99 protein-coding genes, 2 tRNA genes, 1 pseudogene and 1 other annotated feature (2 of these 103 cut by a window edge) are annotated in these 115,343 nt (G+C 29.2%); of the genes and pseudogenes, 30 read left to right on the top strand and 72 right to left on the bottom strand.

Features of this window, described 5'->3' with window-relative positions; all coding sequences use genetic code 11:
- The 16 genes from aroA to FVE73_RS08785 form a co-directional block, all read right to left on the bottom strand.
- Nucleotides 1-1,201, bottom strand: the 5' portion of a protein-coding gene (aroA, locus tag FVE73_RS08710; protein WP_018499702.1) for a 3-phosphoshikimate 1-carboxyvinyltransferase. 95 nt of this gene lie to the left of the window's left edge; the window shows 1,201 of its 1,296 coding nt (coding positions 1-1,201); its start codon is at nucleotides 1,199-1,201; its stop codon lies beyond the left edge, outside the window.
- Between the two features lie 85 nt (nucleotides 1,202-1,286).
- A complete protein-coding gene (locus FVE73_RS08715) occupies nucleotides 1,287-3,275 on the bottom strand; it encodes a UvrD-helicase domain-containing protein (RefSeq protein ID WP_018499703.1) in 1,989 nt (662 codons plus the stop codon).
- Nucleotides 3,257-5,278: an AAA family ATPase gene (locus tag FVE73_RS08720; protein ID WP_018499704.1), complete on the bottom strand. Its 2,022-nt coding sequence runs from the start codon at nucleotides 5,276-5,278 to the stop codon at nucleotides 3,257-3,259. The genes FVE73_RS08715 and FVE73_RS08720 overlap by 19 nt, the downstream gene beginning before the upstream one ends.
- Nucleotides 5,279-5,390: 112 nt before the next feature.
- A complete protein-coding gene (gene aroB, locus FVE73_RS08725; protein WP_018499705.1) occupies nucleotides 5,391-6,482 on the bottom strand; it encodes a 3-dehydroquinate synthase in 1,092 nt (363 codons plus the stop codon).
- A 465-nt stretch (nucleotides 6,483-6,947) separates the two neighbouring features.
- On the bottom strand, nucleotides 6,948-7,499 hold the full coding sequence (locus tag FVE73_RS08730) for a DUF2262 domain-containing protein (protein WP_018499706.1): 552 nt from the start codon (nucleotides 7,497-7,499) through the stop codon (nucleotides 6,948-6,950).
- A gap of 38 nt (nucleotides 7,500-7,537) precedes the next feature.
- Entirely contained in the window at nucleotides 7,538-8,137 is a 600-nt protein-coding gene (locus FVE73_RS08735) for a GNAT family N-acetyltransferase (protein ID WP_018499707.1), read from the bottom strand.
- Nucleotides 8,138-8,162: 25 nt separating this feature from the next.
- The gene (locus tag FVE73_RS08740; protein WP_018499708.1) at nucleotides 8,163-9,053 is read right to left on the bottom strand and encodes a prephenate dehydrogenase; all 891 of its coding nucleotides are present in this window, start codon (nucleotides 9,051-9,053) and stop codon (nucleotides 8,163-8,165) included.
- Nucleotides 9,054-9,109: 56 nt separating this feature from the next.
- Complete coding sequence (aroF, locus tag FVE73_RS08745; RefSeq protein WP_018499709.1) at nucleotides 9,110-10,135, bottom strand: 3-deoxy-7-phosphoheptulonate synthase; 1,026 nt, start codon at nucleotides 10,133-10,135, stop codon at nucleotides 9,110-9,112.
- Nucleotides 10,136-10,286: 151 nt separating this feature from the next.
- The gene (locus tag FVE73_RS08750; RefSeq protein WP_018499710.1) at nucleotides 10,287-10,607 is read right to left on the bottom strand and encodes a putative heavy metal-binding protein; all 321 of its coding nucleotides are present in this window, start codon (nucleotides 10,605-10,607) and stop codon (nucleotides 10,287-10,289) included.
- Between the two features lie 595 nt (nucleotides 10,608-11,202).
- Nucleotides 11,203-11,409, bottom strand: a complete 207-nt coding sequence (locus FVE73_RS08755) for a hypothetical protein (protein ID WP_018499711.1) — start codon at nucleotides 11,407-11,409, stop codon at nucleotides 11,203-11,205.
- A gap of 100 nt (nucleotides 11,410-11,509) precedes the next feature.
- Complete coding sequence (locus FVE73_RS08760) at nucleotides 11,510-11,749, bottom strand: type B 50S ribosomal protein L31 (protein WP_018499712.1); 240 nt, start codon at nucleotides 11,747-11,749, stop codon at nucleotides 11,510-11,512.
- A 210-nt stretch (nucleotides 11,750-11,959) separates the two neighbouring features.
- On the bottom strand, nucleotides 11,960-12,526 hold the full coding sequence (locus FVE73_RS08765; RefSeq protein ID WP_018499713.1) for a hypothetical protein: 567 nt from the start codon (nucleotides 12,524-12,526) through the stop codon (nucleotides 11,960-11,962).
- Nucleotides 12,527-12,738: 212 nt separating this feature from the next.
- Entirely contained in the window at nucleotides 12,739-13,437 is a 699-nt protein-coding gene (rlmB, locus tag FVE73_RS08770) for a 23S rRNA (guanosine(2251)-2'-O)-methyltransferase RlmB (protein ID WP_018499714.1), read from the bottom strand.
- Between the two features lie 26 nt (nucleotides 13,438-13,463).
- On the bottom strand, nucleotides 13,464-14,444 hold the full coding sequence (locus tag FVE73_RS08775; RefSeq protein ID WP_018499715.1) for a KpsF/GutQ family sugar-phosphate isomerase: 981 nt from the start codon (nucleotides 14,442-14,444) through the stop codon (nucleotides 13,464-13,466).
- Between the two features lie 41 nt (nucleotides 14,445-14,485).
- The gene (locus tag FVE73_RS08780) at nucleotides 14,486-15,610 is read right to left on the bottom strand and encodes a mannose-1-phosphate guanylyltransferase (RefSeq protein ID WP_018499716.1); all 1,125 of its coding nucleotides are present in this window, start codon (nucleotides 15,608-15,610) and stop codon (nucleotides 14,486-14,488) included.
- A gap of 197 nt (nucleotides 15,611-15,807) precedes the next feature.
- Nucleotides 15,808-16,905, bottom strand: coding sequence for an RNA-guided endonuclease TnpB family protein (locus FVE73_RS08785; protein ID WP_146997861.1), 1,098 nt, complete (start codon nucleotides 16,903-16,905; stop codon nucleotides 15,808-15,810).
- A gap of 337 nt (nucleotides 16,906-17,242) precedes the next feature.
- Here FVE73_RS08785 and kdsA point away from each other — a divergent pair, with 337 nt between their 5' ends.
- From kdsA to lgt, 3 genes are all read left to right on the top strand, one after another.
- A complete protein-coding gene (gene kdsA, locus FVE73_RS08790) occupies nucleotides 17,243-18,079 on the top strand; it encodes a 3-deoxy-8-phosphooctulonate synthase (protein WP_018498745.1) in 837 nt (278 codons plus the stop codon).
- Between the two features lie 36 nt (nucleotides 18,080-18,115).
- Nucleotides 18,116-19,204: a pyridoxal-phosphate-dependent aminotransferase family protein gene (locus FVE73_RS08795; protein ID WP_018498746.1), complete on the top strand. Its 1,089-nt coding sequence runs from the start codon at nucleotides 18,116-18,118 to the stop codon at nucleotides 19,202-19,204.
- 72 nt (nucleotides 19,205-19,276) lie between these two features.
- Nucleotides 19,277-20,176 (top strand): prolipoprotein diacylglyceryl transferase, encoded by a 900-nt coding sequence (gene lgt, locus FVE73_RS08800; protein WP_018498747.1) that lies wholly within the window; start codon nucleotides 19,277-19,279, stop codon nucleotides 20,174-20,176.
- Nucleotides 20,177-20,375: 199 nt separating this feature from the next.
- On the opposite strand, the gene FVE73_RS08805 is transcribed toward lgt, so the two are convergent.
- The 21 genes from FVE73_RS08805 to FVE73_RS08905 all read right to left on the bottom strand — a co-directional run bounded on the left by FVE73_RS08805 (nucleotide 20,376) and on the right by FVE73_RS08905 (nucleotide 44,640).
- The gene (locus FVE73_RS08805; protein ID WP_018498748.1) at nucleotides 20,376-20,933 is read right to left on the bottom strand and encodes a helix-turn-helix domain-containing protein; all 558 of its coding nucleotides are present in this window, start codon (nucleotides 20,931-20,933) and stop codon (nucleotides 20,376-20,378) included.
- 51 nt (nucleotides 20,934-20,984) lie between these two features.
- Nucleotides 20,985-21,662: a PAQR family membrane homeostasis protein TrhA gene (gene trhA, locus FVE73_RS08810; protein WP_018498749.1), complete on the bottom strand. Its 678-nt coding sequence runs from the start codon at nucleotides 21,660-21,662 to the stop codon at nucleotides 20,985-20,987.
- Nucleotides 21,663-22,299: 637 nt separating this feature from the next.
- Nucleotides 22,300-23,574, bottom strand: a complete 1,275-nt coding sequence (locus FVE73_RS08815; RefSeq protein ID WP_018498750.1) for an NRAMP family divalent metal transporter — start codon at nucleotides 23,572-23,574, stop codon at nucleotides 22,300-22,302.
- Nucleotides 23,575-23,869: 295 nt separating this feature from the next.
- Nucleotides 23,870-24,682, bottom strand: a complete 813-nt coding sequence (locus tag FVE73_RS08820) for a Nif3-like dinuclear metal center hexameric protein (protein ID WP_018498751.1) — start codon at nucleotides 24,680-24,682, stop codon at nucleotides 23,870-23,872.
- Nucleotides 24,683-24,822: 140 nt separating this feature from the next.
- The gene (locus FVE73_RS08825; RefSeq protein ID WP_018498752.1) at nucleotides 24,823-25,773 is read right to left on the bottom strand and encodes a sigma-70 family RNA polymerase sigma factor; all 951 of its coding nucleotides are present in this window, start codon (nucleotides 25,771-25,773) and stop codon (nucleotides 24,823-24,825) included.
- A gap of 91 nt (nucleotides 25,774-25,864) precedes the next feature.
- The gene (gene rpoD, locus FVE73_RS08830) at nucleotides 25,865-27,043 is read right to left on the bottom strand and encodes an RNA polymerase sigma factor RpoD (RefSeq protein WP_018498753.1); all 1,179 of its coding nucleotides are present in this window, start codon (nucleotides 27,041-27,043) and stop codon (nucleotides 25,865-25,867) included.
- Nucleotides 27,036-28,874, bottom strand: a complete 1,839-nt coding sequence (gene dnaG / locus FVE73_RS08835; protein WP_018498754.1) for a DNA primase — start codon at nucleotides 28,872-28,874, stop codon at nucleotides 27,036-27,038. The genes rpoD and dnaG overlap by 8 nt, the downstream gene beginning before the upstream one ends.
- Before the next feature lie 93 nt (nucleotides 28,875-28,967).
- Entirely contained in the window at nucleotides 28,968-29,174 is a 207-nt protein-coding gene (locus tag FVE73_RS08840) for a DNA-directed RNA polymerase subunit omega (protein ID WP_018498755.1), read from the bottom strand.
- Nucleotides 29,175-29,215: 41 nt separating this feature from the next.
- Nucleotides 29,216-29,761 (bottom strand): guanylate kinase, encoded by a 546-nt coding sequence (gene gmk, locus FVE73_RS08845; protein WP_018498756.1) that lies wholly within the window; start codon nucleotides 29,759-29,761, stop codon nucleotides 29,216-29,218.
- A gap of 282 nt (nucleotides 29,762-30,043) precedes the next feature.
- Entirely contained in the window at nucleotides 30,044-34,075 is a 4,032-nt protein-coding gene (rpoC, locus tag FVE73_RS08850) for a DNA-directed RNA polymerase subunit beta' (protein ID WP_018498757.1), read from the bottom strand.
- Nucleotides 34,076-34,207: 132 nt separating this feature from the next.
- Complete coding sequence (gene rpoB / locus FVE73_RS08855) at nucleotides 34,208-37,654, bottom strand: DNA-directed RNA polymerase subunit beta (RefSeq protein ID WP_018498758.1); 3,447 nt, start codon at nucleotides 37,652-37,654, stop codon at nucleotides 34,208-34,210.
- Between the two features lie 477 nt (nucleotides 37,655-38,131).
- On the bottom strand, nucleotides 38,132-38,500 hold the full coding sequence (rplL, locus tag FVE73_RS08860; RefSeq protein WP_018498759.1) for a 50S ribosomal protein L7/L12: 369 nt from the start codon (nucleotides 38,498-38,500) through the stop codon (nucleotides 38,132-38,134).
- Nucleotides 38,501-38,575: 75 nt separating this feature from the next.
- Complete coding sequence (gene rplJ / locus FVE73_RS08865) at nucleotides 38,576-39,082, bottom strand: 50S ribosomal protein L10 (protein ID WP_018498760.1); 507 nt, start codon at nucleotides 39,080-39,082, stop codon at nucleotides 38,576-38,578.
- An 11-nt stretch (nucleotides 39,083-39,093) separates the two neighbouring features.
- Nucleotides 39,094-39,260 (bottom strand) — a sequence feature (ribosomal protein L10 leader region).
- A gap of 149 nt (nucleotides 39,261-39,409) precedes the next feature.
- Nucleotides 39,410-40,117, bottom strand: a complete 708-nt coding sequence (gene rplA, locus FVE73_RS08870; RefSeq protein ID WP_018498761.1) for a 50S ribosomal protein L1 — start codon at nucleotides 40,115-40,117, stop codon at nucleotides 39,410-39,412.
- Between the two features lie 94 nt (nucleotides 40,118-40,211).
- Nucleotides 40,212-40,637 carry a 50S ribosomal protein L11 gene (gene rplK / locus FVE73_RS08875; protein WP_018498762.1) on the bottom strand — a complete coding sequence of 142 codons (426 nt, stop codon included), beginning with the start codon at nucleotides 40,635-40,637 and terminating at the stop codon, nucleotides 40,212-40,214.
- Between the two features lie 116 nt (nucleotides 40,638-40,753).
- Nucleotides 40,754-41,380, bottom strand: coding sequence for a transcription termination/antitermination protein NusG (gene nusG, locus FVE73_RS08880; protein ID WP_018498763.1), 627 nt, complete (start codon nucleotides 41,378-41,380; stop codon nucleotides 40,754-40,756).
- Between the two features lies 1 nt (nucleotide 41,381).
- Nucleotides 41,382-41,597 carry a preprotein translocase subunit SecE gene (gene secE, locus FVE73_RS08885; protein ID WP_018498764.1) on the bottom strand — a complete coding sequence of 72 codons (216 nt, stop codon included), beginning with the start codon at nucleotides 41,595-41,597 and terminating at the stop codon, nucleotides 41,382-41,384.
- Between the two features lie 162 nt (nucleotides 41,598-41,759).
- Nucleotides 41,760-41,835 (bottom strand) — tRNA-Trp (locus tag FVE73_RS08890).
- Nucleotides 41,836-41,851: 16 nt separating this feature from the next.
- Nucleotides 41,852-42,001, bottom strand: a complete 150-nt coding sequence (rpmG, locus tag FVE73_RS08895; RefSeq protein ID WP_006807173.1) for a 50S ribosomal protein L33 — start codon at nucleotides 41,999-42,001, stop codon at nucleotides 41,852-41,854.
- A gap of 422 nt (nucleotides 42,002-42,423) precedes the next feature.
- A complete protein-coding gene (locus FVE73_RS08900; RefSeq protein WP_018498765.1) occupies nucleotides 42,424-42,918 on the bottom strand; it encodes a DUF441 domain-containing protein in 495 nt (164 codons plus the stop codon).
- Nucleotides 42,919-42,930: 12 nt separating this feature from the next.
- Nucleotides 42,931-44,640: a DUF262 domain-containing protein gene (locus tag FVE73_RS08905; protein WP_018498766.1), complete on the bottom strand. Its 1,710-nt coding sequence runs from the start codon at nucleotides 44,638-44,640 to the stop codon at nucleotides 42,931-42,933.
- A gap of 511 nt (nucleotides 44,641-45,151) precedes the next feature.
- On the opposite strand from FVE73_RS08905, the gene FVE73_RS08910 reads away from it, so the two are divergent.
- From FVE73_RS08910 to FVE73_RS08925, 4 genes are all read left to right on the top strand, one after another.
- Nucleotides 45,152-45,631, top strand: coding sequence for a hypothetical protein (locus FVE73_RS08910; RefSeq protein ID WP_018498767.1), 480 nt, complete (start codon nucleotides 45,152-45,154; stop codon nucleotides 45,629-45,631).
- 168 nt (nucleotides 45,632-45,799) lie between these two features.
- Nucleotides 45,800-46,822: a nitronate monooxygenase gene (locus tag FVE73_RS08915; RefSeq protein ID WP_051070816.1), complete on the top strand. Its 1,023-nt coding sequence runs from the start codon at nucleotides 45,800-45,802 to the stop codon at nucleotides 46,820-46,822.
- Between the two features lie 187 nt (nucleotides 46,823-47,009).
- The gene (gene rsxC / locus FVE73_RS08920) at nucleotides 47,010-48,395 is read left to right on the top strand and encodes an electron transport complex subunit RsxC (RefSeq protein ID WP_018498769.1); all 1,386 of its coding nucleotides are present in this window, start codon (nucleotides 47,010-47,012) and stop codon (nucleotides 48,393-48,395) included.
- Nucleotides 48,385-49,848, top strand: coding sequence for an RnfABCDGE type electron transport complex subunit D (locus FVE73_RS08925; protein WP_018498770.1), 1,464 nt, complete (start codon nucleotides 48,385-48,387; stop codon nucleotides 49,846-49,848). The genes rsxC and FVE73_RS08925 overlap by 11 nt, the downstream gene beginning before the upstream one ends.
- Before the next feature lie 178 nt (nucleotides 49,849-50,026).
- On the opposite strand, the gene FVE73_RS08930 is transcribed toward FVE73_RS08925, so the two are convergent.
- The 3 genes from FVE73_RS08930 to miaB all read right to left on the bottom strand — a co-directional run bounded on the left by FVE73_RS08930 (nucleotide 50,027) and on the right by miaB (nucleotide 53,112).
- Nucleotides 50,027-50,227 (bottom strand): cupin domain-containing protein, encoded by a 201-nt coding sequence (locus tag FVE73_RS08930; RefSeq protein WP_018498771.1) that lies wholly within the window; start codon nucleotides 50,225-50,227, stop codon nucleotides 50,027-50,029.
- 101 nt (nucleotides 50,228-50,328) lie between these two features.
- Nucleotides 50,329-51,783: a transcription termination factor Rho gene (rho, locus tag FVE73_RS08935; RefSeq protein WP_018498772.1), complete on the bottom strand. Its 1,455-nt coding sequence runs from the start codon at nucleotides 51,781-51,783 to the stop codon at nucleotides 50,329-50,331.
- On the bottom strand, nucleotides 51,784-53,112 hold the full coding sequence (gene miaB, locus FVE73_RS08940) for a tRNA (N6-isopentenyl adenosine(37)-C2)-methylthiotransferase MiaB (RefSeq protein ID WP_018498773.1): 1,329 nt from the start codon (nucleotides 53,110-53,112) through the stop codon (nucleotides 51,784-51,786). It lies immediately after the preceding gene.
- A gap of 359 nt (nucleotides 53,113-53,471) precedes the next feature.
- Here miaB and FVE73_RS11125 point away from each other — a divergent pair, with 359 nt between their 5' ends.
- A complete protein-coding gene (locus tag FVE73_RS11125) occupies nucleotides 53,472-53,633 on the top strand; it encodes a transposase zinc-binding domain-containing protein (protein ID WP_390624485.1) in 162 nt (53 codons plus the stop codon).
- A gap of 363 nt (nucleotides 53,634-53,996) precedes the next feature.
- Nucleotides 53,997-54,332 (top strand): annotated as a pseudogene (locus tag FVE73_RS11130) (transposase); the annotation flags it as partial.
- A 209-nt stretch (nucleotides 54,333-54,541) separates the two neighbouring features.
- Here the strand turns inward: FVE73_RS11130 and FVE73_RS08955 are convergent.
- The 8 genes from FVE73_RS08955 to FVE73_RS08990 all read right to left on the bottom strand — a co-directional run bounded on the left by FVE73_RS08955 (nucleotide 54,542) and on the right by FVE73_RS08990 (nucleotide 63,728).
- Nucleotides 54,542-54,627: transfer RNA gene (locus FVE73_RS08955), tRNA-Leu, on the bottom strand.
- 308 nt (nucleotides 54,628-54,935) lie between these two features.
- On the bottom strand, nucleotides 54,936-56,039 hold the full coding sequence (locus tag FVE73_RS08960) for a hypothetical protein (protein ID WP_018499566.1): 1,104 nt from the start codon (nucleotides 56,037-56,039) through the stop codon (nucleotides 54,936-54,938).
- Nucleotides 56,040-56,411: 372 nt separating this feature from the next.
- On the bottom strand, nucleotides 56,412-57,596 hold the full coding sequence (gene tuf, locus FVE73_RS08965; RefSeq protein ID WP_060917639.1) for an elongation factor Tu: 1,185 nt from the start codon (nucleotides 57,594-57,596) through the stop codon (nucleotides 56,412-56,414).
- A 124-nt stretch (nucleotides 57,597-57,720) separates the two neighbouring features.
- A complete protein-coding gene (locus FVE73_RS08970) occupies nucleotides 57,721-58,647 on the bottom strand; it encodes a transketolase family protein (protein WP_018498964.1) in 927 nt (308 codons plus the stop codon).
- Nucleotides 58,648-58,882: 235 nt separating this feature from the next.
- Nucleotides 58,883-59,701, bottom strand: a complete 819-nt coding sequence (locus FVE73_RS08975; protein ID WP_018498965.1) for a transketolase — start codon at nucleotides 59,699-59,701, stop codon at nucleotides 58,883-58,885.
- Nucleotides 59,702-59,820: 119 nt separating this feature from the next.
- Complete coding sequence (locus FVE73_RS08980) at nucleotides 59,821-61,149, bottom strand: MFS transporter (protein ID WP_026239078.1); 1,329 nt, start codon at nucleotides 61,147-61,149, stop codon at nucleotides 59,821-59,823.
- A gap of 98 nt (nucleotides 61,150-61,247) precedes the next feature.
- Entirely contained in the window at nucleotides 61,248-62,207 is a 960-nt protein-coding gene (locus FVE73_RS08985; RefSeq protein WP_018498967.1) for an alpha/beta hydrolase, read from the bottom strand.
- Between the two features lie 159 nt (nucleotides 62,208-62,366).
- The gene (locus FVE73_RS08990) at nucleotides 62,367-63,728 is read right to left on the bottom strand and encodes a tRNA(Met) cytidine acetate ligase (protein WP_018498968.1); all 1,362 of its coding nucleotides are present in this window, start codon (nucleotides 63,726-63,728) and stop codon (nucleotides 62,367-62,369) included.
- Nucleotides 63,729-63,955: 227 nt separating this feature from the next.
- Here FVE73_RS08990 and FVE73_RS08995 point away from each other — a divergent pair, with 227 nt between their 5' ends.
- The 4 genes from FVE73_RS08995 (at nucleotide 63,956) to FVE73_RS09010 (ending at nucleotide 66,666) form a co-directional block, all read left to right on the top strand.
- Nucleotides 63,956-64,663: a type 1 glutamine amidotransferase gene (locus tag FVE73_RS08995; protein WP_018498969.1), complete on the top strand. Its 708-nt coding sequence runs from the start codon at nucleotides 63,956-63,958 to the stop codon at nucleotides 64,661-64,663.
- Nucleotides 64,664-64,785: 122 nt separating this feature from the next.
- Nucleotides 64,786-65,439, top strand: coding sequence for a 2'-5' RNA ligase family protein (locus FVE73_RS09000; RefSeq protein WP_018498970.1), 654 nt, complete (start codon nucleotides 64,786-64,788; stop codon nucleotides 65,437-65,439).
- 15 nt (nucleotides 65,440-65,454) lie between these two features.
- Nucleotides 65,455-65,769: a thioredoxin family protein gene (locus tag FVE73_RS09005; RefSeq protein ID WP_018498971.1), complete on the top strand. Its 315-nt coding sequence runs from the start codon at nucleotides 65,455-65,457 to the stop codon at nucleotides 65,767-65,769.
- A gap of 105 nt (nucleotides 65,770-65,874) precedes the next feature.
- Complete coding sequence (locus FVE73_RS09010) at nucleotides 65,875-66,666, top strand: DUF1045 domain-containing protein (protein WP_018498972.1); 792 nt, start codon at nucleotides 65,875-65,877, stop codon at nucleotides 66,664-66,666.
- Nucleotides 66,667-66,809: 143 nt separating this feature from the next.
- Here the strand turns inward: FVE73_RS09010 and pflA are convergent, their stop codons facing one another.
- From pflA to FVE73_RS09025, 3 genes are all read right to left on the bottom strand, one after another.
- Nucleotides 66,810-67,544 carry a pyruvate formate-lyase-activating protein gene (gene pflA, locus FVE73_RS09015; RefSeq protein ID WP_018498973.1) on the bottom strand — a complete coding sequence of 245 codons (735 nt, stop codon included), beginning with the start codon at nucleotides 67,542-67,544 and terminating at the stop codon, nucleotides 66,810-66,812.
- Nucleotides 67,545-67,771: 227 nt separating this feature from the next.
- The gene (pflB, locus tag FVE73_RS09020; RefSeq protein WP_018498974.1) at nucleotides 67,772-70,003 is read right to left on the bottom strand and encodes a formate C-acetyltransferase; all 2,232 of its coding nucleotides are present in this window, start codon (nucleotides 70,001-70,003) and stop codon (nucleotides 67,772-67,774) included.
- Nucleotides 70,004-70,241: 238 nt separating this feature from the next.
- A complete protein-coding gene (locus tag FVE73_RS09025; RefSeq protein WP_018498975.1) occupies nucleotides 70,242-71,660 on the bottom strand; it encodes a ligand-binding sensor domain-containing protein in 1,419 nt (472 codons plus the stop codon).
- Nucleotides 71,661-72,391: 731 nt separating this feature from the next.
- On the opposite strand from FVE73_RS09025, the gene FVE73_RS09030 reads away from it, so the two are divergent.
- The 3 genes from FVE73_RS09030 (at nucleotide 72,392) to FVE73_RS09040 (ending at nucleotide 75,508) form a co-directional block, all read left to right on the top strand.
- On the top strand, nucleotides 72,392-73,282 hold the full coding sequence (locus FVE73_RS09030) for an alpha/beta fold hydrolase (protein ID WP_018498976.1): 891 nt from the start codon (nucleotides 72,392-72,394) through the stop codon (nucleotides 73,280-73,282).
- Between the two features lie 195 nt (nucleotides 73,283-73,477).
- Nucleotides 73,478-74,509, top strand: coding sequence for a rod shape-determining protein (mreB, locus tag FVE73_RS09035; RefSeq protein WP_018498977.1), 1,032 nt, complete (start codon nucleotides 73,478-73,480; stop codon nucleotides 74,507-74,509).
- Between the two features lie 45 nt (nucleotides 74,510-74,554).
- Nucleotides 74,555-75,508 (top strand): ATPase, encoded by a 954-nt coding sequence (locus FVE73_RS09040; protein WP_018498978.1) that lies wholly within the window; start codon nucleotides 74,555-74,557, stop codon nucleotides 75,506-75,508.
- A gap of 831 nt (nucleotides 75,509-76,339) precedes the next feature.
- Here FVE73_RS09040 and FVE73_RS09045 read toward each other — a convergent pair.
- The 11 genes from FVE73_RS09045 to FVE73_RS09095 form a co-directional block, all read right to left on the bottom strand.
- Nucleotides 76,340-77,206 carry an AraC family transcriptional regulator gene (locus FVE73_RS09045; protein WP_018498979.1) on the bottom strand — a complete coding sequence of 289 codons (867 nt, stop codon included), beginning with the start codon at nucleotides 77,204-77,206 and terminating at the stop codon, nucleotides 76,340-76,342.
- 155 nt (nucleotides 77,207-77,361) lie between these two features.
- On the bottom strand, nucleotides 77,362-78,210 hold the full coding sequence (locus FVE73_RS09050) for a cysteine ABC transporter substrate-binding protein (protein WP_018498980.1): 849 nt from the start codon (nucleotides 78,208-78,210) through the stop codon (nucleotides 77,362-77,364).
- Between the two features lie 46 nt (nucleotides 78,211-78,256).
- The gene (locus FVE73_RS09055; RefSeq protein ID WP_018498981.1) at nucleotides 78,257-79,087 is read right to left on the bottom strand and encodes a MetQ/NlpA family ABC transporter substrate-binding protein; all 831 of its coding nucleotides are present in this window, start codon (nucleotides 79,085-79,087) and stop codon (nucleotides 78,257-78,259) included.
- Between the two features lie 20 nt (nucleotides 79,088-79,107).
- Nucleotides 79,108-79,776 carry a methionine ABC transporter permease gene (locus FVE73_RS09060; RefSeq protein WP_018498982.1) on the bottom strand — a complete coding sequence of 223 codons (669 nt, stop codon included), beginning with the start codon at nucleotides 79,774-79,776 and terminating at the stop codon, nucleotides 79,108-79,110.
- Nucleotides 79,773-80,789 (bottom strand): methionine ABC transporter ATP-binding protein, encoded by a 1,017-nt coding sequence (locus tag FVE73_RS09065; RefSeq protein ID WP_018498983.1) that lies wholly within the window; start codon nucleotides 80,787-80,789, stop codon nucleotides 79,773-79,775. Before FVE73_RS09065 ends, FVE73_RS09060 begins: the two co-directional genes overlap by 4 nt.
- The gene (locus FVE73_RS09070) at nucleotides 80,786-81,949 is read right to left on the bottom strand and encodes an amidohydrolase (RefSeq protein WP_018498984.1); all 1,164 of its coding nucleotides are present in this window, start codon (nucleotides 81,947-81,949) and stop codon (nucleotides 80,786-80,788) included. Before FVE73_RS09070 ends, FVE73_RS09065 begins: the two co-directional genes overlap by 4 nt.
- A gap of 41 nt (nucleotides 81,950-81,990) precedes the next feature.
- Nucleotides 81,991-82,773 carry an amino acid ABC transporter ATP-binding protein gene (locus tag FVE73_RS09075; protein ID WP_146997862.1) on the bottom strand — a complete coding sequence of 261 codons (783 nt, stop codon included), beginning with the start codon at nucleotides 82,771-82,773 and terminating at the stop codon, nucleotides 81,991-81,993.
- Between the two features lie 27 nt (nucleotides 82,774-82,800).
- A complete protein-coding gene (locus tag FVE73_RS09080; RefSeq protein ID WP_146997863.1) occupies nucleotides 82,801-83,478 on the bottom strand; it encodes an amino acid ABC transporter permease in 678 nt (225 codons plus the stop codon).
- Nucleotides 83,459-84,118, bottom strand: a complete 660-nt coding sequence (locus tag FVE73_RS09085; RefSeq protein ID WP_018498286.1) for an amino acid ABC transporter permease — start codon at nucleotides 84,116-84,118, stop codon at nucleotides 83,459-83,461. Before FVE73_RS09085 ends, FVE73_RS09080 begins: the two co-directional genes overlap by 20 nt.
- Nucleotides 84,119-84,483: 365 nt before the next feature.
- Entirely contained in the window at nucleotides 84,484-85,005 is a 522-nt protein-coding gene (locus tag FVE73_RS09090) for an NAD(P)H-dependent oxidoreductase (protein WP_018498287.1), read from the bottom strand.
- A gap of 36 nt (nucleotides 85,006-85,041) precedes the next feature.
- Nucleotides 85,042-86,871, bottom strand: a complete 1,830-nt coding sequence (locus tag FVE73_RS09095) for a DUF4153 domain-containing protein (protein WP_018498288.1) — start codon at nucleotides 86,869-86,871, stop codon at nucleotides 85,042-85,044.
- Between the two features lie 293 nt (nucleotides 86,872-87,164).
- Between FVE73_RS09095 and FVE73_RS09100 the strand changes: the two genes are divergently transcribed.
- The 14 genes from FVE73_RS09100 (at nucleotide 87,165) to FVE73_RS09165 (ending at nucleotide 105,333) form a co-directional block, all read left to right on the top strand.
- Complete coding sequence (locus FVE73_RS09100; protein WP_018498289.1) at nucleotides 87,165-87,746, top strand: helix-hairpin-helix domain-containing protein; 582 nt, start codon at nucleotides 87,165-87,167, stop codon at nucleotides 87,744-87,746.
- Between the two features lie 560 nt (nucleotides 87,747-88,306).
- Entirely contained in the window at nucleotides 88,307-89,182 is an 876-nt protein-coding gene (locus FVE73_RS09105) for an alpha/beta hydrolase fold domain-containing protein (RefSeq protein WP_018498290.1), read from the top strand.
- Nucleotides 89,183-89,443: 261 nt separating this feature from the next.
- Nucleotides 89,444-90,142 (top strand): N-glycosylase/DNA lyase, encoded by a 699-nt coding sequence (locus tag FVE73_RS09110; RefSeq protein ID WP_081617774.1) that lies wholly within the window; start codon nucleotides 89,444-89,446, stop codon nucleotides 90,140-90,142.
- Nucleotides 90,143-90,290: 148 nt separating this feature from the next.
- Nucleotides 90,291-93,227 carry an autotransporter outer membrane beta-barrel domain-containing protein gene (locus FVE73_RS09115; RefSeq protein WP_018498292.1) on the top strand — a complete coding sequence of 979 codons (2,937 nt, stop codon included), beginning with the start codon at nucleotides 90,291-90,293 and terminating at the stop codon, nucleotides 93,225-93,227.
- 78 nt (nucleotides 93,228-93,305) lie between these two features.
- Nucleotides 93,306-93,884: a biotin transporter BioY gene (locus FVE73_RS09120; protein ID WP_018498293.1), complete on the top strand. Its 579-nt coding sequence runs from the start codon at nucleotides 93,306-93,308 to the stop codon at nucleotides 93,882-93,884.
- A 966-nt stretch (nucleotides 93,885-94,850) separates the two neighbouring features.
- On the top strand, nucleotides 94,851-95,525 hold the full coding sequence (locus tag FVE73_RS09125) for a metal-dependent transcriptional regulator (RefSeq protein ID WP_018498294.1): 675 nt from the start codon (nucleotides 94,851-94,853) through the stop codon (nucleotides 95,523-95,525).
- Entirely contained in the window at nucleotides 95,518-96,453 is a 936-nt protein-coding gene (locus tag FVE73_RS09130; RefSeq protein WP_018450443.1) for a metal ABC transporter solute-binding protein, Zn/Mn family, read from the top strand. Before FVE73_RS09125 ends, FVE73_RS09130 begins: the two co-directional genes overlap by 8 nt.
- 260 nt (nucleotides 96,454-96,713) lie before the next feature.
- Nucleotides 96,714-97,490: a metal ABC transporter ATP-binding protein gene (locus FVE73_RS09135; RefSeq protein ID WP_018498295.1), complete on the top strand. Its 777-nt coding sequence runs from the start codon at nucleotides 96,714-96,716 to the stop codon at nucleotides 97,488-97,490.
- A gap of 1 nt (nucleotide 97,491) precedes the next feature.
- Nucleotides 97,492-98,448 (top strand): metal ABC transporter permease, encoded by a 957-nt coding sequence (locus FVE73_RS09140; protein WP_018498296.1) that lies wholly within the window; start codon nucleotides 97,492-97,494, stop codon nucleotides 98,446-98,448.
- 3 nt (nucleotides 98,449-98,451) lie between these two features.
- Nucleotides 98,452-99,546, top strand: coding sequence for a metal ABC transporter permease (locus FVE73_RS09145; protein WP_018498297.1), 1,095 nt, complete (start codon nucleotides 98,452-98,454; stop codon nucleotides 99,544-99,546).
- A 613-nt stretch (nucleotides 99,547-100,159) separates the two neighbouring features.
- A complete protein-coding gene (locus FVE73_RS09150; protein WP_018498298.1) occupies nucleotides 100,160-102,406 on the top strand; it encodes an anaerobic ribonucleoside triphosphate reductase in 2,247 nt (748 codons plus the stop codon).
- A gap of 30 nt (nucleotides 102,407-102,436) precedes the next feature.
- The gene (nrdG, locus tag FVE73_RS09155; protein ID WP_018498299.1) at nucleotides 102,437-102,985 is read left to right on the top strand and encodes an anaerobic ribonucleoside-triphosphate reductase activating protein; all 549 of its coding nucleotides are present in this window, start codon (nucleotides 102,437-102,439) and stop codon (nucleotides 102,983-102,985) included.
- A 208-nt stretch (nucleotides 102,986-103,193) separates the two neighbouring features.
- Nucleotides 103,194-104,738, top strand: coding sequence for a glutamine-hydrolyzing GMP synthase (gene guaA / locus FVE73_RS09160; protein WP_018498301.1), 1,545 nt, complete (start codon nucleotides 103,194-103,196; stop codon nucleotides 104,736-104,738).
- Nucleotides 104,739-104,868: 130 nt separating this feature from the next.
- Nucleotides 104,869-105,333 carry a putative hemolysin gene (locus FVE73_RS09165; RefSeq protein WP_018498302.1) on the top strand — a complete coding sequence of 155 codons (465 nt, stop codon included), beginning with the start codon at nucleotides 104,869-104,871 and terminating at the stop codon, nucleotides 105,331-105,333.
- A gap of 97 nt (nucleotides 105,334-105,430) precedes the next feature.
- Here the strand turns inward: FVE73_RS09165 and FVE73_RS09170 are convergent, their stop codons facing one another.
- The 10 genes from FVE73_RS09170 to FVE73_RS09210 all read right to left on the bottom strand — a co-directional run.
- Complete coding sequence (locus FVE73_RS09170; RefSeq protein ID WP_018498303.1) at nucleotides 105,431-107,041, bottom strand: CTP synthase; 1,611 nt, start codon at nucleotides 107,039-107,041, stop codon at nucleotides 105,431-105,433.
- A gap of 407 nt (nucleotides 107,042-107,448) precedes the next feature.
- Nucleotides 107,449-108,432 (bottom strand): class II fructose-bisphosphate aldolase, encoded by a 984-nt coding sequence (locus FVE73_RS09175; RefSeq protein ID WP_018498304.1) that lies wholly within the window; start codon nucleotides 108,430-108,432, stop codon nucleotides 107,449-107,451.
- Between the two features lie 104 nt (nucleotides 108,433-108,536).
- On the bottom strand, nucleotides 108,537-109,256 hold the full coding sequence (locus FVE73_RS09180; protein WP_018498305.1) for a GH25 family lysozyme: 720 nt from the start codon (nucleotides 109,254-109,256) through the stop codon (nucleotides 108,537-108,539).
- A 254-nt stretch (nucleotides 109,257-109,510) separates the two neighbouring features.
- Nucleotides 109,511-110,782 (bottom strand): serine--tRNA ligase, encoded by a 1,272-nt coding sequence (gene serS / locus FVE73_RS09185; RefSeq protein WP_018498306.1) that lies wholly within the window; start codon nucleotides 110,780-110,782, stop codon nucleotides 109,511-109,513.
- A gap of 120 nt (nucleotides 110,783-110,902) precedes the next feature.
- Nucleotides 110,903-111,226, bottom strand: a complete 324-nt coding sequence (locus FVE73_RS10975; RefSeq protein ID WP_232058508.1) for a hypothetical protein — start codon at nucleotides 111,224-111,226, stop codon at nucleotides 110,903-110,905.
- Between the two features lie 116 nt (nucleotides 111,227-111,342).
- Nucleotides 111,343-111,690 (bottom strand): hypothetical protein, encoded by a 348-nt coding sequence (locus FVE73_RS10980; protein ID WP_232058509.1) that lies wholly within the window; start codon nucleotides 111,688-111,690, stop codon nucleotides 111,343-111,345.
- A gap of 138 nt (nucleotides 111,691-111,828) precedes the next feature.
- Nucleotides 111,829-112,842, bottom strand: a complete 1,014-nt coding sequence (lpxK, locus tag FVE73_RS09195) for a tetraacyldisaccharide 4'-kinase (RefSeq protein ID WP_018498308.1) — start codon at nucleotides 112,840-112,842, stop codon at nucleotides 111,829-111,831.
- Between the two features lie 28 nt (nucleotides 112,843-112,870).
- The gene (gene whiA / locus FVE73_RS09200; protein WP_018498309.1) at nucleotides 112,871-113,773 is read right to left on the bottom strand and encodes a DNA-binding protein WhiA; all 903 of its coding nucleotides are present in this window, start codon (nucleotides 113,771-113,773) and stop codon (nucleotides 112,871-112,873) included.
- Between the two features lie 201 nt (nucleotides 113,774-113,974).
- Nucleotides 113,975-114,790: a toxin-antitoxin system YwqK family antitoxin gene (locus FVE73_RS09205; RefSeq protein ID WP_018498310.1), complete on the bottom strand. Its 816-nt coding sequence runs from the start codon at nucleotides 114,788-114,790 to the stop codon at nucleotides 113,975-113,977.
- A 117-nt stretch (nucleotides 114,791-114,907) separates the two neighbouring features.
- On the bottom strand, nucleotides 114,908-115,343 hold the final stretch of the coding sequence (locus tag FVE73_RS09210; protein WP_018498311.1) for a glutaredoxin. The gene runs 860 nt beyond the window's last position; the window shows 436 of its 1,296 coding nt (coding positions 861-1,296); the start codon falls outside the window, past its right edge; it ends in the stop codon at nucleotides 114,908-114,910.

The raw sequence follows: 115,343 nt of genomic DNA on the forward strand, positions 1-115,343 counted from the left end.
TGATCTCTTTTTCACATCGAGACGATGCAACTGCCAAAGACATTGCAATTCTATGATCATTCCAAGCACTCACCGTAACTCCGCCTGCAAATCCCTCTACACCTTGAATAATTAAACTGTCCCCTTCCTCAGCCACATTCGCTCCAAGTTTATTCAGTTCAGTCTTTATTGAAGTAATTCTATCCGACTCCTTAATTCTAAGTCTTTCTCCATTAATAATCCGAGTCTCTCCTTCACTCAATGCAGCAAGTACAGTCAAAATCGGTGCAATATCAGGACATTGCGAAATATCAATCACAGTACCTTTTGTCTTAGATGGCTTCACAATTACATAATCTTCAAAAATCTCAAGATTTGCCCCCATTCGAGTAACAATCTCAATGATTTCCCTATCTCCTTGCAACGAGTTCTTATTCACATGCAAGCATTTCATTTCATTATCACGATTTGCCGAAATTATTCCAGCTACAATCCAGAACGCCACTTGCGAATAATCCCCCTCAACAGTATAATCAAACGGCCTATAAATCTGATTTCCCCTTATATCAAAACTCTTATAGTCATTGTTCACAATCTCAATTCCAGCCAGTTCCAATATTTCCAATGTCAAATCAATATATCCCTTAGACTCCAAATTCTTATTAATAGTCAGCTTTGAATCCCCATCCAATAGTGGTAAGGCATACAAAAGTCCCGTAATAAACTGTGAACTTATATTCCCGTCAATTTCATAATTCCCTGCCTTCAATTTTCCATTTACTGTAAGTGGCAATTTCCCATTCTCATTTTTATAAAAAATTCCCTGCTTATCAAAAATCTTATAATATGAATCAAGCGGTCTATCCACCAGTTTCCCTTTTCCGTCGAAAATCAGTTCATTTTCATCTGTAATCCCAATCGGTATCAAAAACCTGATTGTAGATCCCGACTCATTACATTGTACATATTTATCTTTTGGAACAACTTTTCCGCCATTTCCGATAATTTCAAGAGAACTTTCCTCTCGATTGATTTTAGCTCCCCAGTTTTCCATAATATCCGTTGTTGTTGTAATATCCACCGAGAACTTCAAATTATCAATCTTTGACTTCTTCCCGCCTTCAGCTAATGCAGCCGCAATTACCGCCCTGTGTGAATAACTTTTAGATGGCGGAATTTCTATTGTACCGTTTAATATACTTGGTTTTATCGCTATTTTCATAAATTATTTTTCTCCTTTTTTTATTTTAATTAATTATATAGACTCTATAATCCGCTTTTTTTACGAATTAAATATTTTAAATTTATCATATGTTATTTATTAACTCATCTCCATTAATAACATTTTCTTCTCCAAATAACTCTTTTGCATTACTTATTATTTTTTCTTTATTAATTTTTTGATTATTTATTTGAATAAATACAATTAAATTTTCTTTTGCTCTTGTACAACATACATAAAATAACTTTTTTGTTCTATTAAAAATATCTTTCTTCGTTTTATCTAAAATATTATTCTCATCAAATATATTTTCTAACAGTAAATTGAAATTATATTTACTCCATTTCCCATTGTCTAGAATAACAAGAACATTATCAAATTCACTTCCTTTTACGCTATGCTGCGTTGAATAAGGAAAATACTCTTTCTGATACTCAATAGATTTTACATACTCAGAAAAAGAAATATCCTTTATTCTATTCCATAAATACCATCCTTTATTTTCAATAAATTCAATATATCTTTCATCATTTTTTATATTTAAAATATTATTAGCTTTATCTATTATCTGATAAATTTTATCATTTTGAGACTTCATTAATTCAATTAATTCATTCATTTCTTTTCTTATCTTTATTTTGTCTTCATAACTGGATATTTTTATTTTTAATTTTTTAAACAATTCAACATATTTATTTTCATTATACAAATTTATTGATTCATATATCAAATCTAACTTTTGTAAAATTTTATCTCTATTTGAAGTCGATTCATATTTTTCAGTAAGTCCATTAAATTTATAACCTAATAATGAGTCTTTATTTATAAAACTATTTTTTATCTTCCCCCATTCTATATCTTTTATTTTCTCAATTTCTTTTTTTGACTTCATATCTACTTGTTCCAAAATATTCTTTTTTATTTTTCCTTTTCCTGAAAATATTGGAAATTTCTCTATAATATAACCAAAATTATTAATATCTTCATCTTCAGAAATTTTTTTCTCTTTTAATTTAGATATTAATTTACTATAAATGAAATCATTAGTATATAGATTGTATAGTTCTTTAAATCCAGAATTTTCAGCATTCAATTTATGCGTTAATCTTAATTCTTTAGTGTTTAAGGTATTTTTAAAATCCCAATCATTAAAAATATATGTTTTTTTTAATTCTTCAAGAATATTATTATTGCTGTATATAAATTTAACATTTCCTTCTTTTATTTTACCAGTTTTTTCATCTATATTAGTTTCTTTCGTATTCTTTGAAGGGATTTGTTTAATTCCATCATCTCTTAATTTATTTGTTAATTCTATTACTTTTAGTGAACTTCTTCTATTCTGTATTTTATTAATTCGTTTTAGACTATCATCTTTTATATTTCCTATACCTGAATCATATATAGATTGCATAGAATCACCAAAAAAACCTATAATATTTTCTTTTTTACTATTATTTATATGATTTAAAAATATATTTGCTACTTCTTCACTTGTGTCTTGATATTCATCTATAAAAATAAAATTAGCATTATCTTTTAAAATATCACATAATTTAGAATATTTTTCAAACATCTTTTCCGCTATTAATAAAACCTCATCATGTCCTATTTTGCTATCCTCTTCTGATTTCAAACTATAATATTCATCATATACAATTTCTGAATTTAAGAAATATTCTAAATTTATTTTCATCTTATTTTTTTCCAGGTTATCTTTTGGTAAAGTAAATTTTTTATATTTTTCTTCTTCACTATAAATTAGTTCTATTATTGTTTCTTTCAATTCCTTTTGATATTTTTTTATTATTTTCCATAAGAACTCATGAATTGTAGAAACAAATAGTTTATCATTAGAAATTCTTGATTTTATTTCAGCAACAGCATTATTTGTATATGTTATACAAACTATTGATTTATTAGGATACATTCTCCCAATTTCTTGAATTAGTGAAATAAGTGAATATGTTTTTCCACTACCTGCTCCTCCTGTTAATATAAAATTCTGTTTATTTTCTATATATTGCAACATTTCTTTTACTTCATCTTCTATTTCTAATCTTCTTTCAACCATTCTAATCCCTCTTTTATATATTTCGGTATTTTCCAATTACTGTAATTTTCATCGCTACATAACAGAATTTCTATTGCAAAACTAGATTTTTTATCTATGCATTCTTGAGCCAAGTTATAAAAATCTATTTTTTCTTCATTTAATTTTTTTTTGTTTTTTAAACCTTCTGAAAATTCACCTTTATTTTCTTTTATAAAATCATAATTTATACTTATAAATGCATCTTCAAAACTCCTAGCTTGATAATTTTTTTCCTTGACTTGATATACAATCATTATTTCACTATCACCACATTTTACTATTTTTTCTTTTTTAGTTAGAGTTAATATTTTTTTAAATTCATTCTGTCCTTTTTTAAATTTCAATTTTTCTTCTAAATATACTTTTATAGAAGAATTTGTACTTTCTGTTGCCTCTACTGGATTACATTTTTTATTCTCTTTAGCAGCATCTATATCTGTTATAATTAATACTTTTATATTTAAAAATTCTATAAAATTCTTAAATTTTTGAGTATAATTTCCAACTTCTATAACTGAAATATTTTGAGATAACAATGGTAAAAATTTCTTTGTTTTATCTTCTAAATCAATTTTTTTCATCATATATGGAAGCAATATTCTTTCTGTAGTTCCTTCAATAAAAATAACTTTTTCAGAAAAAAATAACTCTGCACTATTTAATGTTAGATATTGTTTTAAAAATTTATACGCTTTTTCATCATTTTTATAATTTTCCTTCAAAATTTCTATATTTTTACTTTCTACTCCTTCGTTATTTTTTACAAAATATCTTATATCATTAAAATTACATTCTGAAACTATATGTGATGAATGAGTTGTTATCAATGTTTGTAATTTAATACTGCTCTCTCTATAACTGTCTATTAATTTTTTTATGTTACGAATAAAAATATATTGTAATTGAGGATGAGTGTGTGCTTCAGGTTCTTCAATGTACAAAATATTTATATCTGAAACATTATTAGTAAAATCATTTACAATGTTTTCTATTTCAAATATCATTCCTATTAAATTTAAATATCCTAATCCATTATGATTTTCAGGAAGTTTCATTTTATTGTAATTAAAATACAACCTACTACTACTTTTAAACAATTCTTTTTCTTGTATTTGTGAATTTATATTAATATTTATTTCATTACGATTTCCACTAAATTCTCTTATTTTTCTTGTTATTCCAGAAAATACTCCTACTTGACTTTGGCTTCTCCCATTATATAAAATATTTAATTTTTTATCAGTATCTTCAATTGCTTGTCTTAAATCATCAAATTCTTTGTCATTTTTAGTTTTAGAAATATCAAAATATTTTTCGGATAATTTAGATAACGAATTTTCATTTTCTTTATTTGATACTTCTCTATTTGCTTTTATTCCATTAAAACTAATAACCCTCTTTATTTGATTTAAATTTGATATTTCTAATATTTCATTTTCCAAATAACTATTTGTACTTTTATTATATTTTAAAGCATACATTTCAAGATTGAAATATTTTTCAGAATTTTTTCTCATAAATTTTGTAAAATTATTTTTATCTCTTTTATTTTTTTTATTGAATTCTATCAATAATTCTCTCAAATTATCTTCTTTACAGTTATAATTGAATTCTATAATAATATAGTTATTATCTTCATCTAAATCCATCATAAAATCTTGAATATTCCCATAAAAATCTTCTTTTGTATATTCTATAAATAATGTTAATCTTATTCCGTATTCATTAATTTTTCTATTTTCTTCTAGTACTTGAAAATCTCTAGTAGTAATCTTTTCATAAATTTTATTTTGAAACTCTATGTTAAAATCGTCCCATTTGAAATTTTTCTTTCCTTGATTTAATAATTTATCCATTATTGTTAACACTGATGTCTTACCAGTATTATTTTTACCTATAATCAATGTGGTATTATCCTTTAAATCTAATTTGAAATCTTTCAAAATTCTATAATTTTTAACTTCTATTTTTTTTAATTTCATAATCTTTTCCCCTTAATTATTAAGATAATTATACCGTATTTTCAAATAAACAATAATAATTTTAAATATATTTTTTCTCTTATCATTCAAATATATTATTAAAAATCAAAATTTACTCAAAAATCTCCTTTTCTCCAATCTTCATAATCTTAACTTCCCCAATCTCTTTCAAAATCACAAAATTAATTCCATCACTTGTACTTTTCTTATCTCTTTTCATAATTTCAGAAATCTTGTCTTTCGGATATTCAATCTCAGTCGGTAAATTCAATGCCTTCAACAATTTCTCAATTTTTAAAAATTCATCTTTTTTAGTAAAACCTTTTTTCTCCCCAATTTTTGTAATATCTACCATTCCAGCAGAAATTGCTTCTCCATGTGAGTATTTCTCATAATTTGTAAACTGCTCTATTGCATGTCCGATAGTATGTCCAAAATTCAATATCATTCTCAAATTACTTTCCTTCTCGTCTTTTTCCACAACTTCCTTCTTTATCTCACAAGAACGGTAAACAAGCTCATTCACATACTTCATCAGATGTTCACGCAATTTCTGTTTATAATTTTCATCATCATAAGAACCATCTACTGTTCCCACAATTTCCACAAGTCTGTCGAAAAACTTCTTATCATAAATACATCCATATTTCACAATTTCCGCAAATCCGTCATAAAAATATCTGTCCGTCAATGTATTCAGAAAATAATTGTCAATTAAAACAAGTTTCGGCTGATGAAATGCCCCAACAAGATTTTTTCCCTCAGGCAAGTCAACACCGACTTTTCCTCCAACACTGCTGTCAACCTGTGAAACAATTGTCGTTGGTATCTGTATAAATCCAATTCCACGCATATAACTAGCTGCCGCAAATCCAGCAATATCTCCAACAACCCCGCCACCAAATGCAACAACCATATCCTTTCTCGTAAGTCCAGCCTTCACCATCCCCGAATAAATCGCAGGCATTATACCAATATGCTTATTTTTCTCCCCCGCTTCCAGCACATAAATCGTATAGTCAAACCCTTTAAACATTTTCTCATATTCATTTTTATAAATCTTATCCACATTAGAATCTGTAATCACAAATAATTTTTTTCCGCCATAAACATTCCCAATATATTCAGGAAATTTCTCAAAAAAATTCTCTCCAATCAAAATATCATAAGAATTTTTCCCCAATCCGACATTCAATATTTCCATAATTTTCTCCATCCTCTCTTACAATAAATAATTTATATTTAACACCCATTTGAATAACGAATTTATTACAAACTTTTCCAAAAAAGTATAAAAAACTAGTATTTTCAAATAATTAAGATATAATTTTCACTTTTTAAACAGAATCTAGTATCAACTAATCTATTTTTCTATGCTGACAAAACTGTTTGAGCATAGTGAGTTTTTTTGTTAGGGCAGAAAAATTTCATAGACTAGCCATAGGTATTGCGTAGCAATCTTGCCACAATTTAATTATCAAGACAAGAATTTGTGGCAATGAGCAATCCGCAAAATAAAAAAGAAAAAACATAGTAATATAAAAAAATTATTATTAATTAAAATAAACAAATAAATTTTTAAACTAAGTTATATGTATATTAAAATATAGCAAAACCACTAAATTCAAAATTTAAAATGATTTTACTATAAATAAAATTTTATTTAAAACTATCCCATTATATCCCCTTCAGAAAATTCCCCATTAATATTTGCAAGAACATTTATTATATGTCCTGAAAATATCATATCGTTATCTGAAAGATAAATACTGAAATTCCCATCTCCATAAATAGTCAGTCTTTCCACAGACATTATTTTTTCCATTGTTTCTTGTGTTATTTCACTATCTCTCAATTTTTCAGCACTTTCTTCTGATAACACTTGTTTCATATCTTCAACAAATTCATCAATTTCATCGTCTTCATAATAATCTTCCACATCAAACCAGTCGTTTGCTAATTCCAGCATTACTTCTGCCGAATTTTTTATAATTTTTTCATTCCAGCCATTCACATCTGACAGAATTTCCTTTAAAGTTTTAATTCTGTCTTCCATTTTTTCCTTATCAGTCTTTTCCTCATCCTTCTCATTTAACAGCTGATAATCAGATATATCAAAATACACGTCTATTTTTTTATTATTTACCCAGTTAACCTCTGTTTCAAATCCATCGACACATTCAATTTCACCTAATAATTCATCTTTTATAACTTCTGCCATTTTACCCTCCATTAAGTTTTTTGTTTGTCAAAAACGTTTTACAAATTATATCTTTTTTCAAGTTCTCTTTTTATATAAACCGACTGAAACTCTTCCTTTAACATATCCATTATAATAACATCATAAGTTTTTCCCATAATTTCAACTGCTTTCCGTAACCTTCCTACTTCCTTAAATCCAATATTTTTATACAAATTATAGGCTGGTTCATTATATTCAAATACATTTAGCGATATATTTCTCAAATTTAAAAATGAGAACCCATAATCAAGTATTAATTTCAGAGCTTCTGTTCCATAACCTTTTCGCTGATGTTTAGGATTTCCTATTAAAACTCCCAATACACCATTTCTATTTACCATATCTAATGAATTAAATCCAATATTTCCCAAAAGTTCATCATTTTCAAGTAGTCTAACAGCAAACATTTTTTCTTTTTTTATTGACGTTAAAAATTCCTTTTCACTTTCAAAATCTGTAATATTTGTATAAGAAACAGAGCCTAGACCAACTGAAACTTTTATATCATTAACCATCTCAGTATACTCTTCAATATCATCAAGAGAAATTGGTGAAAAATAAATATTATCTCCAACTAGTGTTTTTAAATACTTTTTCTTTTCAGAATTATTTTCCATTTCATCCCTCCCAAATTAATTTCTCTTAATCTATTTTCTCCCTACGTTTCGTAGAAATTATAAATTTCTCTTTTAATGTCCCCAAATCATTATTATTCAAGGCATCTTTAATTACATCCAATTCCTTTTCAAACTGCTGTATCATTTTCAAAAGATTTTTTTTATTTCCCATAAACAGCTCTGCCCACAAATCTTCATTTATTTTCGCAATTCTCGTCAAATCCCGATAAGAATCCCCAATAAAACGATTCGTATCATACTTTTCACTATCGCTATTTACAAGTGAAACGGCAATTGCATGGGTAAGCTGGCTCGTAAAAGCAATAATTTCATCGTGTTCCTGTGCTGTAAGAAAACTGACTTTCTTAAAGCCCATGAGCTTAACAATTTCTGACAGCAATTCTAGATTTTCTTTTTTATTTTTTTCATCCTTAATAATTATATAATTTGCATCTTTAAACACTCTATTGTCTGCAAAATCAATCCCACGTTTCTCACGTCCCGCCATAGGATGTCCAAAAATAAAGTCAATATTTTTCCCATTCTTTTTATTACTTTCCTCAATAATCGGATCAATATCTCCAATAATTTTCTCCTTAATACCCACAACATCAGTAATTATGGCATTTTCCTTAAAATAATTAATATTATTCACAAAAAACGATTTCATTAAGTTTGGATAAAGAGTAATTACCACAAAATCCGACGTTTCCAAAGGCTCCCTAGTTTCTAGAAATCCTTTATTTATCATATTTTTCTCTTCTGCCTTCTTTATCGTTTCCTCATCAATATCAATCCCATAAACAGTCTTAATACCAATTTCCTTAAAACTCTGTGCAAAAGCCGCTCCAATCACTCCAAGCCCAACAATTGTTACTGTCAAATCTTCTATTCTTTTCAAATTATTTTTCATCATAATCTTATCTCATTTCACAATTTTACTTTTAAATTATAATATTATTTGAAATAAAACTATTTTACTTTAAAAGTTTTTCCCAACACATTTGCAATTTTTTCCACATCTTGCATCAAATCTTCGAATACATTAAATTTCAATGATTGAGGTCCATCTGACAATGCCTTGTCTGGTTCAGGATGCACTTCTACCATAAGCCCATCTGCTCCTGCCGCCACTCCTGCCATTGCAAGCGGTTTTACCATCCAGTATTTTCCAGTCGCATGAGCTGAATCTACAATTATTGGTAAATGTGTCAATTTTTTAATCATTGGCACTGCATTTAAATCAAGTACATTTCTATAAGCTGTTTCGTAAGTTCTGATTCCTCTTTCACAAAGAACTACATTTTCATTTCCGCCAGCTAAAATATATTCTGCCGACATAAGCCATTCTTCTATTGTCGCACTAAGTCCTCTTTTTAAAAGCACTGGAATATTTGTCTTTCCAACTTCTTTTAACAAGTCAAAGTTTTGCATATTTCTTGCTCCAAGCTGAATCATATCAACGTGTGGACCAAATTCGTGAAGTTGAGAAATTGACATAATTTCACATATTATTGGAAGCCCTGTTTCTTCTTTTGCCTTTTCCATAAGTTTAATACCTTCCATCCCAAGTCCTTGGAATGCATAAGGAGATGTTCTAGGTTTCACTACTCCTCCTCTTAAAATAGTTGCTCCTGCGGCTTTAACAGCTTTTGCAGTATCAATAATTTGTTTTTCATTTTCCACTGAGCAAGGCCCCGCCATCATCACAAGATTACTTCCTCCAATTTCCACATCCCCTACTTTTACAATCGTATCTTCTGGTTTGAATTTTCTGCTTGCTCTTTTATAAGGTTCTTGAACTCTTTGAACATCTAATACATAGTCAAGCGATTGAATATGTTTAATATCAATTGTACTAATATCTCCAACTAATCCTAAAATAGAGTAATCTTTTCCAGCAATTAATTTTACACTTACGTTATTTTCTGTTTCCAATCTATTTATCATTTTCTCCAAAATTTTTTCATCAATTCCACCGTCTACTTTAATAATCATCATTTTTTCTCCTATTCTTTCTCTTTATATTTAAAATTCAATTAATTCAGCATTTTTTTTGCAATGAATTTGTACCGTTATTACTACAAACATTATTATTAGGTTTTTAAAATCCTTACTTTTAAAATTTCATATTTTTATATTTTACAAATTAATCTACAATTACAGCTGTACCGCTGCAAGTTACCATAAGCATTCCATTATCCGCTCCCAAAACTTCATAATCCATTTTTACTCCAATAACAGCATTTGCACCCATAGCCGCCGCTCTGCTCTCCATTTCCTCCAAAGCATTCGTTCTAGCAGCCAAAAGCTCATTTTCATAACCTTTAGATCTTCCTCCAAATATGTTTCTCAAATTTGCTCCCAAATCCTTAAACATATTAACTCCCGAAATAACTTCTCCAAAGACAATTCCCTTGTATTCCACAACTTTTTTATCCTGGACTTCATTCGTAGTTGTAATAACCATCCTTACCTACCTCATTTCTTTAATTTTTTTATAAAAAAAACTCTCTTAAAATAACTTTAGGAGAGGATAAAATTAAATATCTATATATCAATACTTATTTACACATTTTACAATGCTCTAATAGTTCATTTGCTACAGCTAAAATTTACGCCAACTAAATTAATTTATAAAATACTCTAAACAATTATCCTATTTTAAACTCCACATCCATCAATTATAATTGAATTAATCTAAAAAATTATTCAATTTTATAATTTTAAATATACAACATTAAATATTTTTCAAAATTAATTACCCGTAAATTCCCGCTTTTTTTACATTTTTCTTCTAAGCTTCAACACTACATTTTTTCTAAACTACTAAATTATCTTCTATTCTTCTATAAATTTAAATTTCTTCTACCCTACTATCCTACTAAATTATTTTCCCAAATCCTTTAAAATCAAACTATAAATGTTAATTAAAAAAAATTATCCATTACTCTTCGATTCAATTTCAAAATGATTTATTATATAATAACAAATATTAAATGTATTGTCAACTATTAAAATTTAATAAAATAAAAAATACTAATAAGTAAATTATATTAGTATTCTCAATTTCCCATATAATGATGTCTGCCACAAGGCATATTATCATTTGAATAATAATGATAACGATGATGATAACTTCTATTTTCACAATATCCGCCTTCACAATTATAATATCGTCCATTATCATGATTATGATAATACTTTTTTGAAGCAGAACAACCTATTATGCCTATAACTGCCAAAAGTAAAAAAATTAGTTTTTTTACCATTTTATCTCATCTCCTCTAAAATTACCAAAATTATGAACATTTTTTATCTATAAAAATAAAAACAGAGAATGAATTATCCCTGTTTCCAATATCTTCAAAATTATAAGTTGTATTTTTTCTTAAATTTGTCAACTCTTCCAGTTTCATCAACAAATTTAGATTTTCCAGTATAGAATGGGTGAGAAGTTGAACTTGTTGCAACTTTTATTACTGGATATTCCTTTCCTTCAAAAGTTGTTGTTTCTTTAGAAGTTTTAGTTGATTTTCCTAAGAATTTTTCTCCGTTACTTGTATCTTCAAATACTACAAATCCGTATGATGGATGTAAATCTTTTTTCATAATTGCCTATGCTCCTTTCTATTTATAACTATGTTTATTTTCAATATTTCATATAATAATACCATATTTTTCTTTAATTTTCAAGTCTCGATATTGTAAAAATTTAGAGGAAATATTAAAATTCTATTTTTCTATATTTTAAAAACATTCAATCACATCTTCAAGCATTTATATTACATTTTTTCAATTTTACAATTAATCGGCTCTTTTTTATTCATCCCAAAATAATTCATCTATTTTATTTTTTATCTCCATTATTTTACTAATTTCCACTAAAATTTCCTTATTTTCTGGCAATATATCCTCATAAGGCAAACTTATCATTATATCATCCATTACTTTTTTATTCCCAAATTTTTCAAAAAATATATGAATATTTCCATCGTCAAATAAATATTCTCCAAAAAACCTATCTTCTTCATAATCAAATTTTATATTTTTATTATTTCTTTTAAGATATTTCCTTATTTTAGGAAGAACTGTCTTTATTTCATCTCCCACTTTTATACTTTCCCAATTATTCAAGTACAATTTTTCCATACAAAAAGTCAAAGACTGATTATCTGGTTTTTTGAGATTTTCAACAAAAAAATATAATGAATAGTATATTTTCAATCCTTTATATATCAAATCTATTGATATTGTTATTTTATCATCGCTCAATTTCATTTCTACTTCTTCAGGTACAGAAAAAATTTTCATTACCTCCTTTAAAGATATTTTTTCTATCCCATTGATTCCATAAGTATTATTTAAAATATACTTTTGCTTTTCCATTTAATTTCCCTCCCATAAAATATTTTTTTAGCCATTTGTAAAAGTCTAAAAATCCGTTAAATACTTTATTTTTTATGTTTGAGTTTTTGTTTCACTCCACTCACTAACAAGCAGCCTTGACCCTTATGACTATAAATACTACTGTTACTCAATCTTCATTACTTTTACAATCGCCTAAATATTTTTTATGAATAAGAAAATTCCAAATCTCACTATTTTGACATCTCCGATAATATTATTCCTCCAGCCACAGACACATTCAGCGAGTTTATTTGCCCCTTCAAATGTATTTTTACAATTTTGTCGCAATGCTCCTTCACTTTTTTTCTCATACCATTTCCTTCGCTTCCAAGCACAAGGCACGTTTTTTCTGGATAATTTTCTTCATAATAATAATTTTGCCCATCAGCTTCTGCACCGTAAACTGTATATCCGTATTTTTTTAATTTATCAATTGTATCAGAAATATTTGTAACTTTTACAATATCTACATGCTCAATCGCTCCTGTCGATGATTTTACAACGGTTTCTGTAACTTTTACGCTATTTCTGTCCTGAATAATAATTCCATCCACTCCAAAACATTCTGCACTTCTTATAATTGCCCCAAAATTTCTCGGATCTTGAATTTGATCCAGTACAACAACTATCGATTTTTCTTTTCTTAAAAGTTTTTCCAGAAACTCAGCAAAGTCAACATAATAGTCAAATTCTGAAACAAGTGCCACAACTCCTTGAGAATTTTCAGTCCGTCTATCAGTATAAAAAATCTTTATGTTTCTTTTGCTCGCCAAATTCAATATTTCTTTTATTGTTTCTTTCTTTATTTTTTTATAAACTTCCAGTTTCTCAATATTTTTATCTGATTTTAATACTTCTATTACTGGATTTATTCCTATTATTTTTTCCATTTTCTCTCTCTTTCTATTTTTTATTCTTATCTCAATCCTATTAAATCGTGAATTCTTATAAGCCCCACAATATTCCCATTTTCCACAACTGGCAGCACATTAATCTGGCTTTTTCTATTTTCCATCAGATGAAGTGCATCAAGAGCCATCGCATTCTTTTCAATCGTTACTGGAGCAGAAATCATAATATCAGAAGCCACATAATCAAAAAATTTGTCCTTATGCTTCAAGGCTCGCCGAATATCTCCTTCTGTTATAATTCCAAGCAACTTCCCATTTTCAAGACCTGTATCAGAAATACACACAGCTCCTAGTTTTTTCTTTGTAAGCACCATTAATACATTTTCAATTTTTTCATCTTTTTTCACAACTGGCAGTTCATCTCCAATATGCATTAAATCTGAAACATGTAGCAGCAAGCGCTTCCCAAGACTTCCACCCGGATGATATTTTGCAAAGTCATTTTCAGTAAAGTCTTTTAATTTCATAAGACAAGCAGCAAGAGCGTCTCCTGTTACAAGTGTCGCCGTAGTTGAACTCATCGGAGCTTGCCCTAGTGGACATGCCTCCTTTTCAACTCCAACATTAACCGTAAGTTCTGCATATTTTCCCAATGTAGAATTAGGATTTCCAGTAAATGCAACAATCTTTCCGCCAATTTTTCTTATCGGCGCTAAAATGCTCAATACTTCATCAGAATTTCCGCTATTTGAAATGGCAATTACTACATCTCCATTACTGACCATTCCCAAATCGCCGTGAAGCGCTTCTGCCGCATTTATAAATACTGCAGTTGTCCCAGTCGAAGCGAGTGTCGCCGCAATTTTTTTCCCAATTATTCCAGATTTTCCAATTCCTGTAATAATAACTTTGTTATTATTTTTTAATTCTAAAATCATCTGAACTAATTTTTGAAAAGTATCTCCCAATTTACTTTTCAATTTTTCAAGTTCTGCAATTTCAATATCAAATACATTTCTAGCTTCTTTTATAATATCTATTTCCATTTTTTATTTTTCTCCTTTTTTGAATATCTCTGCTTAATAGCTTAATTTTTTTTATTTAATTCAATTTTATTTAAGATTTTCTTTACTTCCTGACTTTTATCCTTATGACAAACAAGCAAGGCATCCTTTGTATTTACAATAACAATATTTTCCAGCCCAATTGTAGCGATAATCTTATCATTTTCCTTATTAATCACAATATTTCCTTCAGATTCAATCTGTTCAAAATGACTGGCCTGCACAACATTCCTATATTTGTCCCTTGGAAAAATATCTTCAAGCGACTTAAAATTCCCAACATCATTCCAGTCAATATCAACAGGAATTACACTCACAGATTTAGTATGCTCCATCACTCCAAAATCTATCGAGATTTTTTCAAATTTTTCAAACTCATCTTTTACAAAATTACTCAATGTCTCTCCAAAAACTTGATCTAAATCCACATTTTCAAGTATTTTTTCAATATTTTCCAAAATCACTTTATGCGTTTCCATGTGTTTTTTTATTTCGCTTAAAATAAATTCCGTTTTCCATACGAACATTCCGCTGTTCCAAAGATAATTCCCCTGCTCAATATATTTTTCAGCCAATTCCTTATTTGGCTTTTCTCTAAATTTTTTCACTTTATACGATTCAAATTTTTCTTTAATTCCATTCTTTTCACAATCATTTTTTTTATTTTTTCTATCAATATACTCAATATATCCATATCCAGTTTCAGCATAAGTCGGCTTAACCCCAAGCGTAACAATCTTATTCTTTTGAGCCTCACAAAATGCAAATTTCAGGCTTTCCAAAAATTCCTTTTCTTTTTTTATTAAATGATCTGATGGTAAAACTGCCATAATGCTATTTTTATAAATTTTCCTAATAATGCAGGCTGCATATCCTATACAAGCCGCCGTATCTCGTGCCATTGGTTCAAAAATTATATTTCTGTCAGCAATTTCAGGCAATTCTTTTTTTATTATATCAAAATATTTAATATTTGTGGAAATGAATATTTTTTCTACTGGAATGATTTCTTTTATTCTGTCGATAGTTTCCTTAATCATCGTCTTTTCCGACACCAGATCCAAAAATTGCTTCGGCTTGTCATTTGTAGATAATGGCCAAAATCTTGTTCCACTTCCTCCAGCCATAATTAAAGCTACTTTATCCATATTTTTTCTCCTGTTCTTCTAATTAATTTCATTTATCTCATGATAAGGGTTTGTAACCTCTTGCTAAATAGCATTTATCCTATGTGAACTACTCCCGCTTTTAGAAGCAGGAGCTTCTTGGGAAGTATCTGCTTTTGCTAGCCAAATATATTTACCAAGCTCTTCGGGTAGTTCCTACCCTGTCTTTTTTTATTTTCTTAATATTCCAACATCAATTTTCCAATGTTTTTTATATTCAGTGCCGCATTGTAATCTCTATCAATCTCAATTCCACAGCACTCACATTTATAACTTCTTTCTGATAATTTCAGTTCCTCTTTAACATTTCCACATCTACTACAAGTTTTCGATGACGGAAACCATTTATTTATCTTCAAAAATTGTTTCCCTAAAAACATCAGTTTATACTCAAGCATCCTCAAAAACATTCCCCATCCATTATCTCCTACACTTTTCCCAAAATTTAATGCCTGACTCATCCCTTTCATATTCAAATCCTCAACAACCACAGCATTATACGCTTCAGATAATTTTTTTGATAATTTATGTAAAAAATCTCTTCGACAATTTTTGATATACTCATACAATTTTGATATTTTTTCTTTTTGTTTATACCAATTTTTAGAAAATTTTACTTTTCTTGACAATGACTTTTGTAATTCTTTCAATTTTTTCTCCAACATCCTAAAATATCTTGGATAATCAGCCCTTTGGTTTTCAGAACTGACAAATAATTCAAACATTGAAAAATCAAGTCCTATTACTTTATCATTACTAGCTACCTTTTGTATTTCTTTTTCAAATTCTGTCAAAATAGAAACATAGTAATTTCCATTACTGTTTGTTAGTGTTACCGACTTTATCTTGTAATCTTCTGGTATTTCTCTATGATATTTCAATTTTATTCTTTTCAATTTTGGCAAAACCAAATATTTGTTTTCCTCAATTCGGATTGAATTATTCACACAATTTGTCGTGTAACTTTTAACATTATTCTTTTTAGATTTGAACTTTGGAAACTTCGCTCTCTTTTGAAAAAAATTCTTAAACGATCGTTTTACATTCAATTGAGCATTTGAAAGTGCTAGACTGTCTACTTCTTTTAAAAATTGATTTTCACTTTTCAAACTGGCAGGTGTAATTATTTTATTTTTTCCAGTTTCTTCATAAATTTTATTCGCAGTGTACAAAATTGTATTGTAAACAAAACGAACACATCCAAAAGTCTTGTTTATCAATAATTCTTGCTCTTTATTTGGATAAATCCTGTATTTGAATGCTAAATTATACTTCATAAAATTACACCTCCTTTTGATTTTGAATATTATTTTTAATTATTTCTTTAGAAATTTTATTATTTATAACTTCTCTTCAATATTTTATACAAAAATTGTATCATAGACATATCCTTTTTTCAATTTTTTTACAAAAAAAGCAATTCATCTCCCACTTGTAGAAGTCGGAGACTTCTTGCTATCTTTTTGTTAAATAAGTATAATTAATTTTTCCTTTAAAAGTATAACATAATTTATCTGTTTTATCAAAAGGAATTATTTAGAAAAAAATTAGCAAAAAAAGTAATATTGTGATAAAATAAATTATATGAAAAACTTTTTAGAAAGGATTCAGATTATGCTAATAGATAAAGTGAAAAAAGTTAAAATTACTGATGATATTACGATTGGTAATGACAAGATTTTCTTGATTGCAGGACCTTGCGTGATTGAATCGGAAGATCTGGTTATGGAAGTGGCTGGGAAAATGAAAGAAATTACGGATAAACTGGGCATTCAATATGTTTTTAAGGCTTCATTTGACAAGGCTAACCGTTCTTCAATTTCATCTTTTAGAGGACCTGGACTTGAAAAAGGGCTTGAAATTTTATCAAGAGTCAAGTCTAAATATGGCGTTGCTCTTGCGACTGATATTCACGAACCTTATCAATGTAAAGAAGCTGCAAAAGTAATTGACCTTTTACAAATTCCAGCTTTTTTATCACGGCAAACCGACTTGCTTGTTGCCGCAGCCAAAACAGGAAAAGCTGTAAATATAAAAAAAGGGCAGTTTTTAGCACCTTGGGATATGAAAAATGTTGTAAAAAAATTTCAGGAAGTTGGAAATGAGAATATAATGCTTTGTGAACGTGGAGCTTCTTTTGGATACAATAATCTTGTTGTAGATATGCGTGGACTTTTGGAAATGAGAAAATTTGGATATCCAGTTATATTTGATGCAACACATTCAGTACAAATTCCAGGAGGAAGAGGTGAAACTTCAGGTGGTAACCGTGATTATGTTTATCCACTTGCAAGAGCGGCTGTATCTGTGGGAGTAGATGGGATTTTTGCTGAAGTACATCCCGATCCCGATAAAGGTCTATCTGATGGACCAAATATGCTAAAATTAGATAATGTTGAAAAAATTTTAACAAAACTTTTGAAATATGATAAATTAACAAAAGAACTATAAAAAAATAAAAAATATAAATTTTAGGAGGAAAGATTTATGAGTTCAAAATTATTATTAACACCTGGGCCAACAAATATACCAGAAGAATATCTAGAAATTTTAGGAAATGACATTATTCATCACAGAACACCTGAATTTAGAAGAATTATGAAAGAAAACAATGAAAACTTGAAAAAAGTATTCAAGACAACACAAAATGATGTTGCTGTTCTAACTTCTTCTGGAACAGGTTCAATGGAAACTGCCATTGTAAACTTTTTCTCAAAGGGAGATAAAGTTTTAGCTGTAAATACTGGATATTTTGGTGACAGATTTAGAAAAATCGCAGAAATTTATGGCTTGAATGTAATTAATTTACAATATGAATTTGGAGAAAGCTATAAATTAGAAGATGTTAAAAAAGTTATTTCAGAAAATCCTGATTTAAAGGGAATTTTAGCTACTCATAGTGAAACTTCAGTTGGAATTTTAAATGACATAAAATCACTTGGAGATTTGACTAAAAACACTGAAATTTTATTAGTAGTTGACACAATTAGTGGACTTGTAGTAAATGAATTTAATTTTGATGAATGGCATGTTGACGTTGCAATAGCAGGAAGCCAAAAGGCATTTTTAATACCTCCAGGGTTAGCTTTTGTAGCAATTAGCGATAAGGCAAAAAAAGCGATGGAAACTTCTGATTTACCAAAATATTACTTTGATTTAAAACAATATATTAAATATTTTGAAGAAAAAGGAGAAACACCTTATACTCCAGCAATTGCATTAATTTTAGCATTAAATCAATCATTGAAAGATTTAATCAAAAATGGAATTGAAAATACAATAAAACAAAAACACGAGTTGAGAAAATATGTGGAAGAAAAAGCAGAAAAACTTGGATTTAAATTATTAGTTAAAAATGAAGAAAATAGAACAAATACATTAATTTCTGTTTACAGAGAAGGAATCGTAATAAAATCAATTATTGCCGCTCTTGAGGAAAAGGGTTATACTGTTACAGGCGGAAAAGGAAAATATGCTGAAAGCCTTATGAGAATTGGTATTTTGGGACAAATTTCAAAAGAACAAATTGATGACTTCTTTGTTATCTTTGAAGAAGAATTAAAAAAACAATTATAAAACTTAAAAAATAGGGGCTTGTTTTTAAAAAAATCAGAAGCCCTTATTACATAATATTGAAAAGGAGCGTAAATGAGACCATATTTATTTAAAATTGGAGGTTTTGAACTTAGAATTTACAGTTTGATGTATATTTTAGCTTTTCTTTTTGGAATGTTTATCGCACTTTCAGATGATGTTGCTGAAAAAAGAGGAGTTAATGATCGAAAAATTATTGAAGATTTTGCATTTACAACGATAGTATCAGGATTAATTGGAGCAAGGCTATATTATGTTATTTTTAAATTTGCCGATTATATTGGAAATCCTTTATCCATATTTTATATTTGGGAAGGCGGTCTTGCAATTCATGGCGGAATTATCGGAGCATTTATTGGTGCATGTTTTTATGCTAAAAAAAATAAAATGAATTTATGGGTGCTTACAGATATGGCTGTTGGACCTTTATTATTTGGACAATTTTTAGGAAGATTTGGAAACTTGGCAAATGGCGAAGTTCATGGAGTTCCTACATTTACTCCACTTAGCATAATTTTTTCAGGAAAATTCAATGAATGGTGGATAAAATACCAATCAATGAGCACTACTGCACAAGCTCAATTTAAGCAGCTTGTACCTTGGGGATTAGTTTTTCCGCTAAATACACCAGCTGGATCAGAATTTCCAAATTTGCCGTTACATCCTGCTATGCTTTACGAAGCATTTTTAAATTTAATTGGATTTACAATTCTCTGGTTTTATTTTAGAAAAAAAGAATATAATCCTGGAGTTTTATCAATGATTTATTTAATTATGTATGCGATTATAAGAACATTTGTAAGTACATTTAGAGCAGAAGATTTATTAATTTTTGGAATAAGACTCCCATATTTAATAAGTATAGTTATGATTATTGTTGCGATTATTGGAATAAAATTCTTTAGCAATCCAGAAAGAAAATTTGTGCCTGCTAAAAATGAAGAAAAACAATAACTTAATACTAAATAGACTAATACTGTTCTTTCTTAAAATAATGGATTTATTATAAATTCTGTTTAAAAAAAAATTTTAACTCCTTGTCAGAAAATAATAAAATACGTTTTTTATTTTAAAAATAGGAATTATTGTAAATAAAAACTGTCATTTTCATCTTATCAATGAATTTGACAGTCATTTCTTTTAATACTCAATACTATTTTTCTGTTTTAGAACGTCTTTTTCCACGATTATCTATCAATGCATCAACTCCGCCATTTTCATATTTTTTTACCCACGAATAAATTTGTTGGTATGAAATTCCAAATTTACGGATAGTTAAATTATAATCATGATTATTATTTTGACAGAATTGAACAGCTTCAACTTTAGCCTCAATAGTTTTTCTTATATGTTTCTTTAATAATGAGATTTTTCCATTTTCATCAATACTTCTTCTATAATCTCTAATCCAGTAATTTAGTACACTTACAGAGGCAATATCATATTTTTTACAAATTTCAAATAATGAACCTTCATTATTTAAATAACTTTTAACAGCTTTTTCTTTAGTTTCGCGAGAGTAATGTCTATTTTTATTTTCAACTTTTATACTTTCTTCACCTATTTCAAGATACTTTTTCTTCCATGTCATTAATGATGACTTTGCAACATTATATTCCTTTGATAATCCTTGAATAGTTCCCTTTCCTTCTAATATCTTTTTTACAAGTTCAATTTTTAGTTCGTTAGATACTTTCGATTTTCTTCCCATTAAATTACCCTTTCTAAAATAAAATATATTCTTTGTTTTTTATTTTTTTGCTTATATTAAATAATACACAGCTAAAAAGTGTGAAATACTACCTAGAATTACAAAAATATGCCATATCATGTGATTAAACTTGCAAATTTTCCACGAATAAAAAATTGTGCCAAGCGAATATAAAACTCCACCTAAAATCAAATAAATTAATGAAACTCTATTTATATTATTTATTAAATCCTTCCAGGCAAATACAATCATCCAACCCATTACTAAATAAAGCAATGTTGAAAATAATTTAAATTTACCAGTAAAAAATACTTTAAATACAATTCCCAAAATACAAACTACCCATTGAATTGTCAATATAATTTTATTCATTGGAGAATTAACAACTAAATATAAAAATGGAGTATAAGAAGCTGCTATCAAAATATAAATTGCCGAATGATCAAAAATTTCAAATATTGATTTGGCTGTTCCTGGTTTTAATCCATGATATATAGCTGACATTGTGTACAAAACTATTAATCCAAATCCAAATGCCATAAAAGACATTATCGTTCCAGCATCGCGTGTCCAGCTTGCACGTATTGTTAATATTAAAAAAGCTAATATTGCCAACCCTGCTCCTACAGTATGACTTACAAAATTAGCAATTTCTTCTCCATGTGAAAAATTTTCTGCCCGTTTATGTATTTCATGTAATGTATTATTTTTTTTATTTTTTTTTTTCATATTTTCCCCCTTCAAATACAAAAATATTTTTATACGATTTTTTAGTTATTTACAAAATATAATCGAATTTTTTTTTGATATTATTTTTTTATTAACTAAACTTAGAAATTAAGTAAAATAATTATAATTTTCAAATTCAATTTTTAAGTTATATTACAATAAAATAGCTTAATATAAAAAATCTGCATTATAATAATATCATATAAATTTTAATACCATATTTTTTATTATAAATTAATTACTGTTTTTTTTAGTGTATTAAAAATATTTTAATTTAAAAATAATGAATTAAAACAGAATCAGTACTCTTTTGAAATACTCATATCTCTTTAGTTTAGAAGTAAAATTAATTTTCATAATTTATTATAACAGATGTTTTAATTATATTCAACTAAAAATCTGATTATTATTGAGTTTTTTTTATATAATATATTTATGATCAATAAACTCAAAAAAGAGGCTAGTGCCCCTTTTAATACTAAACCCTATTTAAACAACAGATATAATATAAATCTTTTTAGTAGTTTAAACTTGATATTTATTTTCAAATAATTAAAATAATCTTTCACTTTTTAAATGGGGAATAGTATAAGTTTATAAAATATACCAGTATGTACTAAAAATATATTATTTTTATTTATTTTAAAATTCCTAATAAATAAACAAGGAAAAATATTGTAAATCCTGCTAAATATACAATTCCTGCAACTGACAAAAACCATAGCCAAACAGGTAATTTACTATTATCCTTAACAAGTGAAAAATTAAGGTAAGAATAAACAGGAGCTGAAACAAATGAAAATATCATTGCAAAATTCATCATCGCAGCTACATTTCCAGCAAAGAAAAATACTATAATCATTGCAAAAATCACAGTTACAATCATCCATATATTAAAATGTGCAGTTGTTACTTCCTTTTTTCTAAGAATTAAACGTAAACTTTCAGCATTAGCACGTGAATAACCATCCACAACTGTAATTGTCGTACCAAAAATACACATAAATGCGATAAATGCAATAAGAAGTCCTGACCAATTTCCAATTACACTTGAATACATTTTTATAAATTGAGCAATATAAGCTGCACTTGCTCCTTTAATCGCAGTTCCTGTACCATATTGAATCAATGCTCCAAGTGCCAAGAATACAAAGGCTAATACTGTTGTAACAAAATAACCTACGTTAAAGTCAAGCATTGCAATTTTACGAGGCACTTTCATTTCTTGCTGCTTTTCAACTGTCCACATTGAATTAATTGCTGAAATTTCAATTGGTGCAGGCATCCATCCCATTAATGATATGATAAATGGCAATGCCTTTAATTTCCATGGAGATGGAGCTACAAAATCTGGTGCCATTGGATGATGCTTAAATAATGCTATAATAACAGCAATAATTGTTGCTACTGTCAATGAAATAACAATAAATTTTGATGAACTGTCTAAAAGTTTATAACCTCCAAATATCATCATTGCAAGTGATCCCACAAGAACAATTGTAGTGAGCATATTAATCATTGAAGCCATTGCTGCAGGAGTAAGACTAGGTAAAATCGTCAGTTTTAAGATGTTTGCCAAAATTGCTGCTGTCAAAATACCTACTGCTGCAATGTTAATAATTGCTGAAAATATATTCATAATGAAAAATACCCATAAATAGATCTTTCCTTTTTCTTCATAACCTTCAATTAATGAATGCTTACGTTCCAGTGTATATTGAGTTCCAAAACGGAAAAATGGATATTTAAAAATATTTACTAAAATTACAATAACTGCTAACTGCCAGCCATATAATGCTCCTGCTTGTGTAGATGCTACAATATGAGAACCCCCAATAGCTGCCGAAGCCATAAGAATACCAGGACCAAAAGCCTTAAATTTACTATACCAACCTGCTTGAGTCTTTGCCATAAAAAATACCTTCCTTTTCTTTTATTTATTTCAAAAATTATAGTAAATTTCCCAAGATTTAAAGGTTATAACTAAACTCTAAATTTATATAATTTCTATTGAACAAATTAGTTCTAATTATAGAAGTCATAGACTTACTGTTAATTATGTTAAAATTTTATAAGTTTGAATATATTTTGATTACCAAATTTTTGAAATTATATAGTTATTATAGCACTTTGTCTTAAATATTCAAAATTTTTTTGCTTAATTTTAGTATATTTTTAGATTCCTTTTAATATTTTTAAAAAAAATTTTATCCTAACTTAAATACTTCATCTTCAAAATGCCGTATCATTTCTCCTTTAAAAAATTTTTCCATTTTTTCCATCATCAAATCCACAAATAGATATTCACTTTCAAAATGTCCAATGTCAACTAAAATACGTCCTTCCTCTAAAGCATCCAAAGCCTCATGATATCTCAAATCTCCAGTAAGAAATACATCTATCTTATTCGCCACTTCATACATAAACGAACTTCCGCCACCTGTAACAAGTCCAATTTTTCTAACATAGGAATTTTTATCCCCAACATATCTCACATAACCTATTCCAAGCGAGTCTTTTATTCTCTCTATTAAATCCCCAAGTTTCATTTTTTCATTTAATATTTTAATTCTAGCAAGTCCACCACAAACATGTTCCATTTTATTTTTTATTGGATTATAATCTTCAAATTCATGTTCATTAAAAATTATTTTTTCACCATCTAAATTCAATTTATCCATTATAAAATCATTCAATCCATTTATTGCAAAATCTGAATTTGTATGAATTGAATAAACCGCTATTTTATTCTCTATTAATTTTAAAATTTTTCTTCCATGCACAGTTTCATTCGTAATTTTCTTCAATCCTGAAAAAATAACTGGATGATGTGAGATTATCAAATCTACATTATTATCCAGAGCCTTCTGTACAGCCTTTTCCGTCACATCCAGACAAAATAAAATCTTGTTTATTTCTCTTGTGTTATCTCCCACAAGAAGCCCTACATTATCCCAGTCTTCTGCTATTTTAGGACTGAAAATTGTCTGCAGTTCTCCCATTATTTGCCATAATTTCATAATTTTTACCCTTTCATAGTTCTTCTATTTTGTAATTTTCCCATCTATTTAATTCTTATACTAAATATTCATAAAAATCTTATTTTTTATTTTTACAAAAGATATTTAACTTATCAAATTCTAATTTATGAACAAGACTATTAATTTACCGTATAATTTACCTCTTCGCTATTTTCCACAAAATCATTTCTCATCATATCAATGGAAAGTTTATTAAGTGCCTTTTCCTTTAAGATTTTCACATTATGTTTTGCAATGTTTAACGATTTTGCAATTTCCTTTTCTGTATAAACTTTGTCATCAAGCCCATAAGTCATAACTAAAATTTGTTCATCCAAATAATTTAATTTTTTTGGAATATTTTCTAAAATATACATCTGTGTGATTTTATCTGCTTTTTCAAATATCTGTGTATTTTCCATCAATTCTTCAGGCTCAACCTCGTCAAATAACATTTCCAGCTGTTCAATATATTCTGTTGTAACATTCATTTGTCTACTTATTTCTTCCATTGAAAGTCCCATACTTTTATCCACTTTTACTTTCAAATATAAAATATATGATAATTCTGAGGATTTAATATCCTTTAATAATTCCTTTTGATATTCCAAAATATATTTTACAGCAAAATTTTTTATAAAGAATTCAGGTTCTTTTGTAATTTTTGTAATTTGACTATAATAACTCAGTCCCGACATAATTCCGAGCGTAGCCTCCTGAACTGTATCTAAAAATGAAAATCCATATTTTGAATAAAGCAGGCTTTCCCTCACAGCAATTTTTAAATATTTATCAATCAATTCCTCTTTTTCCCTCTCATCATCACTCTTTTTCTCAAATTCTTCGTATTTTTCCTTTATATTTTCCAAATATGATTTTATCGTATCTTTTTCCGCAATAAAAACATTTTCATCCTCTAGCACAATAAAATCACTTCCATCAGTTGAATTTCTGACTTCGGGAATATTTTCCAAATGAACAAATTTTAGAAATTCAAAAAATTCATCATCGCTCATTGTATAATGCTCAATAATTTTTTCAAAACTAAAACTTCCCTTCTTCCTAATATCTTCAAAAATTTTTTTTAACATTTATTTCTCCTATTTTTTATTTATTTTAGACATAAAACTTTAATAATCATATTTTATACTAAATATATCTAAAAGGAGCTAAATAACAACTTTAGCTCCTATAATCTTCTAGTTTTTTTCTTCTACTCGGATGTCTTAATTTTCTTAATGCTTTTACCTCAATCTGTCTGATACGTTCTCTTGTTACATTAAAAATTTTACCTACTTCTTCCAAAGTCTTTTGAGAACCATCATCCAGTCCATATCTATATCTAAGTACCATCTCTTCCCGCTCATTTAATGTTTTCAGCACATCATTAAGCTGTTCCTTTAAAAGAACTCTCGTTGTTGCATCATAAGGATTTGAAAATTTGTCATCTTCTACAAAATCTCCCAGTTCACTGTCTTCTTCACTTCCAACTGGTGTTTCCAGCGAGATTGGATCTTGATTCATTTCAAGAATACTTTTTACTTTTTCTACAGGTAATTCAAGTTTTGTAGCCAGCTCTTCTGCAGTCGGCTCTTTTCCAGTTTCCTGAAGAATTATTCTACTCTCCTTTTTGATTTTATTAATCGTTTCAATCATATGAACAGGTATTCTTATTGTTCTTCCTTGATCTGCAATCGCACGTGTTATAGCTTGTCTAATCCACCAAGTTGCATAAGTTGAAAATTTAAACCCTTTCTCATATTCAAATTTTTCCACAGCCTTCATAAGACCCATATTCCCTTCTTGAATTAAATCCAACATTTTCAACCCACGATTAGTATGTTTTTTTGCAATACTGACAACAAGTCTTAAATTTGACTCAATCAATTTTTGTTTAGCTTCCTCTTCGCCATTTAAAACCCTCTGAGCATAATCAATTTCTTCTTCATAGCTAAGTAGTGGAATCTGACCAATTTCTCTCAAATACATCTTTATCGGCTCATCCACATCCATACTTTCTGCCATTTTCAATAGATCTGTCTGCAATAACTTATCCACTTCCGAATCGTCAATTTCATTCTCAACAAACTCATCATGTGAATCTTCAAAATCTGATAATTCCATTTTCTCAATTTCTTCCATGGAATCAGGAATTTTTAATAAATCTTCTTTTTCTTTTATAGTATCTACGATTTGAACACCGTCATCAGTCAATTTTTTTATTAGCTGATCAATTTTTTCAGTCGAAAATCCAATAGATAAAACAGAATTTATTTCTTCGTAACTTACAACTTTTTGCTCTCGTGCCTGTTTTATAAAATTTGCGAGACTATTTTTTAAATTTTGTTTTTTATCAGACATAACCCAGTCTCCTTATCAATATAAATTCATCATATAATTTCTTTATTTCATCAATTTTATTAATATTTTTTATTTTTAACAACAATTTTCTTAACTCAATTTTTTTTATTTTATTATTTTCCTCTTCTGACTTTTTACTTTCTTCTCTTATTTCACGCTCAAACCATCCAGAATAAACTTCCATAAAATATCTATCTTTAAAATAGCTATCCTTGTACTTAATATCCTTATCAGCTTGTAATTTCAACTGTGTTACAATTTCCCTGCTTTCTTCATTAATACCATTTTTTTCAAGCCGTACTATATCAAAATTTACAAGTTTCAATTTTTCTATTAACTCATTAAACAATGAATGGCTAAATTTCTTATTTAACAATTCTTCACATCTTTTCCTTTCAGAATCATAAAATTCTAGAATGTACATAAGCGTCTGCTCTTCCAATTCAATATTCAAGTCTTCCTTTAATTTTTTATACTGAACTTTTTGACTTCCATAATTTTTTCTTTTTTTTCTTCTTAAAGTTTCACTTGATATATTTTTTAACGATTCTTCCAATACAAATTCATTGATTCCAAAATTGACCGATAATCGTTGTAAATATAAGTTTTTACTAAGATTATTTGTAATATTTGAAAAAAATGGCTTTAATCTTTCAATAAAATTTTTTTCACCATTTATATTATTCAGATCAAGATCCTTTGAAATTTCCTTCGTTAAAAAGTCAAAAATCTCTTCCGATTTTTTTACAACTTCTATAAAAGACTTTTTACCATTTTTTCTCAAAAACTCATCAGGATCCTTCTCACTCCCATCCATAACTAGGCATTTTACATCAAAATCATATCTTTTCAAAATATACCCAGCTTTTATAACTGCACTTTTTCCTGCTTCATCATTATCATATGAAATCAATACCTTATCTGTATATCTTCTTAAAAGTTCTGCCTGCTCTTCAGTAAATGCTGTTCCAAGACTTGCTACTGCATTTTCAAACCCATTTTTCTGGGCTGTCAGCACATCAAGATAACCTTCCATCAGCATCGCAAAACCTTTTTTCCTAATATTTTCCCCTCGATATTTTATCCCAAAAAGCTCATTTCCTTTTTTAAAAATAGGTGAATCTGGAGAATTTAAATATTTAGGCAAGTTAGTATTTTTCTCAATTATCCGTCCTCCGAATCCAACGATTTGGGCATCTGCATTATAAATTGGAAAGGTTACTCTATTTCTGAAACTGTCATAGATTTCTCCGTTTTCATTTCTTTTGACAAGTCCCAGTTCCATTATTTTTTCTTCTGGAAAATCCTTTTTTAGTAAATATTGAAATAAATCATCTCGTGAACTTGAAGCAAATCCAATTCCAAACTTTTTTACTTCCTCCAGCGAAAAATCCCGTTCCTTCATATATTCCAACGCTTCATTATGCTTTTCAATATTTTCTTTAAAAAATACTTGAGCTTCCTTCATTATTTCAAAATATTCTCTATTCACAGTCTTTTTCTTTTCAATTTCCTGATTAACCGTTTCATATCTCCTATTTTTTTTTAATGGAATATTATATTTCTGTGATAATTCCTCCACTGCTTGAACAAATCCAATGTCATTAATTTTCATATAAAATGAAATTACATTTCCACCAATTTGAGTACTGAAATCTTTAAAAATATTTTTTACTGGACTGACTGTGAAGGAAGGAGTTTTTTCTTCCTTAAAAGGAGAAAGCCCCTTATAATCTGAACCTGCCTTTTTCAAATTAACATATTCACCAATCACTTGAACAATGTCCAGATTGTCAATTAACTTTTGTATTTCTTTTTTACTGTAAAACATTATTTTTTCCTCCGCAAAACAGTCATAAAAAAATACTTACACTATTAGTATAATTTATTTTTTTAAATAGTCAATACTTTTTAAATAAATTTTTTAAATTTCTTCATTTTTTTCATCATTTTCTCTAATAATTACTACTTCATCTTCCATAATGTCCTTAAAAACTTCATCCATTATTTCTGATTTTGGTTTTCCTTCAGCAAATTCTTTTTTTGCAATTTTTCCTGAAATAATTGCAAGTTCGTATTTATTAGGTACTTTAGTCAATAATTCATCTATTGTTATTTTTTCTTTTTTCATTTTCTATAATTTCTCCTGTTATTTTAGAATTTATATTAACTTTAGGAATTAATAATATTTATTAATTCTTTACAAGATTCCTCAATGTCATTATTTATTATTGTATAATCATATTTTTTTTCATATTCCATCTCTCTTAGTGCATTCTTTAAACGTGTCTGAATAACTTCCTCTGTGTCAGTATTTCTATTGCGAAGCCTTTTTTCAAGTGTTTCCATATCTTTTGTACGAAAAAACACCAAAACAGCATCATTTTTCTTTTTCTTCGCAATTAATGCACCTTGAACATCAATTTCCAAAATTACATTTAACCCTTTATTCAAGTTGCTTTCCACAACTTCCTTTAATGTTCCATAATAATTGCCGTGAACATTTGCATATTCATAAAATTCATCATTTTTTATTTTTTGTTCAAAAGTTTCCTTAGTTAAAAAGAAGTAATCTTTTCCGTCGATTTCTCCATTTCTTGGCTTGCGAGTTGTAGCTGATATTGATAATGGGATATTTAATCTATCTTTTACTAATTTTGTGACTGTTGATTTTCCTGAGCCTGAAGGCCCTGAGACAATAAATAGTTTTCCTTTCATTAAAAGACCACCTTTATTTTTAAGCGAACAAGGGGAAATTCATATTTATAAATCCCCCTATTCATCCAATTTATTTTTCCTTTTTTTAATTATATACTATCTTCTATTTAACAGTATATTTTTTTGACAAGAATCTGAAAATTCTTACTAATTAACTAAACTATAATTTTTATTTTTTTATAAAATTTAGTATTTAATATTTTTTATCTTTGAATTAGTAACTGACAAATTGATTTAATTTAAAAAAATTTTTGCCAGCCACTCCACTTAATTCAATTTTTATTAAACTTCTGTTCCTTCTGTACTTTCTATAGTTTCTACAAATTCATTTTCTTCATCTGTATTAACTTCTACATCCACTTCAGATTCTTCTATAATATCACTTTTCAAAGTTGCATCCAAATATTTATAATCTTTGAAACCAGTACCTCCTGGTATTTTCTTACCAATAATTACATTTTCCTTAAGCCCTTCAAGTCTGTCTGTTTTTCCTTCAACTGCAGCATTTGCAAGAACCTTTGTTGTTTCTTGGAATGATGATGCAGAAATAAAACTTTCTGTGTTTACTGCTGCTTTTGTAATACCTTGTATTACAGGTTCATAAGTTGCAGGACGTTTTCCATTTGCAATAAGTTTTTCATTTTCACGTTCCACGATTTTCTTATCAACTAATTCATCTTCAAGGAATAATGAATCTCCAGCTTCCTTAATCTTAATTTTTTGGAACATTTGTTTTACAATTATTTCAATATGCTTGTCATTAACTGCAACTCCTTGTTCACGATAAACTTGTTGTACAGACTCAAGTATAAATTGCTGTGCTTCCACAAGCCCTTTAATTTTTAAAATATCATGAGGTGAAACCGGTCCATCAGTAATTTTTGCACCTTTTTCAATTAACATTTCATTTGTTACAACCAGATGTTCTCCAACTGGAACTGTATATTCCTGAATTAATTCCCCTGTTTCAGGATCTTCCACAAGAATTAGACGCATTCCTTTTTTCTTTTTATCCGAAAATACAATTCTTCCAGATACTTCTGACAATATTGCTTTTCCTTTAGGATTTCTTGCCTCAAACAATTCCTGTACACGTGGAAGACCTCCAGTAATATCCTTGTTTCCTTCCCCTGTTTTCAAAATTTTTGTTATAGTTTGACCTTTTTTAACAGTATCTCCTTCATTTACCATCAAATATGCACCGTATGGAACTGCATATTCCACTTTTCTGCCATCATCTGTATAAATGATAATTCTAGGGTTTACATCATTACTTTCAACTGGTTTAATTGCAATTTTTTCAGTAACACCGTATTTAACATCAATATTTTCTTTCACATAAATATCTCTAAATTCTACTTTACCTTCTTCAGATGTGATAATCGGTGTTTGATAAGGATCAAATTCAACAAGCACCTGTCCTTTTTTAACTGTATCTCCATCCTTTACATGTAAAGTCGAACCAGACTGAATTTCATATCTATGTTTTCCAATTATCAGACGTCCATTTTGTGAGACAACGATTTCTTTTCCTTCTTCATTTACAAGTGTTTCAATATTTCTAAACTTAACTTTTCCAGAAACATCCGCTTTATAGTCAGATTGGACTGATGCTGCTGTGGCAACCCCTCCAGTGTGGAAAGTACGCATTGTAAGCTGTGTACCAGGTTCTCCAATTGATTGAGCCGCAATTACTCCAACTGCTTCTCCTTTCAAAATTTCCTTATGATTGGACAAATCAAGTCCATAACATTTTCTACAAACACCTTTTTCCAACTTACAAGTTAGAGGTGTTCTGATTTCCACTTCACGAATTTCCAATTCTTCGATTTTCTTAATCAATTCATCATTAATCAAAGTATTTCTAGTTGCGATAACTTCTCCGTTATGAACTAAATCTTTTGCAAGTGTTCTACCATAAATTCTTTCACTTAATTTTTCAATAACTTCCCCAGCGTCCATCAAATCCGATACGACAATTCCGTGTTCACATCCGCAGTCATCGTGATTTACAATAACTTCGTGCGAAATATCAACCAGTCTTCTTGTCAAATATCCTGAATCCGCCGTTCTTAATGCAGTATCCGCAAGTCCTTTTCTTGCTCCATGCGATGACATAAAGAATTCCAATATGTTAAGTCCTTCTCTAAAGTTCGCTTTAATCGGCATTTCAATAATTCTACCTTGTGTATCCGCCATAAGTCCACGCATTCCACCTAATTGACGCATCTGTGCAATTGACCCTCTGGCTCCTGAATTTGCCATCATATAAACTGGATTAAATTCATCTAGATTATCCATCATATCCTTTGTCACTTTTTCAGTCGCTTCTGCCCAGATACTTACTGTTTTTCTATATCTTTCTTCATTAATAATTTCTCCAGCTTTATATTGCTTTTCAACTTCTGCCACACTTTTTTCAGCATTTTCTAGTATTTCTTTTTTAGTTTCAGGAATTTTCAAATCTTCAATTCCAACTGTAATTCCAGCAAGCGTACCATAATGGTATCCAAATTCTTTAATATCATCCAGTAATTTTGAAGTTTTTTCGAATCCATATCTCTTATAAAGTTCAGCAATCAAATTTTTCAATTCTTTTTTACCAAATGTAATTCCATAATTTCTAACTTCTTTTGGCAAGATCAAATTAAACATTAATCTTCCAGGTGTTGTTTCAATAAGGTTACCATCTACCCTAACTTTTACTACAGCATGAACCGATACTTTTCCACTTTGGTAAGCAGTGATTAATTGATTTCTGCTAGAAAATAATTTCCCTTCTCCTTTTGAACCTTTTTTCTCTTTTGTCATATAATAACAACCCATTACCATATCTTGCGATGGAACTGCTATCGGTCCACCATTTGATGGAGCTATAATATTATTTGTAGCAAGCATAAGTAATTTTGCTTCCATTTGTGCTTCTTGCGACAATACCAAGTGAACTGCCATTTGGTCACCATCAAAATCCGCATTAAATGCAGAACATACAAGCGGATGAAGCCTAATTGCTTTTCCTTCTATCAAAATTGGCTCAAATGCTTGAATTGAAAGTCTATGCAATGTCGGAGCACGATTTAAAAGTACTGGGTGATTTTTAATAATTTCCTCAATCAATTCCCATACGTTTTCATCTTCTTCTTCAACCATTTTCTTAGCAACTTTAATATTTGAAGCCAATTCCCTTTTTACAAGCTCTCTCATCAAGAATGGCTTATACAGCTCAAGTGCCATTTTTTTAGGAAGTCCACATTGATTCATTTTCAGACTTGGTCCAACGACAATAACCGATCTTCCTGAATAATCCACACGTTTCCCCAATAAATTTTGTCTAAAACGTCCTTGTTTCCCTTTTAACATATCAGAAAGTGATTTTAATTCTCTGTTGCTTTGATTAACAACTGGCTTTCCACGTCTACCATTATCAATTAACGCATCCACAGCTTCCTGCAACATTCTCTTTTCATTTTTTATGACAATTTCAGGTGCTTTTATTGACATCAATTTTTTAAGTCTGATATTTCTGTTGATTACTCTTCTATACAAATCATTCAAGTCAGAAGTAGCAAATCTTCCACCATCTAACTGAACCATCGGTCTTAAATCAGCTGGAATAACTGGCAACACAGTTAAAATCATCCATTCAGGTCTATTTCCGGCTTCTATCAGATCTCTTACTACTTTTAATCTTTTTATAACTTTTCTTCTTTTTTGTGTAGAGTGTTCTGTATCCATTTCATTTTGAAGTTTAACTTCCAATTCATGCAAATCAATTTCTTCAAGTAAAGCTAAAACTCCTTCAGCACCCATTTTCGCTGTAAACTCTCCTTTAAATTGACTTTCATGCAATTTGTATTCTCTTTCTGTTAAAATTTGTCCTTTTTCAAGCTCAGTTTCTCCAGGATCAGTTACGATATATCTTGAAAAATACAAAACTGATTCCAATTCCTTCGTACTAATTCCCAACAAAAGGCTCATTTTATTAGGCGTACCTTTAGAATACCAAATATGTGCAATTGGTGTTGCAAGTTTAATGTGTCCCATTCTTTCACGTCTAACCTTTGAAGTTGTCACTTCAACACCACATTTTTCACACACCATACCTTTGTAACGCATTCTCTTATATTTCCCGCAGGCACACTCATAGTCCTTAGACGGTCCAAATATTCTCTCACAGAATAATCCGTCCATTTCAGGTTTTAAAGTTCTATAATTTATTGTTTCGGCTTTTGTAATCTCACCATACGACCATTCCAAAATCTTTTCTGGTGATGCCAATTTTATTTGAATACTGTCAAAATCTCTTATACTCATTCGTTAAGAGCCTCCTCAATTCTTTATTCCACTTTTTTTGAAAAGTAAAGCGGGAAAACTTTTTTGTATTTTATTTTTTTACTAAGAACTAAAATTTATATACAAAACTTCTGTTTTCAAAAACAATTTTCACTAAGCATCTACATTTTTATCTAATTCAATTTGTTTTCCATCTTTATCGTAAAGAGCCACATCTAGTCCAAGTGACTGGAATTCTTTAATTAATACTCTAAATGATTCCGGAGCGTCTGCTTCTGGCATTTCTTGTCCTTTTACGATGGCTTCATAAGTTTTTGTTCTTCCGCTGATGTCATCTGATTTAACTGTAAGCATTTCTTGAAGGATATTTGACGCACCGTAGGCTTCCAATGCCCAAACTTCCATTTCTCCAAGTCTTTGTCCACCAAACTGAGCTTTTCCTCCAAGTGGCTGTTGTGTTACTAATGAATATGGTCCAATAGCTCTGGCATGCATTTTGTCTTCTACCAAGTGGTGAAGTTTTAACATATACATTCTTCCAACTGTCACAGGATTGTCAAAAGGTTTTCCTGTTCTTCCGTCAATTAATTTTACTTTACCAGTTCTACTGTACCCAGCTTCTTCCAAGTAATTTTTTACATCTTCTTCACTTGCCCCATCAAATACTGGCGTTGCAATATATTTATTAATATCTCCAATTGCAAGTCCCAAGTGAACCTCTAATACCTGCCCGATATTCATACGAGATGGCACCCCAAGTGGATTAAGGCAGACATCAATTGGTGTTCCGTCTTCCAAATGTGGCATATCTTCAATTGGCAACACTCTTGAGATTACCCCTTTATTTCCATGACGTCCAGACATTTTATCCCCAACCATTATTTTCCTTTTTTCAGCGATGTAAATTCTGATTAATTTGTTTACTCCAGCCTTCAAGTCATCTCCATTTTCCTTAGATAACTCAAGTACATCCACAACAGTCCCTTTCACTCCGTGTGGAAGTCTAAGTGATGTATCTCTTACATCTTTTGCCTTTTCCCCAAAGATTGCACGTAATAATTTTTCTTCTGCTGGCGGTTCAGTTTCTCCTTTAGGAGTTACTTTTCCGACAAGAATATCATCAGGAGTTACGTGTGCTCCAATTCTTATAATTCCATTTTCATCAAGGTTTCTCAAGGCTTCTTCAGAAACATTAGGAATTTCCCTTGTAATTTCCTCATCACCTAATTTTGTTGTTCTTGCTTCAATGTCAAATTCTTCAATATGGATTGAAGTAAATACATCATCTTTTCTAAGTCTTTCTGAAATAAGGATTCCATCTTCAAAATTATATCCTTCCCAAGGCATAAATGCTAGCAGGATATTTTTACCTAATGCTAAATCTCCACCTGCAGTAGATGGTCCATCTGCAATAATATCTCCCTTTTGAACTTTATCTCCCAAATCAATGATTGGTTTTTGATGTAAACACATTGACTGGTTAGATTTTTCAAAGTTTAATAATCTATGAGAATATTCTTTCCCATCTTCATCAGTTACAATAATCTTTCTTGCATCTACAAAAGTTACAGTTCCAGTTGCCTTTGAAGTAATAACTGCCCCTGAATCCACGGCAACTTTTCTTTCAAGTCCAGTTCCAACATAAGGTGCTTCTGTTTTTAATAAAGGCACCGCTTGACGTTGCATATTTGATCCCATTAACGCACGATTGGCATCATCGTGTTCCAAAAATGGAATTAATCCTGCTGAAACAGACACTAATTGTTTTGGCGAAACGTCTAGAATATCAACTTTAGATTTATCAATATGCACAATTTCATCTCCATAACGGCAAACAACTTCATCAGTCAAGAAGTTTCCATCCTTGTCAATTGGAGTATCGGCTTGGGCGATAAATAATCCTTCTTCTTCATCAGCCGCTAAATATCTAATATCATTAAAATCAGCTTTTCCATCATTTATTTTTACAAACGGAGTTTCAATAAATCCATATTTATTAACTTTTCCATAAGTTGAAAGTGAAGCAATAAGTCCGATATTTGGTCCTTCTGGAGTTTCTATTGGACAAATTCTTCCATAATGCGAGTTATGAACGTCCCGAACCTCAAATCCTGCTCTGTCTCTTGAAAGTCCTCCAGGTCCTAACGCTGAAATTCTTCTCTTATGAGTTAATTCCGACAATGGATTTGACTGATCCATAAATTGTGACAACTGTCCACTTCCGAAAAATTCAAGAATTAATGCATTTAACGGTTTCGTATTTAATAAACTTTGTGGAGTTAATGTTGTAATATCTTGAATAGTCATTTTTTCTCTGACCATTTTAGACATTTTAAGCATTCCACCTTTTATTTGGATGGAAAGCAGTTCTCCAACACCTCTTACACGTCTATTTGACAAATTGTCAATATCATCTGTAAATCCTTCTCCACTTACAAGATTTTTCACATATTCAATAGTTTGCAAAACATCTTCCTTTGTCAATACAATCACATCTGCTGGAACATCTAACTTTAATCTTTTATTAACTTTATATCTTCCAACATCTGCCAAATCATATCTTTGCGGATTAAAGAACATCTGCTTAACAAGCGATCTGGCACTGTCAACAGTTACTAAATCCCCTGGACGCAATTTTCTAAATACTTCTATAACTGCCTCATCACTATTTTTAGTACTATCGTGTACTAAAGCATTTGCAATTATCCTGTCTTCAGGTTTTACTTCCCAAATACTTAACTTTTCTACTTTAGCATCTATTATTCTTTGAATAACAGGCATATCAATAATTTCTTCAGCTTCTGCAACAAATTCTCCAGTTTCTTCATCCAAAATATCTTCTCTTACAAAACTTCCTTCGAGTCTTGAACGTAAAATTTCCTCCAGTTCAGTATCGCTATATTTTGAATAAAATTCTGATAATTCTGCTTCCTTTGGCTCAAAAAACTCATTCATAATTTCTTCATTGCTGTGGAAAAAATCAACTGCTTTAAGGAAAACAGGTAACAAAACTTTCTTTCTTCTATCAATTTTTACATTTAAAATATCATTCTTGTCAGTTTCAAATTCAAGCCATGTTCCTTTATAAGGAATAATTTTCCCAATAAACACATCTTTTCCCGTTTGAATATTCAATTCCTTGTTAAAAGTAATTCCTGGTGATCTGTGTAATTGGGAAATAACGACTCTTTCTGCACCATTTATAATAAATGTTGCCTTATCAGTCATAAGCGGTATATCTCCAAAATGAACTAATGTTTCTTGAATTTCTCCTGTTCTTTTATTAGTTAATTTTAATCTAACTTTTAATTGACCAGAATACGTTTTACCTCTTTTTTTACATTCTAATTCATCATTTAAAGGCTCATCATTATCGTGAATTTCATACCATAAGTATTCTAACTTTAATAATCCATTACTGGATTCAATTGGAAAAATTTCATTAAAGATCGCTTCAAACCCTTTATTTTCTCTTTTTTGAGGTGGTACTTTTGTCTGCAAAAAATCTTCATAAGAATTTATTTGAAATTCTAAAAAGTGTGGCATCTCTCCTCTATCTACTATTCTTCCGAAACTATATCTTTCAATAAGTTTGTTCATTTAAAAAATTCCTCCCTATAAAGAACACATTTTTCTTTAATTCAAATCAAAAATTAAACTTTCATAAACTTTTAAATTTAAACTTCATCTAAAAATGTTCTCATAATTTCGATTTGTTATTTTAATAAAATTACATTTATCATATTATAAAAAACTAAAAAATAGACTAAAAATACTTCGGTTTTAAACATTCGAACCTCTATATTTAGTCTTAGAGTTATTATACCAAAACTACTTTTTCTAATTTAATTATTTGAAATAATCAAATTTATCTAAAAAACAATCTATTTTTTCAATGTCCATATTCTTATACAAGTAGCTTTACCATATTATAATTATGAATTTGTTTTGATTTATTTTCATTTCTAAAAATTAATACAAAAAAGAATAAATTGTCTATCAATTTTAAAGTTTTATAGTGGAAAAAGACACTCTCTACAACGTTTAAGAGTGTCTTCACTATTGATTTGATTTTGACTATTTAACTTCTACAGTTGCTCCTGCCGCTTCTAATTTACCTTTAATTTCTTCAGCTTCTTCTTTAGATGCTCCTTCTTTAACTGCTTTTCCTCCAGCTTCAACTAATTCTTTAGCTTCTTTAAGTCCTAATCCTGTAATTGCTCTTACTTCTTTAATTACTGCTAATTTAGCTCCACCTGCAGATACTAAGATTACGTCAAATTCAGTTTTTTCTTCAGCTGCTCCACCTGCTGCTGCACCTCCTGCAACTGCTACTGGCTGAGCTGATACTCCAAATGTTTCTTCAATAGCTTCAACTACTTCTTTTAATTCTAATACAGACATAGCTTTTAAGTCTTCTATAAATTGTTCTTTATTAAATGCCATTATTTTATTTCCTCCTATTTTTTTAATTGATTTATTTTTTATTATTTTATTTCGTTAATATTTCTATTTAAATGGTTATTCAGCCGCTGCTCCAGTTCCTTTTTGTTCTGCAACATTTGTTAATGCCACAGCCAACATTCTAACTGGCGACAACAATCCATAAGCAATTTGACCAAGTAATTCATCTCTAGACGGTAATTTAGCCAATGCTTCAACAGTAGATACTTCAACTCTTTCAGTTTCTACTAATCCACCTTTAATTATTAATTTATCTTTTAATTTTTTCCCAAAATCAAAAACTAATTTAGATGGTGCAACTCCATCTTCATATCCTACTGCAAATGATGTAGTTCCTTCCAACAAATCATCAACATTTGTATCAAATCCTGCTTCCTTCAACGCTATTTTAAACAATCTGTTTTTAGCAACAAAATATTCTACTCCTGCTTCCCTAGCATTTTTACGAAGTTCAGTATCTTCATTAACACTAATTCCTTTATAATCAACAAATACTACAGCTTTAGCGTCTTTTAATTTTTCAACTAAACCTTTAACAACTTCTAATTTTTCTTGTGCTGGCAACTCATTTCACCTCCTTATAATAAAAACCTCTGAAACAAAAACAATAAGCCCAGAGGTATCATACTATATGAAATATCTATTATTTAATTTTAATATCTATTTTTAATAATATTTACCTCGGTAGGGTTTAAAGAATTTTCATTCTACCTACTGTCTTTGGTTATATTTATTATATATGATCTAAATATCATAAACTAATATTTATTATTATACAACAACTTTTGCAAAATTGCAAGTATATTTTAAAAATTTCTATTAATTTTCATATTTTTTTAAATTACCGAACAGAAAAAACCACTCGGTAATTTATATTATTAAGATTATTCACTATTTAGCAACAAATGCTCCAGCTAATAATGGATCAATTTTGATTCCAGGTCCCATAGTTAGTGAGATTGCAACTGTTCTTAAATATTGTCCTTTTGAACTAGCTGGTTTTAATTTGATAATTTGATCTAATGCTACTTTGAAATTTTCTACGATAGCTTCTTTTGTAAAGTCAACTTTACCAATTGGTAAGTGAATTGATCCTAATTTATCAACTTTAAAGGCAACTTTTCCTTTTTTAAATTCTTGAACTGTTTGTTCAATATTTGTTGTAACTGTTCCTGATTTAGGGTTAGGCATTAATCCTTTGGTTCCTAAAATTCTTCCTAATCTTCCTAATTTAGGCATCATATCAGGTGTAGCAATTACTAAGTCAAAATCAAGCCATCCACCTTGGATTTTGTTAATATATTCGTCATCTCCAGCAAAATCTGCTCCTGCTGCTAATGCCTTATCAATATTTTCTCCACTTGTAATAGCTAAGATTCTTACTGTTTTACCTGTTCCGTTTGGTAATGAAACTGTACTTCTTACTTGTTGATCAGCATGTCTTGGATCTACTCCCAATCTAATTGCTAATTCTACTGTTTCCACAAATTTTGCACTTTTAGTTTCAAAAACTAAATCCAATGCTTCTTCTGGTGTGTAAACTTTCATTTTATCTACTTTTTGAGAAATGTTATCGTATCTTTTTCCTCTTTTTGCCATTTATTATTTCCTCCTCTGTGGTCATTGGTTTTATAACCTTCCACTTGTTCTAATAATCGTTTAATTCTTTATTTCTTATATTTTATATATTTAATTATTCAGAAATTTTAATTCCCATACTTCTTGCAGTCCCTGCAATAATGTTCATAGCTGCTTCAACACTTCCAGCATTTAAGTCTGGCATTTTAGTTTCTGCAATTTCTTGTAATTGAGCTTTAGTTATAGTCCCGGCAACTTCTTTTAATGAATTTCCAGCACCTTTTTTAACTTTAGCTGCTTTTTTCAACAAGTCTGATGCAGGTGGTGTTTTTAATACAAATGTAAAACTTCTATCTGCATAAACAGTAATTTCTACTGGAATTACAAATCCCATTTTATCTTGTGTTTGAGCGTTGAATGATTTACAAAATTCTGCAATGTTTACCCCATGTTGTCCTAATGCAGGTCCTACTGGTGGTGCAGGATTTGCTTTCCCCGCTTCTAATTGTAATTTAATCTTCCCGATTACTTCTTTAGCCATTTATTATTTCCTCCTCTGTGGTAATTGAATTTTTAAAATCTCCCACTTTTTCTTTCAAATTAAAATTTCGCTAATTGTTATTCTTTAATAATACTTTTCTTTAAAATAATATCTTTTTAATAATCTATTTTTTCTATTTCAGTATGCTCTACTTCCACAGGAGTCAAACGCCCCAATACTTCAAGCATTACTTTTATTTTACCATGTTCATGGTCAATTTCTGAAATTTCTCCCTGTTGCCCATCAAATGAACCACCTTTAACAGCAACAACTTCACCAACTTTAAAATTAATATCAAGTCTTGGGGGTTTTTCTTCTCCATCAATATCAATTCCAATTTTAGAAAGTAAATCTGCAGCTTCTTTATCAGACAACGGTATCGGATCACTTCCAACTCCGACAAATCCAGTAACTCCGTTAGTATTTCTTATTACATACCAAGCATCACTGTCAACACGATATCCTAGTCCCAATTCATTTTCTTCCCTAACAGAAAGCATTTCTATCATTACATAGCTTGGGAAAAGTTTTCTTGGAACCTTTACCATTTTTCCACGTTTTTCCTCCAGTACCTCTTCTTCAGGCACCAAAATTCTAAAAACTCTATCTGTTAAGTCAAGTGACTCTATTCTTTTTTCCAAATCAGCAGCCACTTTTTTTTCATAACCAGAATAAGTGTGAATTATATACCATTTTTTTTCGTATGCAACTTCATCTTCAACTTTTTCTTTTGCTCCAGTCACTTTACGCGCCTCCTAAAATATTTCTTAAAACTTCACTTATTTTTGCCAACACAAAATTAAATGCCGTATCAAAAAGAAGTGTATATATAGCTATAAAAGCTGTCATCAAGATCACGATTACAGTAACGTGATAAACTTCAATTTTATCTGGCCAGTATATTTTTTTATATTCCTCACGTAAATTTCTGATAGCATCTTCTAAATTAAATTTACTCATAATTATCTCCTAGAATTATCCAAGAATTTTAACTAAAAAAACCAAATTCTCCCACTTTAATAAAGAAATTTAATTTAAAAAATCAAATAGTTTTTATAAAACTATACGTGAAATCAAATTCATAACTAATTCCTTTATTAAAAAAACTCTCATAAAATAAAATGGCAGGCCAGGCAGGAATCGAACCCGCAACTTTCGGTTTTGGAGACCGACGCTCTACCAATTGAACTACTGACCTATCTATTTTTATGAGATTATTTAACTTCTCTGTAAAGAGAATGTCTTTTAAGCACTGGATTATATTTTCTCATCTCTAATCTTTCAGGATGAGTTTTTTTATTTTTAGTTGTTACATAATGTCTCAACTTAGTTTCAGTGCACTCTAAAATAACTTGTACTCTCATTGTTTCTATCCCTCCCAATAAAATATTGGTATTACCAGAATAAACTAGCTCATTTATAATACCATACTCTATAGCTTTTGTCAACACTATTTTCTTCGTTTTTTTTAAATTTCTGCTATTTTTTTATAAAGTAATTAAATAATCATATAATTTCAAACCATAATTTACTTTATATATATATCATATTTAAAATATTTATTTGATACTATTTTCTATTTAGTAATCAAAGTTGGTTAAAACTATTTTTTATAGAATTTATACAAAAGTTTAGTAGGAATTAATATAAATAAAAAAAATATGCCATTTATCCTAATAACTTAAAGTTACAAATGTTCTGGCATAATTAATAAATTTAAATCACTAAATAGTCTTTTCAATTATAAAAGTCATAAACTTTATAAAAAAACAACTCTCAAATAAAATCAATGTCTTAAAAATAACTCCAGCACCTTTAAAATACAAAATGTAATTCCACTGGCAATAACTGGTCCCGCTGCAATTCCTTTAAAAAATACAACTCCCATTATTGTCCCAATTACAAGGGCAACGGTGATTTCAGGCTGCCCAGAAAGAAGTCCAACTCCTTTGGAAGAAAGGATGGAAACTGTAATTCCACTTATAATCGCAACCCATCCAACTGGAGATTTAAAGGCAGAAAGTAAATGGGAAAAGCCAATTTCTCCAGTTGCAATAGGAATTAAAATTGCAATTGTAATTATCAGCACACCCCAACTTATCCCTTCTTTCCTAAATTGAGTCATAAATTCTTCAATATTGATTCCTTTTATTTTATAATATTCAGTAATATTAAACAAAGATTTTAAAATTAGCACAAAAATTGTCGCAAAAACGATAGACTTATTATTGGTTATCGCTCCAACTAACAAAATAATTCCTAAAAAAATAAAGCTTTCCAAAATTTTTCTCCTTTAAAATTCATATTCTCCATTCCAAGTAATAAACAATTTAACAAGTTCTTCTGCAACTTTTTTATTTCTATTTTCAATATCTTCAAAAGTCCAGTCATTTTTATCATCTGGAATTAATTCCCTAACATATTTAATTTTAGATTTTTTATAACTTACCTTTTTCTTTTCAAAAAAGTTTTCTGTAGCCTTAATTGACAATCTTCTTTCAAAAGGAATTTTATTTCCTATATAATTTATATGTTCCTTAACTTCTTTATTTTCCACACTTTCTGTAAACCTGTCACTCCATTTTTGTGGCAATATATATTCAACTTCCCATTTTTCAGGCAACAGTTCATCTTGATTATTATAGACAACCATTTTTAAAATCATACGCACAAGATTTTTATTGGGTGTTTTAACTCTTTCCTGCAATATCGTAATCGGAATATTTTTAAATGCGACTTTTGGAGAAATATTGTCAATTATATCAACATTTAATTTGAGAATATCCGCTTTTACTGCTGAAACACTTGGTGTTACAAGATAATTGGCAGTTAATTCTAAAAACAGCTTTCTTAAAAATTTTAGAAAACACGCTTCAAAATTTTCTTTTTCACCATGCGACAAATAATACACAACAACTGGATATTTCCAAGATTCATTTGGATACGCCGACAAAGTATCTAAAATTTTAATAATATTTACATTTTCAGTCCAAGGTTTGTCGTCAATAGATTCGTGTCTATTCATTACAACCCACAAATCCAGAATTTGATCCAGATGTTTTAATAAATTTGATTTATACAGCCTTGTAAATCCATTTTTAGAATAAAAACGTCTAAGTCCAAGTGTAGTTGTTGCAATATCCTTTTCTACTGCCCTTAGATAGAACATATAATAATAAAACAGCTGTTTTACATTCTCTCTAGCGTAAGTTGCCCGTTCACTTAAATTTTTCCATTGTTTAATGAACATTTTCTTATATTCTTTTTTTATTCTATTATACATTTTTGCCTTAAATATATCTGCTTCAGATAATGGCAATCCTCTGTCATTCAAAGTGGAAAATACACTTAATGCATCATCTTGAGAATCTGTTTTTATTGGAAAGACTACTACTTTATTTAAAGTATAGTAAATAAATTCTAACATTAAAGTTGGGCTTAATTCACAAAGTTTATCAAATAATCTTTGGAATAAAATATAATTTTTAGAATAATTGTCCATTCTCTTATGATCAGCGATTCCTGTTTCTAGAATATCCTGTAAAATTTTATTCCCTTCATTATCTATAACTCTTGATGTAATTAATACACTTGTATAATCAACTTCTCCAGTCAACTTTTCCTGTTTCCAAAGTGCAGGCTGAATCTGTCTTATAAAATTTTCCTGTTCAACGGTTTTTTCTTCATAAGAAGTCAATTTTGTATAAATAGCACGAAGAAGCAGGAATAAAGATGTAATTCTCTGTTGACCATCAATAATTTCCTGTTCTCCTTCTTCATTTTCATAAGAAACGATACTTCCTAAAAAATATGTCCCTTCGACTTCACTATTTTTTTTTGACTCATTTTCTGTAAATTCCAAAAGATCATAAAATAATGTTTTAGTTTCATTTTCAGTCCAGGAATATGGTCTTTGATATTCAGGTATTAAAAACATCTGTTCTTTTCCGCTTTCCAGCAGGCGTTTTATACTTTGTTTATTAACTTGTATTGTTGCAACCATAAAACCTCCTATAATTTCTCTTTATTTTAATTTCATATAAAAGTTTATATAATTTTCGCAGACTTCACTTTTATAATTTGTTATTTTTTTTTCTCAATTATTTTCATCTATAATAATTCTAAATATTCTAAAATATATTATACTCTAAAATCTATAAGATTGCAATTTTTTGACGATATTAAAAAAATTATTTATTTACTCTGAACCTCCCATGACTAAAGTCGCAAGTGTTCTTGCACTATTTAATAAAATTACTAATATTTTTTTTAATTTTTTATTAGTTTTTAGTACTGTTTTATCTATTTCATAAATTGTATAATATATTGTGACAAATTAAAAAAATTTGGTAAAATGTCGCAATTAATATTGCAATTTATGATTTTAAAAAATATTTTGATAAACAAAATAAAAATATTTAATTGTAAAAATTACAAAAACATTATATAATTAAAATAACAAGTGTTGTATAGACAAATTTTTTAGTATCAAAATAAATAATAAAGGAGGTTTTATGTTTGAAAAATTTCGGCTAAAAAAACTCTCAAAAGTTATACAGTCGGCTATATCAAATCTTTTTGATCAAATAATAAAAAAAGATTACTTTGGTACTTTTTCTAAAATAAATTTTTTAAATATTGAAAACGTTGCTTTATTATATAAAAAAAATAAAAATATTGTTATTAGCAAAAGCGATGGATTCCTAAAGGCTTTGGATAAATATATTTCCAATTCAGGGATTGATTTATCCTTTTTGGAAAATGTTGATTTAAAAAAGCTCGTTGAAAAATTTGAGAAGCTTTGTGCCAATGGATATAAAAATTTTATTGAAAATGATATTAGAAATAAGATTTTTGAAAGAATAAAAAAAATATTAGAGGTTTTACAAAAACTATATTTATTTTTTTACATTCTTTTAAATTACGCTTCAATAAGTTCAAACACAAAAATTTGCAGAGCTCCTCCATATAATTTTTATAAAAATAACTACTAATATAAATTATAAAATTTGGAGGAAATCAAAGTGAAGGAAATATCAGAAGTAAAAAAAGAAAATTCTGTAAATTTAAATGAAGAAAAAGCAAATGAAAACAAAAAAATCGAATTAAAGGGAATTAAAATAGGAAAATATTTTATTGAAAAACCAATTGTCCAAGGTGGAATGGGAGTTGGAATCAGTTGGGACAGACTTGCTGGAAATGTAGCAAAGAATGGATGTCTTGGAACAATAAGCGCAATTTGTACTGGATATTACCAAAATATGAAATTCGTAAAAAAGGCTGTAAATGGACGTCCTCTTGGAACAGAAAACACCTACAACCGTGAAGCTCTTTTTGAAATATTTAAGAATGCAAGAAAAATCTGCGGGGATAGACCGCTTGCCTGTAACATTCTTCATGCTATAAATGATTATGCTAGAGTTGTAAAGGATGCCCTTGAGGCAGGAGCAAATATTATTGTTACAGGAGCTGGACTTCCGCTGGAACTTCCAAAGCTTGTAAAGGATTATCCAGATGTAGAAATTGTTCCAATAGTTTCATCAGCTAGAGCATTAAAAATAATATGTAAAAAATGGAAGGCTGCTGGAAAAATGCCAGGAGCAGTAATTGTAGAAGGTCCAAAAAGTGGAGGACACCAAGGTGCAAAATATGAAGAACTATTTGCTCCCGAACATCAGCTGGAAGCAATCTTGCCTCCAATAAAAGAAGAACGTGACAAATGGGGAGATTTTCCTATTATTGCAGCTGGTGGAATATGGGACAATAACGATATTAAAAATATTATGGCACTTGGAGCAGATGCCGTTCAAATGGGAACAAGATTTATCGGTACTTACGAATGTGATGCAAGTGACGTGTTAAAACAAGTATTACTTAATGCAAAAGAAGAAGATATTGTGATTGTAAGTTCTCCAGTTGGTTATCCTGGACGTGCAGTAAAAACAAATCTAATTAAAACATTGGAACCAAATACAAAAAAAATTAAATGTATAAGTAATTGTATCTTTCCTTGTGAACGTGGAAAAGGTGCAAATAGAGTAGGATACTGTATTGCTGACAGCTTGGGAGATGCTTATTTAGGTAGACTTCAAAGCGGATTATTTTTCTCAGGGGCTAACGGCTGGAGATTAAATAAAATTGTACATGTAAAAGATTTAATAGATGAACTTATGACAACAAACTAATTAATAATTTGATAATATAGTTCAAGAACGAGGGGCAAAAACCCCTTGTTTTCTGCTTATTGACTAAAATTTACTTTAAATCTGAAGTTCTTAAAGTTATTAACTCTTTTTATTAAAAGAGTTTACTTTATTATATAAATTTACTAAAATTAAAACTAAAAATTAACAAAAAAAAATGGAGATAAAAATGGTTAGAAGAATAAGTTTTAGACGGATAGCAAACATCCTTTTTAGCAAAAATATTGATGAAGATGAAAAAACTATAAAAAAAAATACAAATAAAGAACATCAACCAATGAAACCTATGACTAAAAATACCAAAATAAAAGAAATTGAAGATCCTAACCTTCTTTACATACCTCTTTCACAACACATAGGAAGTCCAGCTATTCCAACAGTGGAAATTGGAGACCGTGTAAAAAAATATGAAAAAATAGGAGAAATTTCAGGAAATATTTCGGCTAATATTCATTCGCCAGTTTCTGGAGATGTTGTCGATGTTGTCGAACATCTTGTGGCAAATGGAAAGAAAGTTAAAACAGTTATTATTGTAAATGATTTTCAAAATACTGAAGAAACTCTGACAAAAAGAAAACTGAGTGACTTAAGGCTAATAAAAAAAGAAGAAATTCTTAAAATAATTAGAGAAGCGGGAATAGTTGGACTTGGAGGAGCACAATTTCCCACACATGCAAAATATGACATAAAATTTAAAAAAGTAGAAACTTTTATAATAAATGGTGCCGAATGTGAGCCATATTTAACTTCTGATTATTCTGTTATGAAAAATTTTACAAAAGAAATATTTCAGGGTTTAAAAGTTATACAAAAATTATTAAATCCAAAAGAAATTGTGATTGGAATAGAAGAAGAAAACAAGGAATTAATTGAAATATTTGAAAAAATACAAAAAGAAGAAAAATTTGAAATAAAAGTAAAATTACTTCCTGCAATTTATCCTCAAGGAAGCGAATTGCAACTAGTAAATACTATTACAGGAAAAAAATTGAAAAAAGGTGAACTACCACTTGAAAAGGGTGTAATTGTAAGTAATGTAAGTACAGTTAAAGCTATCTATGATGCTTTTTTTGAAGGGAAACCATTAATCGAAAGAATTATTACAATTTCCGGAGAAGAAGCAAAAAATATTGGAAATTATAAATTAAAATTTGGAACTCCAGTTTATCACATTGTAAAAGAATTAAAAATTACTAATGAAGATAAAATAATTTTTGGTGGACCAATGATGGGAACAGAAGTTTTTGATTCTAGAGTACCAACAGTAAAAGGAACTTCTGGAATATTGTTTTTAGATGTGGAGAAAATTGAAAGAAAAAACTGTATTTCTTGTGGATATTGTGTTGAAACCTGCCCAATGAATCTAATGCCTTTTGAATTTGCAGATTACTATAAAAATGGAAAATATGAAAAAATGGTAACTGCTAATATTCAGAACTGTATCGAATGTGGAGCTTGTGAATTTGTGTGTCCTTCAAGGGTTCCATTGATGGAAAGTATAAAAACTGGGAAATTACTTTTGTCGGAATTGGAGGTAAAAAATAATGAAAAATAAGGAAAAATCATTAATGGAAGAAATATTAAATAGAGAAAAAAGCAATGGGAAAAATGGACTTTTAGACAATGATGATACACTTTTAAATTCTACAGTTAAAAATCTTCCAGAAGCTAAAAAAACTGAACAATTACAAAACAATTATTTTAAAAACTCTGAAATATACAAAACCGACAGTGAAATAAAAAATTTAAATAATCTGAATACAATTGAAAAAGTTAAAAAAAATGAGAATAAAAAAGAAACAGAAACTATAAAAAAAATATTCTCTAAAAAAGAAACTACGGAAAGTGATGAAGAAATTAAAAGAAAAAAAATAATAAAGAAATTCTTTAAAAAAAGAAAATTACAAGTGTTATCATTTACACCATATATAAGAACTGAAATTGAAATACGAAATATTATGAAAGATGTAATTATAGCATTATTTCCAGCTATCATTTCCTCAGCTTTAGTTTATGGAACAAGAGCACTTCTTTTAATAGCGTTTTCTGTTTTATCCGCTGTTGTGACTGAAAAACTTTTTTCGAAATATTTCCTAAATGACAATAATTCTGTTCATGATTTATCAGCAGTTATAACAGGTATCTTGCTGGCTATGACACTTGCTCCATTAACTCCATTACCTATAGTTATTTTTGGAGCTTGTATGGCAGTTATTTTTGGAAAATTAATTTATGGCGGAATTGGAAAAAATATTTTTAATCCTGCAGTAATTGGTCGGGAATTTATGACTGTATTTTTTTCATCCACAATGTCCTCTGGAGCTATCTGGTTCAGCCAAGAATTACTGCAATTATCGGGAATAAAATTTTTTACAGGATTTACTAATTCTCCATTTACAAACTATCTAGATGGATTACTGCTGACATCTTCAGGCTCTGTCGGATCTTATTCTGTATTTTCTCTAATTTTAGGAGGATTATATTTATTATTGAAAAATCGGATTTCATGGCATATTCCAGTAAGTTTGTTTGCTACATTTTTTATAATTACAATATTTGGTAATATTCCCGTTTCAATTGGTGGATTACTATTAACAGGAATCTTTATGGCGACAGATATGCCAACTAGCCCATCATCTGCACCAGGAAAAATTTACTATGGAATAATGTTAGGATTGATAATTGGACTTTTATCTATGTTTGGAATAAAGAATGAAATTTTATCCTATGTTCTATTAATATTAAATCCTTTTGCAAGAATTATAAACAAAGTTTTCCGTCCTGTGGTCTTTGGTTACGATGTGAAGGAAGAAATATTAAAACAGTCTGAAAAAATGATTTTACTTACTCTTGGAATTTTTGCTTTTGCAATAATTTTCCTTGGATTTCATAAAATAGGAGCTATGCCGTATTTAGTATATCTCTATATTCTAATATCTACATTAAATTTAATTTCAAGTAAAAATAAAAATAAAATAATCCATAAAAATCTAAAAAATGCAATATAAACTCCTGTATTTACTTCTAAAAATATTATATTCCTTTTAAATGAGCAATTTAGCTTGACTGATATAACTAATATGGAAAATTATTTACAAATATTTTTTAGCTAAAGATTTTGATAAAAATAAAAAAAATGGCTGTCTCATAAAATTAATTTATAAAATACAGCCTTTTTTAATTTTCTTATTTTTTTATTAATGTAACACTAACTTCAGAATCCTCCAAAGCAAAACCATTAATAAAATTTACTCCATCAAAATATAAAATATCTCCTGGAACTAAAATATGTTTTTCAGTTTCATTTAAAAATATTTCCATTTTTCCCTTTAAAACTGTAAAAATAATTTCTTCGTTTTCATGATTATGTTTAGCAATTTTTTTCATCTTTTTTTAAAACTTTTTTATCAATTTAAAATTTTCCTTGTTAAACAGCAATCCAGCTTCATCTTTCACATTCCTAAACATTTTTATGTTCCTTTTATTTTTTATTTATTTATTTTTTTCGTTTTATACAAATCTTCCAATAATTCATCATTATTTTTATATTTTTTTATAAGTTCAATTAAATTTCTTATTCCTTCGACTTCAGACATTTCACTTAATTCTCTTCGTAATTTCCATATTTTTTCCAAATTTTTTCTTGGAATTAAAAGCTCCTCACGTCTTGTACCACTTTTCAATACATCAATTGCCGGAAATATTCTCAATTGCTCAAGTGTTCTGCTTAAAATGATTTCCATATTTCCTGTCCCTTTAAATTCCTCAAAAATCACTTCATCCATTCTACTTCCAGTTTCAACAAGAGCCGTCGCAATAATTGTTAAACTTCCGCCATTTTTTATATTTCTTGCAGCTCCCAAAAATCTTTTTGGATAATAAAGAGCATTTGGATCAATTCCACCTGAAATTAACTTCCCGCTTGATGGAATAGTAATGTTATACGAACGTGCAAGCCTTGTCAAGCTATCCATAAGAATTAAAATATCCTTTCCACGTTCCACTTGCCTTTTTGCCATTTGCAGCACATTTTCCGTAACTTCCGTATGCACTCTCGGATCTTCATCAAAAGTAGCTGAATACACTTCCGCATCTTTTACATTTTCCTTAATATCCGTAACTTCCTCTGGTCGCTCATCAATTAGCAATATCCAAACGTCAATTTCTGGATTATATTTTATAATATCATTTGCAAGTGTTGAAAGAAGCATAGTTTTTCCAGCTTTTGGTGGTGAAACTATAAGTCCTCTTTGCCCTTTCCCAATAGGTGAAACAAGATCTATAATCCTAGATGAAATTTCCCCACCTCCTAAATTTAACTTTTCATCTGGATAAGATGGCACTAAATCATCAAAATACGGACGTTCCAGCGATTTTTCAGGCAAATCTCCATTTACAAGCAAAACCTTTAAAATTCCATAATTTTTCTCTGTTCCAATAGGAATTCTTAATTCTCCAAATACAATATCTTCATTTCTTAAAAAAAATCTCTTTATTTGTGAAATTGACACGTACACATCAGGTCCAATTGAAGTATCTCTCAAAAATCCATAATTTCCATCACCTATTACATCCAGTTTCCCAAATCCATAGGTTTTTCCTTTTTCTTCACCTTTTTTTATCAAAATAGCATTTATAAGTTCAAGTTTTGACATTCCTGAAAAACCTTCAATTTTATATTCCTTTGCCATTTTTTTTAATTTAGTTACATTTTCAGAAAGAATATCCTTTATCATTTTCTCTTCATGATTTGAATTCTCAGGGGCACTTTTTTTACTTGAATCTTCTTCATCGTACTTTTGTTTTTTTTCTTCAGTAGATTCTACATTTTCTAACGATTTATCTATTTCAATCTTTCTTGGCCGTCCTCTTCTCGGTCTTACTGTTTCAGACTGCTCTTCCAACATTTTTTCAGCTTCAATCTCTTTTTCTTTTTTTAACATTTACTCCTCCACCAACTCTCCATATAATGTCCATGTTTTAGCATCATAGATTCTTGTTTTTACAAATTTTCCCTTTAAATCTTTTCTATCACTTTTAAACAAAACTATTTTATGTGTAGAACTTCTTCCAGTCAACATTTCAGGATTCTTTTTACTTGGTCCTTCAACTAAAACTTTTACAATTTTTCCCAAATATTTTTGACTTTCTTCCTTTGCCTTCATATTCTGTAATCTCATAAGCTGCTGCAATCTTTCATTTTTTGTATGCTCATCAACTTGTTCTTCCATTGTAGCCGCAGGAGTTCCTGTTCTCTTAGAATACATAAACATAAACGCATTTTCAAATCCAACTTCATTTACAACATCCATCGTATCTTGAAAATCCTCATCAGTTTCCCCTGGAAATCCTACAATAATATCTGTAGTAAGTCCTATATCAGGTACTTTTTCTTTAATTTTCTTAGCAAGTGCGATAAATTCCTCTTTTGTATATCCTCTGTTCATTGCATCCAAAATTTTCGTAGATCCTGATTGTAGTGGTAAATGTAACATTCTCGCTATTTTAGGATTTCTTGCAATTGTATCAATTACTTCGTCACTAAAGTCTTTTGGATGTGGCGACACATATTTTATCCAAAAATCCCCTTCCACATTTGCACTTTGCTCCAAAAGTTCAGCAAAATTATCCTGTCCATTTGCAAAATCACTTCCATAGGAATTTACATTTTGCCCCAAGAATAATATTTCCCTATATCCTTTTTTAGTATACTGCTCAACATCTTTCACAACTTCATTAAGCGGCACAGAACGCTCCATTCCACGCACATAAGGCACAATACAGAAAGTACAGTAATTATTACATCCATAAGTTATCGAAATAGAAGCTACAATATCATCACCAAAGTCAGCATCCACTCTAGTTGGCAGTTCATCCTCATCATCCACCATAACAATATGTGTTTCTTCCCCAGCTTCAATTCTTTCCAATAGATCAGGAATTCTCCCAATATTCTGATTCCCAAGCACCAAGTCAACATAAGGCGTCTTTTTAATAAACTCCTCTCTCACTTCCTGAGCCAAGCACCCCGTAACTCCAATAATCATTTTCCCATCTTTTTCTTCCTTAATTCTCTTCAAATCTCCAAGCTTTCCATATACCTTAACAGCTGCACCTTCTCTAACCGTACAAGTATTCAAAAATACCAAATCTGTATTTTCAATGTCTTCTGTCATACTGTATCCCATTGTCTGTAACATCTGTTTCATTTTTGCACTTTCATTTACGTTCATCTGACAACCATAAGTTATTATTGTCGCTCTTTTTTCCACTTTTCCCTCCAAATTTTAATTATTTTTTAGCTTTTTTTGATTTTTCCTGAATAGATTTTGAATTGCTGTAAATATAATATATCTTCCCACTCAAATAGTTCTCCAATACTCTATCCAAGCTAAAATCTATATTCTTCAAGTTTATTTTCTCTTGTCATAATGGTATCATTTTTATTTTAAAATTTCAAGAAATTTTTGTTATTATTTTCTCTTAACATTCTGAATGATAATAAGAAAATTCTAACTATAATATAAATAAAATTAACTTTTAAAATAACATTCAGAAGTTATGACCATTTTGTTCAAATTTAATTTTAATAAACAAGAAAAATAATATCGCCAACAGTCACCTTAAATATATTAAGCTTTCTATTGATAAATTTCTTGCCTGCAGGGATATTTCAAAAGGTTTTGTCAAGTTCAAATGTCCTCACTGTCCTGTTACACACCTATTCCCCATTACTTGTAAGTTTAAGCTCTGCCCTTCTTGCGGTTACAGGTATTCTATGACAATGGACTGAAAATATTCAAAGGCGTATTCTCAATATTGAACACTGCCATGTCCTTTTTACTATCCCTCAAGAATGCAGAAAGTTCTTCTTTTATGACAGATCCCTTCTGTCAAAACTTTCTGCCGCCGTTAACCAGGTATTCAAGTTCATCTTTCACAATGTCAGCAGGAAAAGAAAAAGAAAAAACAAAATTTCTGAACATTCCAAATACTACTTTACTGATTCCGATATTGTACATTACAGCCTCATTTCCGTCATTCATACTTTTGGCAGGGACCTGAAAATGGAACCCTCATGTTCATGCCATTGTTTCATTAGGAGGATTCAATAAAAATCTTGAGTTCAGGAAAATGAGACACTTCCAAGGAGGTCACTTTCTTTTTTAACGACCTGGCTAATAATAAAAAGAAAACTTACATTGCTATGCCTTCCGAGAGATTTATTTCCCATATTTTAATTCATCTTCCTCCAAAAAATTTTAAGATGGTAAATCGATATGGATTTTACTCAAGACGTATTTCCGACAAACTCAAAAAAGCAATTGAACCTTTTAAAAGAAATGTTGCAGTATCAAAATATTCATTTTATCAAAGGCAGGTGTACAAGACTTTTGGGATGAATCCTTTTTACTGTCCAGCATGCAAGGTTAAAATGATTGTATGGGAATTTTATCATTACAGATATCCGCCCCTCAAAAAATACTATTAATATTTTATTAATCCAACCAGGTTGGATATTTTGTCGTAGACATTTATATATTTATTTGACAAAAGAAGAGAAAAAGAGGCTGACGCCTCTTTTAAAATTATCAAATATATCATTAAATGCCTAAAAAATATGAATTTAATTTCCTTATAAATAAAAAACACTCTAAAATGTAGAGTGTAATTTATTATGAAAAAATTTAATTATATTATTGGTGCCCGAGGCCGGAGTCGAACCGGCACGATATAAAATCGACGGATTTTGAGTCCGTTGCGTCTACCAATTTCACCACTCGGGCAAATTTTGAATTACTTAATTAGTATAATATATTTTTTTAAATTTGTCAACCTATTTTGAAAATTTTTTTGATATTTTTTACTAAATCTAAAATGCTCTATATTAAAATCCTACTCGAAAAATTAAGAAGTCTTATTATTCTAACTTTTATTCGAATAACAAAATTATTACAAATTTTCCAACAAGAAATAAAAATTCAATATTTCAAAATAATAAAATATAATTTCTTCTTTCTTTTAAGAAAAATAAATAGAAAAGAGATGAAATAATTTTCTCATCTCTTTTAAATATGAATCTAATTAAAATAAATTATTTAACTTCTAAACCAAGGTTTAACCCTGCTCTTAATTCATTGTATTCTCTTGTATACTTATCAGTGTTATAACGTCCATCGTTAGCATATCCTTTAACAGTTTCTTTATTAACAACTCTGTATTTAACTTCAGGATTTACTGTCAATGTTCCTACTGACAAATCAATTCCTGTTTTATATCCTAATCCAGTCCATACTGAGAAATTGTTTTTAAATCCGTGTCTAGCAGTTTGTTTTTCCCATTCATTTTCTGTATTAATTAATCCGTAAAATCCTGCTAATTCAGGTGTTTTATAAGTTGCTCCAGTTACATAATCCAAATACACAGTAGATTTAGCATCTTTTCCAGTTTCAGTTAATTTACCTTTTGCATCTCTTAAATGGTTATTTAATGTAACATAGTAATTTAAATTCCCTGCTCCATTATCAAAAATTTTACCATTAGTTGCTAAATCGAAATTAGCACCTACACCACTTGTTTTTCCATTTCTGAAATCATTTCCAGACCATGCATTATCTCCGTCTTTTTCTCCTGATTGATCAAAGTATACAAATTGAGCTTTTCCATCAAAATGTTGACCGAAGAAGTTGATTCCAAATGTTGGTCCTAAATAGATTTCATTTAATGTTCCTCTATGCCCTGCATATTTACCGTTACCATTTGTAGTTTTGTATTTCCATCCTAAATCCCATTTAGAAGTCCAAGAACCTAATGTAACATCTCTGTATAATGCGATGTCATTTTCCCAAGTTTGAGATTTGTCATAAGTTCCATTTTTTACTAATTTTTTATTTTGGTAATCAAAATCATTTTTTACTCTATCTTGATCATTTTGGAATTCAAATCTTAATCCCATGTTTCCTTCATCTACTAAATGTAAATCTCCACCAAGGATGTTTCTCCATCTAGTTTTTTCTTTGTTTTCTCCTTTGAATCCTGCAATTCCTAATCCATTTCCTGTATTCGATTTTTTGTCTGTGTAAGTTTGTCTTAATTCTGAAGAGAAATGAATTTCTTTTAATGTATCTTGTTCTTGATCAGCAATTGCTAAACTAGATACGCTTAAAACTAATGCTAATACTCCTAATACTTTTTTCATTGTTTTTTCCTCCTAAAAATAATTTTAACAAATATATATCTTATCATTTCACAGTTAATTTTACCACAATAATATGAATTTGTAAAGTTTTTTTTAAAAATTAGAAAATAATTTTAATAATTTTACCAAATTAATCAATATAATCACTTAATAATAATCTTATTTTCAATCTAAAATTCTATTTATTAATCTATGACTTTAAACTAAAATTTTTTTGTCATATAAAATTAATATTATAACAAGCTTTATTTTCTTCAAAACAATAGCACTACGACAAATTCAATGAAAATCTTATTTAATCGAGTGCTATGTAAATTATTTTTTTATTATAAAATCATTATTTTAATAAATTAATCTTAAAAAGATATAAAACTATTTAGTAATAGTTGCAACAACTCCTGAAGCTACTGTTCTTCCACCTTCTCTTATCGCAAATCTTAATCCTTCTTCCATTGCAATTGGGTGAATCAGTTCCACTGTCATTTCAATGTTATCTCCTGGCATTACCATTTCTACACCTTCTGGCAGGTTTACTTCTCCTGTAATGTCAGTTGTTCTGAAATAGAATTGTGGTTTGTATCCTGTGAAGAATGGAGTATGTCTTCCTCCTTCATCTTTTGTCAATACGTATACTTCTGACTTGAATCCTGTATGTGGAGTGATTGTTCCTGGTTTTGCAAGTACTTGCCCTCTTTCCACTTCTTCTTTCTTAGTTCCTCTTAACAATGCTCCTATATTATCTCCAGCTTGTCCTGAATCCAATAATTTTCTGAACATTTCTACTCCTGTTACTGTTGTTTTTGAAGTCGGCTTGATTCCTACGATTTCTACTTCTTCCCCAACTTTTACTACTCCTCTTTCTACTCTTCCTGTTACTACTGTTCCTCTTCCTGTAATTGTGAACACATCTTCAATTGGCATAAGGAATGGTTGGTCAATTGGTCTTTCTGGTGTTGGAATATATTCATCCACTGCATCCATCAGTTCTACAATTGCATCTATCCATTTTTGTTCTCCATTTAATGCTCCTAATGAAGATCCTTTGATTACTGGTACGTCATCTCCCGGGAATCCGTATTCGTTTAATAATTCTCTTACTTCCATTTCTACTAATTCTAATAATTCTTCGTCATCTACCATGTCTACTTTGTTCAAGTATACTACGATGTAAGGTACTCCTACTTGTCTTGCAAGCAAGATGTGTTCCCTTGTTTGAGGCATTGGACCGTCAGCTGCTGATACTACTAGGATTGCTCCATCCATTTGAGCTGCTCCTGTAATCATATTTTTTACATAGTCAGCATGTCCTGGACAGTCTACGTGAGCGTAGTGTCTTTTTTCTGTTTCATACTCAATGTGAGCTGTGTTAATTGTAATCCCTCTTTCTCTTTCTTCAGGAGCTTGGTCGATGTTTTCAAAATCAACTTTTTCAGCTAGCCCTTTTTCAGACAATACTTTTGAAATTGCTGCTGTTGTTGTTGTCTTTCCGTGGTCAACGTGACCAATTGTTCCTATGTTTACGTGTGGTTTACTTCTCTCGAATTTAGCTTTTGCCATTTTAATTTTTCCTCCATTTTATTTTATTTTTTTTTGTTTTTTATTAATGTATTTTATATCGCACTTATTATAACATATTAAAAAGACAAATGCAAGTGCATAAAAAATACAAATATTTTTTAAATTAAATATTTTTTAAAACTATTTCTACAATATTTTTAGCTCTCAATCCATAATTTGTAAGCATAGTTTCCCCATCTGCACTTTGTCCAAAAACATCTTGTATTCCGTGTTTTATCACTTTAGTAGGATAAGCTTCTGATAAATATTCTGAAACTGCACTTCCTAATCCTCCAATTACCGAATGTTCTTCACTTGTTACAATAAATTTACATTCTTTTGCTGCTTTTAGAACTGTTTCTGTGTCTAACGGTTTTATCGTAGAAACATTAATCACTCTTGCTTTTATTCCTTTTTCTTCCAATAATTTTGCAGCTTCAAGAGCTTCTGAAACCATTAGTCCTGTCGCTAATATTGCCACATCATCACCTTGTGTCAAAGTTATAGCTTTTCCTATTTCAAATTTATAATTTTCATCAAATAATACTGGTATATTTAATCTTCCAAGCCTTACATAAACAGGTCCTTTGTAGTCTGCTACTGCAAAAATCATTTTTTCTGTTTCAATTGCATCTGCTGGAGATAATACAACCATTCCTGGAATTGCACGCATTAAAGCTATATCCTCAACTGACTGGTGCGAACCTCCATCTTCTCCTAATGAAACTCCTGCATGAGTTGGACAAATCTTGACATTTAACTGTGGATATGCCACTGAGTTTCTAATCTGATCAAAAGCACGTCCTGCTGCAAAATGTGCAAAAGTTGAAGCAAATGGTATTTTCCCAGTTGTTGCGATTCCCGCTGCAGTTGCAACCATATCAGCTTCAGCAATCCCAACATTTATATGTCTTTCTGGAAATTCCTTTTTAAAATATGCAGTCATTGTCGATTTTGACAAGTCAGCTTCTAGCACAACTACATCTTTATTTATTTTCCCCAATTTAACCAATGTTTCCCCATAAGCTACTCTAGTTGATTTTTTTTCCATTCTCACATTCTCCTATTTTTTTATTTTGGTCATTTTTAAAGTTTATAAAATTCGATTAATGTAATATTTTAAATTTTTACTTATTTCTCTTTTCTTCTTTTTCAAAATCTTAAAACTCTTTGCTTTTTATTTTTCAATTTTTATATTTGCATATTAAATAAAAAAAATTATAACTTTAAATATTTGTATTTTTTATTGCAATCCTTAAATTTTAATTTCCTTCAACACCAGCCTTTCAGCTTAATTCTTCCATCGCTTTTTTATATTCTTCCTCATTTGGAGCAGCTCCATGGAATCCTGCATTATTTTCCATAAATGAAACACCTTTACCTTTTACAGTATTTGCCACAATAACTGTTGGCTGACCTTTAACTGTTCTTGCTGTATCAAGTGCATTTATGATTTCTTCATAATTATGCCCGTCAATCTCAATTACATTCCAGCTAAATGCCTTAAATTTTTCTCCAACTGGAGCAACATCCATTACATCCGAAACTTTTCCGTCAATTTGCAAATTATTATAATCAACTATTGCAACTAAATTATCAAGTTTATAATGTGCAGCTGTCATAACAGCTTCCCAAACTTGTCCTTCCTGCAATTCTCCATCTCCTAAAATTACATAAACTCTATAGTCATTTTTATAAATTTTCGCACTCAAAGCCATTCCATTTGCCGCTGAAAGTCCTTGTCCAAGTGAACCAGTTGACATTTCAACTCCAGCCAATTTTTTCATATCAGGATGCCCTTGAAGTGGAGAATGCCATTTTCTCAATGTAGGAATAAGATCCCTTCCTTCTTTTCCTAAAAATCCTTTTTCAATTAAAGCCGCATAAAGTGCAGGAGCTGCATGCCCTTTACTAAGCACAAGCCTGTCACGGTTTTCCATTTTTGGATTTTCTGGGTCAATATTCATTTCTTTCCAGTAAAGTACAGCCAAAATATCAGCAATCGAAAGTGAACCACCTGGATGCCCTGACTTTGCCCCATAAATCATTTCAATAATGTCTTTTCTCAATGTTTTTGCCTTTTTTTGCAAATTTTCAATTTTCATAAAAACCTCCGTTATTATATTGAATTATCAATTTTTTGATTTTATTATTCAATTATTAAAACAACCATAAACTCGATTAAAAAAAACTTTTCACATCCTAATTTTCAATATTTCTTATTCTAATCTTCCTTTTTCAAATTATAAAAAAACAAAGAAACACCAAATAATGCCAATGCCACAACAAGTGTTACCTTAACTCCCAGTTCAGTAGCACCCTTTACACCATTTTGAATATTTTGATTTCCAGCAACTAATAAAGTTGACTGAACAACCTGCTGAACTAGAAATGCCAATTTTAAAAACATTCCCTGTATTCCAAACATAAAGCCTTCCAAACTTACTTTTTTTGTTTCTGACAGCTTTGCAGAAATTTCACTAAGCATTGCCTGCGGGAAAATAAACGCTGCACCACTTAATCCTGTTCCACAAATCACAAAAAGCAAATATGCAAAAATCGAATTATTTTTATTAATAAACAGCAGTCCAAAAGTACCTATTATCAAAAGCATCATATCCACAATCAATATTTTCTTATACGAATATTTTTTCCCAAACTTGTTTGTAATTGGAAAAAACAGCCCCGCCATTCCAAATAGCACAACTGATATTACAGTCAAATACTTTATGTCCTTTTGCATTACAGCACTTAAATAATATGTCAAATCCCCACGAAGTATATTAAATCCACAAAAGAAAAAGAAATATCCTAAAAAATATAAAATAATTTCCTTATCCTTCAAATGTGAAATTGATTTCATAAACCCTAGCGATTCCGTCTTAGGACGATTTTGTGTAAGTTTCTTTTCCTTTAGAAAAAATACACATGCATAAATTCCTAAAACTGACAATATTGTAATCAAAATTACTGTTTTACGTATTCCAACTTCTGTATTCAGCACCCCATTTACCATACCTAATTTTGAAATCAAAATACCTGGCAGAACCATCGCAACCCCAGTAAATATGAGCCTAAAAGTTGACTGCATTGTAGACAGGTTAAGCCTCTCCTCCTTATTTGAAGCCAAGTCTGGAATTAAAGCGTTATATGGGGCTGCAACTAGAGTATAAGCTGTAAAATACAGCCCTCCAACGATTGACAAATAAATAAGTGTCGCCAGCTGCGAACTTTTAACTGGATAAAAATACATAATCGTAAGAATCCCAAGCGGCAATCCTCCAATTAGCATAAATATTGACCTTTTTCCAAAACGAAATTTGGAATTATCTGATAAAAATCCCACTACAGGATCTGAGATTGCATCAATAATCCTCGCAAAAATAAAGGCCAAAACCAAATATTGCGGCTTTAACAACGGAACTAGGTTTTTTTCCGTTTCAGGCGGTAAATAATAATACGACAGCCATTGATTATAGATCTGGTCAATCATAAAATATGAAACACCAAGCCCGTAAATTATATAACTTTTCTTCGTTAATCTTGAACTCATTAAATTTTCTACCTTTCTGTTTTTTATATTGCTTAAAACCAAGCTCAAAAGTTATAACTCATCTCTTTAAACTTTATATCTATTCAGTTTTTATCACTTTAATTTGTCAAAAACTCTTTTACTGCCTCAGCATATTCATCTTTACACTCAGGATCTGCATAAATTCTTGTGTGCGAACCTTTTTCAAAAACTTTTAGCTTGATATTTTCATTCTGTGCAAGCTCGTTATACTCTTCCATAAGCATTCCATAAGTTGTAGCCTTATCATTTTTAGACTGAATTATCAATGTAGGTATTCTTTTTAGCAAATACGACAATCTCAATTTATCAAGATGGCTTCCAACTCTTAAATTAAAAATTCTTACAATAACACTTACAATAAATTTTGGAACACGACGTTTTCTTGCATCTTCCTTAATTCTCTTTCTTATATTTGAAATTGAACTATCCAATATTAGTTTTTCAATAATTATCCCTTTTTTTCTAAGTGTCTTTATATACATTTTAGAAGCAATGGCAGATCCCATTCCTCCTTGTGAAAACCCATACAACGTAAAATTATTCTTCCCAAATCTTTCTTTTAACATTTCCATAGTATGAAAAATATCCTGCCCAAAACAATATCCCATCTTAGTTCTAGCTACATCAGACTTCCCAGAATTTCTCAAATCTGGAATAAAAAAATTATACTCCTTATCAAGCCCAATATCCTTAAACATCCCCAAATACTGTAATGCCGCCAATCTATTCACACCACGTCCATGAGAAATAATCATAGTTTTTGCAGCTTCCTTATTTTCAATAAGCCATCCATAAAGCTGAATTTTCCCCGATTTATACTCAATTTCCTTAAAATTGTAACCATAATCATAAGGATTTGCCTTATTATTCTCAATATTATACTTCTGTCTTAACTTTTTACTATTATACACCTCTTCAAATGTGATTCTTGGATATTTCTCAATTTGATTAATAAAATACCGTATTGACAAATATGCAATCACAAAGAAAAATATCATAAATAGTACATTAACTATTATTAATAACTCCGCTCCCATAATTCACTCCTATTCTACTTTGATTTTTTTACATTTATAAAAGTATATAAAAGCACTTTAAACAATATCATTTTTTAATAATTTTTGACAAGGGAAATTTTAATTCCTTACTGCTATTGCTTAATTTTTAAAGATTTTACTTTTATAATTGCCTGTATTTTAATTTTGATTATTTAAATAAACAATTGGATTCAATTTTTCTCTTTTTCCTAAAAATAATTCTTTTAATAAAAATCCATTTTTCTCAATTTTTATTTTTTCAAAAAAATTTTCTTGAATTTTAAAATTTTTTATATTTTCTTTTTTTTCTATATTTCCATTATTTTCAAAAAAATTTCCAAATTTTTCAATATCCTTCCAATTTACAAAAATATTCTTTTTCTCAAAACTATTTTTCCCCTCAATATTTTCAAAATTATTATTTTCTCGAATTTTCTTCAAATATTCCCGTCCCTTTTTATCAAATCCCAAAATTCTGACATAATTTATCTCAAAATCCATCATTTCAGCCTTTATGTTTAGCAAAATATTTAAAATAATCCGCTCCACACGCCTATTTGACAAGTTTCTTGACTTCGTATTTTCCAAAAATTCCCTATAATTTTTTGAAATTTCCGCTCCCCTATATATTCTAGCATAAATTTCACAATTAATGTCATATATTTTCATTATTTTTTCTTTTTTTTCAGTCAAAATCTTATATTTTACGATTTTAAAGATTTCTTCCTTTATTTTTCCCCCATCAATTCCATTTTTTATTTTAAATTCTAAATTTTCAAGAATTATTTCAAAAGACTTTTCTGGCACAAATTTCTGAATTTTTTTCAACTTTTCCAAAATAAGTTTTTTTGATTTTAAATTTTTATCGCCACAAAATTCTTCTAATATTTTTTCCAGTTCATTCCGTAAAAACGAAGCACTGGCAAACTCTTCCCTCTCTTTTTCAACTTTTTCTTCATTATATTCTGAAATTTCCCTTTTTACAATAAACGGCTTTATTTTAAGATTACTTTTCTCAATCTCACGCATATATTCCAAAGCCAAAATATTATTCGACTTCACAATTCCATCCAGTTCATATTCCTTCAAAGCCAATCTTTGAGAAGTACTGTAACTATTACCTTTTTTCATATATCCCATAAGTTTGTCCTTGTAATCCTGCCTTTTCTGTAAATCAAGCACCTTTTGCAAAAGCTCAATATTTTCCTCCTCTGCTCCAAAAACCTGAATATCCATTCCCAAATAATCCAAAATTCGTGTTGCCATCTTTGAAAAAATCTCAGCATTTTGAATCGAACAGTAAAGTGGAAGCTCCGCAACTAAATTAACTCCATACTCTAAATTAACCTGCGTTTTTTCCCATTTATCCAAAAACGAAATTTCTCCCCGCTGAACAAAATCCCCACTTACTACAACAGCAATAAAGACATCTTTACCAAATATTTCCCTAATTTTCCTGATTTGATACAAATGTCCATTGTGAAACGGATTGTATTCAGCTACAATTCCTATTTTTAACAATTTTTTCTCCTAAAAACTTTTCTTATTGCTACACATATTATATCATATATCCACCTAATTTTTATAAGTTTTTTTATTTCTTTCTAAAATTTCTTAAAATTCCTTATTTAAATCCTTTTCTTGAATTTTTTTGACGAAAATTATATAATGTATCCAATCTCTTTAATATTAAACTTAAATAATATTGAAATTTGAATAAAAATCTAAAATTTAAAGGAGCACAAAAAATGAAAATACACTTTATATTACACGAAACATTTGAAGTCCCAGGAGCTTATCTTGCTTGGGCAGCACTTTCTGGACATGATGTTACAATGACAAAAGTCTATCAAGATGAAAAGTTACCTGAAAATGCCGATTCATTTGATTTTCTAATAATAATGGGAGGCCCTCAAAGTCCAATTGGAGATAATAGCGAGTTTCCTTATTTTAATCCAAAAGCTGAAATTGATTTGATTAAAAAGGCTATAAAAGCTGATAAATACATAGTTGGAGTTTGTCTTGGAGCTCAACTTTTAGGAGAAGCCTACGGTGGAACTACAGAAAAAAGCCCTTCTTGCGAAATTGGGAATTTTCCAATTGAACTAACTGAAGCTGGATTGGAAGATGAAAATATTAAACATTTTGGAAAACAAGCGATAACAGGACATTGGCACAGCGATATGCCAGGACTTCCTGATACAGCAAAAGTTTTAGCAAAAAGCGAAGGATGCCCACGACAAATCATTAAATACAGCAAAAAGCACTACGGCTTTCAATGCCATCTTGAATTTACAAAAAAAGTTGCAGAATTACTAATTGATTCAGATAAAGATCTTGAGAAGAAAAGCCAAACTTTACCTTATGTCCAATCACCTCAAACAATCCGTGATAACGATTACAATGAGATGAATAATCTTCTTTATGAATTTTTGGATAATTTTACAAAAAAATAAAATAAATTTGTAAAGAACAACTAAATTAAATTTGGAATACTTTTTAAATCTTGTTTTTAAAATATTTTAAGGTATAATTATAGTAAAAGTAATCTGAAACAAAAAATTTAGGAGGTTTTATTATGAAAAAGTTATTTTTTTCAATTTTTTTAATGTTTTGTATCAATGTTTTTTCCAATGTAAATTATAATGTTTTTGTAATTATGGATAACAATGCGACTAAAAATGTGGAAAACATTTCAAAAGGGCTTAAAGATGTAGGAATTGAAAGCCTTTATTCCAAAGGATATGCCGTTCATCTGACACTTTATCTTACAGAATACAAGCCTGAAACACTAAAAACAATAAAAGATACTGTCAACAAAATTGCAAATCAGACAAAGCCTTTTGATATAGAATTTTACAGATTAAGAAAAACTGGCGGAAACTGGTTTATGCTTGATGCTCAAAACAATGAAGCTATACAACAGCTTGCAGATGAAATAACAGTTAGCTTAAACAAATATCGTGCAAAGGACGCAAAAGTTCCTGACTGGGCAAAATCTATTCCTGAAAAAGTAAAATCCTTCAATTTGTATGGCTCTCCAAACGTATTTACAAGTTTTGATCCGCACATAACTTTACTTACTCCAGAAGATTCAGCAAAAATAGATGCATTTACTTCAAAATATGATTTTAAACCCTTTAAATCTAAAGTCATTGGTATCGGAATCGCTCAAGTTGACGATTTAGGACAAGCAAAAAATATAATTTATTCAGTAAAATTTAAAAAATAAAAAAGGAAAAATTATATGAAAAAACTTGAAAATTATGAACAAATACTGAATAAAATAAAAGAAGAAAAATATTTTTTATTATATGTTTCAATGAATAATTGCAGCATTTGTCAGATTGATATGCCAAAAGTTGAGAAAATTGTTAATGAACAAAATTTTACTGCTTATTATATCGAAGCATCTGAAATTCCTGAAGCAGTCGGACAATTAAGCCTATTTTCAGTTCCAGTAGTTATTCTATTTTATGAAGGCAAGGAGATACATAGACAGGCTAAAATTATTGATTTTGAAGAATTAAATTATAGAATGGAACAAATACACAAAAAATAATCAAAGTTAATTAAAATATTTGTTAAATCTTGTTTTTAGATTTTTTTAAGGTATAATGATAATAAATAAAGGTAATCTAAAACAGGAAATCTAGGAGGTTTTATTATGATAAAAAAAATATTTTTTTTAGCTTTTATACTATTTTGTTTTAATATTTTTTCCAATGCAGATTACAGTACTTCTAATGACAATTCTAACGTTTCTGCTTCAGATCAAAGTTTTAGTGATGCAGAGATATTCTTCATTATTATTGGAGGAGCGATTTTATTTAATTTTTTTAGTTCCAATTCCAGTACAAATGAAAATTATAACGTTTTCATAATTATGGATAATAGTGCAACTAAAAATATTAAAAATATTTCAAAGAAATTAGAGAAAAATGAAATTGAAAGCCTTTATACACAAGGATATGTTATACATGTGACATTATATCTTACAAAATATGAAAAAAATTCTCTATATAAAATCAAGGAAACTGTCGAAAAAATTGCAAGCCAGACAAAATCTTTTGATATGGAATTTTACAAGTTAGAAAAAACAGAAAGAAAAACGCTTGCAGTTTATGCCAAAAATAATCAAAATATTCAGCAGCTTGCAGATGAAATTACAGTCAACCTAACTAAGTACCGTAAGAAAGACATAGAAACTCCTGAGTGGGTAAGGTATTTTCCTGAAAAAGAAAAATTGTTCAATTTATATGGCTCTCCAGATGTATTTATAAACTTTAATCCGCATGTAACCTTGCTTACTCAGGAAAATTCATCTAAAATAAATTCATTTATCTTAAATTACAATTTTACCCCCTTCAAAACTAAAGCAATTAGTATAGGGATTGGCAAGGCAAATAACTTAGGACAGATAAAAGAGATAATTTATTCACAAAGTTTAATCAGCTAATTGAAATATGCTCAAACTCCTTTTTTAAATAAAATTTAATGTAAGTTGACTAATAAAAGAATCACATGAAAATATAATTGAAATAAATCAAAAGGGAATCATTTCTAAATTTTAACAAAAAACTAGAACCAATTCCCTTTATTTTATTTATCCAATAATTTCAACCCATAAGATCTAAAAATTCCTTCAGCTTTTTCAACTAATTCTCTCGTTGGTGTTGGCGTATCTTTCAGTTTATATTCTTTTCCAACTTTTTCCCATTTATACTGCCCCATTTGGTGAAATGGCAAAACATCCACTCTTTCCACATTCTTTAACTGGGAAGTAAATTTTGCCCACTCATGCAAATCATTTTCATCATCAGAATATCCAGGAACTAACACATATCTTAGCCAAGTCGGCTTATTAATCTCATTCAAATATTTTGCAAATTTTAATGTATTGTCAAGCTCCACCGAAGTCAATATTTTATATTTTTCAGGATTTATGTGCTTAATATCGAGAAGCACCATATCAACAAGTTCCAGCACTTTTTTCGCCTTTTCATTAAAAATATATCCAGATGTGTCAAGTGCCGTATGAATCTTATTTTCACGGCAAAGTTTAAATAATTCCATCAGAAATTCAGGCTGCATCAAAGGTTCCCCACCAGACACAGTAACTCCACCAGTTTTTATAAATCCTTTCACTTTTAAAATTTCCTTCATAACTTCCTGTGCAGTCATCACCATTTTTTTGTCTTTAATCTCCCACGTGTCAACATTATGACAATACAGACATCTGAGCGGACATCCCTGCAAAAACAGCACAAATCTAATTCCCGGTCCATCTTTTGTCCCAAAAGATTCAAATGAATGAATATACCCTTTTGCTTCCATATTAATTTTCTCTCTCTTTCTATTCAATAACTTAAGTTTATTTTAAATCTATTGGCTATGATTGTCAACATTAAATTTCAAATCGCACAATAGAAAATAATGCCGCATAACTCATATTTTTATGAAACTATGCGACATTTTTCATATTTTAACAATTTATTGAATTTGCTTAAATTGAATTTGTTTAACAGCTAAATTTAAATTTTAAATTTTTAAACTTCCAAAAATTACATTTTGTTTGAAATTGTTCTGTTAATTACATCTAATTGTTGTTCTCTAGTCAATTTAACAAAGTTTACTGCATATCCAGAAACTCTGATTGTCAATTGTGGATAATTTTCAGGATGTTCCATTGCATCTTCTAATAAATCTCTTCCAAATACATTTACATTTAAGTGGTGTCCTGTTTGGTTGAAGTATCCGTCCATTAATCCAACTAGGTTAGTTTGTTTTTCATTTGCATTTTTACCTAATGTTTCTGGTGTAATTGCGAATGTATAAGAAATTCCATCATTTGCATCTTCAAACGGAATTTTAGCTACTGAAGCAAGTGAAGCAACAGCTCCTCTTGTATCTCGTCCATGCATAGGGTTTGCTCCTGGACCAAATGGTGCTCCAGCTCTTCTTCCATCAGGTGTATTTCCTGTTTTCTTACCGTATACAACATTTGAAGTAATAGTTAATACTGATTGTGTAGGGATTGCATCTCTATACATCTTGTGAGTTCTCAATTTGTTCATAAATCTTCTTGTAATATCTACTGCAAATTGGTCAGTTGCATCATCATTATTTCCGAATGGAACATAATCTTTTTCATTGATGTAGTCAACAGCATCTCCATCTTCATCTCTTACAACTTTAACTCTACCATATTTAATAGCCGCAAGTGAATCTGCAATAATTGAAAGTCCAGCAATTCCAAATGCTTCTGTTCTTCTGATGTTGATGTCGTGTAATGACATTTCCAATGCTTCATAAGAATATTTATCATGCATATAGTGAATGATATTTAGTGCTTTAACATAAGTTGAAGCTAACCAGTCTAACACTTTATCTAATTTTTCCCATACTTCGTCAAATTCCAAGTATTCACCTTTGATTGGCTCAAATTGTCCAACTGGTGTAACTTGAATCTTAGATTTTTCATCTTTACCACCATTAATTGCGTATAATAATGCTTTTGGCAAGTTTACTCTCGCTCCGAAGAATTGCATTTGATGTCCAATTGTCATTGGAGATACACAACATGCGATTCCGTAGTCGTTTCCAAATTGTGGTCTCATAATGTCGTCATTTTCATATTGTACTGATGAAGTATCAATTGACACTTTGGCACAGAATTTTTTCCAAGTTTCAGGTAATTTTTCACTCCATAATACTGTTAAGTTTGGTTCAGGTGAAGTTCCCATGTTGTACAATGTGTGTAAGATTCTAAATGAATTTTTTGTAACCATTGATCTTCCATCTGCTCCCATTCCTCCAATTGATTCAGTTACCCAAACTGGATCTCCTGAGAACAATGCATCGTATTCAGGTGTTCTTAAAAATCTTATGATTCTTAATTTCATAACAAAATGGTCCATTATTTCCTGAGCTTCTTTTTCAGTCAAAGTTCCTTCCTGCAAATCTCTTTCCAAGAAAATATCTAGGAATGTAGAAGTTCTACCAATACTCATTGCAGCTCCATTTTGATCTTTTGTAGCGGCTAAGTATGCAAAATACAACCATTGTACCGCTTCTCTACCATTAGTAGCTGGTCCTGAAATGTCAAATCCATAAGCTGCTGCCATTCTCTTTAATGCTTTTAGTGCTTTAATTTGTTCAAAAACTTCTTCTCTAAGTCTAATTACATCTTCAGTCATTTCAGCTGGATCCAAGTTTTTGTATTGTTCTTCCCTGTCAGCTATCAGTCTGTCAACTCCGTAAAGAGCAACTCTTCTGTAATCTCCGATAATTCTTCCACGACCATAAGCGTCTGGAAGTCCTGTAATAATTCCTGTATGTCTTGCTTTTCTTATTTGTTCAGTATAAGCTGAGAAAACTCCATCATTGTGAGTTTTTCTGTATTTAGTAAAAATTTCTTCAGTTTCTGGATCTAATTTATAACCAAAAGCTTCCAAGCTGTTTTTTACCATTCTTAATCCACCATTTGGGAAGATTGCTCTTTTTAGAGGTGCATCAGTTTGAAGTCCTACAATTTTTTCCAAATCCTTGTCGATGTATCCAGCACCATAAGCATCTATTTGAGATGGTATTTTAGTTTCAGCGTCATAAATACCCTTTTCTCTTTCTACTTTAAATTTTTCAGAAAGTTCTTTCCACAATTTAGTCGTAGCTTCGGTTGGACCTTCCAAAAAGCTGTCATCTCCTAAATATTCTGTGTAGTTTAATCTGATAAATTCTGTAACATCAATGTTGTCTTTCCAATTTCCTTCTTTAAATCCTCTCCATGCATCCATAATATTATAAACTTCCTTTCAAAAAAAATTTTTTTTACTTTGTATTTTGTTTGTAATCATTTTAATATTGTAATCTTAAGTCCACAAGTATTATACCCCATATTTTTTATAAAAGCAAATATATTATTAAATTTTTTAAAAAAATTTTTCTATAAAAAAGATCGCTCAAATACTGTAAAATAGTGAAAAAAATAACTTGTAAAATTTAAGTACTTAAGCGATTATTCTGCAATAAAATTTACTTATGAATTATTTTTCTATCTTTTTTAAATTCCAAATATTGAAACATCATTCTACGTAAATATATCATTTGTTTCAAAATATTTGTTCTGCTTTGTAAAGCTCCCTTTTCTTTTCCCAATACAAAATTAAAAATTGGAATATCTGAAAAATTTCTTATTGTATTTAAAAATTTTGAATTGGAAATTATGAGTACTTGTTCATAGCCAGTATTCTTTTTCGTAATAACCTTCTTAAAATTATTTAAATGTTCCACTTTAACCACTTCTAAAAAATTAAAAAATCTCATTACTTTATTAAATGACTTTAAAATCTGATTTTCTTCCACATCAACTAAAACTAATGTCTTTATTTTAGCAGCTTCATTCAAATGAATATACTTTTTTACTAGTTTTTTGTTTAATAAATTTTCATTTTCAAAATTTACAGATATTTCAGCAATACTGTAAACTTCCACTTTATCTTCTTTTTTTCTTCTAGTTTCCACTTTTTTTATTTTAGATGTTTCTTGACTTTTCTCAATCATCACAGCTTTATTAATTTCACTTAATATTTTTTCAGGATTTCTCTTTTTTCTGTGTAATTTTCTATAAAATAAAGTAATAAACTTATAATCCATCTTTAGTTTTTCCCTTTTACAAATTTTATCTATCATTATAAAAAATTCTTCATTTTTATCAGTTCTCTTTATACGATATTTAAATTTTATATTTGTATTTTTCATATTTAAAATAAAATATGTTAATATCGAATATTTTTCATCCATTGAAATTATGTCAGTATACTGATCAATGTATAAAAAAAGGAGTTTTTTCATATATTTAATCCCTTTTAACTCCAGAATTTCTTGTAATATTTTGAAATAAAAATTTTCCTGATATGTACTTTTTCCAATATAAATTTTTTCCATTCTTCTCATTAGTATTTCTCTTAAATAGTTTTCTCTTAACTCTTTAAGGTCATAATTTTTATTTTCAAATAATTTTTCTATATTTGCTGATTTTACATATTCTGAATGTTTTATATTATAAATTTTTAATATCTGCTTTAAATCATTTTGAATATTTTTAGTATTTTGTTCATTCCTTCTGATTTGCTTATTAAATTTATAAATATTTAGCTTTTCTTTTCCAAGTAGTAAGATAAGCGTGATAAGTTCTCGTCTGAATGACATTTTCATATTTATATCTCTATCATCCATCTTAAATAATTTTTCATGATATTTTCCAAAATAATATAAGTAATTCTTACTTTTATGTATTATTCCATTATTATTTCTAGATAAAAATTTATTTATATGTCCAATTGTATGATCTATTATTTTAAATTCGTATTTTTCTTCTAACTTTCTTCTATTGACAATTTTAAAATTCAAAATATCTTTTAATATATCACTTTCATTAAAATCCAGCCCCATTGATTATTTTCTCCTCATAATTCTTAATTAAACTCGTAAGATTAACATTTACGAATATTTCCATAATAACAATTATGAGTTTATTTTTTTAGATGATATTTTTAACTTTCTTATTTTGGGAAAATGCCCCTTAAATACTGGTTTCCAACGATTTAATTAAATTAATTTAAAATTAAAGTATATAATAATTAATTGTAAATTTATACTAATAAAGTACTATTTTTTTTAAAAAATATTATTATAAGTATTTTCAAATTTTTTGATTTTTTTTATTAAAATTTAAGAAATAACAAAATAAATATATATAACTCAATTAAAACCCTTTATTTTCAAGATCTTTTTGTCAATATAAAATTTACTATTCTAAAATTTTATTTTTTAATAAAAAGTTTCATAATTAAGCTAAACAAATCATAAATATCTTTATTTTTATTAATTTGTGTAAACAAAACAAAATTTCTCTTCTATTAATTTTTAATAATTTAAAATATGAAACAATACAAAATTGCTTAAACCTAGTTTTATTTTAAAAGTGCTTATATAAAAGAAAAAAATTTGTAATTGCAAAAAAAATAATATTGTATTATAATAAATATATACATTACATAAGACTACTTTAAAACTAAACTCTAGGATTATAACTGTTCTACTTATTTAATAAAATGTAGACTTCTACAAGCGGGAATAATTTACGTTAATAAATAGAATAATGTTTTTTAGGAAGGGAAATAATGAAAAAACAGTATTTTGAAAGTTTTGATGGAAAAAAGGTTCCTTATTTATTTTTTGAATCAAAAAGATATAAATATAAAAATAATATTGTAATATTTCACGGAATGACCGAATCTATTGACAGATATGCTGAATTTGGGGAATTTTTGGCTTCAAATGGATATAATGTGTTTGTTATGGAAATTCGTGGTCATGGGGAATTAAAAGATAGTGAAATTGGAGATTTTGGAAAAGGGGGAATAAAATCTGTCTTTAAAGATATTGATTCCTTTTTTAAAAAAGTTTTGAGCAAAGTTGGAGCAACTCCAAACAATACTACAATTTTTGGGCATAGTATGGGTTCTTTGATTGGAACAGAATGGGGAATTAGAAATAAATATAAATATTTTATTTTATCAGGTTTTCCATTGAAAAGTCAGTTAATAGCTATAGGTGGAAAATTTGCCACTTTTTTAGAAAAAGTGATTTTTAGAAAAGTTTCTGTATTTAATAAAATTTCAGAAAAGTGGAACGCAAATTTTGAGCCAAATAAAACAAAATTTGACTGGCTTACAAGAGATGAAATTGAAAATAAAAAATATGAAAATAATGAGCTTTGTGGTTATTCTGTCACACCAAAGTTTTATTCTGGAATTTTTTCTACAATAGGATTTATCAATAGAAACTATAAAAAATTAGATGAACATGTGAGAATATTATCTGTTTATGGAACAGATGACAAAGTAATAGACATTCCATATATTAATCAAATTTTTAATACATTAAGAAAGAAAAAAAGAAGAATAAACATTCTTGAAAACAAGAATGGACGACATGAATCCCTTAATGAAACAAATAAATATGAAATTTATGATGAAATCTTGAAATGGTTAAATGCAAAGGACTTTTAAGCTTTCACTTTATTAAATTAAATTATGTGTTTTTTTTTATAAAACTAAAAATAAAATCAAATTAAGCAAAAAATATAGTAAAAATGTAAAAAAATAAATATTTATAGCAAAAATTTTTAAAAATTTTCAAAAAATAATAAATTTTTATTGAAAAATATGATATAATTAAGAAAGTTAATTTTAATAGGAGGAAAAATGGGTGTATTTGATTTTGTAAAAATATTTAGAGTAAATAAAAGTATTTCGATAGATTTAGGAACTGCAAATATATTGATTTACGATAAGCAAAGAAAAAAAATAGTATTAAACGAGCCATCTGTTGTTGCACGTGATAGAAAAACAGGAAGATTAATTGCAGTTGGAAAAGAAGCTAGAGAAATGCTTGGGAAGACTCCTGAAAGTATTCAAGCTATTAAACCTTTGCAAGATGGAGTTATCGCAGATATTGACTCAACAAAGGAAATGATTACATACTTTATTCACAAAATTTATGGAAATTCGCTGTTCAAGCCTGAAGTAATGATTTGTGTGCCAATTGAAGTAACAAGTGTTGAAAGAAAAGCATTGTTTGATGCAGTAAAGGGCGCTAAAAAGACATACATTATTGAAGAAGGAAGAGCCGCTATTATTGGTTCCGGAGTGGATATTTCACAACCTGAAGGAAGCATGGTAATTGATATAGGTGGAGGTTCTACTGATATTGCAATTCTTTCGCTAGATGAAATTATCGCAAGTAAATCAATTAGAATTGCTGGAAACAGATTTGATGAAGATATTGTAAGATATGTAAAAAGAAAATATAATTTATTAATTGGAGATAGAACTGCTGAAAAAATAAAAAAAGAATTAGGTTCAGCATTAAAAGTTCAATCGCCTGAAGTTATGGAAATAAAAGGTAGAGATTTGGAAACTGGAATTCCTAATACTGTGGAAGTCAATGCAAATGAAATTTACGAAGCAATCGAAGATTCTCTATTCCAAATTGTAAACTCTACAAAAGAAGTTCTTGAAAAATGTCCGCCTGAATTGGCAGCAGATATTTTGGATAACGGAATTGTAATGACTGGTGGAGGTTCTCTAATCAGAAACTTTATTGACATGATGGAAAAAGAAGTTGGAATCAAAGTATTCTTGTCTCCAAATCCATTGGATTCAGTAGTTTTAGGTGGAGGAGCCGCATTTGACAACAAGAAACTGTTAAGAACTCTTCAAATGAAGGAAAATTAATATTTGTTGTTAATTTTAAAAAAGAAAAAAAGAAAATGAGAAAAAATGAAATTACAGAAAATAACTGAAAAATTTAAAAATGAGGCAAATCAGGATAAAGTGAGCGCAAGTTATCTCTTTTACGGTGATAAGAGAGTTGACTTGCTTTCTTATGCACTAATGTTTTCAAAAATGATTATGACAAAAAATATCCAAACTGATGCTGAAAAAGAAAAAATAGAACGGCTTATCGACATTTCTCAGCATCCTGACATTGAAATAATAAATAAAAATAATGAAAACATAAAAATTGATGAAGTACGGGAAATCATCTATTCATCAATAGAATCCTCATTTAATTCACCAAAAAAAATATTTATTCTGTGCGGAATTGAAAATTTGAGAAACGAATCTTCAAATGCACTTTTAAAAATTTTGGAAGAACCTCCAAAAAACGTATATTTTATACTTTTATCGCGAACATTAAATATAATTTCTACAATAAAATCCCGTACAATCAAATTTCATTTATCTGGAATGAACAACGATGAACTGGGAGTCAGCAAGGAAATCTACTATTTTTTTGACGGAAATGAGAACGATATTTTAGAATTTAAAAGGCAAAATCTCTCTCTTGATGGTATTCAGTTTCAAGTTAATACTGTGGAAGATATTTTACAAATTATTTTTGAGATGAAAAATTACACAGCTGGAGAACTAGCTATAAAAAATAATCTGGATTTGACGATAAAATATAATAAAAGTGTGGAATTACTGGCACGGCGAATACGTTTTTGGGATATTGAAAATGTATATTTTTTTGTAAATGAAATTGAGAATGAATTAAAAAAGGAAAAAGAATTTTTGATAAATTTTCTTTCAAAAATCATTATAAATGTAAAGTATTCTGTGAATTCAGAAGATTTAAAAAAACTGATAAATTTGAAAAATAGCATTAGGAACAATGTAAATGTGAAAAGTGTAATTTTTAACTTTTTTGATATTTTACAAAGTTCTTAAATTAAGAGAATAAAATTAAAAATAAAATGGGAAATAAACTGTACATTCAAAAAATCTCCCATTTTTTTATAACATTTAAATAGTAAAAATCAGATAATATTAACCTCCATTTAAATAACTAATTTATTACAAACTTAAAATCTAATATTTTCAAATAATTAAAATATAATTTTTGTTTTTTAAATGGAAAATAATATAATTTGGATTACTCTGTCTAATAATTGTTTATTCAATTTTATTTATATTTAGTTTTTTTAACGTAAGGGCATCTCAAATACCATGCCCTTACAACCCCGCTTCTCAAATTTCAATTTTACATCAAAAGACAAAACTCGCTTTTAGCAAAAGTAATTTTAATTTCATAAGGTTATTATCAATTCAAATATAATAGAAAAGCTCAAACAAGTTGTCTTTTACTGAAAAATTAAAATCTCAGAAATTTATAATAAATATTTTTTCTTTAATAGGATAAATTTTTTAGCTTTAAAAACCGACGGAGCTTTTATTTGTTCAACTACGACTGTTTGACGACTATAAGGAGAAGTTTCGAAGTTGGGCAAATAAAAGTCGTAGTCTAACCATAGGTATTGCGTAGCAATCTTGCCGTAATTTTAATTATCAGAATAAACCTTTACTGCAAGATAAGGATTTGCGGCAATGAGCAATCCTGCAAACATAATAAAAATATTAAAAACTATTATTAAACAAAATAATATAATATTAAATCCTGTTAAAAAATAGAAACTGTTAAGGACAAGAAATTTTAATTCCTTGATAAACATATTTAATTCAAAATTTATTAAATATGCGCTATTTAAATGGGAAATAGTATTAATTTCTATCTTTTACTATCGGAACCCAAAGTTCCATTTCATAGTTAGGACTATACATATATCCTTCGCTATAAACTTCAAAATCAGGTGTCCCAGCGTGTCTATAACTTTGTTCTGGGAAAAATGTCCCTGTTACATATTTCCAGCCTTTGTGAATGCAATTTGGAACAATTCCTTTCAATTTTACTACAGCATATTCAGCTTCAGGAACTTCAAGAATACTTAATCCTAAATCTTTTGCCTTGTCAATATTTTGAACATCATATCCAGCCATATAGCTTACCGTATACTTACTTTCAGGATTTTCTTTTTCATTTTTTTCGATTTCGTAGCATGCTCCATAACTTTGTCCATTTCCTAAGCTTTCCAATTTTTCTTCAGATACTTTTTTAAAAAGTTTGTCCCAGACATTAGGAAAATCACCGCCTTCTTCAACTCTTTCTGCTACGCCTGCAATTTTAAAAGCCGATTTTTTTATAATTTTGATGTCCATGTTTTTTCCTCCTTCAACACTTAAAGATAATCTTATAGGAGAAAAAATTTGAAATGCACTTCCTTTTCTGACTTCCTTTGGTGTATGTCCATGAAATTTTTTGAATGCTAAAGAGAATGAATCTTGAGATTCATAGCCATATTTAAAGGCTATTTCTATTATCTTTTCGTCAGTTTCACGTAAATCTATCGCAGCACAGCTTAACTTTCTAAAGCGAATATACTCACTTAACGGGTAACCCACCATAATTGAAAACATTCTGCTAAACAGCGGATATGAATATCCAGAAAGCAATGCAATCTTTCTCTCATTAATTCTGTCAGTCAGGGTCTCTTCGATATATTTCATCGTTTCATTAAATGCCTTAATCATATATTTTTCCTCCTTACAACAAAATTATATATGATTTTTCGACTTTTTTCCCAATAATTCCTGTACAAATTTTATAGATTTTAAAATTCAAACAACTCTCTTACCTTCTCTATTTATAATAATTATTATTTATTCCAAATTTTATCAAATTTATGTTATTTATTTTCGATAATTACTGTTTTAGGATCAACTTTATTTCCATAAACAGGCTCAAGAGTTGCTTTATACGCTTTTTCAAAGAATCCTTCCTTAGTAAGAGCATCTATTTCAGTATTTAGCCAGTCTAACAGTTCCTTGTTCCCTTTTTTTACAGCTGGAGCAATGTAGTCCTGTTCCCCTAGCTGTTTAATATCTACAACAAATCCTGGATTTTCTGTTGCCCACGCGAATACAAGAGTATTGTCATGTGCAAGTGCTGCTCCCCTTTTATCTAACAATGCGTTAAATGTTTCTGTGTTTTGATCATACTTCAATAATTCTATATCTGGATAATTCTTAGTAAAATAAATTTCTGCTGTTGTTCCTTTGTTAACTATTAATTTTTTACCTTTCAGCTCTTTAACATCTTTTATTGGAGCACCTTCTGGTGAAACAATTCCTAGCGACACTTTCATATAAGGTTTTGCAAAATCAACTTTTTGTTTTCTCTCGTCTGTTACTGTAAAGTTTGCCAAAGTAATGTCAACTTTATTTGATAACAAATACTCCACTCTATTTGCAGCTTCCATTGTAACAAACTCTATTTTGTTTTCATCACCTAACAAATCTTTTGCCAGTCTTTTTGCCAAATAAATATCGTACCCTTGATTTTTTCCATTTTCATCAACAAACCCAAATGGCGGCTTATCTCCAAATACTCCTATTCTTATTTTTCCTGCTTTTTTTATTGCCTCAATTGACCCTGGTTCAGCGCTTCCCTTTCCACCTTTTCCACAGCTTATTGTAAATACTCCTAAAACTAAGATTGCAATAATTTTTACAAGCCTTTCAAAATTCTTTTTCATAATTACCTCCAAGTTTATTTAATATTTTGTTATTTCTTAACATTTTTTATTTGTTATTTGGTATAAACCATAATCCCTTATTATTTTGTTCCATATATTTTTTAAATTCATCTGAGTGGTAAGCTTCTACGATAGCTTTTGCCCAATTGCTATTCTCATTTCCTTTTTTTACAACAACTTGTAATAGTAAGTGATTTAATATATCTTCCTGTAGCAATACTGTAGACGGGTTAATTCCTGCACTATAAACAATACTTCCAGGAATAACTGCATAATCAAAATCGTCTAATGAACGTGGAATATTTGCCGAATCCATTTCTACAATTTCTAACTTATGCGTATTTTCCTTAATATCCTTTTGAGTAGCTTTTGCAACATTAATATTCTCATTCAATTTTATCCATCCTGCTTTTTGTAACAAATTATATCCTCTTGCAGCATTTGATGCATCACTTGGAATTGCAATTTTTGCACCATCTTTCAATTCATTAAGACTTTTATGCTTACTCGAAAATATTCCTGCCGGAACTGTTGGAATTGGACTTAATGCAACCAGATTTCCTTTTTGTGAATCATTAAAATTATTCATATACGCTGTGTGCTGTTCAACGTTCACATCAATATCTCCTTCATTTAACGCAGTATCATTTTGCAATAAATCAGAAAATTCTACAACTTCAAATTTATATCCCTTTTTTTCCAAAATAGGAATAATTGCCTTTTCAAATAATACTGTATAAGGACCGCTTGCCTTACCGTATTTTATAACTTTTTTATCTCCTGAATTAGTTTTATTCCCTTCAGTTTTTTTTCCACATCCTATTATTAGGAAAAATACTGATAATAACGTAATTATAACTAATGACTTTCTTTTCATGTTCTTACCTCCAATTTTTTTTAATTATTTTCTCTTAATTTTCCTGCAATATAATTACCAAATGACTGTATTGCCTGAACAATTATAATCAGAATAATAACTGTTACTAGCATCAAGGTGTTATTAAATCTCTGATAACCGTAAGTCAGTGCTAAATCTCCAACTCCGCCACCTCCGATTGTCCCAGCCATAGCTGTTGCACCAAGAAGACCTATCGTTCCAGTTGTAAATGCTAATATTAAAGAAGCTTTTGCTTCTGGTAATAAGAAATATACTATTATTTGCCATATATTTGCTCCCATGGCTTTTGCAGCTTCCAAAATTCCTGGTTTAACTTCCAGCAAGGAACTTTCTATTAGTCTTGCTAAATAAGGCGCTATATAAAATACCAAAGGAACAATGGCTGCATTTGTACCGATTCTTGTTCCAACAATAACTTTAGTTAAAGGTGCTATAAATACAAGCAAAATTATAAATGGAACTGAACGTACTAAATTTACTGTCGTATTTATCAATAAATATACAATTTTATTTTCTCTCAAACCGTCTTTTTTAGTTAGAACCAGTATAAGCCCTAACGGAATTCCTATTACAGCTCCAAAAAATAATGACCATCCTACCATATAAATCGTTTGCCCCGCCGAAATCATTAATTTATCAGAACTTATTTTTAGCCAGTTTTCAATCATATTATCTCCATCCTTTCAACCTTTACCCCACTTTTTACAATAAATTCTTCAACTTTTCCAATAAGCTCCAGATTTCCACCTAATTGGATAACTAACACTCCTAGTATAGTATCTCCTAGCTCATTTATTGAAGCTGACAATATTTTAGTAGTAATATCAAAATTTTTATTTATTTCAGAGATTAATGACTGTCCCGAATTTTCTCCTAAAAATGTCAATCTTACTATTGGAAGCGTTAAATCTAGCTCTTTCAACAAAGAAACTGGAATATCATTGTTAATAACTGAACTAATAAAGTCTTTTGTAATCCTTTCTTTTGGATTAGTAAAAATTTCAATTATATTTCCTTGTTCCTTAATTTCTCCATCCTGCATTACTGCCACTTTATTACATATTTCCTTGACTACTTCCATTTCATGAGTAATAAGCAGTATAGTTATTCCAAATTCCTGATTTATTTTTTTTAACAGCTCCAAGATAGATTTTGTTGTTTTTGGGTCTAATGCACTTGTAGCTTCGTCGCATAGTAATATTTTGGGGTGTGTTGCTAAGGCTCTTGCAATTCCTATTCTCTGCTTCTGTCCTCCAGAAAGTTTTGACACAGAAACGTTTTTTTTATCCTTTAATCCAACAAAATCAAGCAGTTCATCTATTCTTTCATTTATTTCACTTTTTGGTGTCTTCGATATTACAAGTGGTATTTTTAAATTTTGATAAACTGTCTGAGTTTCCAGCAAATTAAACTGCTGAAAAACCATGCCTATATTTTTTCTTAATTCATTTAATTCCCCTTCAGACAATCCAATAATTTCTTTCCCTTCCAGTTTTACACTCCCACTATCAGGCTTTTCAAGCAAGTTTACTAAACGAAGCAAAGTAGATTTGCCTGCTCCCGAATATCCAACTATCCCAAAAATATCTCCTTTTTCTACCTTCAAAGATACATCTTTTAAAGCATGAACTTTCACTTTCTTATTTTTAAATACTTTTTTTACATTTGATATTTCAATCATTTTTTATTTTCGCCACCTTTCCTTATTTCATTTGTGACTTTTATTAATAAATCTGATAAAAATTCAGATGTTAATGACAGAGCTTTTGGATTAATTTTAAATTTGGGATGGTGATTAGGGTAAGATTCATCTGTTCCTATATGAATAAATACCCCTTTTATTTTTTCTTGATAAAATGCAAAGTCTTCTCCACCCAATGTATCACTTGAAGGCTCTACAGCCAACTTTCTATCCAATGCAACCTTTTTTGCAAATTCGCTCCATTTTTTATCATTATTTGCAGCAGGAGGCCCAGTTATCCATTCTATTTCAGGATTAACTTGATAAGTACTTGAAATATATTTAGTCATATCAATTACTCTTTCCTTGATAAATTTTCTCTGCTCTTTATCTAATGTCCTTACTGTCCCTTCAATAAATGCTTTTTCAGGAATTACATTCCAAGTATTTCCAGCTGAAAAATGCGTTATACTTACCAGTCCAACTGAAAATGGATCTATATTTCTGCTCACTATTGTCTGTAATGAATTTACAAGAGCGCTCCCAGCTACAATAGGGTCTTTTCCCAGTTCAGGATGTGCGGCATGTGTGCCAAAACCTTTTAATTCAATTTTGAATCTATCAACAGCAGCAGATACACTTCCTTCACGAATACCTACTGTTCCTACAGGAAAATTTATAGTACAATGTATTCCAAAAATCAACTCAACATCATCAAGTACACCACTTTCCATTATTTGCAATGCACCTGCAAACACTTCTTCTGCAGGCTGAAAAACTAACTTAACAGTTCCTTTTATTTTATCAGCATTATCTCTTAATAGTAATGTGGTACCGATAATTGATGTTAAATGATAATCATGTCCGCATGCATGCATTTTCCCATCAACTTCTGATTTATAACTTAAATTTGTTTCTTCGTAAACAGGCAATGCATCAATATCTCCTCTAATCGCAACAACTGGTCCAGATTCCTGTCCTCTAATAACAGCAACTACTCCTGTTTTCAATGGTACATCCAATATTTCGATATTTTCTCTTTTCAAAATTTCCTTGATACGCCTAGTTGTTTCATATTCTTCCAAGGATAACTCAGGATGTTGATGAAACCATTTAAACTCCTTTTCAAGTATTTCCTGTAAATTTTCTATTGTTTTCATTTAACTCATCTCCTTTCATTGCTGACATAAAAAATGAAAATTTATATCAACAAAGCTGATTCCACATTATCTTTCTTTTCAAAATTAAATATATTTAAAAATTTCTTAGCTCTTTCAGTTTTTGGATTTCTAAAAAATTCCAGCGGATAATTTGTTTCAACGATTTCTCCAGAATCCATAAATACTATTCTATCCGCAACTGCTTTAGCAAATTCCATTTCATGAGTAACGATTATCATTGTCATTCCTTCCTTTGCCAATTCCAGCATTACATCCAGCACTTCCCTTACCATCTCAGGATCAAGCGCCGCTGTAACTTCATCAAATAGCATTATTTCTGGATTCATACATAGTGATCTTATAATTGCTATTCTTTGTTTTTGTCCTCCTGACAGTTCTCTTGGATATGAGTTCTTTTTATCCAGAAGCCCTACTCTTTCGAGCAATTTTTCTGCTTGCTCCGTAACTTCCTTTTTATCCCTTTTCTGTACTTTAAGCGGTCCTAACAGAAGATTTTGCATAACTGTCATATGGTCAAATAATTCGTAACTTTGAAATACCATTCCTATTCTCTGGCGTATTAAATGCCATTTTGTCTTATCTTTATTAATAACATTTCCTTGTAATTTTATTTCTCCAGACTGAATTTCTTCAAGTCCGTTTATACATCTTAAAAGTGTACTTTTCCCACATCCAGAAGGCCCTAATATTACTACAACCTCACTTTTATTTACTGAAAGTGAAACTCCTTTTAGTGCGGGTATGCCTTTTTTATATTCTTTTTTTATATCAGAAAGTTCCAATAAAACTTCCGAATCTGCCATTTTGCTTACCTCCGTTTCTTGTATTTTTTAAACAGCCCATTTTTTCTCCATTTTTTTTGATAATAACGTAATTGGATAACAAATTATGAAATATAGAAAAAATATGAACAGATACACCCAGAATGGTGCCATTGGATTTTTCCTGCTTGAAAACTCTATAATTTGCCGTCCTATTTTTAGAACTTCTGCAACTTCTATAAAAATCGCAAGTGAAGTCGTCTTAATCATTCTTGTTATAAGATTTACCGCTGCTGGTGCAATTCTTCTTACTGCCTGCGGAAGCAGCACATATCTATAAACCTGACTTGTATCAAGCCCCAAAGCCTTTGCACTTTCCCCTTGAATTTTTGGAAGAGAAATAATTGCTCCCCTCACAATATCCATCATTTCAGCCGTTCCCCATATCACAAACACTATTATTGTCGTAGTTTCTGAATCAATATGTAAATCAAAGCCTTTTGCAACTCCAAAATAAATTATGAACAGCCACACAAGCAAGGGAATGATTCTCATACTTTCCAGATAAAACTTCAATATTCCATAAATAATCTTATTTTTTGAAGTCATAACTATTCCTAAAATTAATCCAAACAATATTGAAAACACTATGGAAACAAGAGCAATTTGTCCTGTTACAACAAGTCCACCCATAAGCCTTTGCAAATTAACTCCTTTAAAAATAACATCAATTCCCGACAGTTGCATATCTTATTCTCCTTTCAATTACTGTTAAAACAAACGAAACTGGTAAAATAATAATCAAATATGCCGCAACAAGCATAAACAGACTTTCATTCGTTTTATAATAAAGCCCTATCAAATCCCGAGTCAGGTACATCAGTTCCATTAAAGCCAAAATCCCTATTACTGAAGTTTCTTTCAAAAGAAATATTATATTTGCCGCTATCGCTGGAAACGAAACCGTAAATGCCTGTGGCAATATTACGTTAGTTATAAGCTGTGATTCTGTAAGCCCAATGCTTAGTCCAGATTCTCGCTGTCCTTTTGTAACCGACTCCAATCCGCTCCGAAATGCCTCGCACATGTAACTTCCGCCTAGGAAAGATAATCCCATCACGGCACAGATATGCGAATTAAACGTAATTCCAATTTTTGGAAGCCCAAAATACAGAAAGAATAACTGTATTACAAGCGGCGTATTTCTCGAAAGTTCAATATAAATTCCCACAATCTGTCTAGCAGCTGGAACTCTATAATAAAGAACCAATGCACAAACTATTCCAATCAATATTGAAAATACAATTCCAAAAATCCCTATAATCACAGTCAATCTCATTGCTTCTAAATATTTAGGAATATTTTCTATTATAAAATTAAAGTCCATTTTTGTATTTCCTTTCTAAAAATTTTATTTAATATTTTATTCTTTTATTTTTTATATTTGTATATAAAAATATTATACTATAAAAAAATTAATTTGTAAAGAATTATTTTTGTATATACACATGATTTTGAAATATGAAAAGTGTGATTTTTTAACTTTTTTGAAATTTTTAAAAAAAATAAATAGAAAATGGGAAATAAATTAATATATCTCCCATCTTTTTATTCAAATATTTTTATTTGTTTAATTCTTCTAAATAAATTTTTCAAAAAGAATTTTATAATACTTATCTAAACCTGTATTCAAAGACATTATCCCCTTTTAAAATTACTGAATATACTACAAAAAATATGAATTTAATTTTCTTATAAACTCAAAATATGTCTTGTATAATTTTTAGCATTTTCTGAAAGTTCTTCATCACTTATATTTTCAGTATCAAACAAAAGATAGCGAGAAGTCAAATTTGCCTTGATATATTCAACAGTTGCTTCGAAAGGTGCTAGAATTTCATCCATCGAAAATTTTACAGAGCCAGTTTTTGAATAGTCATTTTCAAATCCTCCAATAGAAATTGCAACTCCTATATTTTTACCATTCAACTTATATTCATTTCCATAGGCCCAGTTATAAGAAAGCACGTCATCAAGCCATTTTTTCAATAAAGGAGTGTATGTGTACCAATAAAGCGGAAATTGAATAATTATATTATCATGGGATAATAACAATTCGTGCTCTCTTTCAATGTCAATATCCCAATCTGTATAATTTTTGTAAAGTTCATTTACTGTAATTTTGTCAGGATATTTTTCCAATTCTTCTTTCCATTTTTTGTTAATTCTCGAATTTTCCATATCTGGATGCGCTAAAATAACTAAAGTTTTCATAATTGATTTTTTCCTTTCATTTTTATTTTAGAAATTTTATTTTTTTTCAGAAAACATAAAATCAAATTCTTCATAATATAAATCTTTTGTTTTTCCATCTACTATCTGTTCATCAATTCTTTTTAAGGAAATTTTATAATTAATTTTTTCTGCTGTCCCAATATATTCTAAATCTTTTTGAGAAACTTCGTATCCTTCATCTTTCTTATCCTGTAATTTTAAAGTTTTTAATTTGGATACGATTTGCTTAATTGCATCTTCATAATTTATTTTGGCAAGTTCCATTCCATCTTTACTTTTTATTGTAATTATTTTATTTCTAATTGTAATTTTATATTTTTCAGATTCATTTTCTTGATCTATTGGTTCTATATTATCAATCTTTCTGTAAGATATAAAGTTGTCATAACCTGTTGTATCAGATATAACTTCAGCATTTTCAATATTTTTTATTTTATATGTAATAACTTTCTGCTTTTCAGGAATTTCTCCATCTTCACTTTCATACGCATAATAATCCTTCCAAGATTCCTTCACATCCAGTCCTTTTTCCAAATCTCCAAGAGTTGAATAAACCTCTCCTTTTTCATTTTTGAAATTTAATTTCGCAATAGTGCTGTTGTTAGATATATATTGAATTGTTGTATGAATCTGACTTCCCTGTCTGTTAGTCAATTTTTGTGTAATTTTAGAAATTTTTCCATCTTTTAAAGCCCCATATTTTATAAGCATTCTTTTCAATCTTTGACTTTGGCTAAAATTACTAACATTTTTGGCACTAAGTGGAGTGTAAACCGAAATTATAAAACAGATAATTAAGCTTATGAAAACTCCTGTAACATTCATGTTTCTAATATATAAAATCATGCAGAAAAGCAGCCAAAATATTGAAATTAGTACGTAATACCGATTTTCTGTAATTCCGTATTGATATGTTCTTTGAAAAACTGCAAATAGTGAAGCAAAAATTAAAGGTATCGAAAAGTATGGAAAATATTTTTTAAAGTTCTCAAAAAATTTATCTTTCTGTGTAAATGGCGTTATTAAAATCATCATGAAGACACTAAATGCTGTATACCAAAGAACGAGATGAGAAATTAGTCCTTTTGGCAAATGCATTGATATAATAACCTTTGTCATATAAATATATAAAACACCTGTGTAAATAATAATTAATGGAATAATTACAAATTTAATCAATAAATTGAAAATAAATGGAAATTCATAATTTTCAAGATTATCATTAGGCTTTTTCAATAAAGATAAAAACAATGATGCTCCAAATACTTCAGTTATAAACCAGAAAGAATACGTAGTCAGTCTAAAAAATAAACTGTCACCAGAATAAAAAAACAGATAATTCACTGTTGCCAGTATTATTTCAATACCAATCCAGAGAACTGCCGCAAAAATGCCAGTTATAACAAAATTTGAAAATACTGACTGCAAATACTTTTCTCTACTCTCCTTTTTTCTCAAAATAGGAATTAATAAAAACAGAACTATTGAAATTGGAATCAATGTAAAATAATAGATGTTGTAATAATCATTAGTCCGTAAATACTCTACATAAAAAATAACTGATACAACAAATGTTAAAACTGAATAAGCACCTCTAACTAGCCATCTATTTTTTTTATAAAAATATTTTTCATAAAGCATTTCAAACATTGCCGTAATAAAAATGCTTCCAAACAAAAGAAGATTAACTTCAACAAATTCATCAGACTGAAAACTTCTAACCTCAGCTATGTATATACCTGTAATAAAATGCATAAAAGCTAGTATAATCGTTACTGGAAATCGCTCAAATCCACTTTTAAAATGCAAAAGCAGTTTTTTTACATTTTCTTTAATTTTTTTCATAAAAATCACCTCTTATCATATTTCAATTTCTTTCCCAAAATTAAATAAATAGAGAAAATTATTTATTTCACAATAATAATAACATATTTTCATTAAAAAAAATGAGAAAATTATTTTAATTGCTTGTTTCCACCTCTAAAAATTTTATTTAATGATAAAATTTAAATTTTAATTTTTTTATCTTTTAAATAACAAATCAATATGATATAATTTATCATAAAATACAAGTTTCATTATTTAAGTGGCAGATTTTGAAAAAATCATTAAATAATATAATCAAAAGGGGGATTATTATGAAAATAAAATATGTCATTATTTTTGTAATGCTGTTAATTGTGGGGAATTTTTTAAGACTTTTAATTGAGGATAAAAATACTCCTGAAATTGAAATTAGTAGGGAAAAAAATTATAAAAAAGATAAGGTCAAGAAAGATACTGATTTGACAAAAAGTAATGTAAAATTTGATATTAACAGTATTGAGTATAAAGATTTACTAAAGCTGGGGATTAATAAGAATAAGGCTGAAAAATTTGTGAAATATCGGGATGAAGTTGGGATTATTAAAGATATTAATGAAGTAAAGAATGTTTCTGGATTTGGAAAGTCAGGGCTGGAAATTGCTCAGAAATTTTTGTTTGTGGATGATGAAAAGATACAAAATCCTAGACAGAATTATGGACGTGAAATAACGAAATATAATATTAATAAATTAAATGAAAAGGAATTAAAAAAAATAGGATTTGCAAATAAAGAAATAAAAAAATTGCTTCCTGAAACTGAAAAAAATAATATAAAATCAAATGTAGATTTGGAAAAGATTATTGGGAAAGAACGTTATTTGGAAATTGAAGATAAAATAAAATTTATAGAATAAATATACTTAAATTAGTTAATATTATTAATTAATTTAAAGAAGTGTTGCTCAAATAGGTAAAAAAATTAAATAACATTTTATTTATTTTATAACAAGGCTTAATTCCTTGTTAAATCGAAGCTACTGTTTGAATAAAACTTATGTTCAGTAAAAAAATTCTATAATTATTTTTTTATTAAATTTGTCACTTAAATAATTTTATTTGTATTATTTCATTGAATAGTTATAAATTTTAAATTGTATATTTAATACTGGTATCCATTTAAAAAATAAAAATTAAGTAATAATAGTTTACAATAAGCAAAAGAAGCAAAACTTCTGTTAAAAAGTAGTAAAAAACATGAAAATTAAAATAAAAAAAACTGTATTTACAGAATTTTGCAGATTTTTATAATGATTAATAAATCTAATATTTTAACAAAAAATAATACGAAAATTATATGGATTTAAAATTACAATAAAACAAATATTGTAAAATAATAAATTGGTTTCGTTACTAAACAAAAATATTAATAAAAAAGAAAGGAATTTGATTATTTTTTTAAAATAAAATAAAAAAAATGAGTTTATTATCAGATATTGCAGTACCAATTGCAAAATTGGTAAATATGAAAAAATATAGGGAAAAGGATTTTTTAAATCCAAGAAGAGATACAGATTTTTTGAATAAAAACAATTTTGACAAGTCACTTACTACTGATGAACAGTTTATTGATGGATATCAAATCTTAACAGTTTATTCAGAAAAAAGCTGTAACAAACATATTATTTTCCTGCACGGCGGGGCTTATGTCATGCGTGCTGTCCGAGGGCATAAAAATATTATTGAAAAATTGGTGAAAAAGTATTATTTGAAAGTTACCTTTATTGATTATCCACTTGCTCCTGAAAATACTGTGGAAAAAGCACATAAAGTTGTAATGGAAGCCTACAAGGAAATAACAAAAAAATATCAAAGCGATAAATTTTATTTGTTTGGAGATTCTTCTGGAGGAGGGCTGGCACTTGCATTTTTACAGAGGTTAAAGACAGAAAAGCAGTTGCCTTTTCCTGAAAAAACTGTATTAATGTCGCCTTGGGCTGATGTTTCAATGACAAATGACGAAATAGAGGAATTTGCAGAAAAGGATCCGCTTTTACCGTTAAATGGGCTGATTGTAACTGGGAAGCAGTTTGCTGGAAGGCTGGATGTGAAAGATCCGATGATTTCACCAATTTACGGAAATATGGACAATCTTGGAGAAATTTTTTTGATTTTTGGAACAAATGAAATTTTGTATCCAGATTGCTTAAAATTGAGTGATATGCTGGAAATTGCAATTGGGACAAGTGTGGAAATAAAAATTGGGGAAAATTTATGTCACGACTGGATTTTAGCACCTCTTAAAGAAACCGAAGAAACTATTGATGAAATTGGAAAATTTTTTCTAAAATAGTCAAGGCTATTTATATAAATTTTCTATATTTATAGGATTTTATGATAAAAATAGAAAATATTTTACTTAAACATCCTGTCAAATTAAGATTCGTTATTTAAACAGAAAGCAATAGACTTATTCGGAAACTGTATATATTTAGAATTTAATAAAACAAATGTTCTAATACAAGGGGATTTTGACACCTTGTGAAATAAAAAATTTAAGTTATTGAACAGAGCTAATATTAAAATTATCAAAGAAAAAAAAGAAGGAATTTTAATGTCTGAAAAAATTGAAGAAAAGAATAATGAAAATAAAATTAACGAAAGAATTAACTGGGAAAAGCATGAGGAAATTCTTGAGATTTATAAAAAAATAAAAGCAGGGATTGAAAAGGCTATAAAAGGTTATAAAAAGGCTTGGAAAGGCACAGAGAAGGAAGTCTTTGCAGAAATGGCATTTTGTATTTTGACACCTCAGTCGAAGGCTAAGAATGCTTGGTTAGCTATTACAAATTTAGTGGAAAACGGGCTGCTTTATAATGGAAAAGCGGAAGAAATGGTTGAATTTTTGAATATTGTCAGATTTAAAAATAATAAGTCCAGATATTTGGTGGAATTGCGAGAATTAATGACAAGGAACGGAGAGTTACAGCCAAAGAAGATTTTGTCCGAAATTGGAGATACTTTTGAAAAAAGAAAATGGATTTTGAAAAATATTAAAGGAATGGGATTAAAGGAGGCAAATCACGTACTGCGAAATCTTGGATTTGGAGAAAATATTGCAATTTTGGATAGGCATATTCTGAGAAATCTAAAGGCCCTTAATGTAATTGAGGAAATTCCCAAGTCGATAACTGAAAAAAAATATTATGAAATAGAAGAAAAAATGAGAGAATATTCAGATTTTTCAAAAATAAGAATGGATGAGCTGGACTTGGTTTTATGGTATAAGGAAGCTGGAGAGATTTTTAAATAATTCCCAAAGTTACATAGTGTTTTTTTCAAAAAAATATGGTAAAATATTGTAGAGAGTTCATTATAAATATTGAATATATAACTAAAAATCCAATTCTTTATTTTAAAATCAGATCAATATTAAAAACAGCGAAAGGAGAGCGATTACTATGACCTCTAACTTAAAACAATTAAAAGAAGATATTAAAAAGCATAACTTTGCTAAAAGTTCAATTATCCTCGGATTAGCAGCATTGCTAGTAAGCTGTGGCGGAGGTGGCGGAGGAGGTGGCGGAGTTGGAAATTCAGGCGGAACTTCAGCTGCAACTCCAACACCTGTTAATCCAGCACCAGTAACAACAAAACCTACTGTAACAGCGACAACTTCTGGAATAGGATGGAATTCTTCCACTATTTCCTACGACAAAAATAATCCACATAACAATTCAAACACAGCACTTACAGGTAACGACGTAAAAATAGGAATTATTGATGTTGGATTTGAAAATTCATCATTTAATCCTGATCTTACAGAAAAATTTGGAAGCCGTTTGACAAAACTTACAATTCCTGGATTTACATCAGAAGCTACTGCAAATGATGATCACGGAATTGTTGTTGCTGACCTTGCAGCAGGATCTTCAACTGGAATTGCAAAAGGAGCCAGTGTCTACGTAATTGATGCAGCAAAACGAAATACCGATAAGAATGTAACTTATCCAAGTGTAAAACTGGAAATGTACCAAAAATTAAAAGATAATGGCGTGACTATTTATAATCAGTCATTTGGAATTGACGGAGAAGTGACTGACTTTAATGCTGACAATACTTCAAGCCATTATTACGGATTCCAAATTGGAAGCTCTATGCTTGATTTTTATAGAAATGAAGTAAATAATGGTTCGTTATTTGTATGGTCTGCCGGAAATGATTCTTCTGACAAACAGCCTACACTTGAAGGAGGTTTGCCACATTTTGAAAGCGGACTTCAAAAGGGATGGATAAACGTAGTTGCATTAACTTCAAAATATGAATCTAAGCTGGGGGATACAAGTTGGGATAACTTAACTCCTCTATCACCCGCAGGAGTTGCTAAAAACTGGACTGTAACAGCTGTCGGAGATCAAACTTTTTCAATGAAAGGAAAAAATTACGTTGGTGGCGGATCTTCATTTGCAGCACCAATTGTAACGGGAACAGCCGCCTTAATTAAACAAAAGTATCCTTGGATGGATGCTGATTTAATTAGACAGACAATTTTATCAACTGCAACAGATATAGGAACTCCTGGGGTTGATGATGTTTATGGATGGGGACTTTTAAATATTGATAAAGCACTAAAAGGTCCTGCTCTATTTAGTAAACAGCTTGCACTTGCAGATAATGTAACTATTAACATTCCAAGCGGAAGTTATGTTTTTTCAAATGATATTTCAGGAGATGCCGGAGTGATTAAAAATGGTTCTGGAGATTTAATCTTATCTGGAAATTCTACATTTACAGGACCTACAACAGTAAATGACGGAAGACTGCAGGTAAACGGTGTTTATACTTCTTCAATCAATGTAAAAAGACAAGCTATTCTTTCTACAAATAATGCCGTACTTAAAAATGATGTTATAAATAGTGGAACTTTAGAAAATACTGGTTCTACAGAAGTTGATGGAAATTATTCATCACTTGAAAATTCCAGAATTGTGACAGGTTTAAATTCTAATATACACGTAAAAGGAAAAGTTAGTTTAAATAATTCAAAACTTGAAGTAAAACCTGAAGAAAATGGAGAAAGAAAATATATAACATCTAATGGAATTACACAAAATATAATTACATCAGATGACAAAATTGAAGGAAACTTTAATAGCGTAAATACTGATGAAATGTTAAATGCTAAATTAAATCAAACTGAAAACTCTGTTTCTGCAAAAGTAAGCAGAAAAAATGTGCTAAATTATGTAGAAAAGCTCTCAGAATCTGATGAAATGCAAAAAAATACTGCACAAAATCTAGAAACCGCCTTTCAAAAACTAGATCAAGATATTGAAAATGGAACAGCGGGAAATGTTACACAGTTTGAGAGAAAAGCAGCCAGATTACAAGCTCTTACTTCTTCAAACAGAGCAGCCGTTTTAGATAGTCTGTCCGGACAAATTTATGCTTCAGCACAAGCACTTACATTCCAACATTCACAAACTGTAAATAAGGATTTATCTAATAGATTAGTTATGTTAGGAACTCTTGATAATGTTGGAGATAAATTTGGATTATGGATTTCTGGATTAGGTGCCAATGGTAAGTTAAAACAAGATGGATACGGTAAGGGAGATACTAAAGTATATGGTGGACAAGTTGGAGTTGATAAGCAATTTGGAGAAAACTTGATTTTAGGTACTGCTTTATCCTATTCAAAAGCTGATGTTAAATTTGATAGATATGGCGGAAAATCTGATGCTAATAACTTTGGAATTTCATTATATGGAAGATTAGGAAATAAAGATATTCCTGTTTATTTACAAGGACGTTTAGGAATTGGATTTGTCGACAGTGATGTTGAAAGAAATATTATTTTAAGTAATAATGACTATACTAGAGCTAAAATTAATCATAATGATAAAGTTTATTCTGGATATTTAGAAACAGGATATGATGTTAAAAATGCTAATGGAGACTTTGTTGTAACACCATTTGTAGGATTAACTCATGATACAGTTCAAAGAGGGTCATTCTCTGAAGAAAAAAGTCAATTTGGACTAACTGCCGACAAGAAAAATTATAATCAGACAGCTGCATTAGTTGGGCTTAGAGTTGGAAAAGCTGTAAATTGGAAGAGTGGAAGCAAGACTACGTTCCAAGGTTATGTAACACATCAAAGAGCCTTTAATAAACAGGATTTAAGTTTTGATGCAAGATATACTGGACTTCCAGGAGCTACATTTAAGGTAAAAGGTATTGGACTTGCTAAGAATAAGACTTGGGCTGGAGTTGGAGCATTAACAGAAGTAAATAAAGACTTTGGATGGTATGTAAATTATGATGGTTCTGTTGATGGTGGAAAAGGTAAAGGAAACAATAATGTGTTTACAACAGGAGTCAGATTTAATTTTTAATCTAAATTTTAGATTTGTTGACTTTTTAAATAACAAGTGTTATAATACTATAAAATAATAAAAATGGAGGTTTTTTTTATGAAACAGAATACATTGATTAGTAATATTATAAAAATTGAAACAAAAGAAAAGGAAACTTTTAAAAACATTCTTTTAGTACTAGGTGGAGTAGCATTTTTATCAATAATGTCTCAAATTTTAATTCCACTTCCTTATACTCCTGTACCAATTTCACTTGGAACATTTGGAGTAACACTAATGGCACTATTATACGGAAGAAAATTGGGAACTGCAACTATACTTTCCTATGTTGCGGCAGGTAGCTTAGGCGCTCCAATTTTTGCTGGAGGTAAAGCTGGTTCATTATTCTCACCAACTGGCGGATATATTTTAGGATATATTGCAGCTACAATAATTTTAGGATATTTAGCAGATAGAGGTGTTACAAAGTCTTATGTTAAAACAATTCTTTCACTAATACTTTCAAGTGCCATTATTTTAACATTAGGTTCATTAGTATTGTCATTATTTGTACCTGGAAAAAACGCGTTTATGATTGGTGTATTGCCTTTCCTTCCTGGAGATGCATTAAAATCAACTACCGTAACACTTTTACTTCCGACATTGTGGAAATTTATTCCAAAAAATGACAAATAAATATCTAATAGAAAGAATTAATTTATTAAGTGTGTTAGAACACTCGTGGCTTTGGCCATGAGATGAATAACACCAACATTGAAAATGTTGCTTTAAAATTTGCAATATTACTAATATATTTGGGTTTAAAATATAATATATAGATAAAAAGTAGCAGTGTAGACATAATGTCTTATCTAGTAGCGGCTATTGTGGACTAGACAAAAAGAATAAGGATTTTAAAATCAAACTTCTTAGAAGATAACTTACTTTTTCAGTTATCTTATGAAGCTCTCGACTTTTAGTCGTGAGTAGTTCACTATACATCTATCTAAAAAGAAATTGCCTGAAAAAGTAAAACAAATTGTATATAAAATACTGAATATGAACTTTACTGTGATTCTCACTCAATTTGTAATTGTTTCAGCTATACAGCCATTAGCTTATGTATTACTGGACTTTGGATTTACTGGATTATTTCACATATTATAGGAACAGTAAAATTTTTGAAAAATGAAGATTATTCATATAAATTTTCAGCAAATATTTTGAAACCATAAAAATTGATATATTAATTATCGTATAAATTCCCGTTTTAAAAAAAATTTTTTAAACGGGAGTTTTTTTGTAACATAAGTTACAGTATTATTTGAAAAAATATTATAGAATATAAGTGGAGAGAAATCAACAGTTTTATACTATTTCCTATTCTTATTTTAGGATTTTAGTATAAAATTGATTTATTATTTGCTTTTTTGGAAAATATCATTATAACTTTTGATTTAAAATGCATTTTATAATAGTCAGATAAAAGATCTGATGTTATTAGATGCATTTTTTATTTTATCTCAATTTTATTATTTTAATGTTAAAAATATTCATATAAAAAAATATCTTGACAACCAAAGTATATAATGTTAATATATTATTGTTATTAGGTCTTCCTAACTTTAAAATTAGGTTTAGCTAAAACTGAAAGGAGTTGAGATGAGCAGAAGTATAGAAGACTATTTAAAGGGAATATATACTTTGAAAAAAAAGAAGGAATATTCCAATAAAAAACTTGCAGAATATTTAAATATCTCTCCAGCTTCAGTTAGTGAAATGATAAAAAAGTTGGCAAACGATGATTATTTAACTATCGACAAAAAAACAGTAAAACTTACTGAAAAAGGGAACAGCTTTGCACTTGACATTATACGTAAACATAGGGTTTGGGAAGTTTTTTTGTTTGAAAAGCTGGGATATGAAAAGAAAGAAGTGCATAAAGAAGCAGAAATTTTGGAACATGTAACTAGCAATAAACTTCTTCAAAAGCTGGAAAAATTCCTGTTTTATCCTAAGGAATGTCCGCACGGAAGCCCGATTTTCTATGATTTAGAAAACTTGGATGAGGAAAATATTATAAAATTATCCGAAGCTGAGGAAAATGATGAAATTGTTATATTAAGTGTAGAGGATAATATTGAATTATATGATTATCTACGAGATTTAGATATAAATTTAAAGGAAAAATATATCGTAGAAAGAAAAGATCCGTTTAATGGACCAATATATTTGAAAAGTGAGCAAAATAATGGAAAAATAGTGGCTTTTAATGCAGCAGATATGATTGAGGTTTATAAAAAAAATAAAGATTTGGAGGAGACAGATAATGAGTAAAAACAACGTATTAACAAAATTAAACTTAGTAATCGCAGTATGTGTAGCAATGATGCTACTAATATCTTGTGGAAAAGGTGGAGCTTCATCAGGTAAAAAAATAAAAGTTACGACAACAACGACAATGCTTACTGACCTTGTAAAAACAATTGGTGGAGATAAAGTCGAAGTTACAGGACTTATGGGAGAAGGAGTAGATCCGCATTTGTATAGTGCTAGTGCAGGAGATATTGAAAAACTTGGAAATGCAGACATTATAGTGTATGGTGGATTACATCTGGAAGGTAAAATGACAGAAATTTTTGAAAAATTAACTTCTCAAAACAAAAATATACTAAATGTTGGGGACAAACTAGATAAAAGTAAAATTCATTTAGTTGACCAAAATACTCCTGATCCGCATGTATGGTTCAATACAGAATTATGGGAAAAAGAAGCTGAGGCAGTCGAAGCTGAATTAAGTAAATTTGATCCTAAAAATAGTGACTACTACAAAGAAAACTTGAAAAAATATAAAGCTGAACTAAATGAACTTACAACTTATGTAAAAACAAGAATAAGTGAAATTCCTGAAAAAAGCAGAGTTCTTGTAACAGCTCACGATGCATTTAACTACTTTGGAGAACAATTTGGACTAGAAGTAAAAGCAATACAAGGTGTTTCTACAGATTCTGAAACTGGTACAAAAAATATAAGCGACTTAGCCAATTTCATTGTTCAAAGAAATATAAAAGCAATATTTGTAGAATCTTCTGTTCCGAAAAAAAGTATAGAAGCATTGCAGGAAGCTGTAAAAGCTAGAGGAAAAGAAGTTAAAATAGGTGGAGAATTGTATTCAGATTCGCTAGGAGATAAAGCACATAACTCTGAAACTTATATTAAAACAGTTAAAGCAAACGCCGATACCATTGTAAATGCTTTAAAATAAAAATTAAACTCGCTTTTCTCAGACCATAATTTTTATTTTCAAAAAATGCTTAGACAAGCGGGGATGCAAGGGTATGGCGATTGATACCCTTGCAATAATTAAAAAAATAACATAAAAAATTAAAGGAAAATATTTATTAATAACAATTTATTTTATAAAAATACAAAATGATTATTAAAAATTAAGACAAAATGAGACATTAAATAAAAAATAAATTTGCAGAAATAGAACAGTTTTACAATTTAGGAGAAGGAGGAAAGATGAATCAAAATGTTTCTGATGATATTATTATAAGGGTTGAGGATTTAACGGTAGCTTATGAAGATAAGCCTGTTTTGTGGGATGTTGAGCTTGACATTAAAAAGGGAGTCCTTATGGCTATAGTGGGACCAAATGGGGCTGGGAAATCTACTTTAATTAAAGCAATGCTTGATTTACTAAAGCCTGTTACTGGAGAAGTAAGATTTTATGATGAAAAATATAGCAAAGTGCGGGATAAGATAGCTTATGTACCACAAAGAGGAAGTGTTGACTGGGATTTTCCCACTACTGTATTTGATGTTGTGGAAATGGGGCGTTATGGAAAAGTCGGGTGGTTAAAGAAAGTTAGAAAAATTGATAAGGAAAAGACGAAGGAAGCTATTCACAAAGTGGAAATGGATGAATTTTCAGATAGACAGATAAGCCAGTTATCTGGCGGGCAGCAGCAAAGAGTGTTTTTGGCACGGGCATTAGTGCAGGATGCTGAAATATATTTTATGGATGAGCCGTTTCAAGGTGTCGACAGTAAAACGGAAAAATCTATTGTAAATATTTTAAAAAAATTGCGAGATGAGAAAAAAACTGTAATTGCTGTTCATCATGATTTGCAGACAGTAAAGGATTATTTTGATTATGTGACATTTATAAATGTGTCTGTTATAGCTTCTGGACCTGTGGAAGAAATTTTTACTCCTGAAAATATTGAAAAAACATATAAGAGTAAAAAAGCAACTCAAAATAATGGAAATCTGTCTGAAATTGAAAAGGAGCGATAAAATGAATATATTAAATCTTCTTATAACAGATCATACATTCAGAACAGTTGCACTTGGTTGTCTATTGCTTGGAATGGTTTCAGGAATACTTGGATGTTTTGCCGTTTTACGAAAGCAAAGTTTATTGGGAGATGCAGTTTCTCATGCTTCACTTCCCGGAGTTTGCTTAGCTTTTTTATTTACAAACGTGAAAAATACAGAAGTTTTGCTGCTTGGTGCCTTAATAACAGGAATTGTATGTATTGGTTTAATCCAATTAATTCAAAATTATACAAAAATAAAATTTGATAGTGCTTTAGCATTGATTTTATCAGTATTTTTTGGGTTAGGGTTAGTTTTACTTTCTTATTTGAATAAATTGCCGGGTGCAAATAAATCGGGATTAAATAAATTTATTTTTGGGCAAGCATCGACATTTATTAAAAGAGATGTAAATATTATCTTCATTACAGGGATTATTCTTTTAATTATAATTATTCTTTTCTGGAAGGAATTTAAAATTGTTTCGTTTGACTCTGATTTTGCCAAAACATTGGGATTTCCAAGCAAGAAAATCGAAATATTAATTTCCATATTGATTGTAACTACTGTAATAATAGGTATTCAGGCGGCAGGAGTAATATTAATAAGTGCAATGCTTATTTCTCCAGCAGTTGCGGCACGGCAATGGACAGACAAACTTTCAATTATGGTAATTTTGGCGGCTTTTTTTGGTGGAATATCAGGTTTGCTTGGAACTTTGATTAGTATAAGTGAAAGTAATTTGCCTACCGGGCCTGTTATTGTCATAATTATAAGTATAATTGTAATTATTAGTATTCTTTTTTCAAATAAAAGAGGGATTGTATTTAAAATTATAAGAAATCAGAAAAGAAAAAAAGAATTTAGAGAAAAACTCGAAAATAAAAAATCTGAATTAAATAGTTTAAAAATGAATAATTTGGAAAGGGGGAAATAAATTATGAATTTTTCATTGGAAATACAATTAATTGCGATAATGGTGGCAAGTGCCTGCTCGATTTTAGGAACATTTCTGGTTTTAAAAAGTATGGCAATGGTTTCGGATGCGATTACGCACACTATCTTACTTGGAATTGTAGTTGCATTTTTTGCAGTTCATGACTTAAATTCTCCCTTGTTAATCGTTGGTGCGGGAATAGTTGGAGTTTTAACCGTTTACCTTGTGGAACTTCTTAATTCAACAAGACTTGTCAAGGAAGATTCTGCAATTGGAGTGGTTTTTCCGCTGTTATTCAGTATTGCGGTAATTTTAATTTCAAGATATGCTGGAAATGTACATTTGGATGTTGATTCAGTATTACTGGGAGAACTGGCATTTGCACCATTTAATCGGATACAGATATTTGGATTTAGCATTGCTAAAGGATTAGTTGCAACTTTTATCGTATTTTTAATAAATTTATCTTTTGTTGTAATTTTTTTCAAGGAATTAAAAATTTCGGTATTTGACAAGGCTCTTGCAATAACGCTTGGAATGAAGCCGATATTAATTCACTATATGCTGATGTCGCTTGTATCAATGACAGCAGTATCCTCATTTGAGGCAGTAGGTTCAATACTGGTGGTTGCATTTATGATTGGGCCTCCAATTACAGCGTATTTATTAACAGATAAGCTAAAAGTAATGATAGGATTAAGCCTCGTTCTGGGAGCTGTAGCAAGTATCATTGGATTTCATTTTGCAAGATTTTTTGATATTTCAATAGCGGGAAGTATCGCAGTAATAATAGGAGTAATTTTTCTTTTAACATTAATTTTTTCTCCTAAAAAAGGTCTAATTTTTACAATTAATCGTAAAAGAAGCCAAAAAATGATTTTTTCAGTTAGAATTCTTTTAATCCATTTGTCTAACCATGCTAATACTAAACATGAAAAAGATGAATGTGGAACTGAAACGATTGATAACCATCTTCGTTGGAATAAAAGCTTTTTAGATAAAGTTATTGAAAAGGCAAAAAAGGAAAAATATATTTATGTGGATAATGATGTTTTCAAGATTTCTGAAAAAGGAGAAAAATATTTACTAAATATCTAATATTATATCCATTCAAATAAAAAATTTATTATAAATTCTTATTTAACAAAGGGACAAAATCTCTTATTACTAAATTTCTATTTTTTTTAATTAATAAATTTAAAATAAATCAACTATTATGGATTGTTTTTTATAAATTATATGAAACAATCCTTTTTATATTACTTTTCTCCAATACAAGGCTCCATTCGTTTAAAATTTTTCTAATTTACTTTGTCTACCTCTAAAATATATCGAATACTAACTTAGTTAGAAGAACAAAAAACTGTATTTTATTTATTTTATAATAAGAAATCTAAATTTTTTATTTAAAAAATTCATACAAAATCTAACATTTAAATAAGAAATATTATAAATAGTAAGCTCATAACAAATTCAAAAATTTATGATATATATAATTAAAATAAGATAAATAAATTTTTTTTATCCTAATTAATAGTATAAAAAATCTAAAAATTCGGAAAAATAGGGAACTATGAAATTATATATTTTTTTTATGAAACTTGAAAAACACAAAATATTGTGTTATCATTATGTTATAAAAACAATATATAGTGTTTTAGGTAAAAAAACCTGAATGAATTAGATATGTTTAGAGGGATAAGGGAAATTGATGGTTTGCAGAAAAGTGGAAAAGTATGAAAGTAAAAATAAGGGAGGAATAAAAATGCAACCACAATTAACAGAAAATTTAAAAAATATAATAGCAGGAATAGTGAATGTTGAAAGCAACGATACTTGCAATGAAAATGCTAATATGTCTTCAATGACACCAGCGGGACAAATGATGAAATTTGCAAGTGAAGTATCAAAAATTTACGCTTTGGAAAATTTAGTTTCACCAAGATTCAAAAAAGCTCATGAAAAAGGGCTCATTCATATTCATGATTTGGATTTTTATTCCAGTAAAACTACAACTTGCCTGCAATATGACTTGGCAGATATGTTTGAAAATGGTTTTTATACTAAGCATGGTTACATTAGGGAAGCACAAAGTATTTCCACTTATGCAACACTTGCTACCATTATTTTTCAAACAAATCAAAATGAACAGCATGGAGGACAAGCAATACCAGCATTTGACTTCTATATGGCAAAAGGTGTGCTAAAATCATTTAGACGTCACTTGAAAAGAAGAATTTTGAGCTTCGTAGAAATAAAAAATGGAGTGGAAATTACACAAGAATATGAAAAAAATGCTAAAGAATTTTTGAAAAAAAATGTTTCTTCAATTAAATGCAATGAAAATGAAATCAAATTACTGGAAGAATACTTTAAAATAAATAGAGATGATTTAATTAAATTGCTAGTTGAGGCTTATGATGATACTCAAAATGAAACTTATCAAGCAATGGAAGGATTTTTACATAATTTGAACACAATGCACTCTCGTGGTGGAAATCAAGTTGTCTTTTCTTCAATAAATTATGGAACTGACACCTCAGAAGAAGGTAGAATGGTTATCCGTGAATTATTAAAGGCGACATCAAGCGGACTCGGTAAAAATGAAACTCCAATTTTTCCGATACAAATTTTTAAGGTAAAGGAAGGGCTTAATTATTCTGACAATGACTATGAACTAGCTAGAAGCGACTTTGATGGAATTTTGGAAACTGTAAAAAAACAAAAAATTTCTTATGACGATAATTCAGAAAATAAAAAATCACTTTTTGAAACACCAAATTTTGACTTGTTATTATTGTCTTGTGAAACTTCAAGCAGAAGATTATTTCCAAACTTTGTATTTCTGGATTCTGAATTTAACAGACACGAAAAATGGAGAATGGATGATCCAGAAAGATACAAATATGAAATCGCAACAATGGGTTGCCGAACACGTGTATTTGAAAATATAAATGGGGAAAAAACTAGTCTTGGACGTGGAAACTTGTCCTTTACAAGTATTAATTTCCCTAGAATTGCAATTTTAACTAGAAAAAATGTAGAAAAAGAAATCGCAGAAATGGAAAAGGATGGAAAATTTGCGAATGAAGAAGAAAAAAATAATAAAAAAGTTGAACTTTTAACAGAAGAATTTCAAAAAAGAGTGCTTGAAGCAACATATTTAGTTGGAGATCAACTTTATGAACGTTACAATTTCCAAAGAACAGCTTTGGCAAAACAATTTCCATTTATGAGAAGCAATAATTTATGGAAAGGGCTTGGAGAAAAAGATGGAAATGATGAAGTTGGAGATGCGATAAATACAGGTTCTCTTTCAATTGGTTTTGTTGGAGGGGCAAATGCGATGTATGCTTTATTTGATGCAGAACACGGAACAAGTGAAGTTGCTTATAAGGTGCTTTATGATACGATTGAAAAAATGGGTGCAGTTGCAGATGAATTTAGAGATAAGTATCATTTGAATTATTCAATTTTGGCAACTCCGGCAGAAAGTTTGGCAGGAAGATTTTTACGTATTGATAGAGATGAATTTGGAGTAATTAAAAATGTCACAGATAGGGATTATTATGTAAATTCATTTCATATTGATGTAAAAAAGGAAATTAGCCTTTTTGATAAAATTAGAAAGGAAGCTCCATTTCATAAATTGACAAAAGGTGGACATATTACCTATGTGGAATTAGATGGGGAAGCACGAAAAAATATGGGTGTTATGTTAAAAATTGTAAAAGTTATGAAGGACTCTGGAATTGGCTATGGTTCAATAAATCATCCAGTTGACAGATGCAGAGATTGTGGAACCGAAGCAATAATTTATGATAAATGCCCAATTTGTGGAAGTCATAATATTTCTAGAATTAGAAGAATAACAGGCTATCTGACAGGAGATTTAGACAGCTGGAATAGCGCTAAGCAAGCTGAAGAACACGACAGAGTAAAACATGGTATAAAATAAATATATTATATAACAGTGAGGTAATTTAAGGTGAATAAACTAAAGACAGAAAAAGAAAAAATTTTAGAAAAAAATTTTTCAAAAACTCCAAAAAATGATTTTACACTAAAAATCTTAACAACTTACAAGGAAACAATCGTTGACGGTATCGGTCTTCGTTATTCACTTTACTTTGCTGGCTGTTCTCATGCCTGCCCTGGGTGCCATAACGAGTATTCATGGAATCCAAATCACGGAAATACTTTAACTTATGAAATTTTAGAAAAAATTGCCAAGGAAATAAACGAAAATACTCTTCTTGATGGAATTACAATAAGTGGTGGTGATCCCCTCTTTAATCCAGTAGATATGTTAAAAGTCCTGAAGTTCTTAAAGGAAAAGACTGGAAAGAATATATGGCTTTATACGGGTTATACGATTGAACAGATTCGTTGTGATGATTTACGAAAGAAATGTCTTGAATATGTAGATGTGCTAGTTGATGGACGGTTTGTAAAGGAACTTTATGATCCGAAAATAAAATTTAGGGGAAGCAGTAATCAGAGAATTATAAAAAAAGAAGATTTTTTTATTAAATAGATTTATTCAATAATTTTATAAAGATAAATTTTAAATTAATGGATAAATCTATTTTTTTAAATAAAATTTCAAAAAAACAGTATATTTCATATTCTCATATCAAAAGAAAAATTAATGTAAAAATATATAGAAAAAACTTAAAAATAATGATAAAATACTTATATAAGATTATGTTTTATAAAAAAAATTTAATATATAGAGGTGAAAAGTGAAGGAAAAAATTATTATTATCGATTTTGGTTCACAATATAGCCAGCTAATTGCTAGAAGAATTAGAGAAATGGAAGTTTATTGTGAAATTGTGCCTTTAATTGATATTGAAAAAATAAAAACTGGGAAAGAAAAGGTAAAAGGAATTATATTTTCTGGAGGACCTGCCTCAGTTTACGAAAAAGATGCTCCAACTGTAAATCCTGAAGTATTTAACCTAAATCTTCCTATCTTGGGAATCTGTTACGGAATGCAGTTAATTACGCATTTAAATGGCGGAAAAGTTGAAAAGGCTGATTCGAGGGAATTTGGAAAGGCTGTATTGGAAGTGAAAAACAATGATAATCCATTGTTCATAGGAGTTAAAAAATCTTCTAACATCTGGATGAGCCACAATGACCACATCACAGAATTGCCAAAAGGTTTTGAAGTAATTGCAAAAACAGATTCTTCAATTGCAGCAATTACAAATAACAATGGAATTTATGCATTGCAATTCCATCCAGAGGTGGTTCATTCTGAATGTGGAACTCAAATTTTGGAAAATTTTGTATTTAACATTTGTAAATGTGAAAAAAATTGGAAAATTTCAAATTTTATTGCCGAAAAGACAAAATTTATAAAGGAAACTGTTGGAGATGAGCACGTGCTTCTTGCACTTTCTGGAGGTGTAGATTCATCAGTTGCCGCAGTTCTTATTAACAATGCGATTGGACATCAGCTTACTTGCATGTTTGTAGATACTGGACTTTTGAGAAAAGATGAAGGCAAAAAAGTATTGGAGTACTACAAGGAACATTTTGACTTGAATATTGTATTTGTTGATGCAAAAGACAGATTTCTAAATAAATTAAAAGGTGTGGATGAACCTGAAGCTAAAAGAAAAATTATTGGAAACGAATTTATTGAAGTGTTTAATGAAGAAATTAGAAAACTTAAAGGTCAAGAAGGTGCAAAATTTTTGGCACAGGGAACAATTTATCCAGATGTTATTGAATCCCAATCTATAAAAGGACCTTCCCACACAATAAAATCCCATCACAATGTTGGAGGATTGCCAGAAGACTTGCAATTTGAGTTATTAGAACCTTTGAAGGAATTATTTAAGGATGAAGTTAGAAAAGTAGGACACGAACTTGGACTTCCTGACACAATTATAAAAAGACATCCATTCCCAGGTCCAGGACTTGGAATCCGTGTAATTGGGGAAGTAACACCTGATAAAGTAAAAATTCTTCAGGAAGCTGATGATATTTTCATTACTGAATTGATGGAAAAAGGGCTTTATGATAAAGTAGATCAAGCATTTGTAACATTGTTACCTGTAAAAACAGTCGGAGTAATGGGAGATCAAAGAACTTATGAATTTGTAGCCGCTATTCGTTCAGTAAATACAATTGACTTTATGACAGCTACTTGGTCAAAATTGCCTTATGAATTTTTGGAAGAAGTGTCAAACAAGATTATAAACAAAGTAAATGGAATCAATAGAATTGTTTATGATATTTCTTCTAAACCACCTGGAACAATTGAGTGGGAATAATCTAATTTATAATTAAAATAAAATTTTATCATACAAACAAAAAATTAATATCAAATTAATTTTAGGCATTCTAAAAACTAAATTTTTTGTGGTATAAATAAAGCAATAAGAGTAAAAAGGAGATATAAAAATGAAAAATTTAAAAATTACAGTAAGTGCAATGATGGTCATTATGTCTATTTCTGGAATGTCAGCAAGCTTTAGATTCTTTAAAAAGAAAAATAATGATGATAATAATAAACCAGCTGCAACAGTTCCAGCACCTACAAAAGCATCAGCAAATTCAGCTTCACAATTTTGTGTTGATAAAGGTGGAAAATCTGTTACTGTAAAAAGTAGTAAAGGTAACTATGGTATTTGTATGTTAAAAGATGGCACAGCTGTAGAAGAATGGGAATACTATAGACAACATAATACCCCAAGAAATACTGAAGCAGCAGTAATTGGAATGCCAAATCCAGCTTCAAAATTCTGTGTTGATAAAGGTGGAAAATCTGTTACTGAAAAAGATAAAAATGGAAATGAAAGAGGGGTATGTAGATTTAATAACGGTACAAAAGTTGACGAATGGGATTACTACAGAGAAAATAATTAATTTAAACTTATTAACTAAAAGATGGCAAGTTTTTTAATTTGCCATTTTTTTATAAAACAAGGGGCTCTTTATCCCCTTGTTACCATATCTCAATTTCTTATTTTTCACTTTGTTTTTTCAATGCCGCTTTTATCCATCCTGTAAATAATGGATGAGGACGGTTTGGACGGCTCTTAAATTCTGGATGGTATTGTGAAGCTATGAAATATGGGTGATCCTTTATTTCGATTACTTCTACATAATTTCCATCTGGAGATAATCCTACAATGTCCATTCCTGCTTTTTCAAATTCTTCTCTGTAGGCATTATTAAATTCATATCTATGTCTATGTCTTTCAGCAATTTCAGTTTTTCCATAAACTTCTGCAGCTAAGCTATCTTCCTTCAATACACAAGGATATGCTCCTAGACGCATTGTTCCTCCCATATCTTTAAGCCCTTTTTGCTCTTCCATAAGACTGATAACTGGATAATCTGTGTCCTTATCAAATTCTGTAGAAGTAGCATCTTTATAACCAAGCACGTTTCTTGCAAATTCCACACAAGCCATTTGCATTCCAAGACAAATTCCAAAAAATGGAATATTATTTTCTCTTGCAAATTTAATTGCCTCAACTTTTCCATCAATTCCCCTATCACCAAATCCTCCTGGTACTAGAATTCCATCATAATCTGCCAATTTTCTCACATCAAATTCTCCAGCCTTGAAATAATCAATTTCAACTTTTGTATCAAGATTAAATCCAGCATGTTCTATTGATTCATGAATACTTATATAGGCATCCTTTAATTCAATATATTTTCCAACAACTGCTACTTTTATAAGTTTTTTAGGATTTTTGAATTTTTCCACCATTTTAGTCCATTCAATTAATAGCGGTTTTTTATTTTTTATTTTAAAATGTTTACAAATTACATCTGCAAGTCCTAATTTTTCCATAGTTAATGGTATTTCGTAAAGACTTTCTGCATCTAATGATTCAATAACTGCTTCTTCATCAATATCACAGAAAAGTGAAATTTTTTTCTTAATATTCTCATCAACAGGATGTTCACTTCTCACTACAATTACATCAGGCGAGATTCCAAGCCCTTGAAGCATTTTTACACTATGTTGTGTAGGTTTTGTCTTTAATTCTCCTGCTGCTTTTAAATATGGTAACAATGTTACGTGAATATAAGCGATATTTTCTCTTCCAACTTCTCTCTTTAATTGACGAATTGCTTCAATAAACGGATCGCTTTCTATATCTCCAATAGTTCCACCAATTTCAGTAATTACAATGTCAGAATTATTTTCTTCAGCTGCTTTTATAACATTATACTTAATTTCATCTGTCACGTGAGGTACTGTTTGTACTGTTCCACCTAGAAACTCTCCACGACGTTCTTTTGCAATAATTTTTGACATAATTTTTCCTGTTGTCAAATTATTATATTTTGTCAGATTTTCATTGATAAATCTTTCATAATGCCCCAAATCCAAATCAGTTTCTGCTCCATCTTCTGTAACAAAAACTTCTCCATGCTGATAAGGACTCATAGTTCCTGGATCCACATTTATATATGGATCAAATTTTTGGATTGTAACTTTATATCCCCGCTCCTTTAATAGTCTTCCTAATGAAGAAGCCACAATCCCTTTTCCAAGCGATGAAACAACTCCACCTGTAACAAAAATATATTTTGTTGTACTTTGTTTATCCATTTTTCCTCCTAATTTTGTTTCACATATATATTAATTTTTATTTATTCTTGGCAATTTACTGAAATATCATTTTACTCTTTAAATATTGTTCAATAACTTTTTTTATCTAACAAATATCGATATTTTTTTACTTCAAAACATTTTTCTAAACTTTAACTATACAGTTTCTAAATAAATATATTAATTTTAAATTTTTATTTTATCATATTTTTTAACAAAATCTAGTATAAATTTTATTCTAAATTCATTAATTAATAATTATTTTTTTTTCACAAAAAAAGATGAAAAAAAAAATTTTCACCTTTTTAAACAAAATTCTTTTACATTGTTTTAAAGTAAAGGAAATATCTCAAATTTTGAAATAAACTTGAGATAAGTCCAAATTTAACTTTTTGTTTTATATTTTATTATCTTGCAGCTCCAGCTTTGTAAGCTCCATTTGATCCAAATACATTTCTAATTTTATCTTTATAGTATTCTTTTATGTAGTCTTTTGCAGGTCCTAAATATTTTCTAGGGTCAAATTCTCCTGGCTTTTTAGCGAATACTTCTCTGATTCCTGCTGTGAAGGCTAATCTTCCATCAGTATCTACGTTAATTTTAGCTACTGCTGATTTAGCGGCTTTTCTTAATTCTGAATCAGGGATACCAATTGCATCTGCAATATCTCCACCATATTGGTTGATCATTTCAACAAATTGATGTGGCACTGCTGAAGAACCGTGTAATACGATTGGGAATCCTGGAATTCTTTTTTCAATTTCAGCTAAGATATCTAATCTTAATTTAGGATCTTCACCTGGTTTAAATTTGTGAGCTCCGTGAGAAGTTCCGATTGCGATTGCTAATGAATCAACACCAGTTTTAGATACGAAATCTTCAACTTCTTCAGGTTGAGTGTAAATGTGTTCAGCTGCTTTTACATCATCTTCGATTCCAGCTAAAACTCCTAATTCAGCTTCAACTGTAACATCGTGTTGGTGAGCGAAATCAGCAACTTGTCTTGCTTCTGCTACGTTTTCATCGTAAGGGTGGTGAGAACCATCATACATTACTGATGAGAATCCATATTCAACACAATCTTTTGCTTCAGCAAAATTTGGACCATGATCCAAGTGTAATGCTACTGGAATGTCTGATCCAGAAGCTTCTACATAAGCTGTTGCAGCTTTTGCAATCCAAGGTAACATTTCTTTACCAATGTATTTTCTTGCACCTGTTGATACTTGAAGAATTACTGGCGAACCTTCTTCAACACATGCTTCAATAATTCCTTGCAATTGTTCCATGTTGTTAAAGTTAAACGCAGGTACTGCATACCCTTCTTTGTTTGCTTTAGCAAACATTTCTTTAGTGTTTACTAATCCTAAATCTTTGTAATGATATTTCATTATTACGCCTCCTAATATTTATTAATTAGATTAACTTCTTTAATTATATGTTACCAAATTTTTGTATAAAAATCAATAGAAAACAAAAAATAATTATAAAATTATCAATTTATTTTATTTTGTTCTATTAAATCTTCTACAGTCATTCCCTTTCTAAGTACATTTTTATCTGTAAATCCTGGAATCCCGTCAATTCTTCCACGTTTTGAAACTTGCCAGATTATCCACCTGTTATCTTCTTTTATTTTAGGAAAATATTTATAGTCTGTAATCCATATTTTATTTTTAGGAAATTCATTTTTTATATAGGCATTATAAGTGTTGTAATTTACATAAAAAATTACTCTTTTCTTATAATGTTCTTCAAGTTTATCGACCATTTCCTCTAAATTTTTTACTACATCCTTTTTTTTATATTTCTTTGTAGATATTTCCAAGTCAATAATTGGCGGTAATGTTTTATCAGAAGCTGAAACTTTACTTATATAAAAATCTGCTTGTGCTGTTCCACTGCTTGTCATTGTAAAAAAATGATATGCCCCAACCACAAAACCATTTAATCTAGCATTATTCCAATTATACAAAAAATCCGTATCAAGAAAATTCTGTCCCTCTGTTGCCTTTAAAATAATAAATTTATATTTTGGATCTACACGAGTCCAATTTACCTTTTCCTGATGGTGTGAAATATCCAGTCCTTGCGTTTTATAGCCTGCCATATGTGCTAAAATTTCATTATGGTACAAATATCCACTAATTTCCAAAAATCCTGCTAAACCTCCAACAATTATTACAATTATCAAAAATTTTATAAATTTTTCCATATCCTCTCCATTCAGTTATTTAATAACAAAATTCTTTCAAAGTCACTCAAAATTGCCCAAAGTTTTTAAAATATACTCATTTTTTACATCAAACTTCTTCAAATCAGACAGACTTGTATTTTAATAAATTATAATTTCCAAGTTTAATTTTAATAACCTTACTCTAACTTTTGCATTATTGAGCTTAATTTTTGAGCAGTTTTGACAGTTTAGGAAAAAATCAAATTAATTTGATATTTAATTTATAGTTTTTGTTATTTTATAACTGTCATTCCACCCATGTAAGGTACTAAAACTTCAGGAATTACAATACTTCCATCATCTTGTTGGTAATTTTCCATAATTGCAAGTAATGTTCTTCCTACTGCAAGTCCTGAACCATTTAATGTGTGTACAAAGTGACTTTTTTTAGTTTCTTTATCACGATATTTAATCATAGCTCTTCTAGCTTGGAAATCTTCTGTATTTGAACAAGATGAAATTTCTCTGTATTTATTTTGACTAGGCACCCAAACTTCCAAATCATAAGTTTTTGCCGCACTAAATCCTATATCTCCACTGCAAAGTGAAATCACTCTATATGGTAAATTCAATTTCTGCAAGATTTTTTCTGCACTATTTACCATTGATTCAAGTTCATCATAAGAAGTTTCAGGTTTTACAATTTTTACCATTTCAACTTTATTAAATTGATGTTGACGAATTAGTCCTTTTAAATCACGTCCACCTGAACCAGCTTCTTTTCTAAAACAAGCTGTATATCCACAGTAATGTTTAGGCAATTCTTCTTCATCTAAAATTTCTCCATTATGTAAATTTGTAAGTGTTACTTCTGCTGTTGGGATTAAATACATTTCTTCCCCTTCGATTTTATAAGCATCTTCAGCAAATTTAGGAAGTTGTCCAGTTCCAACCATCATTTCTTTTTTTACAAGCTGTGGTGTGAAAATTTCTTCAAAATCTTCTTCTTGAGTGTGAACATCAATCATAAAAGCAATTAACGCTCTTTCCAATCTAGCAGCCGCATTTTTATAAACTGTAAATCTTGAACCACCAAGTTTCGCACCTCTTTCAAAATCTAAAATTCCTAAATTTACTCCCAATTCATCGTGAGATTTTGGCTCAAAATCAAATTCTCTTGGAGCTCCCCATTTTCTAATTTCGACATTATCATCTTCATCTTTTCCAATTGGAGTTGACTCGTGTAATTTATTAGGAATTGTATAGGTAAGTTGAACTTGTTTTTCTTCAATTTCAGCCACTTTTTGATCCAATTCCTTAATTTTTGCACTTACAGTTTGCATTCTGGCTAGCAATTCAGCAGGATCTTTTCCTTCTTGCTTATATTTTCCAATTAATGAACTTGATTCATTTCTTTCCTTTTTCAGCATTTCAACTTCTTGAAGTAAATTTCTTCTGTCTTCATCAAGTTTTAACAATGAATCCAAATCAAAGTCACTATTTCTATTTTTCAAATATTCCTTAATTTTATCAGCATTTTCCCTTATGTATCTCATTTCTAACATAGTTCTTTTATTTCCTTTCTTACATTTATATATATTTTATTTAATAAAACTGTTTTATAAATTTTTATTTTGTTTTTTAATTAAAAAAATATTTACTAATAACAATTAATTTATAAAGAATTAAATACTTTCAATATATTTATACAATATTTTTTTACTTTCACTCAAATTTTGAAAATCATAACTTTTATAAAATTTCATTTTCTTCACATTTTGAATATTATACTTTTCCACAATTTTATCAAAGTTCTCCACATAAATTTTTTTATAAAGTTCATCAACTTGGTTTTCCATAAAATAATTTAAGCTTTCCGTATTTTCAAAATTTAAAAATGTTAAATCAGATTTTGTAAAATAATTTAAGATATTCTTTATTATCTCATCTATTTTATCATGAATTTCATTAAATTTCGAATTATTTTCAATTTTAATTTTTTCTATCATTTTTTCTGCAAAAAAAGTTTTCACAAATTTATTTACATCCATTGAAATCAAAGAATAATTATATAAAATTTCAAAAAATTTACTTTTATCTCGATACAACAGTTCATTACCTAATTTTACTGCAAAAATTGACTCCTATTAAAAATACTTCTTCTAAATCCATCTACCAATTTTGACATTTTAATTTTGCTTATTCTTCCTATTTTTTTCCCTTTTTCCTTAAATGTTTCCAAAAACTGTTCATTTACAATTTTTTTTATATTTTCATTTTCCTTATTTTCATCAAAATAAATATATGCCAATTCTAGTATAAACGATGGCTCTTTTATATTTATTTTAAAATTTTTATCAAGCTGGAAATATTTTCGTTTTTCAAAATTATTTTTATATTTCAGAATAAATTGTGAAAAATTTTCTGTATCTAAAAATACATTTTTACTTTCTAGCTTTTTATTTTCAGTCAAAATTTAATTCCTCCCTCCTGCTTCATTTTCTAATCTTTGTAAAAAGCCTAAAATTTCTAATAATTACAATATTTTTATATTTGATTTTTATAACTTTTATTTGTAAAATTTTGATTTCACAAAAATCTTAAATTCACTTTATTTTTCAACAATTTTAAATTCCATTTTCAAAATCAATAAATTTTCTATATTTTCATCAATTTTCACAATATCCTTTTCTGTTGTCAAAACATAATCGTAGTTTTTGGATTTTTTCTTTATTTCCAAAATTTCCTCATTTGTATAAACGTGATGATCTGAAAATTTTATTTCTTCAATATTATTCGGATTCAATTTTTTTATTGTTTGATAAAATACGGCTGGATTAGCAATTGAAGAAAAAATCAGCACATTTTTATTTTTAATAATTTCCAATGGAAATTTTTCATTTCTTATATTGTTTTTATTATTCATTTTACCAAACTTTTTCTTATTTTCAAAATTTAATTTGTAAAAATAACTTTCCTCAAAAGTGGCAACAGAAATCGGCTTTCCATATTTTTCCAGTCTTTCCTTAATTTTCGCAATTTCTTCTTCCGAAGCATAGTTACTTTTCGTAATAATAATTTCATCAGCCCGTTTCAAAGCGTCAAGTGATTCCCGCAATCGTCCTTTTGGCAAATAATCATCCATTCCAAAAGGATTTGTTGCGTCAATTAGAATTATATTTTTATCTTTTTTCAGTTTTCTATGCTGAAAGCCGTCATCCATAATAATTGTTTCCACATCGCATTTTTCTTTTAAAAAAGTTGCACCTTCGTAACGATTTTTACAGACTACGACAGGAATTTGAAAATTTAAGGCATGTAAATAGGCTTCATCTCCTGATTCCTTTGAAGTGGCATAAATCTTTTTTTCATCTCGTACAAGTAGTAAATCAGTTTCCCGTTTTCCCTTGTAGCCTCGACTCAGAATTCCAACTTTTTTATTCTTTTCTAAATATTTTTGCACAAAATACTGCACGGCTGGTGTTTTCCCTGTTCCGCCTGCCACAATATTTCCAATGCAAATTATTTCCACTCCATCAGCCTTTTTTTCTTTAAAAATATTCAAATCATAAAGTTTATTTCGTAAAAATACGATAAATCCATATATAATCGACAATAATTTCATTAATTTTTCCTCAGCTTAACTTTCTTAATTAGTTTTCTACCAGTCCTTTATAAATTGTTTCCAGCCGTCTAAATCGGTTTTTTATTCCAGATTTGGAAATTTCCATTAAGTCTGCCAATTCCTGCAAAGACATTTCTTGATTTTCTAGACGTAATTTTGCCGTTTCACTTAATATATCTGTCAATTCAGAAAGCCCCAATTTCTGGTCAATTACCTTTATTATGTGAATTTGCTTTTCGGAAGCTGACAATTTTTTCGTTTCATTTGCAATTTCCCAATTCATGTTTCTATTAATTTTATTCCGAATTTCCTTATTAATTGTAACTTCCTCAAATTCAAAAAATGAATTTATTCCGCCAATCAAAAAAATTATATCCAAAATATCCTCTGAATTTCTCAAATAAACAAGGCTCTTATTTTTTTTCTCCGTCTGAAAAACCTTTTTCCCCATTTGCTTAAACAAATAATACAAGTAAGTGGCAGAATCCTCGCTATCTACAAAAAAATCCATTGCATAGGCTTTTTCTGGAGACTTTATATATCCACAGCTAAGAAAAAAGCCCCTGATTATGCCAGCCAGCTGTTTTTCATTCTCCACAACTGAAAAATTTTTGTGAAAATATATTTTTTTTAAAAATGATTTGTATTCCTGCTGGTTATGCTGAGTTGGAAAAAGTATGACTTCATAAAGCTTGTGTGTTCCAAGCCGTTTACTAATAACGTATTTTAACTGGATTGGAATACCTGTTACTGCACGTAAATTTGAATAAATTCTTTTGGCAAGCGACACATTTTCCGTACTAAAATAAATTCCATTTTCTGTAATCACATTTTTTGCTATAAAAATCCCAAAAAGTTCTGAATAAACACTCTCCTTATCAGAATTTTCCAAATTAAAGATTTCTCTTTTTAAATTTGCTGAATAAGACAACTTTCCCCCTCCTTTACATTCTTTGTCATTTGTAAAAATCTATAAAAATTAATTAATATCATTTTTACTTTTACAATTTTATAAATCATTTATATTAAATATTATTCAATAATCTAATTTTTTTATTTTTACAAAAAGTTATAATTCCTTGATTCATAATATTCATTTCATAAAACTTTAACTTTAAACAAATCTGCTAAATTAATAACTTACTTTTCTAGGATTTCCTGCCTTATCATAGTAAGTCCAAGTTCCAGTTCTTCTTCTACCTCGGAAACTTCCGTCAAATCCAAGGCTTCCATTTGTATAATAACCCTTTACAGTCCCAGTTTCCCCATTTAGATTTGCTTCATATAAAGGACTTCCATTTTCATAATAAACATTCATTTTCCCATTTATTTCATCATTTACATAATCAATTTCGGATTTTTTACCTCCGCTCATATTCCATTCGGTAAACAATCCATTTTTTTGCCCGTCTGAGTAATTTCCTTGTGATTTTCTTGAACCATTTTCATAATATTCAGTCCAAGTTCCTGTCATTTTCCCATTTTCATAATTTCCAACTGTTTCTTGAGCACCTGTTTTGGCATAATATGAAGTGTAACGCCCATCTAGCTGATCATTTTTGTATTGATATTTTTTCCAGACTTGCCCATTTTCAGTATAAACAGTCCATTCTCCCTCTTTTTTCCCATTTATATAATTTCCCAATGTAAATCTATTTCCATTTGCGTAATATTCATCATATTTCCCATTTAATATTCCATTATTTAAATTAACAACAAGTCTTCTTCCGCCTTCTTCCATAATTCTATATTCTCCACTTCCTGTCAATTCATAAGTACTGGAATCTAATCTTTTCACATCTTCCATATTCGGAGAACTAAGTTGTGATAACCTAACTTTTCCAAAATTTGTTCCATAATTTGCAAATACGTCTTTTCCATATGCAACCGCTGATAATATCATCATTCCAGCAATAAATAATATTTTTTTACTATTGTTTTTTTTCATTTTCCCATCTCCCATATTTTATAAAATTTATTTTTTTATTTTATAAATTTATCTTTTTACATTATAACAAATTTTTTTCATTTTTTAAACTAAATTATTTATTTCCCTAATTTTAAGTTACATTATAAGTAAACTAGGTTTAATCAGCATTATAAGTCCCAAAATAATCATCAAAATTCCACCAAACAAATTTACCCATTTTGAATATTTAGTAGTTAATTGTAATTTATTAATACTCATTAGTGCAAACCAGAAAACTATTATGTCATCTATCATATATCCAATTATATAAATAAAAGTATAAAACTGTCTTGCCCAAAATGGAACTTCATTTATTTGAAGAATTTTCGTATATGTCTGAGGGATTCCAATTGAACAGGCAAACTCTATTACATTCACAGAAAGTGCCAAACCAATTATTGCAAGCGCTGTAAGCAGCGTAAACGGCTTATTGGCTATATCCTTTACCTTTCTTGAAATTTTTGCTCTTTGTTCAAAATCTGTCACTTCACATTCTAAAGTATCGCCTTTCTTCAAATAATTTTTAATAAAG

Source organism: Leptotrichia wadei, assembly GCF_007990545.2.
GTDB classification, from domain to species: domain Bacteria; phylum Fusobacteriota; class Fusobacteriia; order Fusobacteriales; family Leptotrichiaceae; genus Leptotrichia; species Leptotrichia wadei.

What these genes read in the sequence shown, in the direction of transcription:
- FVE73_RS08805 (WP_018498748.1), bottom strand. Translation starts at nt 20,933, where the DNA reads ATGGGAAGAAAATCGAAAGTATCTAACGAACTAAAAATTGAACTTGTA.
- FVE73_RS09175 (WP_018498304.1), bottom strand. Translation starts at nt 108,432, where the DNA reads ATGAAATATCATTACAAAGATTTAGGATTAGTAAACACTAAAGAAATG.
- FVE73_RS09050 (WP_018498980.1), bottom strand. Translation starts at nt 78,210, where the DNA reads ATGAAAAAGAATTTTGAAAGGCTTGTAAAAATTATTGCAATCTTAGTT.
- rplA (WP_018498761.1), bottom strand. Translation starts at nt 40,117, where the DNA reads ATGGCAAAAAGAGGAAAAAGATACGATAACATTTCTCAAAAAGTAGAT.
- FVE73_RS08735 (WP_018499707.1), bottom strand. Translation starts at nt 8,137, where the DNA reads ATGGAAAATAATTCTGAAAAGAAAAAGTATTTAAAAACACTAGTTGGA.
- FVE73_RS08795 (WP_018498746.1), top strand. Translation starts at nt 18,116, where the DNA reads ATGAGTTCAAAATTATTATTAACACCTGGGCCAACAAATATACCAGAA.
- FVE73_RS09105 (WP_018498290.1), top strand. Translation starts at nt 88,307, where the DNA reads ATGAGTTTATTATCAGATATTGCAGTACCAATTGCAAAATTGGTAAAT.
- trhA (WP_018498749.1), bottom strand. Translation starts at nt 21,662, where the DNA reads ATGAAAAAAAAAAATAAAAAAAATAATACATTACATGAAATACATAAA.
- FVE73_RS08925 (WP_018498770.1), top strand. Translation starts at nt 48,385, where the DNA reads ATGAAAAATAAGGAAAAATCATTAATGGAAGAAATATTAAATAGAGAA.
- FVE73_RS08780 (WP_018499716.1), bottom strand. Translation starts at nt 15,610, where the DNA reads ATGGATAAAGTAGCTTTAATTATGGCTGGAGGAAGTGGAACAAGATTT.
- FVE73_RS09010 (WP_018498972.1), top strand. Translation starts at nt 65,875, where the DNA reads ATGATAAAAAAAATATTTTTTTTAGCTTTTATACTATTTTGTTTTAAT.
- FVE73_RS09045 (WP_018498979.1), bottom strand. Translation starts at nt 77,206, where the DNA reads ATGATTAAGGCATTTAATGAAACGATGAAATATATCGAAGAGACCCTG.
- FVE73_RS08970 (WP_018498964.1), bottom strand. Translation starts at nt 58,647, where the DNA reads ATGGAAAAAAAATCAACTAGAGTAGCTTATGGGGAAACATTGGTTAAA.
- gmk (WP_018498756.1), bottom strand. Translation starts at nt 29,761, where the DNA reads ATGAAAGGAAAACTATTTATTGTCTCAGGGCCTTCAGGCTCAGGAAAA.
- FVE73_RS08825 (WP_018498752.1), bottom strand. Translation starts at nt 25,773, where the DNA reads ATGTTAAAAAAAATTTTTGAAGATATTAGGAAGAAGGGAAGTTTTAGT.
- FVE73_RS08840 (WP_018498755.1), bottom strand. Translation starts at nt 29,174, where the DNA reads ATGAAAAAAGAAAAAATAACAATAGATGAATTATTGACTAAAGTACCT.
- tuf (WP_060917639.1), bottom strand. Translation starts at nt 57,596, where the DNA reads ATGGCAAAAGCTAAATTCGAGAGAAGTAAACCACACGTAAACATAGGA.
- FVE73_RS08715 (WP_018499703.1), bottom strand. Translation starts at nt 3,275, where the DNA reads ATGGTTGAAAGAAGATTAGAAATAGAAGATGAAGTAAAAGAAATGTTG.
- rho (WP_018498772.1), bottom strand. Translation starts at nt 51,783, where the DNA reads ATGTTAAAAAAAGAAAAAGAGATTGAAGCTGAAAAAATGTTGGAAGAG.
- rpoD (WP_018498753.1), bottom strand. Translation starts at nt 27,043, where the DNA reads ATGTCTGATAAAAAACAAAATTTAAAAAATAGTCTCGCAAATTTTATA.
- FVE73_RS09000 (WP_018498970.1), top strand. Translation starts at nt 64,786, where the DNA reads ATGAAAAAGTTATTTTTTTCAATTTTTTTAATGTTTTGTATCAATGTT.
- FVE73_RS09135 (WP_018498295.1), top strand. Translation starts at nt 96,714, where the DNA reads ATGAATCAAAATGTTTCTGATGATATTATTATAAGGGTTGAGGATTTA.
- FVE73_RS09110 (WP_081617774.1), top strand. Translation starts at nt 89,444, where the DNA reads ATGTCTGAAAAAATTGAAGAAAAGAATAATGAAAATAAAATTAACGAA.
- dnaG (WP_018498754.1), bottom strand. Translation starts at nt 28,874, where the DNA reads ATGTTTTACAGTAAAAAAGAAATACAAAAGTTAATTGACAATCTGGAC.
- rpmG (WP_006807173.1), bottom strand. Translation starts at nt 42,001, where the DNA reads ATGAGAGTACAAGTTATTTTAGAGTGCACTGAAACTAAGTTGAGACAT.
- FVE73_RS09065 (WP_018498983.1), bottom strand. Translation starts at nt 80,789, where the DNA reads ATGATTGAAATATCAAATGTAAAAAAAGTATTTAAAAATAAGAAAGTG.
- FVE73_RS08985 (WP_018498967.1), bottom strand. Translation starts at nt 62,207, where the DNA reads ATGGGAGCGGAGTTATTAATAATAGTTAATGTACTATTTATGATATTT.
- FVE73_RS08765 (WP_018499713.1), bottom strand. Translation starts at nt 12,526, where the DNA reads ATGGAAAAGCAAAAGTATATTTTAAATAATACTTATGGAATCAATGGG.
- FVE73_RS09075 (WP_146997862.1), bottom strand. Translation starts at nt 82,773, where the DNA reads ATGGCAGATTCGGAAGTTTTATTGGAACTTTCTGATATAAAAAAAGAA.
- rsxC (WP_018498769.1), top strand. Translation starts at nt 47,010, where the DNA reads ATGGTTAGAAGAATAAGTTTTAGACGGATAGCAAACATCCTTTTTAGC.
- FVE73_RS08760 (WP_018499712.1), bottom strand. Translation starts at nt 11,749, where the DNA reads ATGAAAAAAGATTTACATCCATCATACGGATTTGTAGTATTTGAAGAT.
- kdsA (WP_018498745.1), top strand. Translation starts at nt 17,243, where the DNA reads ATGCTAATAGATAAAGTGAAAAAAGTTAAAATTACTGATGATATTACG.
- FVE73_RS09180 (WP_018498305.1), bottom strand. Translation starts at nt 109,256, where the DNA reads ATGGAAAAATTTATAAAATTTTTGATAATTGTAATAATTGTTGGAGGT.
- serS (WP_018498306.1), bottom strand. Translation starts at nt 110,782, where the DNA reads ATGTTAGAAATGAGATACATAAGGGAAAATGCTGATAAAATTAAGGAA.
- FVE73_RS08785 (WP_146997861.1), bottom strand. Translation starts at nt 16,905, where the DNA reads ATGAAGTATAATTTAGCATTCAAATACAGGATTTATCCAAATAAAGAG.
- mreB (WP_018498977.1), top strand. Translation starts at nt 73,478, where the DNA reads ATGGGTGTATTTGATTTTGTAAAAATATTTAGAGTAAATAAAAGTATT.
- aroB (WP_018499705.1), bottom strand. Translation starts at nt 6,482, where the DNA reads ATGGAAATATTGAATGTCGGATTGGGGAAAAATTCTTATGATATTTTG.
- FVE73_RS08995 (WP_018498969.1), top strand. Translation starts at nt 63,956, where the DNA reads ATGAAAATACACTTTATATTACACGAAACATTTGAAGTCCCAGGAGCT.
- FVE73_RS09005 (WP_018498971.1), top strand. Translation starts at nt 65,455, where the DNA reads ATGAAAAAACTTGAAAATTATGAACAAATACTGAATAAAATAAAAGAA.
- lgt (WP_018498747.1), top strand. Translation starts at nt 19,277, where the DNA reads ATGAGACCATATTTATTTAAAATTGGAGGTTTTGAACTTAGAATTTAC.
- FVE73_RS08720 (WP_018499704.1), bottom strand. Translation starts at nt 5,278, where the DNA reads ATGAAATTAAAAAAAATAGAAGTTAAAAATTATAGAATTTTGAAAGAT.
- FVE73_RS09070 (WP_018498984.1), bottom strand. Translation starts at nt 81,949, where the DNA reads ATGAAAACAATAGAAAATTTACAGGAAATACTTGAAAAGGAGTTTAAA.
- FVE73_RS09115 (WP_018498292.1), top strand. Translation starts at nt 90,291, where the DNA reads ATGACCTCTAACTTAAAACAATTAAAAGAAGATATTAAAAAGCATAAC.
- FVE73_RS09120 (WP_018498293.1), top strand. Translation starts at nt 93,306, where the DNA reads ATGAAACAGAATACATTGATTAGTAATATTATAAAAATTGAAACAAAA.
- FVE73_RS08915 (WP_051070816.1), top strand. Translation starts at nt 45,800, where the DNA reads ATGGGAGTTGGAATCAGTTGGGACAGACTTGCTGGAAATGTAGCAAAG.
- rplL (WP_018498759.1), bottom strand. Translation starts at nt 38,500, where the DNA reads ATGGCATTTAATAAAGAACAATTTATAGAAGACTTAAAAGCTATGTCT.
- FVE73_RS08910 (WP_018498767.1), top strand. Translation starts at nt 45,152, where the DNA reads ATGTTTGAAAAATTTCGGCTAAAAAAACTCTCAAAAGTTATACAGTCG.
- FVE73_RS09165 (WP_018498302.1), top strand. Translation starts at nt 104,869, where the DNA reads ATGAAAAATTTAAAAATTACAGTAAGTGCAATGATGGTCATTATGTCT.
- pflB (WP_018498974.1), bottom strand. Translation starts at nt 70,003, where the DNA reads ATGGATGCATGGAGAGGATTTAAAGAAGGAAATTGGAAAGACAACATT.
- rlmB (WP_018499714.1), bottom strand. Translation starts at nt 13,437, where the DNA reads ATGGAAAAAATAATAGGAATAAATCCAGTAATAGAAGTATTAAAATCA.
- FVE73_RS09040 (WP_018498978.1), top strand. Translation starts at nt 74,555, where the DNA reads ATGAAATTACAGAAAATAACTGAAAAATTTAAAAATGAGGCAAATCAG.
- aroF (WP_018499709.1), bottom strand. Translation starts at nt 10,135, where the DNA reads ATGATTATTAAAGTAGACGGTGGAATTGATGAAAAAATTTTGGAGAAA.
- secE (WP_018498764.1), bottom strand. Translation starts at nt 41,597, where the DNA reads ATGAGTAAATTTAATTTAGAAGATGCTATCAGAAATTTACGTGAGGAA.
- FVE73_RS09090 (WP_018498287.1), bottom strand. Translation starts at nt 85,005, where the DNA reads ATGAAAACTTTAGTTATTTTAGCGCATCCAGATATGGAAAATTCGAGA.
- rpoC (WP_018498757.1), bottom strand. Translation starts at nt 34,075, where the DNA reads ATGAGTATAAGAGATTTTGACAGTATTCAAATAAAATTGGCATCACCA.
- FVE73_RS09140 (WP_018498296.1), top strand. Translation starts at nt 97,492, where the DNA reads ATGAATATATTAAATCTTCTTATAACAGATCATACATTCAGAACAGTT.
- FVE73_RS09055 (WP_018498981.1), bottom strand. Translation starts at nt 79,087, where the DNA reads ATGAAAAGAAAGTCATTAGTTATAATTACGTTATTATCAGTATTTTTC.
- FVE73_RS09085 (WP_018498286.1), bottom strand. Translation starts at nt 84,118, where the DNA reads ATGGACTTTAATTTTATAATAGAAAATATTCCTAAATATTTAGAAGCA.
- rplK (WP_018498762.1), bottom strand. Translation starts at nt 40,637, where the DNA reads ATGGCTAAAGAAGTAATCGGGAAGATTAAATTACAATTAGAAGCGGGG.
- FVE73_RS09030 (WP_018498976.1), top strand. Translation starts at nt 72,392, where the DNA reads ATGAAAAAACAGTATTTTGAAAGTTTTGATGGAAAAAAGGTTCCTTAT.
- FVE73_RS09125 (WP_018498294.1), top strand. Translation starts at nt 94,851, where the DNA reads ATGAGCAGAAGTATAGAAGACTATTTAAAGGGAATATATACTTTGAAA.
- FVE73_RS08820 (WP_018498751.1), bottom strand. Translation starts at nt 24,682, where the DNA reads ATGAAATTATGGCAAATAATGGGAGAACTGCAGACAATTTTCAGTCCT.
- FVE73_RS08775 (WP_018499715.1), bottom strand. Translation starts at nt 14,444, where the DNA reads ATGGAAATAGATATTATAAAAGAAGCTAGAAATGTATTTGATATTGAA.
- FVE73_RS09150 (WP_018498298.1), top strand. Translation starts at nt 100,160, where the DNA reads ATGGTTTGCAGAAAAGTGGAAAAGTATGAAAGTAAAAATAAGGGAGGA.
- FVE73_RS09205 (WP_018498310.1), bottom strand. Translation starts at nt 114,790, where the DNA reads ATGAAAAAAAACAATAGTAAAAAAATATTATTTATTGCTGGAATGATG.
- lpxK (WP_018498308.1), bottom strand. Translation starts at nt 112,842, where the DNA reads ATGAAATTATTGTCGATTATATATGGATTTATCGTATTTTTACGAAAT.
- FVE73_RS08975 (WP_018498965.1), bottom strand. Translation starts at nt 59,701, where the DNA reads ATGAAAATTGAAAATTTGCAAAAAAAGGCAAAAACATTGAGAAAAGAC.
- FVE73_RS09130 (WP_018450443.1), top strand. Translation starts at nt 95,518, where the DNA reads ATGAGTAAAAACAACGTATTAACAAAATTAAACTTAGTAATCGCAGTA.
- FVE73_RS09145 (WP_018498297.1), top strand. Translation starts at nt 98,452, where the DNA reads ATGAATTTTTCATTGGAAATACAATTAATTGCGATAATGGTGGCAAGT.
- FVE73_RS08930 (WP_018498771.1), bottom strand. Translation starts at nt 50,227, where the DNA reads ATGAAAAAAATTGCTAAACATAATCATGAAAACGAAGAAATTATTTTT.
- FVE73_RS08960 (WP_018499566.1), bottom strand. Translation starts at nt 56,039, where the DNA reads ATGAAAAAAGTATTAGGAGTATTAGCATTAGTTTTAAGCGTATCTAGT.
- rpoB (WP_018498758.1), bottom strand. Translation starts at nt 37,654, where the DNA reads ATGAACAAACTTATTGAAAGATATAGTTTCGGAAGAATAGTAGATAGA.
- FVE73_RS08905 (WP_018498766.1), bottom strand. Translation starts at nt 44,640, where the DNA reads ATGGTTGCAACAATACAAGTTAATAAACAAAGTATAAAACGCCTGCTG.
- FVE73_RS08755 (WP_018499711.1), bottom strand. Translation starts at nt 11,409, where the DNA reads ATGGTAAAAAAACTAATTTTTTTACTTTTGGCAGTTATAGGCATAATA.
- pflA (WP_018498973.1), bottom strand. Translation starts at nt 67,544, where the DNA reads ATGGAAGCAAAAGGGTATATTCATTCATTTGAATCTTTTGGGACAAAA.
- FVE73_RS08740 (WP_018499708.1), bottom strand. Translation starts at nt 9,053, where the DNA reads ATGATGAAAAATAATTTGAAAAGAATAGAAGATTTGACAGTAACAATT.
- FVE73_RS08730 (WP_018499706.1), bottom strand. Translation starts at nt 7,499, where the DNA reads ATGGCAGAAGTTATAAAAGATGAATTATTAGGTGAAATTGAATGTGTC.
- FVE73_RS09095 (WP_018498288.1), bottom strand. Translation starts at nt 86,871, where the DNA reads ATGAAAAAAATTAAAGAAAATGTAAAAAAACTGCTTTTGCATTTTAAA.
- FVE73_RS09100 (WP_018498289.1), top strand. Translation starts at nt 87,165, where the DNA reads ATGAAAATAAAATATGTCATTATTTTTGTAATGCTGTTAATTGTGGGG.
- FVE73_RS08815 (WP_018498750.1), bottom strand. Translation starts at nt 23,574, where the DNA reads ATGGCAAAGACTCAAGCAGGTTGGTATAGTAAATTTAAGGCTTTTGGT.
- FVE73_RS10975 (WP_232058508.1), bottom strand. Translation starts at nt 111,226, where the DNA reads ATGATAGAAAAAATTAAAATTGAAAATAATTCGAAATTTAATGAAATT.
- FVE73_RS08750 (WP_018499710.1), bottom strand. Translation starts at nt 10,607, where the DNA reads ATGGTTATTACAACTACGAATGAAGTCCAGGATAAAAAAGTTGTGGAA.
- FVE73_RS08980 (WP_026239078.1), bottom strand. Translation starts at nt 61,149, where the DNA reads ATGAGTTCAAGATTAACGAAGAAAAGTTATATAATTTACGGGCTTGGT.
- FVE73_RS09025 (WP_018498975.1), bottom strand. Translation starts at nt 71,660, where the DNA reads ATGGGGCTGGATTTTAATGAAAGTGATATATTAAAAGATATTTTGAAT.
- FVE73_RS09080 (WP_146997863.1), bottom strand. Translation starts at nt 83,478, where the DNA reads ATGCAACTGTCGGGAATTGATGTTATTTTTAAAGGAGTTAATTTGCAA.
- FVE73_RS09060 (WP_018498982.1), bottom strand. Translation starts at nt 79,776, where the DNA reads ATGATTGAAAACTGGCTAAAAATAAGTTCTGATAAATTAATGATTTCG.
- FVE73_RS09170 (WP_018498303.1), bottom strand. Translation starts at nt 107,041, where the DNA reads ATGGATAAACAAAGTACAACAAAATATATTTTTGTTACAGGTGGAGTT.